100 protein-coding genes (1 of these 100 cut by a window edge) are annotated in these 113,112 nt (G+C 66.1%); 69 read left to right on the plus strand and 31 right to left on the minus strand.

Annotation, left to right across the window (positions count from 1 at the left end; genetic code table 11):
* A protein-coding gene (gene argJ / locus NFG58_RS07715) for a bifunctional glutamate N-acetyltransferase/amino-acid acetyltransferase ArgJ (RefSeq protein WP_222516966.1) crosses the window boundary here: on the plus strand, positions 1 to 709 show its 3' portion. Its footprint begins 509 nt before the window's first position; 709 of the gene's 1,218 nt are visible here — the last part of the coding sequence; its start codon lies off the left edge, out of view; the stop codon is at positions 707 to 709.
* A 234-nt stretch (positions 710 to 943) separates the two neighbouring features.
* The gene (locus NFG58_RS07720; protein ID WP_045993389.1) at positions 944 to 1,891 is read left to right on the plus strand and encodes a Nudix family hydrolase; all 948 of its coding nucleotides are present in this window, start codon (positions 944 to 946) and stop codon (positions 1,889 to 1,891) included.
* A gap of 210 nt (positions 1,892 to 2,101) precedes the next feature.
* Here the strand turns inward: NFG58_RS07720 and NFG58_RS07725 are convergent, their stop codons facing one another.
* A complete protein-coding gene (locus tag NFG58_RS07725; protein ID WP_348827896.1) occupies positions 2,102 to 3,004 on the minus strand; it encodes a carbon-nitrogen hydrolase in 903 nt (300 codons plus the stop codon).
* A complete protein-coding gene (locus tag NFG58_RS07730) occupies positions 3,001 to 4,065 on the minus strand; it encodes an agmatine deiminase family protein (protein ID WP_348827897.1) in 1,065 nt (354 codons plus the stop codon). Before NFG58_RS07730 ends, NFG58_RS07725 begins: the two co-directional genes overlap by 4 nt.
* A gap of 142 nt (positions 4,066 to 4,207) precedes the next feature.
* Between NFG58_RS07730 and NFG58_RS07735 the strand changes: the two genes are divergently transcribed.
* The gene (locus NFG58_RS07735) at positions 4,208 to 5,449 is read left to right on the plus strand and encodes a lipoprotein-releasing ABC transporter permease subunit (protein ID WP_348827898.1); all 1,242 of its coding nucleotides are present in this window, start codon (positions 4,208 to 4,210) and stop codon (positions 5,447 to 5,449) included.
* Positions 5,442 to 6,173 carry an ATP-binding cassette domain-containing protein gene (locus tag NFG58_RS07740; RefSeq protein WP_045993393.1) on the plus strand — a complete coding sequence of 244 codons (732 nt, stop codon included), beginning with the start codon at positions 5,442 to 5,444 and terminating at the stop codon, positions 6,171 to 6,173. The genes NFG58_RS07735 and NFG58_RS07740 overlap by 8 nt, the downstream gene beginning before the upstream one ends.
* Before the next feature lie 228 nt (positions 6,174 to 6,401).
* Here the strand turns inward: NFG58_RS07740 and NFG58_RS07745 are convergent, their stop codons facing one another.
* Positions 6,402 to 6,935, minus strand: coding sequence for a DUF2062 domain-containing protein (locus NFG58_RS07745; RefSeq protein WP_045993394.1), 534 nt, complete (start codon positions 6,933 to 6,935; stop codon positions 6,402 to 6,404).
* A 152-nt stretch (positions 6,936 to 7,087) separates the two neighbouring features.
* On the opposite strand from NFG58_RS07745, the gene NFG58_RS07750 reads away from it, so the two are divergent.
* The 7 genes from NFG58_RS07750 to murB all read left to right on the plus strand — a co-directional run bounded on the left by NFG58_RS07750 (position 7,088) and on the right by murB (position 15,014).
* Positions 7,088 to 9,529 carry a DNA internalization-related competence protein ComEC/Rec2 gene (locus NFG58_RS07750; protein WP_348827899.1) on the plus strand — a complete coding sequence of 814 codons (2,442 nt, stop codon included), beginning with the start codon at positions 7,088 to 7,090 and terminating at the stop codon, positions 9,527 to 9,529.
* A gap of 146 nt (positions 9,530 to 9,675) precedes the next feature.
* Positions 9,676 to 11,412, plus strand: a complete 1,737-nt coding sequence (gene msbA, locus NFG58_RS07755) for a lipid A export permease/ATP-binding protein MsbA (protein WP_045993428.1) — start codon at positions 9,676 to 9,678, stop codon at positions 11,410 to 11,412.
* Positions 11,413 to 12,465 (plus strand): tetraacyldisaccharide 4'-kinase, encoded by a 1,053-nt coding sequence (gene lpxK, locus NFG58_RS07760; protein ID WP_348815806.1) that lies wholly within the window; start codon positions 11,413 to 11,415, stop codon positions 12,463 to 12,465.
* A gap of 41 nt (positions 12,466 to 12,506) precedes the next feature.
* Positions 12,507 to 12,728 (plus strand): Trm112 family protein, encoded by a 222-nt coding sequence (locus NFG58_RS07765; protein ID WP_108132807.1) that lies wholly within the window; start codon positions 12,507 to 12,509, stop codon positions 12,726 to 12,728.
* A 14-nt stretch (positions 12,729 to 12,742) separates the two neighbouring features.
* A complete protein-coding gene (gene kdsB / locus NFG58_RS07770; RefSeq protein ID WP_108132673.1) occupies positions 12,743 to 13,522 on the plus strand; it encodes a 3-deoxy-manno-octulosonate cytidylyltransferase in 780 nt (259 codons plus the stop codon).
* 23 nt (positions 13,523 to 13,545) lie between these two features.
* Positions 13,546 to 14,016 (plus strand): low molecular weight protein-tyrosine-phosphatase, encoded by a 471-nt coding sequence (locus tag NFG58_RS07775; protein WP_124804364.1) that lies wholly within the window; start codon positions 13,546 to 13,548, stop codon positions 14,014 to 14,016.
* A gap of 26 nt (positions 14,017 to 14,042) precedes the next feature.
* Complete coding sequence (gene murB / locus NFG58_RS07780; RefSeq protein ID WP_240184122.1) at positions 14,043 to 15,014, plus strand: UDP-N-acetylmuramate dehydrogenase; 972 nt, start codon at positions 14,043 to 14,045, stop codon at positions 15,012 to 15,014.
* A gap of 142 nt (positions 15,015 to 15,156) precedes the next feature.
* Here the strand turns inward: murB and rne are convergent, their stop codons facing one another.
* Positions 15,157 to 18,672, minus strand: a complete 3,516-nt coding sequence (gene rne / locus NFG58_RS07785; protein WP_348827900.1) for a ribonuclease E — start codon at positions 18,670 to 18,672, stop codon at positions 15,157 to 15,159.
* A 569-nt stretch (positions 18,673 to 19,241) separates the two neighbouring features.
* Between rne and NFG58_RS07790 the strand changes: the two genes are divergently transcribed.
* The 4 genes from NFG58_RS07790 (at position 19,242) to sppA (ending at position 23,677) form a co-directional block, all read left to right on the plus strand.
* Complete coding sequence (locus NFG58_RS07790; RefSeq protein ID WP_045993400.1) at positions 19,242 to 20,189, plus strand: RluA family pseudouridine synthase; 948 nt, start codon at positions 19,242 to 19,244, stop codon at positions 20,187 to 20,189.
* Between the two features lie 232 nt (positions 20,190 to 20,421).
* The gene (locus NFG58_RS07795) at positions 20,422 to 21,648 is read left to right on the plus strand and encodes a bifunctional alpha/beta hydrolase/OsmC family protein (RefSeq protein ID WP_348827901.1); all 1,227 of its coding nucleotides are present in this window, start codon (positions 20,422 to 20,424) and stop codon (positions 21,646 to 21,648) included.
* A 158-nt stretch (positions 21,649 to 21,806) separates the two neighbouring features.
* A complete protein-coding gene (locus NFG58_RS07800) occupies positions 21,807 to 22,451 on the plus strand; it encodes an HAD-IA family hydrolase (RefSeq protein ID WP_108447678.1) in 645 nt (214 codons plus the stop codon).
* Between the two features lie 68 nt (positions 22,452 to 22,519).
* Positions 22,520 to 23,677 carry a signal peptide peptidase SppA gene (sppA, locus tag NFG58_RS07805; protein ID WP_348827902.1) on the plus strand — a complete coding sequence of 386 codons (1,158 nt, stop codon included), beginning with the start codon at positions 22,520 to 22,522 and terminating at the stop codon, positions 23,675 to 23,677.
* Here the strand turns inward: sppA and NFG58_RS07810 are convergent.
* Positions 23,665 to 24,285: a nucleoside triphosphate pyrophosphatase gene (locus NFG58_RS07810; RefSeq protein ID WP_108132680.1), complete on the minus strand. Its 621-nt coding sequence runs from the start codon at positions 24,283 to 24,285 to the stop codon at positions 23,665 to 23,667. The two genes, sppA and NFG58_RS07810, sit on opposite strands and share 13 nt — an antisense overlap.
* A 150-nt stretch (positions 24,286 to 24,435) precedes the next feature.
* Here NFG58_RS07810 and NFG58_RS07815 point away from each other — a divergent pair, with 150 nt between their 5' ends.
* The 15 genes from NFG58_RS07815 (at position 24,436) to NFG58_RS07885 (ending at position 38,363) form a co-directional block, all read left to right on the plus strand.
* Positions 24,436 to 24,969, plus strand: a complete 534-nt coding sequence (locus tag NFG58_RS07815; protein WP_045993405.1) for a YceD family protein — start codon at positions 24,436 to 24,438, stop codon at positions 24,967 to 24,969.
* A gap of 25 nt (positions 24,970 to 24,994) precedes the next feature.
* Positions 24,995 to 25,165, plus strand: coding sequence for a 50S ribosomal protein L32 (rpmF, locus tag NFG58_RS07820; protein WP_010627954.1), 171 nt, complete (start codon positions 24,995 to 24,997; stop codon positions 25,163 to 25,165).
* A gap of 34 nt (positions 25,166 to 25,199) precedes the next feature.
* Positions 25,200 to 26,273 (plus strand): phosphate acyltransferase PlsX, encoded by a 1,074-nt coding sequence (gene plsX, locus NFG58_RS07825; protein ID WP_083970469.1) that lies wholly within the window; start codon positions 25,200 to 25,202, stop codon positions 26,271 to 26,273.
* 9 nt (positions 26,274 to 26,282) lie between these two features.
* A complete protein-coding gene (gene fabD / locus NFG58_RS07830; RefSeq protein ID WP_348827903.1) occupies positions 26,283 to 27,230 on the plus strand; it encodes an ACP S-malonyltransferase in 948 nt (315 codons plus the stop codon).
* Positions 27,231 to 27,290: 60 nt separating this feature from the next.
* Positions 27,291 to 28,034, plus strand: a complete 744-nt coding sequence (fabG, locus tag NFG58_RS07835) for a 3-oxoacyl-ACP reductase FabG (protein WP_045993432.1) — start codon at positions 27,291 to 27,293, stop codon at positions 28,032 to 28,034.
* A 121-nt stretch (positions 28,035 to 28,155) separates the two neighbouring features.
* A complete protein-coding gene (gene acpP, locus NFG58_RS07840) occupies positions 28,156 to 28,389 on the plus strand; it encodes an acyl carrier protein (protein WP_021820799.1) in 234 nt (77 codons plus the stop codon).
* Positions 28,390 to 28,655: 266 nt separating this feature from the next.
* On the plus strand, positions 28,656 to 29,894 hold the full coding sequence (gene fabF / locus NFG58_RS07845; RefSeq protein ID WP_045993406.1) for a beta-ketoacyl-ACP synthase II: 1,239 nt from the start codon (positions 28,656 to 28,658) through the stop codon (positions 29,892 to 29,894).
* Between the two features lie 3 nt (positions 29,895 to 29,897).
* Positions 29,898 to 30,716, plus strand: a complete 819-nt coding sequence (pabC, locus tag NFG58_RS07850; protein WP_348827904.1) for an aminodeoxychorismate lyase — start codon at positions 29,898 to 29,900, stop codon at positions 30,714 to 30,716.
* Positions 30,717 to 30,822: 106 nt separating this feature from the next.
* Positions 30,823 to 31,827 carry an endolytic transglycosylase MltG gene (gene mltG / locus NFG58_RS07855; protein ID WP_108132683.1) on the plus strand — a complete coding sequence of 335 codons (1,005 nt, stop codon included), beginning with the start codon at positions 30,823 to 30,825 and terminating at the stop codon, positions 31,825 to 31,827.
* 32 nt (positions 31,828 to 31,859) lie between these two features.
* Positions 31,860 to 32,540, plus strand: a complete 681-nt coding sequence (gene tmk, locus NFG58_RS07860) for a dTMP kinase (protein WP_108132684.1) — start codon at positions 31,860 to 31,862, stop codon at positions 32,538 to 32,540.
* A 23-nt stretch (positions 32,541 to 32,563) separates the two neighbouring features.
* Positions 32,564 to 33,532 carry a DNA polymerase III subunit delta' gene (locus NFG58_RS07865; protein WP_045993433.1) on the plus strand — a complete coding sequence of 323 codons (969 nt, stop codon included), beginning with the start codon at positions 32,564 to 32,566 and terminating at the stop codon, positions 33,530 to 33,532.
* 106 nt (positions 33,533 to 33,638) lie between these two features.
* Entirely contained in the window at positions 33,639 to 34,475 is an 837-nt protein-coding gene (locus tag NFG58_RS07870; protein WP_108132686.1) for a TatD family hydrolase, read from the plus strand.
* A gap of 119 nt (positions 34,476 to 34,594) precedes the next feature.
* The gene (locus tag NFG58_RS07875) at positions 34,595 to 35,185 is read left to right on the plus strand and encodes a DUF1285 domain-containing protein (protein WP_045993411.1); all 591 of its coding nucleotides are present in this window, start codon (positions 34,595 to 34,597) and stop codon (positions 35,183 to 35,185) included.
* Positions 35,185 to 37,389, plus strand: coding sequence for an ATP-dependent helicase (locus tag NFG58_RS07880; protein WP_348827905.1), 2,205 nt, complete (start codon positions 35,185 to 35,187; stop codon positions 37,387 to 37,389). Before NFG58_RS07875 ends, NFG58_RS07880 begins: the two co-directional genes overlap by 1 nt.
* A 113-nt stretch (positions 37,390 to 37,502) precedes the next feature.
* Positions 37,503 to 38,363: a sulfurtransferase gene (locus NFG58_RS07885; RefSeq protein ID WP_348827906.1), complete on the plus strand. Its 861-nt coding sequence runs from the start codon at positions 37,503 to 37,505 to the stop codon at positions 38,361 to 38,363.
* 191 nt (positions 38,364 to 38,554) lie between these two features.
* Here the strand turns inward: NFG58_RS07885 and NFG58_RS07890 are convergent, their stop codons facing one another.
* Together NFG58_RS07890 and NFG58_RS07895 are read right to left on the minus strand one after the other, a co-directional pair.
* Positions 38,555 to 39,814, minus strand: a complete 1,260-nt coding sequence (locus tag NFG58_RS07890) for a dicarboxylate/amino acid:cation symporter (protein ID WP_348827907.1) — start codon at positions 39,812 to 39,814, stop codon at positions 38,555 to 38,557.
* 314 nt (positions 39,815 to 40,128) lie between these two features.
* Positions 40,129 to 41,796 (minus strand): electron transfer flavoprotein-ubiquinone oxidoreductase, encoded by a 1,668-nt coding sequence (locus NFG58_RS07895; RefSeq protein ID WP_045993415.1) that lies wholly within the window; start codon positions 41,794 to 41,796, stop codon positions 40,129 to 40,131.
* Between the two features lie 379 nt (positions 41,797 to 42,175).
* Between NFG58_RS07895 and NFG58_RS07900 the strand changes: the two genes are divergently transcribed.
* From NFG58_RS07900 to NFG58_RS07950, 11 genes are all read left to right on the plus strand, one after another.
* Entirely contained in the window at positions 42,176 to 42,928 is a 753-nt protein-coding gene (locus tag NFG58_RS07900; protein ID WP_045993416.1) for an electron transfer flavoprotein subunit beta/FixA family protein, read from the plus strand.
* Positions 42,925 to 43,851, plus strand: coding sequence for an FAD-binding protein (locus NFG58_RS07905; RefSeq protein WP_045993417.1), 927 nt, complete (start codon positions 42,925 to 42,927; stop codon positions 43,849 to 43,851). The genes NFG58_RS07900 and NFG58_RS07905 overlap by 4 nt, the downstream gene beginning before the upstream one ends.
* Positions 43,852 to 44,157: 306 nt before the next feature.
* The gene (locus tag NFG58_RS07910) at positions 44,158 to 45,012 is read left to right on the plus strand and encodes a DUF3450 domain-containing protein (RefSeq protein WP_348827908.1); all 855 of its coding nucleotides are present in this window, start codon (positions 44,158 to 44,160) and stop codon (positions 45,010 to 45,012) included.
* Positions 45,012 to 46,478 (plus strand): MotA/TolQ/ExbB proton channel family protein, encoded by a 1,467-nt coding sequence (locus NFG58_RS07915; protein WP_348827909.1) that lies wholly within the window; start codon positions 45,012 to 45,014, stop codon positions 46,476 to 46,478. Before NFG58_RS07910 ends, NFG58_RS07915 begins: the two co-directional genes overlap by 1 nt.
* Complete coding sequence (locus tag NFG58_RS07920; protein WP_045993418.1) at positions 46,456 to 46,995, plus strand: MotA/TolQ/ExbB proton channel family protein; 540 nt, start codon at positions 46,456 to 46,458, stop codon at positions 46,993 to 46,995. The genes NFG58_RS07915 and NFG58_RS07920 overlap by 23 nt, the downstream gene beginning before the upstream one ends.
* The gene (locus tag NFG58_RS07925) at positions 46,988 to 47,398 is read left to right on the plus strand and encodes a biopolymer transporter ExbD (RefSeq protein ID WP_045993419.1); all 411 of its coding nucleotides are present in this window, start codon (positions 46,988 to 46,990) and stop codon (positions 47,396 to 47,398) included. Before NFG58_RS07920 ends, NFG58_RS07925 begins: the two co-directional genes overlap by 8 nt.
* The gene (locus NFG58_RS07930) at positions 47,395 to 48,216 is read left to right on the plus strand and encodes an energy transducer TonB (RefSeq protein ID WP_108132695.1); all 822 of its coding nucleotides are present in this window, start codon (positions 47,395 to 47,397) and stop codon (positions 48,214 to 48,216) included. The genes NFG58_RS07925 and NFG58_RS07930 overlap by 4 nt, the downstream gene beginning before the upstream one ends.
* A 33-nt stretch (positions 48,217 to 48,249) precedes the next feature.
* Positions 48,250 to 49,464, plus strand: coding sequence for a hypothetical protein (locus tag NFG58_RS07935; RefSeq protein ID WP_348827910.1), 1,215 nt, complete (start codon positions 48,250 to 48,252; stop codon positions 49,462 to 49,464).
* A gap of 51 nt (positions 49,465 to 49,515) precedes the next feature.
* Entirely contained in the window at positions 49,516 to 49,851 is a 336-nt protein-coding gene (locus NFG58_RS07940) for a hypothetical protein (protein ID WP_045993471.1), read from the plus strand.
* Between the two features lie 100 nt (positions 49,852 to 49,951).
* Positions 49,952 to 50,389, plus strand: a complete 438-nt coding sequence (locus NFG58_RS07945) for a copper chaperone PCu(A)C (protein WP_348827911.1) — start codon at positions 49,952 to 49,954, stop codon at positions 50,387 to 50,389.
* Positions 50,390 to 50,524: 135 nt separating this feature from the next.
* Positions 50,525 to 51,178 (plus strand): SCO family protein, encoded by a 654-nt coding sequence (locus NFG58_RS07950; RefSeq protein ID WP_348827912.1) that lies wholly within the window; start codon positions 50,525 to 50,527, stop codon positions 51,176 to 51,178.
* Between the two features lie 148 nt (positions 51,179 to 51,326).
* On the opposite strand, the gene xthA is transcribed toward NFG58_RS07950, so the two are convergent.
* Both xthA and NFG58_RS07960 read right to left on the minus strand, forming a co-directional pair.
* A complete protein-coding gene (gene xthA, locus NFG58_RS07955) occupies positions 51,327 to 52,142 on the minus strand; it encodes an exodeoxyribonuclease III (protein ID WP_348827913.1) in 816 nt (271 codons plus the stop codon).
* A complete protein-coding gene (locus NFG58_RS07960) occupies positions 52,142 to 52,405 on the minus strand; it encodes a hypothetical protein (protein WP_045993474.1) in 264 nt (87 codons plus the stop codon). Before NFG58_RS07960 ends, xthA begins: the two co-directional genes overlap by 1 nt.
* A gap of 214 nt (positions 52,406 to 52,619) precedes the next feature.
* Between NFG58_RS07960 and rhlB the strand changes: the two genes are divergently transcribed.
* Together rhlB and dinG are read left to right on the plus strand one after the other, a co-directional pair.
* Positions 52,620 to 53,894 (plus strand): ATP-dependent RNA helicase RhlB, encoded by a 1,275-nt coding sequence (rhlB, locus tag NFG58_RS07965; RefSeq protein ID WP_045993475.1) that lies wholly within the window; start codon positions 52,620 to 52,622, stop codon positions 53,892 to 53,894.
* A 102-nt stretch (positions 53,895 to 53,996) separates the two neighbouring features.
* On the plus strand, positions 53,997 to 56,144 hold the full coding sequence (gene dinG / locus NFG58_RS07970; RefSeq protein WP_108447691.1) for an ATP-dependent DNA helicase DinG: 2,148 nt from the start codon (positions 53,997 to 53,999) through the stop codon (positions 56,142 to 56,144).
* A gap of 181 nt (positions 56,145 to 56,325) precedes the next feature.
* On the opposite strand, the gene NFG58_RS07975 is transcribed toward dinG, so the two are convergent.
* Positions 56,326 to 57,399, minus strand: coding sequence for a 3-deoxy-7-phosphoheptulonate synthase (locus NFG58_RS07975; protein ID WP_045993477.1), 1,074 nt, complete (start codon positions 57,397 to 57,399; stop codon positions 56,326 to 56,328).
* A gap of 301 nt (positions 57,400 to 57,700) precedes the next feature.
* On the opposite strand from NFG58_RS07975, the gene rpoE reads away from it, so the two are divergent.
* The 12 genes from rpoE (at position 57,701) to acpS (ending at position 69,440) form a co-directional block, all read left to right on the plus strand.
* Positions 57,701 to 58,303 (plus strand): RNA polymerase sigma factor RpoE, encoded by a 603-nt coding sequence (rpoE, locus tag NFG58_RS07980; RefSeq protein ID WP_108132698.1) that lies wholly within the window; start codon positions 57,701 to 57,703, stop codon positions 58,301 to 58,303.
* Positions 58,304 to 58,579: 276 nt separating this feature from the next.
* The gene (locus tag NFG58_RS07985) at positions 58,580 to 59,320 is read left to right on the plus strand and encodes a sigma-E factor negative regulatory protein (protein WP_045993479.1); all 741 of its coding nucleotides are present in this window, start codon (positions 58,580 to 58,582) and stop codon (positions 59,318 to 59,320) included.
* A 91-nt stretch (positions 59,321 to 59,411) separates the two neighbouring features.
* Complete coding sequence (locus NFG58_RS07990; RefSeq protein WP_181248640.1) at positions 59,412 to 60,515, plus strand: MucB/RseB C-terminal domain-containing protein; 1,104 nt, start codon at positions 59,412 to 59,414, stop codon at positions 60,513 to 60,515.
* Positions 60,512 to 60,937 (plus strand): SoxR reducing system RseC family protein, encoded by a 426-nt coding sequence (locus NFG58_RS07995; RefSeq protein WP_348827914.1) that lies wholly within the window; start codon positions 60,512 to 60,514, stop codon positions 60,935 to 60,937. The genes NFG58_RS07990 and NFG58_RS07995 overlap by 4 nt, the downstream gene beginning before the upstream one ends.
* Positions 60,938 to 61,118: 181 nt before the next feature.
* Complete coding sequence (locus NFG58_RS08000; protein ID WP_222516985.1) at positions 61,119 to 62,540, plus strand: DegQ family serine endoprotease; 1,422 nt, start codon at positions 61,119 to 61,121, stop codon at positions 62,538 to 62,540.
* Positions 62,541 to 62,746: 206 nt separating this feature from the next.
* Positions 62,747 to 64,564, plus strand: coding sequence for a translation elongation factor 4 (gene lepA, locus NFG58_RS08005; RefSeq protein ID WP_045993482.1), 1,818 nt, complete (start codon positions 62,747 to 62,749; stop codon positions 64,562 to 64,564).
* A gap of 93 nt (positions 64,565 to 64,657) precedes the next feature.
* Positions 64,658 to 65,461 carry a signal peptidase I gene (lepB, locus tag NFG58_RS08010; protein WP_045993483.1) on the plus strand — a complete coding sequence of 268 codons (804 nt, stop codon included), beginning with the start codon at positions 64,658 to 64,660 and terminating at the stop codon, positions 65,459 to 65,461.
* 57 nt (positions 65,462 to 65,518) lie between these two features.
* Positions 65,519 to 66,208 (plus strand): ribonuclease III, encoded by a 690-nt coding sequence (gene rnc / locus NFG58_RS08015; RefSeq protein ID WP_045993484.1) that lies wholly within the window; start codon positions 65,519 to 65,521, stop codon positions 66,206 to 66,208.
* Entirely contained in the window at positions 66,205 to 67,104 is a 900-nt protein-coding gene (era, locus tag NFG58_RS08020; RefSeq protein WP_045993485.1) for a GTPase Era, read from the plus strand. The genes rnc and era overlap by 4 nt, the downstream gene beginning before the upstream one ends.
* A 79-nt stretch (positions 67,105 to 67,183) precedes the next feature.
* Positions 67,184 to 67,882, plus strand: coding sequence for a DNA repair protein RecO (recO, locus tag NFG58_RS08025; protein WP_108132702.1), 699 nt, complete (start codon positions 67,184 to 67,186; stop codon positions 67,880 to 67,882).
* Between the two features lie 289 nt (positions 67,883 to 68,171).
* Positions 68,172 to 68,975, plus strand: a complete 804-nt coding sequence (gene pdxJ, locus NFG58_RS08030) for a pyridoxine 5'-phosphate synthase (protein ID WP_108132703.1) — start codon at positions 68,172 to 68,174, stop codon at positions 68,973 to 68,975.
* A gap of 84 nt (positions 68,976 to 69,059) precedes the next feature.
* A complete protein-coding gene (gene acpS / locus NFG58_RS08035) occupies positions 69,060 to 69,440 on the plus strand; it encodes a holo-ACP synthase (RefSeq protein WP_108132704.1) in 381 nt (126 codons plus the stop codon).
* A 35-nt stretch (positions 69,441 to 69,475) separates the two neighbouring features.
* On the opposite strand, the gene NFG58_RS08040 is transcribed toward acpS, so the two are convergent.
* Positions 69,476 to 72,361, minus strand: coding sequence for an ATP-binding protein (locus NFG58_RS08040; protein ID WP_348827915.1), 2,886 nt, complete (start codon positions 72,359 to 72,361; stop codon positions 69,476 to 69,478).
* Positions 72,362 to 72,531: 170 nt separating this feature from the next.
* Between NFG58_RS08040 and cysM the strand changes: the two genes are divergently transcribed.
* The 5 genes from cysM (at position 72,532) to ppc (ending at position 80,751) form a co-directional block, all read left to right on the plus strand.
* Entirely contained in the window at positions 72,532 to 73,428 is an 897-nt protein-coding gene (cysM, locus tag NFG58_RS08045; RefSeq protein WP_108132706.1) for a cysteine synthase CysM, read from the plus strand.
* A gap of 1 nt (position 73,429) precedes the next feature.
* A complete protein-coding gene (locus NFG58_RS08050; protein WP_348827916.1) occupies positions 73,430 to 74,884 on the plus strand; it encodes a TRAM domain-containing protein in 1,455 nt (484 codons plus the stop codon).
* Complete coding sequence (gene relA / locus NFG58_RS08055; RefSeq protein ID WP_348827917.1) at positions 74,877 to 77,135, plus strand: GTP diphosphokinase; 2,259 nt, start codon at positions 74,877 to 74,879, stop codon at positions 77,133 to 77,135. The genes NFG58_RS08050 and relA overlap by 8 nt, the downstream gene beginning before the upstream one ends.
* Positions 77,132 to 78,022 (plus strand): nucleoside triphosphate pyrophosphohydrolase, encoded by an 891-nt coding sequence (gene mazG, locus NFG58_RS08060; RefSeq protein WP_222516990.1) that lies wholly within the window; start codon positions 77,132 to 77,134, stop codon positions 78,020 to 78,022. Before relA ends, mazG begins: the two co-directional genes overlap by 4 nt.
* A gap of 80 nt (positions 78,023 to 78,102) precedes the next feature.
* Positions 78,103 to 80,751, plus strand: a complete 2,649-nt coding sequence (ppc, locus tag NFG58_RS08065) for a phosphoenolpyruvate carboxylase (RefSeq protein WP_253556016.1) — start codon at positions 78,103 to 78,105, stop codon at positions 80,749 to 80,751.
* Between the two features lie 127 nt (positions 80,752 to 80,878).
* Here the strand turns inward: ppc and NFG58_RS08070 are convergent, their stop codons facing one another.
* The 7 genes from NFG58_RS08070 to NFG58_RS08100 form a co-directional block, all read right to left on the minus strand.
* Entirely contained in the window at positions 80,879 to 82,354 is a 1,476-nt protein-coding gene (locus tag NFG58_RS08070) for a sigma 54-interacting transcriptional regulator (RefSeq protein ID WP_287164922.1), read from the minus strand.
* 120 nt (positions 82,355 to 82,474) lie between these two features.
* Positions 82,475 to 84,067: a sodium:solute symporter family protein gene (locus NFG58_RS08075; RefSeq protein ID WP_045993192.1), complete on the minus strand. Its 1,593-nt coding sequence runs from the start codon at positions 84,065 to 84,067 to the stop codon at positions 82,475 to 82,477.
* Positions 84,064 to 84,264, minus strand: a complete 201-nt coding sequence (locus NFG58_RS08080) for a hypothetical protein (RefSeq protein WP_045993193.1) — start codon at positions 84,262 to 84,264, stop codon at positions 84,064 to 84,066. The genes NFG58_RS08075 and NFG58_RS08080 overlap by 4 nt, the downstream gene beginning before the upstream one ends.
* A 136-nt stretch (positions 84,265 to 84,400) precedes the next feature.
* On the minus strand, positions 84,401 to 85,654 hold the full coding sequence (locus tag NFG58_RS08085; RefSeq protein WP_348827918.1) for a M20 family metallo-hydrolase: 1,254 nt from the start codon (positions 85,652 to 85,654) through the stop codon (positions 84,401 to 84,403).
* 334 nt (positions 85,655 to 85,988) lie between these two features.
* Positions 85,989 to 86,648: a hypothetical protein gene (locus NFG58_RS08090; RefSeq protein WP_348827919.1), complete on the minus strand. Its 660-nt coding sequence runs from the start codon at positions 86,646 to 86,648 to the stop codon at positions 85,989 to 85,991.
* A 374-nt stretch (positions 86,649 to 87,022) separates the two neighbouring features.
* A complete protein-coding gene (locus NFG58_RS08095) occupies positions 87,023 to 88,036 on the minus strand; it encodes a 2-dehydropantoate 2-reductase (RefSeq protein ID WP_348827920.1) in 1,014 nt (337 codons plus the stop codon).
* A complete protein-coding gene (locus tag NFG58_RS08100) occupies positions 88,033 to 89,967 on the minus strand; it encodes a DNA topoisomerase III (protein ID WP_213231634.1) in 1,935 nt (644 codons plus the stop codon). Before NFG58_RS08100 ends, NFG58_RS08095 begins: the two co-directional genes overlap by 4 nt.
* 206 nt (positions 89,968 to 90,173) lie before the next feature.
* Between NFG58_RS08100 and NFG58_RS08105 the strand changes: the two genes are divergently transcribed.
* Together NFG58_RS08105 and NFG58_RS08110 are read left to right on the plus strand one after the other, a co-directional pair.
* Positions 90,174 to 91,418, plus strand: coding sequence for an AarF/ABC1/UbiB kinase family protein (locus NFG58_RS08105; RefSeq protein WP_108132716.1), 1,245 nt, complete (start codon positions 90,174 to 90,176; stop codon positions 91,416 to 91,418).
* Positions 91,419 to 91,486: 68 nt separating this feature from the next.
* The gene (locus NFG58_RS08110) at positions 91,487 to 93,328 is read left to right on the plus strand and encodes an SEC-C domain-containing protein (protein ID WP_108447713.1); all 1,842 of its coding nucleotides are present in this window, start codon (positions 91,487 to 91,489) and stop codon (positions 93,326 to 93,328) included.
* Positions 93,329 to 93,546: 218 nt separating this feature from the next.
* Here the strand turns inward: NFG58_RS08110 and NFG58_RS08115 are convergent, their stop codons facing one another.
* A complete protein-coding gene (locus tag NFG58_RS08115; protein ID WP_108447714.1) occupies positions 93,547 to 94,923 on the minus strand; it encodes an MFS transporter in 1,377 nt (458 codons plus the stop codon).
* 215 nt (positions 94,924 to 95,138) lie between these two features.
* On the opposite strand from NFG58_RS08115, the gene rfaH reads away from it, so the two are divergent.
* From rfaH to ccoM, 3 genes are all read left to right on the plus strand, one after another.
* Positions 95,139 to 95,681 carry a transcription/translation regulatory transformer protein RfaH gene (gene rfaH, locus NFG58_RS08120; protein WP_045994239.1) on the plus strand — a complete coding sequence of 181 codons (543 nt, stop codon included), beginning with the start codon at positions 95,139 to 95,141 and terminating at the stop codon, positions 95,679 to 95,681.
* 22 nt (positions 95,682 to 95,703) lie between these two features.
* Positions 95,704 to 96,210 (plus strand): peptidylprolyl isomerase, encoded by a 507-nt coding sequence (locus NFG58_RS08125; RefSeq protein ID WP_348827921.1) that lies wholly within the window; start codon positions 95,704 to 95,706, stop codon positions 96,208 to 96,210.
* A gap of 238 nt (positions 96,211 to 96,448) precedes the next feature.
* The gene (gene ccoM / locus NFG58_RS08130; protein WP_286985057.1) at positions 96,449 to 96,562 is read left to right on the plus strand and encodes a cytochrome c oxidase subunit CcoM; all 114 of its coding nucleotides are present in this window, start codon (positions 96,449 to 96,451) and stop codon (positions 96,560 to 96,562) included.
* 168 nt (positions 96,563 to 96,730) lie between these two features.
* Here ccoM and NFG58_RS08135 read toward each other — a convergent pair whose 3' ends face one another.
* Positions 96,731 to 98,452, minus strand: coding sequence for a proline--tRNA ligase (locus NFG58_RS08135; protein ID WP_348827922.1), 1,722 nt, complete (start codon positions 98,450 to 98,452; stop codon positions 96,731 to 96,733).
* A gap of 305 nt (positions 98,453 to 98,757) precedes the next feature.
* Between NFG58_RS08135 and NFG58_RS08140 the strand changes: the two genes are divergently transcribed.
* Positions 98,758 to 99,243, plus strand: a complete 486-nt coding sequence (locus NFG58_RS08140) for a hypothetical protein (protein ID WP_348815839.1) — start codon at positions 98,758 to 98,760, stop codon at positions 99,241 to 99,243.
* Positions 99,244 to 99,377: 134 nt separating this feature from the next.
* Here NFG58_RS08140 and NFG58_RS08145 read toward each other — a convergent pair whose 3' ends face one another.
* The gene (locus NFG58_RS08145) at positions 99,378 to 100,589 is read right to left on the minus strand and encodes a benzoate/H(+) symporter BenE family transporter (RefSeq protein WP_083970565.1); all 1,212 of its coding nucleotides are present in this window, start codon (positions 100,587 to 100,589) and stop codon (positions 99,378 to 99,380) included.
* Between the two features lie 258 nt (positions 100,590 to 100,847).
* On the opposite strand from NFG58_RS08145, the gene NFG58_RS08150 reads away from it, so the two are divergent.
* Positions 100,848 to 101,441: a helix-turn-helix domain-containing protein gene (locus NFG58_RS08150; protein WP_045994260.1), complete on the plus strand. Its 594-nt coding sequence runs from the start codon at positions 100,848 to 100,850 to the stop codon at positions 101,439 to 101,441.
* Positions 101,442 to 101,460: 19 nt separating this feature from the next.
* Here NFG58_RS08150 and NFG58_RS08155 read toward each other — a convergent pair whose 3' ends face one another.
* From NFG58_RS08155 to NFG58_RS08180, 6 genes are all read right to left on the minus strand, one after another.
* Positions 101,461 to 102,507: an N-acetylmuramoyl-L-alanine amidase gene (locus NFG58_RS08155; protein WP_348827923.1), complete on the minus strand. Its 1,047-nt coding sequence runs from the start codon at positions 102,505 to 102,507 to the stop codon at positions 101,461 to 101,463.
* A 20-nt stretch (positions 102,508 to 102,527) separates the two neighbouring features.
* Entirely contained in the window at positions 102,528 to 103,334 is an 807-nt protein-coding gene (locus NFG58_RS08160) for a DUF3307 domain-containing protein (RefSeq protein ID WP_348827924.1), read from the minus strand.
* Positions 103,331 to 103,963 (minus strand): hypothetical protein, encoded by a 633-nt coding sequence (locus NFG58_RS08165; RefSeq protein WP_348827925.1) that lies wholly within the window; start codon positions 103,961 to 103,963, stop codon positions 103,331 to 103,333. The genes NFG58_RS08160 and NFG58_RS08165 overlap by 4 nt, the downstream gene beginning before the upstream one ends.
* A 157-nt stretch (positions 103,964 to 104,120) precedes the next feature.
* Entirely contained in the window at positions 104,121 to 105,299 is a 1,179-nt protein-coding gene (locus tag NFG58_RS08170) for a VWA domain-containing protein (RefSeq protein WP_348827926.1), read from the minus strand.
* Complete coding sequence (locus tag NFG58_RS08175; RefSeq protein WP_108132724.1) at positions 105,299 to 106,144, minus strand: MoxR family ATPase; 846 nt, start codon at positions 106,142 to 106,144, stop codon at positions 105,299 to 105,301. The genes NFG58_RS08170 and NFG58_RS08175 overlap by 1 nt, the downstream gene beginning before the upstream one ends.
* An 85-nt stretch (positions 106,145 to 106,229) precedes the next feature.
* Positions 106,230 to 107,147, minus strand: coding sequence for an NAD(P)-dependent oxidoreductase (locus tag NFG58_RS08180; RefSeq protein ID WP_348827927.1), 918 nt, complete (start codon positions 107,145 to 107,147; stop codon positions 106,230 to 106,232).
* 161 nt (positions 107,148 to 107,308) lie between these two features.
* Between NFG58_RS08180 and NFG58_RS08185 the strand changes: the two genes are divergently transcribed.
* The gene (locus tag NFG58_RS08185; protein WP_348827928.1) at positions 107,309 to 108,019 is read left to right on the plus strand and encodes a LysE family translocator; all 711 of its coding nucleotides are present in this window, start codon (positions 107,309 to 107,311) and stop codon (positions 108,017 to 108,019) included.
* A gap of 22 nt (positions 108,020 to 108,041) precedes the next feature.
* Entirely contained in the window at positions 108,042 to 108,809 is a 768-nt protein-coding gene (locus NFG58_RS08190) for a metallophosphoesterase family protein (protein WP_287164935.1), read from the plus strand.
* Here the strand turns inward: NFG58_RS08190 and NFG58_RS08195 are convergent.
* The 4 genes from NFG58_RS08195 to NFG58_RS08210 all read right to left on the minus strand — a co-directional run bounded on the left by NFG58_RS08195 (position 108,806) and on the right by NFG58_RS08210 (position 113,016).
* The gene (locus NFG58_RS08195) at positions 108,806 to 109,654 is read right to left on the minus strand and encodes an alpha/beta hydrolase (RefSeq protein ID WP_348827929.1); all 849 of its coding nucleotides are present in this window, start codon (positions 109,652 to 109,654) and stop codon (positions 108,806 to 108,808) included. The two genes, NFG58_RS08190 and NFG58_RS08195, sit on opposite strands and share 4 nt — an antisense overlap.
* Positions 109,655 to 110,118: 464 nt before the next feature.
* Complete coding sequence (locus NFG58_RS08200; protein ID WP_348827930.1) at positions 110,119 to 111,252, minus strand: nucleoid-associated protein; 1,134 nt, start codon at positions 111,250 to 111,252, stop codon at positions 110,119 to 110,121.
* Between the two features lie 73 nt (positions 111,253 to 111,325).
* Entirely contained in the window at positions 111,326 to 112,087 is a 762-nt protein-coding gene (locus NFG58_RS08205; RefSeq protein ID WP_108132729.1) for an ABC transporter permease, read from the minus strand.
* Positions 112,084 to 113,016 (minus strand): ABC transporter ATP-binding protein, encoded by a 933-nt coding sequence (locus tag NFG58_RS08210; RefSeq protein WP_045994269.1) that lies wholly within the window; start codon positions 113,014 to 113,016, stop codon positions 112,084 to 112,086. The genes NFG58_RS08205 and NFG58_RS08210 overlap by 4 nt, the downstream gene beginning before the upstream one ends.
* Positions 113,017 to 113,112: the final 96 nt, after the last annotated feature.

The raw sequence follows: 113,112 nt of genomic DNA on the forward strand, positions 1-113,112 counted from the left end.
CAAGCAGGGCACTGTCACCCTCAATGGCATCGCCAAGGGGTCGGGCATGATCCGTCCCGACATGGCCACCATGCTGGGTTTTGTCGCCACCGACGCGGCGATCGAGTCCGAGCGTCTTGATGCCCTGCTCAGGGAGGGCGTCAAGCGCTCGTTCAACAGCATCACCGTGGACTCCGATACCTCGACCAACGACGCCTGCATGCTGATCGCCACCGGCCAGGGCGCAGCACTCGCCGATGACGATGACGAGCGGATATTTCGTCAGGCCCTCGATGAGGTGCTGGTGGAGCTGGCCCAGGCGATCATTCGCGACGGCGAGGGTGCGACCAAGTTCGTCACCCTGGACGTCAGCGGCGCCCTGAGCGTCGAGGAGGCGCGCGAGGTAGCCTTTACGGTGGCCCATTCGCCGCTGGTAAAGACCGCACTGTACGCCAGTGACGCCAACTGGGGCCGTATCCTCGCCGCGGTGGGGCGTGCCCGGGTCGAGGACTTCGATGTCGATCGGGTGACCATCGATCTGGGCGATGTGCGCCTGGTCGAGAACGGTGGGCGTGCAGAGGGCTACAGTGAGGACGCCGGCAGTGCGGTGATGGCGGCAGAAGAGATCACCATTGCCATCGATCTGGGGCGTGGTGACGCTGCCGCGCGGGTGTGGACCTCCGACCTGTCCCACGACTATGTTTCGATCAACGCCGACTACCGCAGTTGATTCCGCATGGGTTCGTCGGCGGCAGATGAATCTCGGCCAGTGAATCGGTATCCTGTGTCGTCTTTTTTGCCTGTCCGGCGGGTAGCGGTGGAGCCGATCCATCGGCGATGCATCAGCGGCAGATGAATCTCGGCGAGCGAATCGGTATCCTATGCCGACTTTTATCGCCCTCCCGACTGAAAACTGGTGCGGGCGTGGCCCGCGAACCGAAGCTGGTATTGTTGAATGAACACTATGGTGAAGAGAAGGGTGCACGTGGCGGCGGCCGCCATCATCAGCCCGAACGGTGACGAAGTGCTGCTGGCCCGGCGTCCTTCCAATGTGGACCACGGCGGCCTTTGGGAGTTTCCCGGTGGCAAGCTGGCGCCCTACGAGACCGGGCTTGAGGCGCTCAAGCGCGAGCTGCACGAAGAACTCGGCATCGAGATTCGTCGCGCCCAACCGCTGATTCGCATCCACCACGAGTACTCCGACAAGCACATTCTGCTCGACGTCTGGCAGGTCAAGGACTTCTCCGGTGAGCCCTTCGGTCGAGAAGGACAGGCGGTACGCTGGGTGCCCATGGGCGAGCTGATTGGCTATCCCTTCCCGGCCGCCAACCTGCCGATCCTGCGTGCGGTGATGCTGCCCTCGGAATACCTGATCAGTGACGAGGAAGCCGACGAGGACGCCTTCGACGCCAAGCTCGAGCGGGCCCTCGAGGAAGATGGCGTGCGTCTGGTTCAGCTGCGCGCCAAGACCCTCGACGAGGACGCCTACGTGGCCCGTGCGGAGCGTGCCCTGGCGCTGTGCCGTCGATACGGTGCCAAGCTGATGCTCAACGGTGAACCGGAGCTGCTCGAGCGGATCGATGCCGATGGTATCCATCTGACCAGCGAGCGGCTGATGGGCCTGGAGCGTCGCCCCATCGCCGAGGCCAAGTGGTTGGCGGCCTCGACCCACGACAAGGCCCAGCTCGACCAGGCCCACGCCATTGGCTGCGACTTCGTGACCCTGTCACCGCTGCGCACCACTCCGTCCCATCCGGAAGTGGCACCGATCGGCTGGCATGACTTCCAGCAACTGGTCGAACGCGCCGGCATGCCGGTCTACGCGCTGGGGGGCATGACGCGCCACGACGCCAGCCATGCCCGCGCCGTGGGGGCCCAGGGGATCGCGTCCATCCGTGACTTCTGGCGCTAGGGCATTGGCGAAAAGGGCCAGCACCGGCCGTTAGCTACCAGATGCAAGAAACCCCGCCAGGAAGACCTGGCGGGGTTTCTTGCGTTCAGGAGCATGTCGTTCCATTGCCGCGTGGCTCTGTTCTCAAGCTCGACGAGCGTCGGCGCTTTTCGTACAAGCCCTGGGCTTTATGCGAGAAGTCGACGAAGCCCGGCTCTTTGGCGGCAAGCCCTAGTCGCGGTAGCGGCGGGTCAGGTCCCCATAGGCGTCGATGCGCCGGTCCCGCAGGTAGGGCCAGATCCGCCGCACGTTTTCGCCATGGTCGAGATCCAGGGTCACCAGCAGGGTCTCGGGCTCGGTGCCGGCGTGGGCCAGCAGCTCCCCCTGGGGCCCGGCGACAAAGCTGCCGCCCCAGAAGTCGATGCCCTCGCTGACCTTCGAGTGATCCTCCTCGTGGCCCACCCGGTTGGCGACCAGCACCGGGACACCGTTGGCCACGGCGTGACTGCGCTGGATCAGCGTCCAGGCGTCCTTCTGGCGCGTCTTTTCGGCGTCGTCGTCGCCCGGCGCCCAGCCGATGGCGGTGGGGTAGAGCAGCAGTTCGGCACCGGCCAGGGCCATCAGGCGCGCGGCCTCCGGGTACCACTGATCCCAGCACACCAGTACCCCGAGCCGGCCCACCGAGGTGTCGATGGGGGTGAACCCTTGTCCGAGAGTGGCGTCATGGTCTCCGGGGGTGAAGTAGAACTTCTCGTAGAAGCCCGGGTCGTCGGGGATATGCATCTTGCGGTAGTGACCCACCGCGCCCTTGGCGCCGTCGTAGACCACCGCCGTGTTGTGATAGATGCCCGGCGCGCGGCGCTCGAACAGCGAGCCCATCAGCACGATGTCGAGCTCCGCGGCGAGTTCGGCCAGTCGTGTGCCGGTGGGCCCGTCCAGCGGCTCCGCCAGGTCGAACAGGGCCGGATCCTCGTACTGACAGAAGTAGTGGGTGGCGTGGAGTTCCTGCAGCATCACCAGTCTGGCACCACGGCCTGCGAGATCGCGGATACTCGCCTCACTGGCGTCGAGACTTCTGGCCTTGTCGGGCCAGGCGGGTTGCTGGACCAGGCCTACGGTCAATTGGCGCGTCATCGGCGGTCTCCTTCGGCGGTGGTGGTGGCGGCGGCGAGAGCCCCCTGGGGCCACTGCATGGTCAGGCAGTGCAGGCTGCCGTGTTGAACGATGGCGGCGCTGGCGTCCACCGGGATGATATCCCGGTCGGGGAAGGCCCCGGCCAGGGCGTCGAGTGCCGCCAGGTCGTGACGATCGCCGTAGACCGGCACCAGCACCGCCCCGTTGATGATCAGGAAGTTGGCGTAGGTGGCCGGCAGGCGGTGGCCATCCTCGGCGTCATGGCAGGCGCCAGGCCAGGGCAGCGGTACCAGGCGATAGGGCGAGCCGTCGGCGCGGGTCAGCGCCTTGAGCTCGCGCTCCATGGCGGCGAGCTCGGCGTAGTGCGCATCGCTCGGATCATCGCAGCGCACATAGGCGATGGTCTGGGGATCACAGAAGCGCGCCAGGGTATCGATATGGCTGTCGGTATCGTCGCCTTCGAGATGTCCGTGGCAGAGCCACAGCACCCGGTGGATGCCCAGCGTCTCGGCCAGCCAGGTCTCGATATCGGCCCGTGACATCGAGGGGTTGCGGTTGGGATTGAGCAGACAGGCCTCGGTGGTCAGCAGCGTCCCCTCGCCATCGGTCTCCAGGGCGCCGCCCTCCATGATCACCGCGCTATCGCTTGTCGCGCAGGCGATCAAGCCGGCATCCTTGAGCTGGCGGGTCAGGGTGTTGTCGCGATCGGCCGGAAACTTGCCGCCCCAGCCGTTGAAGCCGAGGTCATGGAAGGTAACGCCGTTGCCGTCACCGGTCGCCAGCGGGCCATGGTCCCGGGCCCAGGTGTCGTCGGCGTCGACCACGGTCAGGCGCAGACGCTCGGGTGGCGCGCCTCGGGCCACCAGGCGGCCTGACAGCGCCTCGCCGGTAGCGTGGTCGGGCACCCCGATGATCACGCTCTGATAACGACTGATGATCAGGGCGAGCTGCTCGAGCATCGCCTCGATGGCGGGCAGCGTCGGCGCCCAGTCGCTGTCGCGGCGGGGCCAGGTCAGCTGGACGGCATCCTGAGGGTGCCATTCGGGTAGCAGGCGGGGCATGGGTCATGTCCTGGGGCCAAGAAACGGCGAAATGTAGGCGGCTGTGACCGAAGATGCAAGGATCTCGCAATTCCTCTGCCGTGGCGATGCAGTCGCTCGCAAAAAACCGTACCATGACGGCCCGCCGACAAGGAACGAGTCCATGCTTGATCGATTGCCCTTTCTGATCGGGTTGCGTTATGTGCGAGCCAAGCGACGCAACCACTTCATTTCGTTCATCTCGCTGACCTCCATGCTGGGTCTTACCCTGGGCGTGGCGTTGCTGATCCTGGTGCTCTCGGTGATGAACGGCTTCGACCGGGAGCTGCGCCAGCGGGTGCTGGGCATGGTGCCCCACACCCAGATCGAACAGGCCGGTGGGATGACCGACTGGCAGCCCCTGGCCGAGCGCCTGACCCAGCGCGAACATGTCATCGGGGCGGCGCCCTATATCCAGCAGCAGGGCATGTTCTCGGTGGCCGGGCGCAATCAGGGCGCCATGGTCAACGGCATCGAGCCCGAGTGGGAGAGCCGGGTGTCGATCGTCGACGAGAACATGTCGCGTGGCTCGCTGGACGACCTCAAGGCAGGGGAGTGGCACATCGTGCTCGGCTCCATCCTCGCCAACAACCTCAACGTCGACGTGGGGGACAGCGTGACCCTGCTGGTGCCGGAGGCCTCGATCACCCCGGCAGGCGTCTTCCCCAGGCTCAAGCGCTTCACCGTCAGTGGCATCTTCAGTGTCGGTGCCGACCTGGACGCCAACCTGGCCTACGCCAACATCGAGGACATGCAGACCCTGGCGCGCATGGGTGACAGCATTGGCGGGCTGCGTCTGGAGCTCGACGATCTGTTCCTGGCCGGTCAGGAGACCCAGGCCATCGTCAATGAGCTGGGCGGTGGCTATCGCGGCTACGACTGGACCTTCACCCGGGGCAACCTGTTCCAGGCGATCCAGATGGAAAAGCGCATGATCGGCCTGCTGCTGACCGTGATCATCGCCGTGGCTGCCTTCAATATCGTCTCGACCCTGGTGATGGTGGTGACCGACAAGCACGCCGACATCGCCATCCTGCGGACCATAGGCGCCACCCCGGGTTCGATCATGGGCATCTTCATGGTCCAGGGTATCGCCATCGGGGTGATCGGTATCGTCATCGGGGTCGCGCTGGGTATTCTGCTGGCGCTGACGGTGTCCGATATCATTGCCTTCGTCGAGTCGACCCTGGGTATCCACTTCCTCGACGCGGGGGTCTACTTCATCAGTGACCTGCCGTCCCAGCTGATCTGGAGCGATGTCTATCAGATCGTGGGGGCCGCCTTCGTGCTGACTTTCCTGTCCACCCTGTATCCGGCCTGGCGCGCGGCGCGGGTCCAGCCTGCCGAGGTGCTGCGCTATGAATGATTCGGTAATCGCCAAGCCTGGTGTCGAGGCGTCGACCCCCGCCGGCAACGATCTGATGCTCGAGTGCCGCGAGTTGTCCAGGGTCTACGATGAAGGTCCCGCCGACCTGGTGGTGCTCGACCAGCTCGAGCTCAAGGTGCACGCCGGCGAGCGAGTCGCGGTGGTCGGCAGTTCCGGCTCCGGCAAGACCACCCTGCTCAACCTGCTCGGAGGCCTCGACAGCCCCAGCGCCGGCGAAGTACGGGTGGCCGACACCGTGTTGCACAAGATGGGCGACGCCGAGATCGGGCGCTTCCGCAATCGCCACATCGGCTTCGTCTACCAGTTCCACCATCTGCTGGCGGAGTTCTCGGCGCTGGAGAACGTGGCGCTGCCGTTGATCATTCGCGGTAGCCGCAAGCGTGACGCCGAGGACAAGGCGCGTGCTCTGCTGGACAAGGTAGGGCTGGGCCCCAGGGCCGAACACAAGCCCGGCGAGCTGTCCGGCGGTGAGCGCCAGCGTGCGGCGATCGCCAGGGCCTTGGTCACCGATCCCAGCCTGATGCTGATGGACGAGCCCACCGGCAACCTCGACAAGCACACCGCCGCCAGCATCCTGGCGCTGATGGATGAGCTTGCCGCCAGCGCTCGCTGCGCCTTCGTCATCGTCACCCATGACCCGGCCCTGGCCGCCCATCAGGACCGCGTGCTGAGACTCGACAACGGCAAGCTGCACGCCGAGTAGGTCTTTCGCAGCGTCCAGAAGAAGCCAGAAGAAGGCCCCGATGCAATCGCATCGGGGCCTTCTTTCGTCGGGGATTGCTTGTCCGGGCTTTCTCGTCCCGGCTTTTTCGTCCGGGCTTTGCAGACTAGCGGGAACGGCGCCGGGCCGAGCAGGGCCTTTTGCGCAGGCTGGGTCGATGCGGCTGAGTCAGTGCGGCTGGATCGATGCGGCTGGATCGATGCGGCTGGGTCAGTGCGGCTGGGTCCTGCGGCGTCGCCGGCGCGCGCGTGCCTTCCAGCTGCGTGCCACCTGCCAGCGCCACAGCAGGCGTATCACCAGGTTGGCCAGGCCGCCGACGGCGATCGCCGCCACCAGCGAGCCGATCAGCAGGGACGGCAGGATGTCCAGCAACTGGGACTGCAGCCAGTCGGTGGTCAGCCGATGGGGCGCCTCCAGCGCCGGGCGTTGCATCAGCCAGGCGCCGAGACAGTAGTTGGCGTAGAAGATGATCGGCATCGTCAGCGGGTTGGTGATCCACACCAGAGCCACCGACAGCGGCAGATTGCAGCGTCCGACGCGGGCGCCGAGGGCGGCGACGACCATCTGACACGGGATCGGCAGCAGCGCGCTGAACAGGCCAACGCTGAAGGCGTTGGCCACGCTGCGGCGCGTCAGCACCCACAGGGCGGGGTCGGCGATCAGGTGCGCCATGAAGCGTAGCGAGCGCTGCCGGCGCAGGGCGTCCGGCGAGGGCAGATAGCGCTTGAGTAGTCGACGCGGCATGGCGAATCAGCTCGAGGCTGCGGATGCGTGGCTATTATCCATACAAGCCGCCGCCCTTGCCATGACGTCGGCCAACGATGGGCATGCGTGACGCCGTCGACAGGCTGTCGGGCTTCGGGGCCCCAAGCCTCCAGGGCTCCAGAGAGAGGGCGATGGAATCTGACGAAAACTCGCAACGATCGATGCGTCGGCCGTCAGGCCGCCTCTGGCAAGGCACCTGTTCTCTTTCGCTGGCATGGGCGCTGGCCCTGGGCAGCGTCCTTGGAGGCGCCGGTCTGACGCTGCCCGAGGCCGCCCTCGGCCTGAATCTGCTGACAGCGGCGGCACTGGTATCACTGGCCTTGCGCCGGACGGCGGCGCTGCTGGTGTGTCTGGCCGGGCTGTGGGTGCTTGGCTGTCTGTTGCAGCAGCAGGCGGCCCGCTTGCCCTCGGGGCTTGCCGGGGTGCCGCTGACGGTCGAGGGGCGGGTGTTGGCAAGTCGTCAGAGCGATGGCCTGCAGCGTCTGACCATGAGGGTCGAGAGCTGCCGTCCGCTGGAAGCCGGACTGCCTGACTGCTCGGGACTCGAGCGGATACGGGTCAGTCGCTATAGCCCCATGGACGGCGAGGTCGAGACCGCGTCGGCAACAGTGCACACGATGATGGCTGTCGGAGAGCGCTGGCGGTTCGATGTACGACTGCGCCCACCTGGTGGCCTCACCAATCCCGGCCGCTTCGACTATCGCCGCTGGCTGTGGCGGGAAGGCATCCACGCCACCGGGTCGGTCATCGGACAACCGCCGCCCGAACGCTTGATGGCCGCACCGGGGGACCCACGTCAGGCCCTGCTGCGACAGCTCGCTGGCCAGCCGCTGCATGAGACGACGCAGCGCTGGCTGGCGGCCTTGACCCTGGGCCGTGGCGAGCGTCTCGAGGCCGACGACTGGGCGCTGCTCAATGCGACAGGGACGACCCATCTGGCGGTGGTGTCCGGGCTGCACGTGGGCCTGGTGGCGGCGCTGGCGCTGACCCTGTCGCGCCTGGTGGCGCGGTTGATTCAGCCGGGGCGCTGGCGGCTGTTGCGTTGGCCGTGGCTGGCCGCCGCAACGGCCACCACCGGCTTTGTCTGGCTGGTCGGCGCCGAACCGCCGGCGCTGCGGGCCCTGGTGATGGTCCTTATTGCCCTTTGGGTGGCCGGGGGGCGGCATTCTCCTTCGCCGTGGCAGGGCTGGGCACTGGCCTGGGCGGTGGTCGTGCTGTGGGATCCCCTGGCGCTGTGGCGCCCCGGACTTTGGCTGTCCTTCGGTGCCGTGGCCCTGCTGATCCTGATGTGGCAGGGCAGGCAGGCGACCTCCGGCATCAAGGGCGCCTTGACGGTGCTGCTGCGCACCCAGCTGTTGCTGGCGTTGCCCATGGCGGGCCTGGTGCTGCTGGCCCTCGGCACGATGTCGCCGCTGGCCCCCTTGGCCAATCTGGTAGCGGTCCCCCTGGTGACGCTGGTGCTGGTGCCGCTGGGGATGCTGGGCTGGATGCTGTCGACGGTGTCGTCTGAGGCGGCGATGGCGAGCTGGTGGCTGTTCGAAGCGGGCCTTGAGGTGATGCTGGCGTCGTTGCGGATGTTCGCCGAACTGTCACCCGGTCAGTCACTGCGAGAAGGAGGGCGCTGGACGCTCGGCATTCTGCTGCTGGGCCTGGGCGCGCTGCTGTTGTTGCCTGGCCTGGGTGCCGGGCTGCGATCAGCAAGCCTCCTGGCACTTGTTGCGGCCATGGCGATGATGCCGGCCTTCGGTGGCAGGCCTGGACCGGGCGAGGTACGGCTGATGGTCTGGGACGTGGGGCAGGGGCTGATGGTGGAGCTGATCACCGCCCGTCATCGACTGCTGTACGACAGCGGTCCTCGCTTTCGCTCCGGCTTTACGCCGCTGGCGTCCATCTGGGCATCTCCGCAAGCCTTCGACGAGGTGGTGATCAGCCACGCCGACCAGGACCACGCAGGAGGACTCGCCAGCCTGGCGCGCGATCACCGGGTGGCTCATTGGTGGCACCCCGAGGGCGAGACGCTGGCGCTGTCGGCGCACGCGCCGCGACACCCTTGTCATGCCGGGGAGGGCTGGCGCTGGGACGGTGTCGACTTCACCTTTCTGTGGCCGCCTGCCTCGGCCGGCAGCGCAACGGCAAGCGACGTTGCCGGGCATGGCAGCAATGATCGCTCCTGCGTGCTGCTGGTGAGTACCGCCGGTGGCAGTGTGTTGCTTACCGGCGATGCGGGAAAACGCGTCGAGCGCTTCCTGATTCCACAGTTGCCGCAGACGCCTGCGGTGCTGGTGGTGGGGCATCACGGCAGTGCGGACAGCACCAGCGCCGCCCTGGTGGCGGCCAGGCCGCCCCGCCTGGCGGTGATTTCCCGCGGTGCCTACAATGGCTTCGGTCATCCTGCCGACCAGGTGGTGCGTCGCCTGCGACGTGCCGGCAGTTGCCTGATGGACACCGCTGTGGATGGGCGGGTGAACATCCTCCTGTCGCAGGTCGGGATAGCGGCGGCGCAGGGGATCCATCCCCGTCTGACCGGTGGCGGTGTCGAAGGCCCCTGCCATGGGGTAGAATCGCGGCACTGAATCTCACTGCCCTGTGTGTCGGCCGGCCAGGAGCGACGCCGTGTCCGCTGTCGGCGGCAGACGGCCGTGCGGGTCCGGGTGATCGCCACCTGGACCATCCGCTGCGGCCAGACAGGACCGATTCCCTCGCAACTGGAGCCAACGTGATCGAATACTCCGGCTGGACGCTCTACAAGCGTCTTCTTGGTTACGTCAAACCCTTCTGGAAGTCCTTTCTCGTCGCCGTGGTCGGCTACGCCATCTACGCGGCGTCCAGTACCGCCCTGGCCGAGATGATGAAGCGCCTGATCGATGGCATCCAGAATCCCGACGCCGCCTTTCGTCTGTTTCTGCCGCTGTTCGTCGTCGGCATGTTCGGCGCCAGGGGGGTCGGCACCTTTCTCGGCACCTACTTCATGAGCAACGTTGCACGCAACATGGTGCACGCGCTGCGCTGTGACGTCTTCAACCATATGCTGCGGCTGCCGGGGCGCTTCTTTGACAATCATTCTTCCGGCCACCTGATCTCGCGGGTGACCTACCATGTGGAGCAGGTGACCGGCGCAGGCACCAAGGCGATCACGGTAATCCTCCAGGAGGGCCTGTTTGTACTCGGCCTGCTGGGCTATCTGCTGTGGACCAACTGGATGCTGACGCTCTTGTTCATGGCCGTGACGCCGCTGATTGGTGGCGTGGTGAGCTACGCCAGCAAGCGCTTTCGGCGCATTTCCAAGCGCATCCAGCGCTCCATGGGGGACGTCACCCACGTCGCCTCCGAGGCATTGACCGGCTACCGCGTGGTGCGTACCCACGGCGCCGAGAAATACGAGATGGGGCGCTTCCACGACGCCAGTGAAGTCAACCGTCGCCAGAGCCTGAAGGAGGCCCTGACCAAGGCCACCAGCACCCCGGTCATCCAGATGCTGGTGGCACTGTCGCTGGCGCTGCTGGTGTGGCTTGCCATGTCACCGGCGCTGATGGACAACATGACGCCGGGTGAATTCGTGGCCTTCATCACCGCCGCCTCGCTGATGGCCAAGCCGATTCGCTCGCTCAGCGAGATCAACGGCACCATCCAGAAGGGCATCGCTGCCTCCAGTGAACTGTTCGGGCTGCTCGACGAGCCTGAGGAACGCGATACCGGAACCCTGATGCCCGAGCGCCTGCAGGGGCGGATACAGCTCGAACAGGTGCGCTTCGCCTACGGAGACGATCAGCCCGAGGTGCTCAAGGGCATCGACCTGGACGTGCGCAAGGGCGAGATGGTGGCCATCGTCGGCCGCTCGGGCAGCGGCAAGTCGACCCTGGTCAGCCTGTTGCCGCGCTTCTACCGACCGACGGGCGGGCGTATCCTGATCGATGGCACCCCCATCGAGGAGTACCAGCTGACGGCGCTACGACAGCAGATTGCGCTGGTGTCCCAGCAGGTCACCCTGTTCAACGCCACCATCGCCGAGAACATCGCCTACGGGGTCCCCGATGCCGATCCTGCTGACATCGAGGCGGCGGCCCGCGCCGCCCACGCCCATGAGTTCATCGAGCGCATGCCCGGCGGCTACCAGGCGCTGGTCGGAGACAACGGCGTGATGCTCTCCGGTGGTCAGCGTCAGCGCATGGCGATCGCTCGGGCGATCTTCAAGGATGCTCCCATCCTGATCCTCGACGAGGCGACCTCGGCGCTGGACACCGAGTCCGAGCGCCATATCCAGGCAGCCCTGGAAGAGGTCTGCAAGGACCGCACCACCCTGGTCATCGCCCACCGCCTGTCGACCATCGAACGGGCCGACCGCATCCTGGTCATGGAGCAGGGCGAGATCATCGAGCAGGGCTCCCACGCCGAGCTGCTGGAACGCGACGGCGGTGCCTACGCCGCGTTGCACCAGCTGCAATTCCAGGAGGCGTAGATGGGGCTTGGGCAGCGCTGGCTCGAGGCGGCCTATCGTGGGGCTCCCTGGCTTGCCGTCCTGCGGCCGCTAGAGGCGCTCTATCGCCGCGAGGTACGCCGGCGAGCCGACGCCTTTGCGCGTGGCGACAAACCGGTGTGGCGCGCTTCGGTACCCGTCATCGTGGTCGGCAACCTGACTCTCGGCGGCACCGGCAAGTCGCCGCTGGTCGCCTGGATGGGGCGGCACCTGGCCGAACACGGCTTTCGCCCCGGGATTCTGTCACGGGGCTACGGTGGCAAGGCCGATGGCTACCCGCTGCACCTTGCCGCCGATACACCAGTAGCGGCCAGCGGCGATGAGCCGCGAATGCTGGCCGATCAGACCGGGCTGCCGGTGGTGGTCGATCCGGACCGCCCGCGTGGGGCCCAGTGCCTGATCGACGCCGGTTGTGACGTCATCGTCACCGACGACGGTCTTCAGCACCATGCCCTGGGGCGTGATCTCGAGGTGGTGGTGGTGGACGCCAAGCGAGGCTTCGGCAACGGGCGCTGCCTGCCGGCAGGGCCGCTGCGCGAACCGCTGGAGCGGCTGGAGCGCATCGACGCGCTGATCGTCAACGGCGAATCGTCGAGCGCGCTTGCCGCCGACGGCTTCACCATGCAACTGGAGCCCGCCTGCTGGCGCAGGGTCGGTGACGACGAGCGGCGTCCACTGACGCCGCTGCCTTTCGCCACGCCGGTCACCGCGGTGGCAGGGATCGGTCATCCGGAGCGTTTCTTTACCACCCTGTCGGAGCTGGGAGTCGCCCATCGACCGGCCCCCTTTTCCGACCATCACCGGTTCAGCCCGGCCGACCTGACGACCAGCGACCAGCGACCTGTGGTGATGACCGCCAAGGATGCGGTCAAGTGTCGAAGCTTTGTTCCCGACGATTGCTGGGCCCTGGATGTCGAGGCTAGACCCGAGGCGTCCTTCGTGGCCTGGTTCGATCGGCGAGTGTCCGCCTGGCGAGGCACCGACGATGCGCAGGTCGCTCATGATACCGGGATCGCGCAGCGGCAGAGTGACTGAGCACTGCCGCCAAAGGCTCAAATTCAACAGGAGAAACGATGATGGACAAGGAACTACTGGCGATGCTGGTGTGCCCCCAGTGCCAGGGCAAGCTGCGCTACGACCGCGATGCCGGCGAGCTGTGCTGCCAGTTCGATGGCCTGGCCTATCCGATCCGTGACGGCATCCCGGTGATGCTGGTCGAGGAGGCGCGGGTCATGGAGGTCGACGAGACCCTCAAGACCAACCCCGGGCGGGGCACCTCCAGCACGGACGAGACGTGAAGGAGCGCTAGACGATGCAGGATTTTATCGTTGTCATACCGGCGCGTTACGGCTCGAGTCGTCTGCCCGGAAAGCCGCTGGCAGATATCGCCGGCCGACCCATGGTCGCCCGGGTCTGGGATCAGGCCCGGCGCTCCTCGGCGAGCCGAGTGGTGATCGCCACCGACGATGCGCGCATCGAAAGCGTGATGCTCGAGCTGGGCGCCGAGGTAGTGATGACCCGCGAGGACCATACCACCGGGACCGATCGGCTGGCGGAGGTGGTCGAGCGCCTGGCGCTGCCGGACGAGGCGGTGCTGGTCAACGTCCAGGGGGACGAACCGCTGTTGCCGCCCGAACTGATCGATCAGGTGGCGGGGCGTCTGATGCGCGACGAGGGCGCCTCGGTCGCGACCCTGGCCGAGTCCATTGGCGACGTCGATACCTTGTTCAACCCCAATGTGGTCAAGGTAACCCGGGCCGCATCGGGCAGGGCGCTGAGCTTTTCTCGCGCCCCGATGCCCTGGGACCGGGAGGGCTTTCGTGAGCCTCCGACGCTGCTCACCACCGACGCTTGGCTACGCCATATTGGCCTCTATGCCTATCGAGCGAGCTTTCTGCGGGCCTTCAGCCAGTGGCTGCCGGCTCCCATCGAACAGCTCGAACAGCTCGAGCAGTTGCGTGCGCTGCACTATGGGCACGCCATCCAGGTGGCGCTGGCCGAGCAGACGCCCGGGGCGGGGGTGGACACCGCCGAGGATCTTGAGCGGGTTCGCGCCCATTTCGGCGGCCAGCAGACGTCGCCGGACCAGTGAAGGCCAACGATCAGGAGACAAGCATGCGGGTACTGTTCGTATGTCTGGGCAATATCTGCCGCTCGCCCACCGCCGAGGGGGTAGTGAGGCAGCGACTCGAGGAGCACGGTCTGGCGGACCGGGTGGTGCTGGATTCCTGCGGCACCGGGCCCTGGCACGTAGGTGAGCCACCGGATGCCCGCGCCCAGCAGGCCGCGCGCAAACGGGGTATCGACCTGTCGGCCCTGCGCGGTCGCCAGCTCGAGGCCGCCGATTTCGAAACATGTGACTACCTGCTGGCGATGGACGCCGACAACTTGAGCGTGCTCGAGCGCCAGGCGCCGGCGAATTGCCAGGCCCATATCGGCCTCTTGATGGAGTTCGCCGGGGAGCCCGGCGTTGCGGTGCCGGACCCCTACTACGAGGGCGGTTTCGATGGCGTCTACGCGATGATCGAGCGTGCCGCCGATGGCCTGGTGGCCACCTTGTCGCAACGTCTGGGGGCGTCCTCTTGAGGCCCGTCATAGGCCTCGATCAGGACTTGACCCGAGCCAATACCCTGGGGCTGCCCTGTGTCGCCGAAGAGGTCGTCGACGTCTTCAGTCGTGATCAGCTCGCCTCCCTGATCAGGCAGGTCGGAGACCGCCGATTGACCCTGCTCTCCGGCGGCAGCAATCTGATTCTGCCCGACTATTTGCCGGGGATGACGCTGCGACCGCGGCTCGATTACTGGTGGGTCGAGCGGCGCGGACAGGATGCGCTGGTGCATGTCGGTGCCGGGGTCAACTGGCATCGACTGGTCATGGCGCTGGCGTCGAAGGGGTGGTGGGGCATCGAGAATCTGGCGCTGATACCCGGGCACTGTGGTGCGGCACCGGTACAGAACATCGGTGCCTATGGGGTCGAACTGGCTGATGTGCTTGAGTCGGTGACCCTGGTCCATCGCGACAGTGGTGCGGTGGAAAGCTTGCCGGCTGGTGCCTGTGGCTTCGGCTATCGGGAGAGCCGCTTCAAGGGGGAGTGGGACGGCAAGGTCATCATAACCGACCTCACCTTGAGGGTCAGCCGTCACGGCGCGCCGAAGCTTGGCTACGGCGATCTGGCGTCCCGGGTGGGGGAGAACCCCGGCCCTCTGGCGGTGGCCGAGGCGGTCTGCCAGGTGCGCCGCGAGAAGCTGCCCGACCCAGAGCAGCTCGGCAATGCCGGCAGCTTCTTCAAGAATCCTGTGGTCGAGGCGGCGCGTGCCGGGGCGCTGCGTGAGAGCTATCCGGGTATGCCGGCCTATGAACTGGAAGACGGACGGGTCAAGCTGGCGGCGGGGTGGCTGATCGATCAGTGCGGCCTCAAGGGCTGGCGACAGGGTCACTTTGGCGTCCATGATCGTCAGGCGCTGGTGCTGGTGCACCACGGTGGCGGCAATGCCACGGAATTGCTGGCGTTCGCCGACCAGGTGTCCGCGCGGGTCGCCGAACGCTTCGGTGTGACGCTCGAACGAGAGCCGCGTCTGGCCTGACCAGCATCTGGCCTGATTAGTAGCACCTGACTTGGCCAGCACCTGACTTGGCCGGCGCCGAAGGCGCTGTGTGACTATCGAAAGCGCATAAATGAAAACGCCCGCGGCCTTGGACGCGGGCGTTTTGCTTTCCGGCGAGTGATCAGCTGTTGTGGCCGTCACTTGCCTTTTCGGCCTCGAGCTTGCGACGCTCGCGCGGGTCGTTGTGGGCCCGGCGACGGCGACGGCGGCGAGGCGCCTGGCCATCATCAGTGGCGCCACTCAAGGCGTCGTCTTCTGCCTTGGCTTCTGTCCTGGCGTCGTCGGCCTTGGCGTCAGTCTTGGGCGCCTCGGCTTTCTCTTCCGCCTTGGCATCGGCCTTGGGTGCCTCCGCTTTCTCTGCAGCTTTCGCTACGGCTTTCTCTGCAGGTTGGGCGTCAGCCTTGGGAGTCTCGGCTTTCTCTTCGGCCTTGGCGTCAGCCTTGGCAGCCTCGGCTTCGGCATTCTCTTCGGCTTTCTCTGCAGGCTTGGCGTCAGCCTTGGGAGCCTCGGCTTTCTCTTCCGCCTTGGTGTCAGCCTTGGGCGCTTCGGCTTCGGCTTTCTCTGCGACTTTCTCTGCAGGCTTGGCGTCAGCCTTGGGAGCCTCGGCTTTCTCTGCGACTTTCTCTGCAGGCTTGGCGTCAGCCTTGGGCACCTCGGCTTTCTCTTCGGCTTTCTCTGCAGGCTTGGCGTCAGCCTTGGGCACCTCGGCTTTCTCCGCGGGCTTGGTATCAGCCTTGGGCGCTTCGGCTTCGGCTTTCTCCGCGACTTTCTCTGCAGGCTTGGCGTCAGCCTTGGGAGCCTCGGCTTTCTCTTCGGGCTGGGCTTCGCCCTTGGCGTCAGCCTTGGGCGCTTCGGCTTTCTCTTCGGCTTTCTCTTCGGGCTGGGCTTCGGCCTTGGTATCAGCCTTGGGCGCCTCGGCTTTCTCTGCAGCTTTCTCCTCAGGCTTGGCGTCAGCCTTCGGAGCTTCTGCTTTCTCTTCCGCCTTGGCTTCTGCCTTGGCGTCGGCTTTCGGCTCCGCTTTTGCTTCGGCTTTTGCTTCGGGCTTGGCCTGCTCGGACGTGGACTCCGTAGCGCTTGCCTGGCCTGCCTCGGACTGAGTCGCCGGAGCGGCGGCCGCTTCCGCCTGCAGGCGTTGCTGCTCTTTCAGCGCCTCGGGGTTGATGGCGTGCTTGCGGCTGCGGTTGCGCGGATTGTTGCGGGTGCGCTTGGGCTTGCTGTCCTTGGCAGCATCGCTGCTGGCAGCATCTGCCTGCTGCGTTTCACCGCGGCTGGCCGAACGGGGCGACTTGTTGTCGTCGCTCTTGCGGCTATCCGGCTGGCGGTTTTCCTGCTGACGACCCTCCTGCTGACGACCCTCTTGCTGACGTCCTTCAGCCTGGCGGTTGTCCTGCTGACGATTGTCGTCGCGGCGAGAGCGCTGGCGGTTGTCGTTGCCGTCATTTCTGTCGGCTCGAGTGTCTGCCTTGCTGTCGGTGCGTGCGTCGTTTCGAGTCTCGCTGCGAGCGTCGGTGCGGCCGTCGCTCTTGGCGGCCGGCTGACGGCGATCCTGCTGGCGACGGTCCTGGCTGTTGCCATCGCTACGGTTGGATCTATTGGTGCTCTGACGCTGGCCGTTCTGGCTGCCACCACGGCGATTGCGCTGGCGCGTGTCGCTACCGCGCTGCTGGCCGTTGTCGCTGCGCTGTTGGGCGCCGCGCTGAGCATTGTCGTCGCGACTCGAGGACTGAGTGCGAGTGCTGCTCGAGCCTTGGCTGCCGCTCGCGGCGCCGTTACTGGTTTCTTCCTCGCCGCCGAGGAAGCGAGCGAAGCCCTTGACCAGTCGACCGAACAGGCCGGCGTTCTGAACCGCCTGACGAGACTCTGCGGGGCTCTGACGGCCTGACTGGCGATTAGCCTGAGGGCTGCTCTGCCTGCGGCTGGACGACGAGGCCTGGCGACCGGATTGAGCGCCCTGAGCGCTGGGCTGACGACTGGGCTGTGCGGGCTTGTCCTCGCTGGCAGCCTCTTCCTGGCTCAAGGAAGCGGGGGCAGGAGCGTTGTGGACCACGCTCTTGACCGCGGCTTCGGCGCGTTGCACCGGCTTGCCGAAGGCGGCGTCGGGCTCCTTGCCGACCTCGGTGTCGGTGGACAGCTCGAAACTGGAGGCGTTGGCGGTGCCTTCCTCGTCGACGTGGTCGTCGCGCAGACGCTGGACGTCGTAGTGGGGGGTGTCCATGTCCGGGCTTGGCAGGATGACAACGCGGACGCCCTGGCGACGCTCGATGTCGGCCAGGATGGCGCGCTTCTCGTTAAGCAGGTAGGTAGCGACAGGCACCGGCAGGATGGCGCGGATCTGAGCGCTGCGCTCCTTCATGGCCTCTTCTTCGATCAGGCGCATGACCGACAGCGAGAGCGAACGCACGTCACGGATGGTGCCCTGGCCGTCACAGCGGGGGCATACCACGCCGCTGGTTTCGCCGAGGGACGGACGCAGACGCTGACGCGACATTTCCATCAGGCCAAAGCGCGAAATACGGCCGATCTGTACCCGGGCACGGTCGAGCTTGAGGGCGTCGCGAGCGCGGTTTTCGACCTCGCGCTGGTTGCGTGCTGGCCCCATGTCAATGAAGTCGATGACCACCAGGCCGCCGATGTCACGCAGGCGCAACTGGCGAGCGATCTCGTCGGCCGCCTCCAGATTGGTCTGCAGCGCGGTCTCTTCGATGTCACTGCCGCGTGTCGCTCGCGCCGAGTTGATGTCGATGGACACCAGTGCCTCGGTGTGGTCGATCACGATGGAGCCGCCGGAGGGCAGCTTCACTTCACGCTCGTAGGCGGTCTCGATCTGCGACTCGATCTGGAAGCGCGAGAACAGCGGCACCTCGTCGGCGTAAAGCTTGATCTTCTGCTGGTAGGACGGCATCACCTGGCGAATGAAGGCCAGCGCCTCCTGGTGCACCTCGGGGCTGTCGATCAGTACCTCGCCGATATCCTGGCGCAGGTAGTCGCGCATGGCGCGAATGATGACATTGGACTCGCGGTAGATCAGGAAGGGGGCGGCGCGCTTGCCGGCTTCCTCGGTGATGGATTCCCACACCTGTACCAGATAGTCGAGGTCCCACTGCAGCTCTTCGGGCGAACGACCGATACCGGCGGTACGCACGATCAGGCCCATCTTGTCGGGCACGCTGAGCTGGCCCATGGCTTCCTTCAGCTGGGCGCGTTCCTCGCCCTCGATGCGACGCGAGATGCCGCCTGCGCGGGCGTTGTTGGGCATCAGCACCAGGAAGCGGCCGGCCAGGCTGACAAAGGTGGTCAGGGCGGCGCCCTTGTTGCCACGCTCTTCCTTGTCGACCTGAACGATGACTTCCTGACCTTCCTTCAGTACTTCCTTGATGCTGGGGCGGCCGGAAGGCTCCTTGACGAAGTACTCGCGAGCAATTTCCTTGAGGGGCAGAAAACCGTGGCGTTCGGCGCCGAAATCGACAAAGGCGGCTTCGAGGGAGGGTTCCACGCGGGTGATCTTGCCGCGATAGATATTGGCTTTTTTCTGTTCCCTGGCACCGGATTCGATGTCCAGGTCGTACAGGCGTTGTCCATCCACCAGGGCGACACGCAGCTCTTCGGGCTGGGTCGCGTTGATGAGCATCCGTTTCATGTTGTCTCGCAATATGGGCGCGCCGGAGGGCGCCCATGGGCAACGGCAAGGGTGAACCGTTGGTGCAGCGTGCTTGTGCTCAGCGCATGTCGCGGAAGCTGCGCCCGGCCGCGACGTTACTTCATCAGGAACGTCACGGCATGATCATGTTGAGTACGGGGCGGAGGGAGGACGTGTCTCGGTGGGGCCTTGCCCATCCGGTCCTGCCGTCACCGCCAACACCTGGCATTCATCGATTCACCGCTGCCGGCCTCCGGCACGGTGTTGTACGTCTCCCGGCGACGGCCCACCCCTTCGGAAAGGTATCCAGCTGGGGTGGGGCGCGCCGGGCTCGGTGTTGTCACTTGACATCGGCGGCGGGACCTCTGTGGGTCGTCGCGGCCTCTGTGGCAAACGCTGTGTCAGTCACGTTTCGCTCGGGCCTGCGTGTCTAGTCGTGCAGGCGCTTGCAGGGGTCAATCGGACCCGGGGAGCGAACAAGCAATATAACAGCAATGCCAGGGGTCAGCAATTGGCGACAAGCTGCGCTAGAATGGCGCTTTATTGCGGGTTTCGAGTGGGGTGACAGCGTGGCCGAAGGGCGTGAAGTGCAGTGGGTGGAAGTGACCGAAGGCCAGGTCGGCCAGCGCGTCGACAATTTTCTGATGAGTCGCCTCAAGGGCGCCCCCCGTTCGCTGGTGTATCGCATCGTGCGCAAGGGTGAGGTGCGCGTGAACAAGAAGCGGGTAAAGGCGGATACCCGTCTGGCGCTTGGCGATCTGGTGCGTATTCCCCCGCTCAAGCTGGCACCGCAGGAGGCAGTGCGCGAGGTCAGCGATAATCTGCGTAATCTGCTGGCCGGCAGCGTGCTGCTGGAAGGGCCTGACTGGATGGTCTTGAACAAGCCGTCGGGACTGGCGGTGCACGGCGGCAGTGGTGTCAAGATCGGACTGATCGAGGCGCTGCGGCAGGTGCGCGAGGACCTGGACTTCCTGGAGCTGGTGCATCGGCTGGATCGGGATACTTCAGGGTGTCTGCTGCTGGCCAAGTCCCGGCCGGCGCTGCTTGCGCTGAATCAGTCGCTCAAGCAGCACAAGATGAACAAGCAGTATCTGGCGCTGGTGGCAGGCCGCTGGCCAGCCCGTCGGGATTTCGTCAGTGCCCGCCTGGATCGCTACGATGCCGGCAACGGCGAGCGTCGAGTCAGGGTCGATCCGCAGGGCAAGGTGGCTCGGACCCGCTTTGGTGTGCGTGAGACCTTTGCCGGTGCAACCCTGGTGGAGGCGGAGCCGATCACCGGGCGTACCCATCAGATTCGCGTCCACGCTGCCCACGCCGGACACGTGCTGTTGGGCGACGACAAGTACGGTACCCGAGAGGGCGCTCGCCTCGGTCGCGAACTGGGGCTGGATCGCCTGTTTCTGCATGCTGCCTCGCTGACCTTCCCCGAGCCGACCAGTCAGCGGCCGGTGCAGATTCGCGCTCCCCTCGACGATGCCCTGGAAACTGTGCTCGACAAGGCTCGGCGGCGACAGTGAAAGACGTCGCCTGCGGCCTTGCCTGGTGCCGGCCTTGTGGCAAGAAAGACTGAAATTACAGTGCGCTAAATGAGCAAGTGTGGGTGAAACGCTGTGTCTGGCGGACGTGGTGAGCCCGCGCCGGGCAGGCGAGCCAGGTTGCCAAACGATCGTCCTCGGCCAAGGATTCAGGTAAGGCATCGGCGGTTTGTGCCGGCGATGCGCCCATGAGTCTTCGGAGGGTAGGACGGTCATGCGTGTCATCAGCGAAAGAGAACAGTTTCCCGGTCACGACGGCAACCAGCTGGTGGCGAGGTTCGACCGGCCGGAGGTGGGTGAGCCCCAGGCGGTGGCGATCTTCGCCCATTGCTTTACCTGTACCAAGGATATCCTCGCCGCCAAGCGTATCGCAGCACGACTGGTGTCGCGGGGCGTGGCGGTATTGCGCTTTGATTTCACCGGTCTTGGTCATTCCGAGGGTGAGTTCGCCAATACCCATTTCAGCTCCAACGTGGATGACCTGGTGGCCGCCGCCAAGCATCTCGAGGGGCGTGGGCTGTCACCGTCTCTGCTGGTCGGTCATTCGCTGGGCGGTGCGGCGGTGATCGCCGCCGCCGAGCGACTGCCCGGGGTCAAGGCGGTGGCCACCGTCGGGGCGCCTTACGACCCGGCTCATGTGGTGCACAATTTCGGCTCGAACCTCGACGTCATCGAACGCGAAGGGGAGGCTGAGCTGGTCCTGGCAGGCCGTCCCTTTACCATCCGCAAGGCCTTTATCGAGGATCTCCAGAGTCAGCGTCAGCACGAGCGCATCGAGAACCTGGGGCGTCCGCTGCTGGTGCTGCACGCGCCCAACGACGAAACGGTGGAGATCGAAAACGCCTCGGCCATCTTCACCGCCGCCCGTCATCCCAGAAGCTTTGTTTCGCTGGATGACGCCGATCATCTGCTGACCCGGCCCCAGGACGCCGAGTACGCCGCCGAGGTCATCGTCGGCTGGGCGTCGCGCTATCTGGGCCTGGAAGCGCCGAAGCCCCCCGCGGGAGCGCCTGAAGGCGTCACCCGAGTATCCGAAGCCGATTCTGCAGGCTTTCGTCAGGACGTGGTCGCGGGTGCGCACCACCTGCTGGCCGACGAGCCGCTTTCCTACGGTGGGACCAATCTCGGTTTTACGCCGTACCAGTTGCTGGCGGCGGCGCTCGGCTCCTGCACGGCGATGACCGTGCGCAGCTACGCCAGGCGCAAGAAGCTTCCGCTCGATGATGTCACCGTGGACGTCTCCCATGACAAGATTCACGCCAAGGATTGTGGCGAGTGCGAGGCGACCAGTGGCAAAATCGACCACTTCGAACGTGTCCTTTTCCTGACGGGGGATCTCGACCAGGAGGCCCGCGACAAGCTTTTGGCCATCGCTGACCTGTGTCCGGTGCATCTGACGCTGGAGGGCAAGGCCAGGGTGGTGACTCGGCTGGCCGACTAGCCCTGGCGGGCGCATGCCGCTGTCACTGCTAGTCGTGGCGTCTGGTTCTCTGGGGCTGCGCTGAGCAGGTCTGCGTGCTTGAGTGACCCATCATCGGGGAAGAGGCATTTATCCATGGGCGATGGCGTGGACGCCGTCGTCTCTCGAGGAGTTGTCTCTTGCGCTATGACCTGACCATCTTTGACTGGGATGGCACCCTGATGGATTCCATCGCCCGGATCGTATCCTGCATGCAGGCGGCTGGCCGCGAGGCCGAGTGGGGCGAGCTGGGGGAGGGCGAGATTCGCGATATCATCGGTCTCGGCCTGCCGGAAGCCATCGCCACACTGTGTCCGGGTATCCAGCCGGAGCAGGCCGAGCGTTTGAAGGCACGCTATGCCTGGCACTTCGTCGAGGGTGATGCCACCCCGGTCACCTTCTATCCCGGCGTCGAGGCGGGTCTGGCCTCGCTATCCTCGACCTCGGCGCTGGCCGTGGCCACCGGCAAGAGCCGTCGCGGGCTCGATCGTATCTTCCGCCAGAGCGACACCGGTCGCTTCTTTCGTGCCAGTCGCACCGCCGACGAGACGCGTTCGAAGCCGGATCCCCTGATGCTGGTCGAGCTGCTCGAAGAGTGCGGCGTCGACGCCTCCCGCGCCGTCATGATCGGCGATACCGAGTACGATATGGAAATGGCGCGTGCCATCGGCATGCCGCGCATCGCTGTCTCGTATGGTGTGCACGATGTGCAGCGGCTGTCGCGCAGTGAGCCGCTGCTGGTGGCGGATCGCTTCGATCAGGTGCTGGATCACCTGGCTGGCTGAATCGCGTCGATCGTCTGGCAAATCGTTTTTTATTCCTGGTTGTCGCCAGGCTTGCAAGGAGTGGTGGGATGTCGGATACCCCCAAGGATGACCCCTGGACCCAGGGGGAGATGTCGTCTTCCAGCGCTAAGGGAGCGGCTACGGCAGCCGGCGGCAGCGGGCCGGCTGAATCGTCCGGCGGCAGCGGGCCGGCTGAGCACGGCGGCAGCGGGCCGGCTGAACCCGGCGGCAGCGGGCCGGCTGAATCGTCCGGCGACAGCGCCGAAGTATTGCGGGAGCGCCAGCGCCTTGCCCAGATCGAGAGCATGGACCGCTGGATCCAGAGCGTACTGGTCGAGCAGCGGCGCAGTCGGCGCTGGAAGCTGTTCTTTCGTTTCGCCTGGCTGGCGCTGCTGCTGGGAGTGGCGGCGCTGGTGGGCTTTGCACTGCTGATGGTGCCTGGCGATGAGCGAGAGCAGGCCAGGCATCTTGGGGTGGTCAAGGTCGACGGTGTGATCGATAGCGAGTCGCCGGCCAATGCCGAGCGCCTGATCGAAGGTATCGAAGCCGCCTGGGAGTCGCCCAGCAGCGCCGCGGTGGTATTGCATATCAACAGTCCGGGCGGCAGTCCGGTGCAGTCCCAGCGGGTCTACAAGGCGGTGATGGCCCTGCGCGAGCGCGGCGACAAGCCGATCGTCGCGGTGGTCGAGGACCTGGGGGCCAGCGGCGCCTATTACATGGCGTCTGCGGCGGACGAGATTGTCGCTGCGCCGTCCAGTCTGGTCGGCTCTATCGGCGTCATCTACGCCGGCTTCGGGCTGGAGGGGGCCATCGATGACCTGGGTGTGGAGCGGCGCGTCTTCACCGCAGGCGACAACAAGGCCTTTCTCGATCCCTTCTCCGAGATGCGTCCCGAACAGCAGGCGTTCTGGCAAGAGGTGCTGGATACGACCCATCAGCAGTTCATCGATGCGGTCAAGGCAGGGCGCGGTGATCGTCTGGCCGATGATCCCCGGATCTTCAGCGGCCTGATCTGGACCGGAGAGCAGGCGCTGGAGCTGGGCCTGGTGGATCGCCTGGGTACCCTGGACGAAGAGGCCCATGAATGGCTCGACCAGCCACGAATCAAGGACTACACCCCATCCCAGGACCCCTTCGACCGCCTGGCTCGGCGCTTCGGTGTGGGCGTGGCCCAGTGGATGGGGCTGCCGCAGGCGTCATCGCCGGTGCGTTATCAGTTGCCCTGATCGCCGTTCGCGACATCGGTGGCGGATGCCGCCAGGGGGTCGGCGCCAGCCTCGCGCAGCCACCGGCACAGCAGAATCAGAGGGAGGCCGATCAGACTGTTCGGGTCGTCACCCTCCAGGCGCTCGAACAGGGTGATGCCGAGACCCTCCATGCGAAAGCTGCCAGCGCACTGAAGCGGCTGCTCGCGGGCGACGTAGGTGCTGATCTCGGTGTCGGTGAGACGGCGAAAGACCACGTCATAGTGCTGGTAGCCGACCCAATGGCGATGCTCGGCGGTGTCGAGCAGCGCCAGTCCGGTGACAAAACGCACCCGTTGCCCCGAGAAGGCTCGCAGTTGTGCGCAGGCGCGCTCCTGGGTGTGGGGCTTGCCCAGGATCTGGTCGTCGAACAGGGCTACCTGGTCGGAGCCGATGATCAGGTGGCGCGAGTAGGCGTCGGCCAGCGCTTCGGCCTTGGTCAGCGACAGCCGCTGCACCAATGATGTGGGCGTCTCGTCCGTGCCGCGGGTCTCGTCGATGTCCGGGCTCGCCCAGGAGAAGGGCAGGCCCAGCCGTTCAAGCAGTTCGCGGCGCCAGGGTGAGCTGGAGGCAAGCACCAGTGGGGTCATGCGTCCTTCCTTGCAATGTGTGGAGTCGTGTCGGGGAGGCCCGCTATGGGCAGGTTGTGCTCGTCGGGTTCGAGCGGATCCCGGGACATGGTAACCTATTGAGCACAGGGCTTTGACAGGGGCGGAACGAGTGCCTATCATTGCGCGCCTATGTTGACCTCACGATTGCCCGGCCGGGTCGAGCCCTACAAGCTCGCCGCCCAAGCCGAACACCTCGAAGGCCTGGTGGCGCTGGCCGACATGAGCCGCCTGACCGAAGAGGTCGGCGCTCAACAGGGCGATGCCAGCGCCTGGCTGGAATTCGCCATCGACGCTCAGGGGCGTCGGGTGATCCGGGGGCGCCTGGAGGCCGATCTGCAGCTGCCGTGTCGCCGCTGCCTCGAGCCCATGGCCCAACATGTCACGAGCGACTTCCTGCTCGGGCTCGTCAGCAGTGACGACCTGGCCGCCGATCTGCCGAGCACCCATGAACCGGTGCTGGTGGAGAATGAACAGCTGGACCTGCTGGGCGTGGTCGAGGATGAGCTTATCCTCAGTCTGCCCCAGGTGGTCTACCACGACGAGTCAGAGTGTCCTGTCTCGCGCGACCAGCTGAGCAGCGGGGCGGATGCCGAAGTCTCGGAAGCGCCCTCTGGCAGTCCCTTTGACGTGCTCAAGCGCCTCAAGGGCAACACCGATACCTGATCGATTTTTTGTGGAGTGATTTCCCATGGCAGTTCAGCAGAACCGTAAGACCCGTTCCAAGCGCGGCATGCGTCGTAGCCACGACGCCCTGAGTGCACCGACCCTGTCCCAGGACAAGGAGACCGGCACCACTCACCTGCGTCACCACGTCTCCCCGGACGGTTTCTATCGCGGTCGCAAGGTCGTCGACGTATAAGTTGACGACGCCTCGATAGCGCCTGGCCGCCGGGATGCGGATTGCCGTAGATGCCATGGGCGGGGACAAGGGTCCCCGCGCCACCGTGGCGGGGGCGGCCAGGGCAGTCATCGAGGACCCGCAGCTCGACATTCAGCTGTTTGGCCCTGCGGGCCTGCTGGATGACGAGATTTCACGCCTGCCGCGGCCTCTGGCCGCGGCGGCGTCGCATCTGCACCTGTGTGACGCACCCGATATCATCCCCGCCGATATGCGCGCCTCTCAGGCGCTGCGCCGAGGTCATGCTTCAAGCATGGCTCGCATGCTTGACTGTGTGGCGGCGGGTGAGGCCGATGTCGGCGTCAGTTCCGGCAATACTGGCGCCTTGATGGCGCTGTCGCGCCGCGCCCTTGGCATGGTTCCGGGCGTGCCGCGCCCGGCCATCAGTACCGCGATTCCGACGCGAGGCGACGGACGCTGCTATTTGCTTGATCTGGGTGCCAATGTGGATGTGTCGGCGGAGCGCCTGGTGGACTTCGCCCTGATGGGCGATATCATGGCGCGCCACGTCGACGGTCTGGCGGCTCCGCGGATTGCCCTGCTCAACGTTGGGGTGGAGTCGACCAAAGGCTCCTTGGCGGTACAGCAGGCCGATGCGGCACTGCGCCAGGTGGCCGGGATCGACTATCTTGGCTTTATCGAGGGCGATGGCGTGTTTGCCGGTCAGGCGGACGTCGTGGTCTGTGACGGCTTTGTCGGCAATGTGCTGCTCAAGGCCAGCGAGGGCCTGGCCAAGATGCTGGTCGGTCGCGTCCAGGCGACCTTCGAGGCGCACTGGGGGAGTCGGCTGGTGGGGATGCTGGCCCGTCCAGCGCTCAGACGATTGAAGAGTGAACTGGATCCGGTTCGCTACAACGGCGCCAGCCTGCTGGGGCTGGCGGGTATTGTGATAAAGAGTCATGGCAGCTGTGACGCTCAGGGTTTTTACTACGCCCTGAAGCGCGCCTCCCAGGAGGTCAGCCGTGACTTGCCGAGCCGGCTGGAGGCCGAGCTCGACCATCGTCGTCCATCTTCCGGTCCCTTGTCAGGGGGCAGTGTGGATATGGATGATGGCCAACAAGAGCTATAGGTGATCAAGATGACTCAACCGCTTGCCCTTATCTTCCCTGGGCAGGGGTCGCAACAGGTCGGCATGCTGCGCGATCTGGCCGAACGCTACAGCGTGGTGAGGACGACCTTCGAGGAGGCCTCGGAGGCGCTGGGTTACGACCTGTGGCAGGTGGTCCAGGAAGGTCCTGCGGAGGCGCTCAATGCCACCGCCTGCACCCAGCCGGCACTGTTGGCCTCCAGCGTGGCGATCTGGCGCGTGTGGCAGGAACTCGAGGGCCCGCGCCCCGGTGCCATGGCCGGCCATAGTCTCGGCGAATACAGCGCCATGGTGTGCGCCGGCGCGCTTTCCTTTGCGGAAGGGGTTCGTCTGGTTCGCCTGCGCGGCGAAGCCATGCAGCAGGCCGTGCCGGCCGGGCAGGGCGCCATGGCAGCGATTCTCGGTCTGGACGACGCGGACGTCGAGCAGGCCTGCGCCAAGGCGGCCGACGGGGACGTGGTCTCTGCTGTCAACTACAATGCTCCCGGGCAGGTGGTGATCGCCGGCAGCAAGGCCGCCGTGGATCGTGCCATCGCCGCCTGTCAGGAGGCCGGGGCCAAGCGCGCGATGCCGTTGCCGGTATCGGTGCCTTCCCACTGTGACCTGATGCGGCCGGCCGCCGAGCGGCTGGAGCAGGCGCTTGGTGATATCGAGCTCAAGGCGCCGCGCTATACCGTGGTGCAGAACGTCGATGCCCAGGCCCATGCCGATGTGGCCACCCTGCGCACTCGCCTGATCGAGCAGCTCTACCAGCCGGTGCGTTGGGTCTCCTGCGTCGAGAAGATGGTCGACGGCGGTGCCGAGGTGTTCATCGAGTGCGGGCCCGGCAAGGTCCTCACCGGCCTCAACAAGCGTATTGCCCGGGGCAGTCGCGGACTGGCGGTGAATGATCCCGACAGTCTCAGTGCAGCCCTTGAGCTGGCTCGCGAGATCAACTGATCGAAAGCCTCCTGGCCCGGCGCTGTGCCGGGCGACAACGACGAAGCAATGGAAGTGACCATGACAACCGAGCCTAGAGTCGCCCTGATTACCGGGGCCAGCCGCGGTATCGGCCGTGCCATCGCCCACGAGCTGGGGCGGCAGGGTCGCATCGTGATCGGCACCGCCACCACCGATGCCGGTGCCGACCGCATCGATGCGGACCTCAAGGAGCAGGGGTTTCAGGGCGCAGGGCGCCGCCTAGATGTCACCGATCCGACCAGCGTCGAAGCACTGCTGAAGTCGATCAATGACGAGTTTGGTGCGCCGACCATCCTGGTCAACAATGCCGGTATCACCCGTGACAATCTGCTGATGCGAATGAAGGAAGATGAGTGGGATGGTGTGCTCGACGCCAACCTCAAGTCGGTCTTTCGCCTCAGCAAGGCGTGCCTGCGTGGCATGAGCAAGGCCCGTTGGGGCCGTATCGTATCCGTCAGTTCGGTGGTCGCCACCATGGGCAACGCCGGCCAAAGCAACTATGCTGCCGCCAAGGCGGGCATGGAAGGCTTCACCCGGGCGCTGGCGCGCGAGGTGGCCTCCCGTGCCATCACCGTCAACGCCGTGGCGCCTGGCTTTATTGCCACCGACATGACCCAGGCGCTGTCCGAGGATCAGCAGACGATGCTCAAGGGGCAGGTGCCTCTGGCGCGTCTGGGGCAGCCCGAGGAAATCGCCGCGGCGGTCGGGTTCTTGACCAGCGATAGCGCAGCCTATATCACTGGCGAAACCCTGCACGTCAATGGCGGGATGAACATGCGCTGAATGCGCTTCCTGCGTGTGTTGCGTCGACCCGAAGGGGTCTATAAACTACCCCGCAGTTTACTTGCGGAATTAACCAGCTGGTCATCAGAACGGCTAACGTGAACGACTGGAGTATGTCTAAATGAGCACCATCGAAGAGCGCGTGAAGAAAGTTGTGGCAGAGCGCCTGAACGTCAAGGAAGAAGATATTCAGAACTCCTCTTCCTTCACCGAGGACCTGGGCGCTGATTCCCTGGACACCGTTGAGCTGGTGATGGCGCTGGAAGAGGAATTCGATACCGAAATTCCTGATGAAGAAGCCGAGAAGATTACCACCGTTCAGGAAGCGATCGACTACGTCAACGCCAACCAGTAAGACCGGCTCGGTGTTCCGAGTCAGTCTGCCGGTGGCGGCGATGGCCGCTTGCTGAAAGGCGGGGATGCAATCCCCGCGGAAGCCGTCCTGGTTCGCCAGGGCGGCTTTTGCGTGTCCAGGCCTCGAAGGCAGGGTCCTGTGCCAGCGTTCCCGGTAAAGCCTCGGCGCCGGGGGGAGCACAGCGGCCTGTGTCTCGGGTATAATGCGCGCAACCGACGGTCCTCCACAGTTGGGCCGTAACTTTTTGGATGTCTGGAGGAAAGCTGATGTCTCGTAGAAGGGTAGTGGTGACGGGCCTCGGCCTGGTCACACCGGTGGGCAACACCGTCAAGGAAAGCTGGGACAGCATCCTGGCCGGCAAGAGCGGTGTGGCGCCCATCGAGCACTTCGATGTCAGCGGCTTCAACACGCGCTTCGGCGGTTCGGTGAAGGATTTTGATATCAGCCCCTACCTGAACCCCAAGGATGCCAGGAAGATGGACCTGTTCATCCAGTACGGTATCGCCGCGGGGGCTCAGGCCATCGAGGACGCCGGTATCGAGTGCACCGAGGAAAATGCCGATCGCATCGGCGTGGCCATCGGCTCGGGGATCGGTGGGCTGCCGATGATCGAGCACAACCACAACGCACTCAACAAGAGCGGCGCCCGGCGTATCTCGCCGTTCTTCGTGCCCGGCTCCATCATCAACATGATCTCGGGCAATCTGGCGATTCAGCACGGCTTCCGTGGTCCCAATATCGCCATCACCACCGCCTGCACCACCGGCACCCACAATATCGGCTACAGCGCCCGTACCATCGCATACGGCGACGCCGACGTGATGGTCTGTGGCGGTGCCGAGATGGCGACCACACCGCTGGGGCTGGGCGGCTTCTCCGCCGCGCGGGCGCTGTCCACCCGCAATGACGATCCCCAGGCGGCCAGCCGCCCCTGGGACAAGGATCGCGACGGCTTCGTGCTGTCCGACGGCGCCGGCGTGGTGGTGCTGGAAGAGTACGAACACGCCAAGGCACGTGGGGCGACCATCTACGCCGAGCTGATCGGTTTCGGCATGAGCGATGATGCCTACCACATGACCCTGCCGCCGGAAGACGGTCGCGGCGCGGCGGCCTCCATGGCCAACGCGATCAAGGACGCCGGCATCGACGCCAGCGAGATCGATTACATCAACGCCCACGGCACCTCGACCGCCGCCGGCGACCTGGCCGAGAGCCGCGCGGTGGAGAAGGTCATGGGCAGCGCCGCCCAAAGCGTCGCGGTCAGCTCCACCAAGTCGATGATCGGCCACCTGCTCGGCGCCGCCGGTGCGGTGGAGGCGGTCTTCAGCATCCTGGCGATTCGTGATCAGGCGCTGCCGCCCACCATCAACCTGGACAATCCCCAGGAAGGGTGCGTGCTCGACTACGTGCCGCATACCGCCCGCGATGCCAAGGTCGACGTGACCCTGTCCAACTCCTTCGGCTTCGGCGGCACCAATGGCACCCTGGTGTTCAAGAAGGCCTGATGGATGAATAGGCCGTCCGAGCCGACATTGCCCCTGAGTGATCGGGGGCTGGCCTACGGCGATGGCCTGTTCGAGACGGTGCTGGTGCGCGACGGCACGCCGCTGTTGTGGTCTGAGCACCTGGCACGACTGCTGAAGGGCTGCCGGGTGCTCGACCTGCCCCCGCCCCGTACAGAGGCCCTGGCATCCGCCCTCGCTGGCGCGGGGCCGGGGCTTGGTGTGCTCAAGCTGGTCTACACCCGGGGCAGCGGTGGACGGGGCTACGCGCCGCCGGCGTCCTCAGACCCCAGGCTTGAGGCGATATGGTCGAGCTTCGCACCCGATCAACAGCGTTGGGCAGCCGGGGTCAGGGTGCGTCGCTGCCGCCTGCGCCTGGCACGCCAGCCCGTGCTGGCCGGGATCAAGCATCTGGCCCGTCTCGAGAACGTGCTGGCACGATCCGAGTGGCGGGGCCCCGCTATCGCCGAGGGGCTTCTCGAGGATGATCGAGGCCAGCTTGTCGAAGCCACCGCCATGAACGTGTTCTTTCTCGCCCGGGGCGCCGAACAGGTATCGACCCCGCCGCTGGATCAGTGTGGCGTGGCAGGTACCCTGCGAGCCGCCTTGCTGGAACAGGGCGCGGTGGTGGAGGCGCCGTTGCTGGCCGACGAGCTTTCGTCCTGCGAGGCTGTATGGCTTGGCAACAGCGTCCAGGGCGTGTGGCCCGTCGCGCGACTCGACGACAGCGAAGGGCAGCCCCAGCATGGCTGGGAGCTGAATGATGTCCATCGCGCCTTTCAGCACCGAGCCCACCGCCTGCTGGGGTATGCCGGGGCCGACTGAGTCACCCGGGCGCTTCCAGCCGGGGTGCCTGCATCCGCTTTGCCGTACTATTCTGACCGCTTCAGACAAGCGCCGTGCGCCGGCGCGACCAGACTAAGGAACTTCCATGCGCACCGCGCTCAAGGTCTTGCTCACTCTTGTCGTCATTGCCGCTATTGGCGGCTACGGCGCTTATCACTATTGGCAGACGCGTCTGCAGGCCCCGATCACCCTCGATGAACCGATGCTCTACGAGGTGCCGCCCGGGGCCGGTTTCAATCGGGTGGTGGATGATCTCGAGGCCCAGGGTGTGCTGGCCGACGCCTGGGCCTTCAAGCTGTTGACGCGAGTGGAGCCTGATCGTGTGCCGTCGCTGAAGGTCGGCGAGTACTCGCTGGAGCCAGGCATGAGTGGCATGCAGGTACTCGATAAGCTCGCCAGCGCCGAGGTGGTCACCTACAGCGTGACCATTCCCGAAGGCTGGACCTTCCAGCAGATGCGTGCGGCCCTGGCCGAGGCCGAGAAGCTGGCCCACGCCAGTGCCGAGATGAGCGACGACGAGATCATGACGGCGCTGGGGCACGAGGGCGAGCATCCGGAAGGACGCTTCTTCCCCGATACCTACACCTACCACAAGGGGGTGGAGGATCTGGAGATTCTGCGCCAGGCCAATCAGAGCATGGAAGCCCTGCTTGAGGAAGTGTGGGCCGATCGCGCCGAGGATCTGCCCATCGATACGCCGTATGAGGCGCTGATCATGGCCTCGCTGATCGAGCGTGAGACCGGCGCCCCCGAAGAGCGGCGTCAGATTGCCGGGGTGTTCAAGCGCCGCCTGGAGCGTGGCATGCGGCTGCAGACCGATCCAACGGTGATCTACGGCATGGGCGATCGCTTCGAGGGCAATATCACTCGGGCCGACCTGCGCGAAGCCACCCCCTACAACACCTACGTGATCGATGGCCTGCCGCCGACCCCGATCGCATTGCCGGGGCGGGCTGCACTGGAGGCCGCCGTCGACCCGCAGGAGGGCGACACCCTGTACTTCGTCGCCAAGGGAGATGGCACCCACCACTTCTCCCGCACGCTGCGTGAGCACAATAACGCCGTCAATCGTTATATTCGGCGCCGTTGACGCGGACGTCTCCCGAACCAGGAGTGGTATCCATGACGCAGACACAACCGGCCGAGCCCACCTCCGGCGCGCGCGGGCGCTTCATTACCCTGGAGGGCGGAGAAGGCGTCGGCAAGTCCACCAACCTGGCCTTCGTGGTCGACGCCCTCGAGGCGCGTGGCATCGAGGTGGTACAGACCCGCGAGCCCGGCGGGACGCCTCGGGCCGAGGCCATTCGCGAACTGCTGCTGGCGTCCAGCGACGAGCCGCTGGACAGTGACGCCGAGCTGCTGCTGGTGTTCGCGGCACGGGCCCAGCATCTTGCTCAGCGCATTCGCCCGGCCCTGGAGCGCGGCGCCTGGGTGGTCAGCGACCGCTTCACCGATGCCACCTTTGCCTACCAGGGTGGCGGTCGAGGCCTGCCGTTCGAGCGCATCGTCCAGCTCGAACGTCTGGTCCAGGGAGAACTGACGCCGGATCTGACGCTGTTGCTGGACATGCCGCTGGACGCGGCGGAGCGTCGCCTGGCGGGTCGTCTGGACCGCACCGGCACGCGCAAGGATCGCTTCGAGCAGGAGCGCCGCGACTTTTTCGAGCGGGTGCGCCTGGCCTACCTGGCCCGGGCCGAGCAGGCACCGCAGCGGATGGTCAGGATCGACGCTGACGCCAGCCTCGAAGAGGTGCAGCGGCGGATCACGCGGGTACTGGACGAGCGGGTGGCGCAATGGACGTGAGTAGTAGCGTCGCCCAGCCGCCGATGCCCTGGCTGGCGCCGCGCTGGCACGAACTGGTGCGGCTGATGGACGCCGGTCGTCTGCCCCATGCCGTGCTGCTGTCGGGCCCCCGCGGGCTCGGCAAGCAGTCCCTGGCCGAGGCACTGATTGCCCGCGCCCTGTGTGCCCGCCCAGGCGAGACCGCCTGCGGTGAGTGCCACAGTTGCCATATGCTGGCCTCGGGCTACCATCCTGACCTGCTTCGGGTGGCGCCGGAGGAGGGCAAGCGGATGATTCGCATCGACCCGATCCGTCAGGTCAATGGCTTCGTCTCCCAGACCGCTCAGCAGGGTGGGCACCGGGTCATCGAGATCCGTCCTGCCGAGGCGATGAACGTGGCCGCGTCCAACGCCCTGCTGAAGAGCCTGGAGGAGCCGGGGCAGGACACCCTGTTCGTGCTGGTCTCCGACATGCCGTCCCACCTGCTGCCGACGATCCGTTCGCGCTGCCAGCAGTGGACGCTCAAGCCGCCGGAACTCGAAGACTGCCTGGACTGGCTGTCGAAGGAACTCGGTTCCGAGGACGAAGCACGCTTCTGGTTTCGAGCCGCCGGTGGGTTGCCGCTGGCAGCGCGACAGCTGGCCGAGCCGGGCTCGCGGGCGCTGCGTCAACAGCTGCACGAGACCTTCGACGCCCTGGTACGTGGCGCCGAACCGGTGGCCGAGGCGGCCCGGCTGGACCGCCAGGCCATCGATGCCATCCTGTGGTACGGTATCGCCTGGCTGGAGGATCTGATTCGCCTGGGCCTTTCCGGCGAGCCTGAAGGCCTCAGAAACCCCGACCTGGCACCGCTCTATCGCCAGGCGGTGAAAAATGGCCGGGTGCGCGACTGGTTCCGCCTGCTCGACTACGCCCGTGAGCAGCGTCGGTTGCTCAGTGAAGGCGGCAATCCCAACCCGCAACTGGTGCTCGAGGCCTGGCTGGTCCGCTGGGCGGCCCTGTTGCGTTCCTGAGCGACGTCGTGTGCCCAGACGTCCTCCCCGGAGGCTCGCTGGCGTCTCTGATCATCGTCGCCGGTATTCGTCCCTGACATCCGTATTCAAGCCCCGAGAGATCTTCATGTTCGTCGATTCCCACTGCCATCTCGATCGCCTTTCTCCTGATACCCATGGCGGCGATCTGTCGCGGGCCCTGGACGCCGCCCGCGAGCGCGGCGTCCAGCAGTTCCTGGCCATCAGCGTGACCCTCGACGGCGTACCCGAACTGGCCGCAATTCGCCAGGCCCACGACGATGTGGTGATCTCCGCCGGGGTGCATCCGCTGCATCAGGTGGAGCACGAACCCGGCGTTGCCGAGATTGTCGCCTGCGCCAAGGAGCATGGCGCCGTGGCCATCGGTGAATCGGGACTGGACTATCATTACGACAGCGTTCCCGCCGAGGTGCAGCACGAGCGTTTCGCTCGCCATCTGCAGGCCGCCACCGAGCTGTCGCTGCCGATCGTGGTGCATACCCGGGAAGCGAGGGAGGACACGCTCTCGCTGATTCGTCAGTACAGCGATCCCGAGGTCGGCGGGGTACTTCACTGCTTCACCGAGGACCTCGAGATGGCGCGGGATGCGGTGCGCCTGGGCTTTTATATCTCCTTGTCGGGGATCGTCACCTTTCGCACCGCCGAGTCGCTGCGCGAGGTGGCCAGAAAAGTACCGCTGGATCGTCTGCTGATCGAGACCGACAGCCCCTATCTGGCGCCGGTGCCGCACCGTGGCAAGCCCAACGAGCCGGCCTGGGTGGTCGACGTGGCCCAGTGCATCGCCGACGAGCGAGGAATCAGCGTGGAAGAGGTGGCGATGCAGACCACCGCCAACTTCTACCGGCTGTTTCCCAAGGCCCAGCCTGCCGCCCCGGAGGACCTCAAGCAGGCCCTTCGCGACGCGGGCTTTGTGGACCAGGGCTAAGCGGGCGTTGTGGACCAGGGCGAAGCAGGCTTTGTTGTGAACAGGGCCCATGGCCCCGGTCGGCACGGGCACCGGTCTGTTGGCCGGGCCTTGAGCGATAACTCGACGAGGTAGCCTCCATGCAACTCGATCACATCCTGAACGGCATCGCCGAGCTTGGTGAGCGTCCGCCCTTGTCTGACTGGCAGCCCGAACCGAGCGGCGAGATGGACCTGGTGATCGCCCGGGACGGGCGCTGGATCCACGAAGGCAGTCCGATCCAGCGTCCTGAGCTGGTGCGCCTTTTTGCGCGCATCCTGCGACGGGAGGACGACGGCCACCACTACCTGGTCACGCCTATCGAAAAGTGGCGGATCAGCGTCGAGGACACCGCCTTTATGGTACTGGAGGCCGAGCAGGCAGACGCTCGGCTGGAAGGCCAGTCAAAAGGCCAGCCAGAAGACCACGTAGACAAGCGCTGGTGGCTGACCACCAACGTCGGCGAGCGTATCGCCCTGGGGCAGCAGCATCGACTATCACTGTCGACGACACCGGCGGGCGAGGAGGTGCCCCAGGTGTGCCTGCCCTATGGCGTGAGTGCTCGACTCGGGCGTAACGTCTTCTACCGTCTGGTCGAGCAGGCCGAAGCGTGCACCGAGCGCGGCGAGCTGGGGCTTACCAGCGACGGCGTGTGGCAGCCGCTGGGACGCCTGGAGGGTGACGCGCACTGATGGCTTCACCTGCATTGGAGCGGCTCGCGCTGACGCCCGAACAACGCTGCGTTGTCGCCCACCCGGCAGGCCACGCCAGGGTCGCGGCGGTGGCCGGAGCGGGCAAGACCACCACCCTGGTGGCCAGGGTGCTGCACCTGCTGTCCCACGGAGTCAGCGCCCGGCGCATGATGGTGCTGATGTTCAACCGCGCCGCCCGGGAAGACTTTCAGCGCCGTCTGGTGGCCATGGCCGAACCCGGCATGGAACTGCCGGAGGTGCGTACCTTTCACTCTCTCGGACATCGCCTGAGTCAGAGCCTGACCCGCTGGGGCGCGCTGCCACGGCGCGAACTGCTGACCGCAGACTGGCAGCAGGAGCGACTGCTGCGCCAGGCGACCCTGGAGGCGTTGGCCCAGGTCGACGAGGATCGCGACGCCGCGCTCGAGCCCGATCGCATCGAGGAACTCGCTCACTTCTGTTCGCTGGTCAAGGCCGAGGTGATCGACCCCCAGTTGCTGTATGAGCGGCTCGAGCTCGGCGAGGGGACTCGCCACTTCGTCGTCGCCCACCAGTGTCTCGAGACCTTGCTGGCCGATCACGGCGTGATGACCTATTCGGATCTGCTGTATCGACCGCTGCTGGCACTCGAAGGTGATCCCGCGCTGCGCCAGCGGGTTCAGGGCTTCCTCGACCATGTGATCATCGACGAGTATCAGGACATCAATGCCGCTCAGCAGCGGTTGTTGGCGGTGCTGGCCGGCGACCAGGCTTCGGTGATGGCGGTGGGTGACGCCAACCAGTGCATCTACGAATGGCGCGGCGCCCACCCGGAGGCCATGCTCGAGAACTTTACCCGGATCTTCGGTGCCGCCACCGACTACCCCTTGTCGACCACCTTTCGCCATGGTCACGCCTTGGCGCTGGCCGCCAATCATGCCATCGCCGGCAACCCGCGTCGCCCGGACCAGCTATGCCTGGCGGCGCCCACCAATCCGCGTACCGAGCTCAAGGTGGCACGGGGCGCCAGTGCCTTCCTCGATGGACTCAAGCGGTGGGTGGAAGCCGGCCGTCGTCTCGACGAAGCCTGTCTGCTGGTACGTAGCTGGACCCTGTCGGTGCCGATGCAGCTGGCGCTGTTGCGCGAAGGCATTCCCTTTCGCCTGGCCCGGGAGGATCGCTTCGTCTTTCGCCTGCCGCTGGTAGAGGCACTGGCCGGCTATCTATCGCTGTCGCTGTCGCCCGAGCAGCTGCGCGACCCTGGCGCGCTGATGCCGATGTTTGCCCAGCCGACCTGCTTCGTACCACGTGAAGTGCTCGCTGGCCTGGTGCAGCGCCTGGCCGACACCCAGACCTGGCCAGGGCCGGGCGACGCGCTGCTGGCGCGACTGAAGCCGCACCAGAAGCGCACCCTCAAGCGTCGCTGGCAACTGCTGTGCGAGCTGCCGAAGCTTGCCCATCTGTCCGCCGACGCGCTGCTCGAGCATGTGGTCGCGGAGGTCGAGGCGGAAAAGGTGCTCAAGCGCGCCGCCTCCCGCCGCGACAAGGGCGAGGAGGACGTGCGCCTGCTCGACGTCCTGATCGAGCAGGCTCGGGAGGTCGGTGACATCGCCACCTTCATCGAGCTGCTGCGGCGCCCGGTGCAGAACCGCGACGAAGGGGTGTTGATCAATACGGTTCATGGCGCCAAGGGCCTGGAGTGGCCGCTGGTGATGGTGGGGGCGGTCAATGAAGAGGACTTTCCCCACTACAGTCGTGACAACCCCCTGTCCCCCGAGCGTCTCGAGGAAGAGCGCAGGCTCTACTATGTGGCCATCACCCGGGCCATCGAACGCCTGGTCATCCTCCACGATGGCGGCGATCATCGTCCCAGCCGCTTTATCCAGGAGAGCGCCTGCCGCGACGCCAGCGCCGTGGCCAGGGCGCTGTACCGATGCGCTGACGGAGCCGACCCCGAGGAGGTGAGCGTCGCCGAGCCGGCACTGGTGGGGCGCTATCTGAATGCCCTGGGGCAGCCGCTGCCGATCAAGGCGCTTGAGCGAGCGCCAGGCAATGGCCATTACCAGGTGGGTGAGCGCATTCGGCACGGCGTCTTCGGTGACGGTGAGGTCGCCTTGGTGGAAGGCGACCCCGCCAATCCGGTCATCGAGGTGCGCTTCGATCGTGCCGGCAAGCGCCGCCTGATCGCCCATCGCGCCCCGATCGAGCGGCTGTCGAGCGCCTGATCAGGGCGCGGGCCACTTGTCGAGACGCGCGAAAGCGCTTCGATACGATAAGGCTCCGAAGCGATAAAGCCTTGCGCCACCAGACAGTGTTCTGACATGAGAAGGAGTTCGTCATGACCCATCCCTTGATCGACGCCGATAGCCTGCGACACGCGCTAGACGGCGACACCCCGCCGCTGGTGCTGGACTGCCGCGTGCGCTTAAACGACCCCGAGGCCGGGGCGGCGCTGTGGCGTCAGGCGCATGTCCCTGGCAGTCTGCACCTGGATCTGGACCGTGACCTGTCCGGGCCCAGGGACGCTGGCTCCGGGGCAGGCGGACGACACCCGTTGCCGAGCCACGCCGACTTCACCGCGACCCTTCAGCGACTGGGCGTCGCGCCTGAGCGCGAGGTGGTGGTGCTCGATGATGCCGGCGGCCAGCTGGCGGCGGCGCGGGCCTGGTGGATGCTGAGCGAGTGGGCCGGCCACCCGCGGGTGCGCCTGCTCGACGGTGGCCTCGCCGCCTGGGAGAGCATCAATGGCGACTGGGAGGTGGGGGAGGGTGCGCCTCCTGCGCCGTCGCAGTGGACACCCGAATTCGACGACAGTCGTTTCGTCGTCCTCGAGGAGATGGCGTCGACTGCGGCGCTGAAGGTGGACGCCCGGGCCGGTGAGCGCTATCGCGGCGAGGTCGAGCCGATGGACCCCCGAGCCGGGCATATCCCTGGTGCGGTCAATCGCCCCTGTAGCCTCAATCTCGACGACAATGGACGCTTCAAGTCGCCGGAGGCTTTAGCAAGAGAACTGCCCCAGAAGTCGCAGCAGGATCCTGGCGTGATTGCCTACTGCGGCTCCGGCGTTACCGCCTGCCATGACATTCTCGCCTATCGCCTGGCGGGTCTGCCGGCCCCGCGGCTCTATGTCGGCTCCTGGAGCGAGTGGAGCGGCGATCCCGCACGCCCGGCCGAGACCGGCCCCGCCACCGCTTCCTGACGCCACTGCTGACGGCGCCGCCTTGTGGCGCCTACAGCGGTCCTTCAGCGTCAACACCATCAACGAGCACGGCCCCGTCATCAGGTGACGGGGCCGTGCTCGTTGGACTATCAGCATGGCGCTGAATCATCAGTACCTGGTCGAGGTGGGGCCTGGCTCTCCTGCGCAGCCGGGCCCTGTCGATTCATCGTCTAGCGGCCTGCCTCGCTGGCGCCTGTCTGGCCAGAGTCTGGGTGGGCGGCTGGGTGGGCGGCATGGTGGCGGCCCTCCAGACGGCTCAGCAGCATGGCGTTGGCGGTATTGCCCATCACGTTCAGAGAGGTGCGGAAGCCATCGGTGAAGCGGTCCACGCCGGCGACCACGGCGACGCCCTCCAGCGGCAGCCCTGCAGCCGACAGTACGGTGCTCATGGCCACCAGGCCAGCGCCCGGCACGCCAGCGGTGGAGAAGGATACCAGCAGGCCGGTGGTAAAGATGGTGGCGGCCAGGGTCAGGGTCACCTCGACGCCGAAAAGCTGCGCCACGAAGAGCGCATTGAAGCCCTGGAGCACGGCGGCGCCGTCACGTTTAAGGGCGGTCCCGAAGGGCAGGGCGAAGGCGCTGAGCTGGTGTGGTGCACCGTAGGCCCGGGCATTGTTGAGGGCGATCGGCAGGGTGGCGTTGGAGCTGGCGGTGCCAAGGGCAAAGCTCAGGGCCTCGCCGAAGTGGCGCAGGTAGGCCAGGGGCCGGGCACCTGTGATCGCCAGCAGGGCCAGATAGAACACCGCCATGGCGCCGATGGCCGCCAGCAGGCCGATCACGTATAGGCCGAGCTTCAACAGCAGGTCGAACCCCTGGGTGGCCACCACCGAGGCGATCAGCGCGAATACACCGATGGGCGCGAGCTTGAGTACCATCGACAGGATCTTGAGGGTCACGTCGTAGCCGCTCTGCAGCAGCGAGACCAGCGGCCGACTCTGTTCCGGTAGCTGGCGGGCGGCCACGCCGACCAGGGCGGCGGCCAGGATGATCTGCAGCAGGTTGGCCTCGGCCAGCGCCTCGAAGGGGTTTTTCGGTACCAGGCCCACCAGCCACTGGGCCAGCGGGGTCGGGTCGCGGGCCTCGACGCCGGCGGCCTGAGCGCTGTCCACGCCGAGGCCCGGGGTCAGCCAGGCGGCCATGCCCATACCGATGGCCAGGGCCACCGCGCTGGTCAGCACATAGAGCACCAGCAGCTTGCCGGCGTAGCGCCCGACGCTTTCGCTGCGATCGACCTGGGTAAAGCTCAGTACCAGAGCGCAGAACACCAGAGGCACCACGATAAACTGCAGAAGGCGCAGAAATACCTGACCCAGCGGGGTCAGCAGTTGTGTATCCAGGACGCCCGCCCACTGGGGCAGGAACAGATTGACGGCGCCGCCGGCCAGGATCCCGAGGATCAGGGCCAGCAGTATTTGACGGGTGTGGGCCATGGTATCTCCCTGTAGCGGCCTCGATCACGGCTGCCCTGTCGTTGTCCCTGGCCTGGAGTTCGGCCGGATAGGCCGATGACAAGGCGGGTGTTCGGCAGGGGGGGGGGCGATCGATAAGGGGGCACACTATTAGGGCTCGGCGATGTCTTGGCAAGAAGCCCAATAGACCGATTTGTTATGACGTTAAGTGTATGCCCTGCAATAAAAAAAACGGACGGGGCTGGGCCCGTCCGCTGAGGGTGTTGGCTAACGGGCGTGTCAACGCCCTGGGTCATGGTTGGGCCGCGTTCGGCAGCGACGCGGCCCGCCCGCGATCACATATTGGGATAGTTGGGACCACCGCCGCCTTCCGGGGCGACCCAGGTGATGTTCTGGGCGGGGTCCTTGATGTCGCAGGTCTTGCAGTGGACGCAGTTCTGGAAGTTGATCTGGAAACGCGGCTGGCCATCGTCACCCTCGACCACTTCGTAGACCCCGGCGGGGCAGTAGCGCTGAGCGGGCTCGGCGTACTCCGGCAGGTTCTTGTGGATCGGAATTTCCGAATCCTCGAGCTTGAGGTGGCAGGGCTGGTCTTCCTCGTGATTGGTGTTGGACAGGAACACCGAGGAGGGCTTGTCGAAGGACAGCTTGCCGTCGGGCTTGGGGTAGTCGATCTTCTCGAACTCGCTGGCGGGCTTGAGCGCCGCATGGTCCGCAGTGGTGTCGTGGACCCTGGGCAACTTGCCGCCGAGCAACTGATCGACGAAGTTGTAGGCGCCACCGCCCACGGTGCCGTACTTGTGGATCGCGGGACCGAAGCTGGCGGTCTGCTCGAGCTCCTTGTAGGCCCAGCTGTCCTGCCACCTGGCCTCGAACGCCTTGAGTTCGTCGCCGCCCTCGTTGCCGTCCTTGAGCGACTCGAACACGCTTTCTGCCGCCACCAGACCGGACTTCATGGCGGTGTGGATGCCCTTGATCTTGGCGAAGTTGAGGGTGCCGGCGTCACAGCCGATCAGCAGCCCGCCGGGGAAGGTCATCTTCGGCAGGCAGTTGAGGCCGCCCTTGGCGATGGCACGGGCCCCGTAGGCCACCCGCTTGCCGCCTTCCAGGTAGCGCTTGAGCACCGGGTGGTGCTTCATCCGCTGGAACTCGTCGAACGGCGACAGGTAGGGGTTCTGGTAGGCCAGGTCCATGATCAGGCCGACCACCACCTGCTGGTTCTCGGCGTGGTAGAGAAACCAGCCGCCGTGGGTGTTCTTGTCCAGCGGCCAGCCGGAGCCGTGCAGCACCAGCCCTGGCTCGTGCTGCTCCGCCGGTACGTCCCACAATTCCTTGAGACCGATGCCGTAGTGCTGGGGATCCTTGCCCTCGTCCAGGCGGAATTCGCGGATCAGGCGCTTGCCGATGTGGCCACGGGCGCCCTCGGCGAACAGGGTGTATTTCGCACGAAGCTCCATGCCCGGTGCGTAGCCGCCTTTCTCGCTGCCGTCGGCGGCCACGCCCATGTCGCCGGTCAGGATGCCGCGTACCACGCCGTCCTCGACGATGGCGTCCTGGGCGGCGAAGCCCGGGAAGATCTCGACGCCCAGGGACTCTGCCTGTTCGGCCAGCCAGCGGCACAGGTTGCCGGCGCTGATCACATAGCGGGTGATGTCGCCACCGGTGTTGTGCATGCTCTTGGGCACCAGCGCGTTGGGCAGCTTCTGGGCCTTCTCGGCGTCCTTGAGCAGGTACAGCTCGTCACGCACCGCCGGGGTGGTCAGCGGGGCGCCACGCTCCTCCCAGTCGGGGAACAGCTCGAATAGCGCGCGGGGCTCGAGCACCGCTCCGGACAGAATATGGGCGCCCACCTCGGAGCCCTTCTCGACCACGCAGACGGTCAGCTCCTGCTCGGCCTCGTTGGCCTGCTGCATCAGTCGGCAGGCGGCGGCCAGTCCAGACGGACCGGCGCCGACGATGACCACGTCGAACTCCATGGTGTCGCGTTCTACTTGTTCTGCCATCGGGTGCTTTCCTCCTCGGCGTGACGTCGGGGTGCCACCAACGTCGTACAGATTTTAAACGGTCGTTTGCTTCACGGTGTGTCCCATGATAGGCATAATAGCGTCGTCGGGTCATCCTTACGATGGTCGACCCTCCCCAATGGTCGACTCGGCATGCGGGGATTGTTGCCAAGGCCCGGCCTGTGGCACATTGAAGGTACGCACCGAGCCCCTATCAAACGCTTGCATGAAACGCATAAGGGCATAGCGAAAAGTTCTCAATCGTGGTGTCCTCTCGGGACACGCGATGCGTAAATCGATGCGGTGCCCGTCACCGCTAACGTGTTGATGGTTCCTTCCTTACATTCAAGGTTCCCCAGATGAACCAAGCGAGGACAACATGAAAGTACTCGTCGCGGTCAAACGCGTCATCGACTACAACGTCAAGATCCGGGTCAAGCCGGATGGCAGCGACGTTGACTTGACCAACGTCAAGATGGCCATGAATCCCTTCTGCGAAATCGCCGTGGAAGAGGCGGTGCGCTTGAAGGAGAAGGGCGTGGCGACCGAGGTGGTGGCGGTGACCGTGGGGCCGAAGGCGGCGCAGGAACAGCTGCGCACGGCCCTGGCGCTGGGGGCCGATCGCGCCATCCACGTCGAGAGCGACGAGCGCGTTGAATCGCTGGGCGCGGCCAAGGCACTGGCCAAGGTGGTCGAGAAGGAAGCGCCGCAGCTGGTCATCCTCGGCAAGCAGGCGATCGACTCCGACAACAACCAGACCGGCCAGATGCTGGCCGCGCTGACCGGCATGGCCCAGGGCACCTTCGCCTCCGAGGTGGAAGTCGAAGGCGAGACCCTCAAGGTCATCCGCGAGATCGATGGCGGCCTGCAGACGGTGTCGCTGAAGCTGCCGGCGGTGGTCACTACCGACCTGCGCCTGAACGAGCCGCGCTACGCCAAGCTGCCTGACATCATGAAGGCCAAGAAGAAGCCGATGGACGTGATGACCCCGGCCGATCTGGGCGTCGAGGTAGCCAGCCGTCTCAAGCTGGTCAAGGTCGAGCCGCCGGCCGAGCGCCAGGGTGGCGTCAAGGTGGGCTCGGTGGACGAGCTGGTGGACAAACTGAAGAATGAAGCGAAGGTGATTTCATGAGCATTCTGGTTCTGGCAGAACACCACGACGGCCAGCTGGCCGACGCCACCGCCCACGTGGTGGCCGCCGCCCAGGCTATCGGTGGTGATATCGACGTGCTGGTCGCCGGTCAGGACGTAGCCGCCGTGGCCGAGGCCGCCGCCAAGCTGGATGGTGTCAGCAAGGTGCGTGTCGCCGACAGCGAGACCTTCGCTCACCTGCTGGCCGAGCCCACCGCCGACCTGCTGGTGGCCCTGGCCGACGACTACAGCCATGTGCTGGCGGCCGCCTCCACCACCGGCAAGAACGTGCTGCCGCGCCTGGCGGCACTGAAGGATGTGGCCCAGATCTCCGAGATCATCGCGGTGGAGAGCGCCGACACCTTCAAGCGTCCGATCTACGCCGGCAACGCCATCGCCACCGTCCAGAGCGAGGACGCGCTCAAGGTCATCACCGTGCGTTCCACCGCCTTCGACGCCGTCGGCCAGGGTGGCTCCGCTGCCATCGAACCGGTCGAGGCGAGCATCGACAACAGCCTGTCGAGCTTCGTCGGTGAAGAGCTGGCCAAGAGCGATCGTCCCGAGCTGGGGGCTGCCCGCGTGGTCATCTCCGGTGGTCGCGGCATGGGCAGCGGCGAGAACTTCAAGATCCTCGACAACATCGCCGACAAGCTGGGCGCCGCCATCGGTGCGTCCCGTGCCGCGGTGGATGCCGGCTTCGTGCCCAACGACATGCAGGTCGGCCAGACCGGCAAGATCGTGGCGCCGGACCTGTACATCGCCGTGGGCATCTCCGGTGCCATCCAGCACCTGGCCGGGATGAAGGACTCCAAGGTCATCGTCGCCATCAACAAGGACGAGGAGGCGCCGATCTTCCAGGTCGCCGACTATGGCCTGGTGGCCGATCTGTTCGAGGCCATTCCGGAGCTCGACAGCAAGCTCTGAGTGCAAGATGTAGAAACGGCTGTGCCGGCTAGGCCGGCAACGCTGACAAACGCCGTGGCGGCCAACGCCACGGCGTTTTTATTGGTGGGTGTCTGGCATCGATGTGCATGGCCGCCAACCCCTCGCCAGGCGTGCCGATCCGCTGTCGGACAGGGGCGTCGATGCCCTTGCCCGAGAGGTGTTGACAGCGATGAACTCGGGGTAGAGGCACCTTGCTCGCATTGATAACAATTCGTGTTTCGGGTACTGTCGTGGCATTTGACGCGGCGCCCCAAGGCGGCGCGAGAGCAGGTCGGAGGCCTTGGAATGGCGAACAAGCAGATCAACGGGCGGCCCGTCGCCGGGCCATCACAGGCTAGCCCCAGCGATGTGGTGACGGCTGGCGCAGCGGCAAGGAACAGCCTGCTGGGCGTCTCCTGTGCGCTGGCGCTGGCGCTGGGGCACAGCGGGGTAGCCCAGGCACAGAACACGGCGGACAATCTCGGCGACGAGGCCCTGGCGGCCCAGACGACCCAGGCCGAGCTGCAGGCGCGGATCGATCAGGCCGACGACGAGGTGCGTCAGCGTATCGAGGCGCTGCGCCAGGCCGAGCAGGAGGCCCAGCGGCTTCAGTCCTACAACCAGGCGCTGGCCCCCCAGCTCGAGCAGCTCAAGGCGACCCTCGAGCAGCGCAGTCAGGGCATGGCGACCATGGCCGAGACCCGCGACGCCCTGCCGGGCCTGTTGAACGACATGACCCGCCGCCTCGACGCCTGGGTCGATCAGGACGTGCCATTCCTCCATGGCGAGCGCAAGGCCCGGGTGGCGTCGCTCGAGGCCTCCCTGGCCAACCCCGAGCTGACCGCAGCCGAGAAGCTCGAGCGGGTGCTGGCGGCCTGGCGTGCCGAGCTCGACTATGGGCGCGATCTCGATGCCTGGCGCGGCACCCTGGAAGAGGGCGATCAGACCCGCGAGGTCGACTTCCTGCGACTGGGACGCGTGGGCTGGTACTACCTGACCCCGGATGGCCAGAACGGTGGCGTATGGGACGACGGAGGCTGGCAGTCGCTGTCCGCTGCCGAGCGCGACCAGGTGGAGAAGGGCCTGCAGATCGTGCGTGACCAGCGTGCACCGGAACTGCTGACGCTGCCGCTGACCCAACCGATCGAGGAGCGTTCCTGATGGTGTCTTTGACGGATTTCCCGGTGTCGCTGAACCGGCACAACCCGATGGGCAAGGGCCTCGCCCGCAGGCTGGTGCTGGGTGCCGCCGTGACCGCGCTGCTGGCCGCCGCTGCGCCTGCCGCCATGGCCCAGCAGCACAGCGATAGCGACAGCGTACTGTCGAGCTTCAAGCTGGAGCGAGAGGCCGCCGAGGCGCGTGATCAGGCGAGGTTGGCCGAGCTGGTGGAGGACAGTGACGCGCTGTCGGCCGCGCTCGAGGAGGCCGAGGCCCGTCGTGACGCCGCCCGGGAAGAGCGTGAGCGTCTGGAGGCCGAGATGGCCGAGGCGCGTCAGGCGCTGGACGAGATCGGTGCCCAGCGTGATGCCGAGGGCGGCGACCTCAACGCGGTGTTCAGCGCGGTGGCCGGCACCAGTGGTGAGCTGAGAGACGATCTCGGCCAGAGCCTGCTGACCCTGGGCGCCGACGTCGATTTGCCGCCGCGGCTGGACGACGACGCCATCCTGACCGTCGCCCAGATCGAGACCCTGGCCGACAGCCTGATGGGGCTGACCGCCGAGACCGGGCTGGTGCGTCGATTCGAGGCGCCGGTGGCCGCAGGCAGCGGTGAGGTCGCGCCACGCCAGGTGACCCGTGTGGGTGACCTGATGGCCTTTGGCGGCGGCCAGTTGCTCGAGCGGGTCGGCGACGAAGGGCGGCTCTCCGCCCTCGAGCACACCCCGGAGCGCGTCGGCGCTGTGCTCGACGCTTATCAGTCAGGCGATGGCCAGCTGCTGCCGGTGGATCCTGCCGACGGACGGGTGATCGAGGCGCTGTCGCGCCAGCCCACGCTGCTCGAGCGCTTCCATCAGGGCGGTGCGGTCGGCTATGTGGTGGTCACCCTGGGCGCCCTGGGCCTTTTGATCGCCCTTGGCCAGTATCTGTACCTGCTGCGGGTCAGCATGACCACCCGTCGCCAGCTCGCCAACATGGATGAGCTGTCCAATGACAACCCCCTGGGCCGGGTGCTTCAGCGCTTCCACGCCTTCGGTGCCGGCCATGCTCCCGAAGCCCTGGAGGCACGTCTGGACGAGTCGATGCTGGCCGAGCAGCCGCGTCTCGAACGCGGCCAGGCACTGGTCAAGATGCTCGCTGCGGTGGCGCCGCTGCTGGGCCTGCTGGGCACGGTGACCGGCATGATCGTGACCTTTCAGTCGATCACGGTGTTCGGCACCGGCGACCCCCAGTTGATGGCCGGCGGTATCAGTCAGGCGCTGGTGACCACGGTGCTGGGCCTGATCACCGCGGTACCGCTGCTGTTCGCCCATACCGCCATGTCGTCACGCTCGCGCGCCCTGATCGGCACCATGGAAGGCCGCGCCAGCGCGGTGCTGGCCGACCGTCTGGAAGCCGATCGCAAGGCCCTGCAGCCGGCCACCGACGCTAAGCAAGGAAGCAGGCGCCATGCCGATGCACCCCTGGCTTGATCCCCTCGTCCGGCTGATCGACGCCGGCGGGCCGGTGCTGGTGGTGATCGCCGTGGTGGCCATGCTGCTGTTCTCGGTGGGGCTCGAGCGCTGGTGGTTCTTTCGCTTCCACTATCGCCCGGCCCGGGCCGAACTGATGCGCCGCTGGGTCGAGCGGCCCGACCACCAGAGCTGGAGTGCCCGCACCCTGCGCGAGGTCTGGGTAACGGAGCTGATCCGACGCCTGCGTGGCCCCTTGCCCTGGTTGAAGCTCCTGGTGGTGATCTGCCCGCTGCTCGGGCTGCTCGGCACCGTGACCGGCATGATCACGGTATTCGACAGTCTGTCCATGGCCGACAGCAACCAGGCCCGCGCCATGGCCGACGGCGTTGCCCGGGCCACCTTGCCGACCCTGACCGGGATGGCGGTGTCGGTGGTGGGGCTTCTGTTCATTACACGGCTTGAACATATCATTCGGCGCGAGGATCAGCGGCTGCACGACCGCCTTGCCCGCGCCGCGGAGGATGCACATGCGTAGACGTCGACTGTCCGCCGGCGCCGAAGAGGCCAGCGAGGTCAACCTGACCCCGATGCTGGACGTGGTCTTCATCATGCTGATCTTCTTCATCGTGACCACCAGCTTCATCAAGGAGAGCGGGGTAGAGATCGAGCGGCCCGAGTCCAGCGCCGCCTCTTCCCGTCCCGACGTCCAGGTGCTGGTGGCGATCACACCGGAAGGCGCCTTGTGGGTGGACGGTGAGCCGGTGGACATCCATCGCGTCGGCACCACCGTCGCCGGCATGCTCTCCGAGGATGGCTCGGTGGTGATCCAGGCCGATCGCAACGCCGCCACCGGGGTGCTGATCGAGACCATGGACCGGCTGCGCGACGCCGGTGTCGAAAAGGTTGCCGTCGCCGCCGAAAGGAGCTCCGACGCATGAGGCGAGTGGTCTCTCTGGCGGCGGGTAGCCTGCTGACCCTGGTACTGTTCGCCCTGCTGGCGCTGCTGGTGGTGCCACCGGAGGCCGAGCCTGAGCTGCGCGAGGAAATCACTCTGAGCCTGGCCGAGGCGGTGGCGCCCCAGGCCGAGGCCCCGGCGGAGGCCTCCGCTGCTTCGGCATCGGCGCCGCCACCTCCACCGCCGGTGGCCGCCGCGCCGCCGCCGCCGAGCCCGGCCCAGACCGCTGTCAGCGAGATCCAGTTGCCGGACCCCGAGGTGGTACCGCCGCCACGAGAGCCCAAGGCGCTGGACAGCGCCTTGCCGGAGCTGACCGAGACGCCGCCAGAACCTGAACCTGAGCCCGAACCCGAGCCCAGGCCCGAACCGAAACCCCGGCCGGAGCCGACGCCGCAGCCTGAGCCCGCACCGCAGCCCGAGCCCGCACCACAGCCAACGCCAGCGCCCAGCGTGGCCACCAATGCGACCAGCAACACGGGCAGCGCCAGTGCGGCGGGGGCCGGCGCCGCCGCGCCTGCCTCCAACGAGCCGGTGGACGTGGGCACCTCGGCCCGAGCCACGCGCAAGGTGCCGCCGGAGTACCCGCGCCGGGCCCAGCGTCGTGGGCTCGAGGGCTATGTGGTGATGCAATTTATCATCCGCGCCGACGGCAGCGTCGATCGCGGCAGCATTCAGGTACTCGAGGCCAGCCCCCGCCGGGTATTCGAGGACGCTGCGCGTCAGGCCATCGCCGGCTGGCGCTTCGAGGCGGCGTCAGGGCTTCGGCGGGCGCGTCAACGACTCGAGTTCCAGTTGAGATAGATGTCGAGATAGCCACACAAGGGGTCGATCGCCATGGCAGTACTGTTGAAGACCACCCCGCTGGGGCGCTACCTGCAAGGCACTGGTGCCGCCTTGGCGCTGGGCCTGATGGCGGGTCTGGCCGGCGCACTGGCAAGTCCTGCGGCAAGCGCCGCGCCGACCCTGTCCGGTGGCATCATCGCCGACCTCAAGGGCCTCGAGCAGCGCCTGGCCGACGACCCGGCAGGGGTCGAGGCCAAGGCCGAGAGCCAGGCCGAGCGGCTCACCGGAGGCAACGCCTCGGACCGCTGGGCCAGGGCGCTCTACCTGCAGCTTGCCGCCGGGGCGGCGTCGGCCCAGAACCGGCCCGAGGAGGCGGCCGATCACCTGGCCAGCGCCCGCCGGATCGATGGGGTCGAGCAGGCCCAGCGAGATCGCTGGCTGCGCCAGGAGATTGAACAGCGCATCCAGGCGCAGCAACGTCAGCAGGCGCGGGCGCTGCTGGAGGACTGGCTGTTACGCCACGAGGATGTCGAGGCACTTTGGACCCTGGCCGAGCTGGCGGCCGCCGACGAGGACTGGGAGGCCGCCGCCGATGGGGTCGAACGGGCCAAGGCGGCGGACCCGCAGCCGAGTCAGGCGCGGCTCGATTTCGCCGGTGGCGTGATGCACAAGAGCGGTCGTCTCGATCAGGCCCTGGCGGCCCTGGAGGCGCGGCTTGCCACCGATCCTGCTGATGCCGATGCCTGGCGCCGGGCCGCGGCCATGGCCCAGCGCCTGGGTGATCCGGTCCGGGCCGCGGCGCTGTGGGAGGCCGGCTGGCGTCAGAGCGCCCTGTCCGGCAACGATGACCTTGAACGTCGCATCGAGCTCCACCTGGCCGCCGGTACCCCCGCACGCGCCGCCGAGCTGCTCGAACGGGCGCTGGCGGAAGGCGTCCTCGAGGATAGCGAGCAACGTCGCCGGTTGCTGGCCGAGGCCTGGTTTCAGGCTCGCGACCATGACCAGGCGCTGCACGCCTGGCAGACTCTTGCCGAGCGTTCCGACGCTGGCTCGGACTGGCTCCGGTTGGGACAGATTGCCGCAGGCTGGGGCCGCGAGCAGACCGCGCGCGAGGCATTGAACCGCGCACTCGCCAAGGGCGAAGACGAGGCGAAAACCTGGCTGGGCGCGCTGTCCGCGGGCTCGCAGACGGGGCAGGGCGCGGCCGCTGAACCTGGCGCTGGCGCCACGGATTCACCTCGACCCTCCGATGAAGGCGCTGGCTGAGGCGGCTCGCTGCCTTGTGGCAAAAATGACCCTCAGCGTAGAATTCGCCCCATGAAGAATTCCAGAAGCCTTATATTGCTGGTCATCGTTCCCGCGGTGGCCGTGGTGCTGCTCGGGGCGGCCATCTTTGGCTCCCAGGCGATGTCCGACAGCCGTCTGGACGATGACGCGCGCGCCGCCCTGGCGGCGTCCCTTCAGACCTCGGCACCGATCGAGCTCGCCAACTTGCAGGAGGTGCGCTACGGCTATGGCGTGTGCGGCTCCTATCGCCTGGCATCTGACGAAGGCTTTGCCTCCTTCTATCTTGATACCCAGAGCGGCGAGGTGGAGCTGGACGTCAACTCCCGTCGTTTCAATACCCACTGTGGCCTGTCGGCGCTGTGCTGATGGTTTCCATCGACGGTGACCGGTGTTGGTTGGCGGTTGACGACTGACCCACCTTCGTCGACACAGGCTCGTGCCGGCACTTTCTCAAGGAGACGTTTTCATGCGCATGTTCAAGGGCACCCTGGTTGCCGGATTGCTGTCGCTGCTGGCGACTACCCCGGTGCTTGCCGCCGAGCTAGAGATCAGCGACGCAAGGCTGCGCATGCTGCCCGGCGACCGCCCTGGCGCCGGTTACTTCAAGCTCTACAATGCGGGCGACGAGCCGGCAGCGGTGGTCGGAGCAGAGACCGACGCCTACGCCTCGGTGGAGCTGCACATGAGCATGGAGGAAGACGGCATGGCCATGATGCACGGCGTCGAGCGCTTCGAAGTGCCCCCCGGCGAGACCCGCGAGTTCGCCCCCCAGGGTTATCACCTGATGTTCATGAAGCCGCAACAGTCGCTGAACATTGGCGATGAAGTCGAGGTCCGCCTGATCCTCGAAGGGGACGAGCGCATCGAGACGACCTTCGAGGTGGTCTCGCCGGCGGCGCTGTAACGACGGTCTTGAGACGGCTGAGACAGCTGAGACAGTTAGGTCGGCAAAGTGATGTCGAGAGAACGGTGTCGGGAGCAGGGGCTGCAAAGTAGAGCCGAGACAACGGCCCATGAAATGAAAGCTACGAGGTTGGCAATGCGACAGGGCAGGACCGGCGGCAATGGCAGGGTGCAGAGAAGGGGAGCTGGTGCGAGCCAGGCAGTCGTCAGGGCTGGTGCGGCACTGCTGCTGACGGCTGCGCTGTTTGCCCTTGCCGGCTGCGAGGACGTCAACTGGCGTGGCACCGACATCTCCGACGCCATGCCGGCGCTGGACTTCGAACTGATCGACGAGAACGGCCAGCAGGTCGATGAGGGTGACTACGCCGGCAAGACGACACTGGTCTACTTCGGCTTCACCCACTGCCCGGACGTCTGTCCCACCGCGCTGGCTCGCTTGTCAGCGGCGATTCGTGAACTCGACGAGCCGACCCGCGACGCCGTCAGGGTGCTGTTCGTCTCGGTGGATCCCGAGCGCGACAGTCCCGAGGTGCTCGACGCCTATACCGAAGCCTTCGGACCGCGGTTTATCGGTCTTACCGGCGACAAGGCTGCACTCGACGCGGTCACCAACCGCTACCGTGTCAGCTATCGTCTGGGCGAACCCGAGGTCGACGGCAGCTACGACGTCGACCATTCCAGCGCCATCTTCGCCTTCGATTCAGGCGGCGACGCCCGTCTGCTGATGCGTGACACCGATCCGGTGGACTCCATCGCCGCAGACATCCGAAGGCTGGTGGAGAAGGGGTAGAGGTCCCCATCTTCTTGCAAAAATGCAGCTGGAAAAGCAAAGGGCCACCTGAAGTGGCCCTTTCGCGTCTCGATGGTAACGCGCCTTCACGCCTCGCTGCGTGGCAGCTTGATGCAGTCTCTGGTGCCGCGCGTGGTGTTGTGAAGTTCTAAAGATCCAGTTCGGTCCACACCGGGGCGTGGTCCGAGGGTTTTTCCATGGCGCGCAGGTCGTAGTCGATGCCGGCGTCGGTGGCGCGCTCGGACAGCGATGCCGTGGTCAGGATATGGTCGATGCGAAGGCCCCGCTTGGGTTCGCGATCGAAGCCCTTCGAGCGATAGTCGAACCAGCTGAAACGATCGTCCACCTCGGGGTAGAGGCGGCGATAGCTGTCCTCGAGGCCCCAGGCCTTGATGCCATCCAGCCATTCGCGCTCGATCGGCTGAAAGCTGGTCTTGCCTTCGCGCAGCCAGCGCTTGCGGCTGGCCTCGCCGATGCCGATATCGATGTCGGCGGGCGAGATGTTGAAGTCGCCCATCACGGCCAGGCGTTCGCTGGGGGAGTGGTCCTCGTCGAGCAGGCGCTGGAGCTGAGCGTAGAAGGCGCGCTTGTGGGGAAACTTGGTCGGGTGCTCGATGTTCTCGCCCTGGGGGAAATAGCCGTTGTAGACCCATACATGCTCGCCGTCGGCGGCGCGCAGACGCACGCCGATCATGCGGCGCTGGGCGTCTTCACCGTCGTCGGGAAAGCCATAGCGAACCTCCTCCGGGGCCTCGCGGGTCAGCATGGCGACGCCGTAGTGACCCTTCTGGCCATGGAAGTGCACCTGGTAGCCCATGGCTTCCACCGCCTCGCGGGGGAATTCACTGTCCTGGACCTTGGTTTCCTGCAAACCGATCAGGTCGGGCTGGTGGGAGGCGATCAGCGCCTCGAGCTGGTGCAGGCGTGCGCGGATGCCGTTGATGTTGAAGCACACCAGGCGCATTACTGCTCTCCCTTGTTGCTGTCGCTGTTACTGCTGTCCGGCCCCTTGCCTTCGGGGTGAATCTCGATCGACGGGGCGGCGCGCATGCGCTCCAGCCGGCGTGCGGCCTGGGCCTTGCGCTGCTGGCGCTTCTTGGCGGAGAAGCGCCGTGATGAGGTGACCTCATCGGGATTTTCGTGGCGCCACTGCTTGTAGTCCTTGCGCCGACCGGTACGGATGGTCACCTTGTCGGCCAGGGAACGGGTCTTCTTGCGGCGTGTCATGACGCGGGGCTCCTGTATTCAATGGGCACATTCTATCAGTGCGGGGCCGCCAGGACAGCCGCTAGACACGATTCGATGCGCATCGGGCAAGCCCAAACGGCCAGACGCTGGTACAATACCCGGCTTGAGGAAACTCGAGGGGGCCCTGTGCCGTTGCCTCGACGCTTTCCGCTTTCCTTCAACTTCTCTTCGAGACGGACACACAGCACAGCCTATGAGCGAGTCGGAACAGACCACCGCACCGGCCGAGAGCCGCAAGCCCAAGCGTCGTCGCCGCAAGCCGAGGCGCCGCCAGTCCAACTGGGATCTGCGCCAGTTTCAGGTGCCCGCCGTGGCGGGCAAGTGGCGGTTCCACGACTTCGATCTGCCGCTGCCGCTGATGCGCGCCATCCATGCGCTCGGGTTCGAGTACTGCACGCCGATTCAGGCCGAGGCCCTCACCCACACCCTGATGGGTGGAGACGTGGTGGGCAAGGCCCAGACCGGTACCGGCAAGACCGCCGCCTTCCTGATTTCCATGATGGCCTACTTCCTCGAGGAGGAGGTGCCGGATGGCCAGAAGCCGGGGACGCCGCGCGCACTGATCGTGGCGCCGACCCGCGAGCTTGCCTTGCAGATCGAGAAGGACGCCAAGGCCCTGGCGCGCTTCACCTCGCTCAAGGTGACCAGCGTCGTCGGCGGCATGGATTACCAGAAGCAGCGCGAGGGGCTTGCCGGCAACGTCGATATCCTGGTGGCCACTCCGGGCCGCCTTCTGGACTTCCAGCAGAAACGAGACATCGACCTCGGTCAGGTCGAGGTGCTGGTGCTGGACGAGGCCGATCGCATGCTGTCGATGGGCTTCATTCCCGACGTCAAGCGCATCATCCGCTACACGCCGAAGACCGAAGAGCGGCAGACCTTCCTGTTCTCCGCGACCTTCACCGAGGACATCCTCAACCTGGCCAGCCAGTGGACCCATCAGCCGGCCCACGTCGAGATCGCGGTCACCGTGGATAACGCCGCCGATATCGATCAGCGGGTGTACATGGTGGGCGACGAAGACAAGCAGCGACTGCTGGTCAACCTGCTGCAGCAGGAGTCGTTCGACCGGGTGATGGTGTTCGGCAATCGCCGCGATCTGGTGCGCAAGCTGCTGGAGCTGCTGAAGAAGGCCGACATCAATGTGGCCATGCTGTCCGGCGATGTGCCGCAGAACCAGCGCATCCGCACCCTGGAGCAGTTCCGCGAGGGCGAGATTCAGGTGCTGGTGGCCACCGACGTGGCCGGCCGTGGCATCCATATCGAGGACGTCAGCCACGTGATCAACTACACCCTGCCCGAGGATCCGGAGGACTACGTCCACCGCATCGGGCGCACCGGCCGTGCCGGCGCCAAGGGCGTGTCGATCAGTTTCGTGGGTGAAGAAGACGCCTTCTCGCTGCCCGAGATCGAGCGCTTCATCGGCGACAAGCTGCCCTGCGAGCATCCGCCGGAAGGGCTTCTGTAAGCCCGTCAGGCGTTTGACGCTTGTACGCAGTCAGGGCCGGCCCAGCGCCGGCCCTTTGCGTCTCTCCCCCTTGTCCTTTTTCTCAATTGTCGTGGACCCGCCATGCTAGACGACGCCCTCAAGAGCGAGATTCAAAGCGCCTATCGTCGGGTGCTGGAGGCGCTGGAGCTGACCCCGCGCTACGGGCAGCGACTGATGATCGCCGAGATCTCCCGCACCCTGGCCGGTATCGAGACCGACGAGGATGGCAAGCGGGTGAGCGATGAGCACGTCTGCGTGCTGGAGGCGGGCACGGGTACCGGCAAGACCCTGGCCTACCTGCTGGCGGCGTTGCCGGTGGCCAAGGCGCGCGGCAAGCGCCTGGTGCTGGCCACCGCCACGGTGGCGCTGCAGGAGCAGGTGCTGCACCAGGACCTGCCGTCGCTGAAGGCCCACAGCGGACTGTCCTTCGACTTTGCTCTGGCCAAGGGGCGCGGGCGCTATGTGTGCGTGGCCAAGCTCGACGCGGCCATGGACGGCGCCGAGGAAAACCCGACCCTGTCGCTGTTCGAGCAGAGCCTGGACGCCGCCACCGGCGATGACTTCAAGGCGCTGGTGGCCGCCATGGGAGACGCCTACGGCAACGGTCGCTGGGAAGGGGATCGCGATAGCTGGGGCGAGGCCATCGACGACGGCCACTGGCGGCGACTGACGGTGGATCACCGCCAGTGCACCAACCGCCGCTGCGGGCACTTCGGTGCCTGTGCCTTCTTTCGTGCCCGGCGCGACCTGGATCAGGCCGACGTCATCGTCGCCAACCATGACCTGGTGCTGGCGGATCTGGCGCTCGGCGGCGGCCTGGTGCTGCCCGATCCTGCCGACTGTATCTACGTCTTCGACGAGGGCCACCACCTGCCGGACAAGGCGATCTCCCACTTCACCCATCGCTTCAGCGTGGGCGGCGGGCTGCGCTGGCTGAGAAACCTCAGGGGCTCGCTGACCGAGCTGAATACGGCCCTGGGCGTGCAGCCGACCCTGGCGCGACTGCTGGGCGCGCTGCCCACCGCGATGGAAGCGCTGGAGCCACGCCTGGGCGAGGTGTTTGCGCTGGGCCACCAGCTGGCCGAGCGGCCCCATGGGCTCAACGACGACGAGGACGGTGCTCAGCACCGCTTCGAGATGGGGCGTGTGCCCGAGGCCCTGCGGGCCCAGGCCGAGGCGCTGGTGGTGCCCTTCGCCGAGCTCTGCCGTCTGCTCGAGTCGATGACCGACATCCTGCGCGAGAGCCTGGACCCGGAGAAGTCCACCGGCCTTGCCCGGGAGCAGGCCGAGGCCTGGCTGCCGCTGCTGGCGCTGCTGCACGGCCGGGCGCTGGAGGCCCACGCCCTGTGGCAGGCCTTTGCCGAGGGCGATCCGGCGGACGCACCGCCGCGGGCACGCTGGCTAACCCTGGAGCGCTTCCAGGGCGAGCCCGAGCTGATCTTCTCGGCCAGTCCGGTATCTGCGGCCCATACCCTGGCGCGTTCGTTGTGGGGGCGCTGTCACGGCGCTGTGGTGACCTCGGCCACCCTGACCGCCCTGGGCCGTTTCGAGCGCCTGCAGGAGAGGGCGGGGCTGGCCAACCGCTATCGCTACCAGCGTCTGCCGAGTCCCTTCGACTATTCCCGAGCGGTGCTCAGCGTGCCCCGGGAGGCGGTGGACCCCGCCGACCGTGACGGCCACGAGCGGGCCATCGTCGACTTCGTCGAGGCTCTCGACGACAAGGAAGCGGTGCTGGTGCTGTTCTCGTCCCGGGCCCAGCTGCGCGGGGTGGAGAAGGCCCTGTCGCGGGAGCGTCGAGAGCGAGTGCTGGCCCAGGACCGTCTGCCCAAGCGCGAGCTGGTCAGCCGCCATCGCCAGCGTATCGACGCCGGCGAGGGCAGCATCCTGTTCGGTCTGGCGAGCTTCGCGGAGGGCATCGACCTGCCCGGCGACTACCTGACCCATGTGGTGATCACGCGGCTGCCGTTCGCCGTGCCGGACGACCCGGTGGGAGCGACGTTGGCGGAATGGATCGAGAGCCAGGGCGGCAACCCGTTCATGCGCATCAGCGTGCCGGATGCCTCGATCAAGCTGGTCCAGGCCTGTGGTCGGTTGATTCGCAAGGAGGCCGACCGTGGCCGCATCACCTTGCTGGATCGCCGCGTGCTGACTCGCCGCTACGGCCGCGCGCTGCTCGACGCTTTGCCGCCCTTCGTGCGCGAGATCGACGGCGTAAGCCAGGCCGGCTGAGGGAAGCCGCGCCTCGCGAGCAGGCGCGATACACCGGCCAAAAACAAGGAGCCCGCCAACTTGGCGGGCTCCTTGCTGTCGTGGGCGTTGCTTCTGCAGGCGTTGCTGGCGCTGGGGATGACGGCGTCGCTGGCGCCTGGCGTCGGGGCCTTTCAGCCCCTTGCCCCGCACCAGGGGCGAATCAATTCACCCGCTTTGCCAGCTCCGGGGCCAGGCGTTCGTTCATGCTGCGGAAGGCCTCCACGGTGGTGTCCCAGTCGATGCAGGCGTCGGTCACGGAGACGCCGTAGGCCATTTCGCTCAGGTCCTCGGTGATCTTCTGGTTGCCCCAGCCGATATTGGACTCGACCATCAGGCCGATGATCGAACGGTTGCCGTCGAGAATCTGGTGGGTGACGTTGTCGAGCACCAGCGGCTGCAGGGCGGCGTCCTTGTTGGAGTTGGCGTGGGAGCAGTCGATCATGATGTTGGGCTTGACCCCGGCCTTCTTCAGTTCCTGCTCGGCCAGCGCTACGCTGACGCTGTCGTAGTTCGGCTTGCCGTTGCCCCCGCGCAGCACGACGTGGGCGTAGGCGTTGCCGCGGGTGCGGATGATCGCCACCTGGCCCTGCTGGTCGATGCCCAGGAAGTTGTGCGGGTGAGCGACCGACTGCAGCGCATTGACGGCCACGTCGAGGCTGCCGTCGGTGCCGTTCTTGAAGCCCACCGGGCATGACAGGCCGGAGGACATCTCGCGGTGGGTCTGGGACTCGGTGGTGCGGGCGCCGATGGCCGACCAGCTGATGCAGTCCTGCAGATACTGGGGCGAGATCGGGTCGAGTGCCTCGGTGGCCAGCGGCAGGCCCAGCTCGGAGAGCTCCACCAGCAGGCGACGGGCGATGTGCAGGCCTTCCTCGATCTCGAAGGAGCCGTTCAGGTGGGGGTCGTTGATCAGACCCTTCCAGCCCACGGTGGTGCGCGGCTTCTCGAAGTAGACGCGCATCACGATGTACAGGCTGTCCTTCACCTCGTCGGCCAGGCGGCGCAGGCGACGTGCGTAGTCCAGCGCGGCGTCCACATCGTGGATCGAGCAGGGGCCCACCACCATCAGCAGCCTGGGATCGGTGCCGTCGAGGATGTTCTGCACGGTCTTGCGGCCCTCGATCACCGTGGCCTCGGCCTCGGGAGAAAGAGGAATTTCCTGCTTCAACTGCTCAGGAGTGACGAGAACATCCTGGGCCAGGACGTTGAGGTTGTTCACCTGCTTGTCGGACATGAGGTCTACCTGTGTGTATCGTGTCAGCGCTGACGTTTCTGCGTGGCTCTACTATCCCTTGAGGGAGGGGTAAATTCAATCGCCTGAGGGAACCTTGTCGCGCACCCGATGTCGGAGCGGCGTCGAGAGATGCACTCAGAGAACGCTTGATGCGAGCCAAGGAAACAGGAACACTTGTGCCTTTTATCATGACGAGACCCATGACCTATACATCGCCGACAGGCGAAAGGTGGCACCCTGTTGCCAAGGGCCAGACCGAGGGTCCGGCGTCGTCAGCCCGACATCGTCGGGGAGGAGAGACATGACGCCCAAGGAAACGGACCAGCAGCTGGTGGCGCGCGCGCAGAAGGGCGATACCCGAGCCTTTGACCTTCTGGTCAAGAAGTACCAGCACAAGATTCTGGGCCTGATCGGCCGCTACATCAGCGACCATGCCGAGGTGCAGGACGTGGCCCAGGAAGCCTTCATCAAGGCTTACCGGGCGCTTGGCAAGTTTCGCGCCGAGAGCGCCTTCTATACCTGGATGTACCGCATCGCCATCAACACCGCCAAGAATCATCTGGTGTCCCGCGGGCGTCGTCCGCCGGGCAGCGATCTGGATATCAATGACGCCGAGATCGTCGACATGAGTGGCCGGCTGGCCGATATCGAGACGCCGGAGGCGTCCATCGCCAGGGACCAGCTCGAGGCGGCGGTATTCGAGGCGATCGAAAATCTTCCCGATGACCTGCGCACCGCCATCACCCTGCGCGAGCTCGATGGTCTTTCCTATGAAGACATCGCCCAGATCATGCAGTGCCCGGTGGGTACCGTGCGCTCGCGCATCTTTCGCGCCAGGGAGGCGGTGGATCAACATATTCAGCCGCTGATGACGACCTCGCGAAACGCCGAGTCACTTCCCTGATTCGCTATCGTGAGCCTGCGAGCTGGTCGTGGGCGCAGTGGTGAGGCAGGGCGACCCCTTTTGTTGCCGAATTCCCCATTTTTTTCAAATTGGGATGAACTGTTCGCCAGATTGGGCGTCTTACCCAGTGACCGGCCCGATGCAACAATCAACGACGGTCGTCACCTGGCGCTCGAGCCGGTGGCGAGTAACCGAGAATCGGTGGCGGAACTTGGCGCATCTCCGGTGGTCTATGGAGCTGGAGGCGCGACGCTTCGTCGAAATGAGGTGTGGAGAATGAGTCTGAACGCACGGGAATCGCTTTCAGCCCTGATGGACAATGAAGGTGACGAGCTGGAATTGCGTCGAGTGCTGAAGTCGCTCGAGAGCGACCAGGACAGCGCCGAGAGCTGGCGTCGTTACCATTTGATGCGTGCCGCGCTGCGCCGCGAGACCGATAGTGACCCCTCGGTGGATCTGTCCGCCGGTATCTTGGCTCGCCTCGAGGATGAGCCTGCGCCGCAGATGGAGGCTCCCGCCGACGGCGCGGTCGCCAAGCGCGGCGGAATGGGGCTCGCACGCGGTGCCGGTATTGCCGCGGCGGTCTCGTTGATGGTGATCAGCGGGGTTCAGTTCTACAACGGCGCCTTCGATGGCTCCATCGACGGTTCCGGTGCCGGTGTCGCCAGCAGCGGGGCTGCGGGTGGCGTAAGCGGCGGCGTAAATAGCGGCGCAGCACAGACGGCGTCCGCCGTGCCAGGTGCAGAGCTTGCCAGCGTAGCGGCGTCTCGGCCTTCGCTGATGGATCTGCCGATGTTTCAGTCCGGCACAGGCTCCAGCAATGGCCTGATGACCGTCGGCGCCCAGGTGGCCTCGCCGATGATGCTGTCGCCATCTGCCCAGCAGTCGCGGGTCAGTGACCAGGCGCAGGCCCAGTTGTTGCAGTCCTACCTCGATCGTCATGCCCAGGGGGCGGCCTTCAGCAGTGCCGACAACTGGATGCCGATGCTGCGCAGCACCCCGGCGGAAGCCCGTTGAGGTGATCGATCTGGCATCGAGATAGCAATGATCTGCTCGGCCCTGAGGGGCCGAGCGCATTCTCAGCAGTGCCTGTCAGGACATGATTTCTATGCCACATCAGGGGTCGCTTGCAGCGTTGGCCGGCTGGCTGACGCTTTCCCTTGTCTGTCTTTCTCTTCCCGCCCAGGCCGTTGCCGACCCTGGTGTCGACGCCGTAACGGCGGACGCCGAGGCCTCAGCTGACTCGGTAGCTGACCCGAATAGTATCCAGAGCGTCTACGACTGCAGCGCCTTGACCGCCTTGTCACCCCCCGAGTCTCCGGGAGACTGGTTCGAGCGCAGTGTCTGGGCTTCCCATTGCTACCAGTATCAGGCGCGCGCCGTTCGCATCGTCGATGAGGAGGTGGTGACGCTGTCGGTGGCCCGCGACATCCAGCAGGGCGTCGAGCGCGATCGCCTCCACTTCCTCGATGGCCCCAGTCGCTCGCTGCTGCGAGAGGGGGGCGCCTTTCGCTTCGAACTCGGTGATAGCCAGGGGGCGGCGCCGGCCTCTCCCCAGGCGCTGGTCGAGCACCTGTCACGCTTCTATCGGCTGCGCTTCGACGGCGAGGAGCGAATCGCCAATCGTCACGCGATCCGTCTGGAACTGTTGCCGCTTGACGCCATGCGCTACGGCTATCGCATCTGGCTCGACCGCGAGACGGCCATTCCCTTGAAGCGCACCCTGATCGACGAGCGGGGCCAGGTGCTGGATACCTTCCAATTGGTGGCGATGACGCCGCCGGAACGCTACGACGGCAAGGTGGAGCTGCGCCGGCCGCCGTCCTCGGCCAGGCTCGACTGGCGCGCAGGCTGGCTGCCTCGCGGCTTTGTTGCCCAGCCGTTGATGGCGATGGCATCCGACAGCGATGGGCCTCGCCGCCACAAGTTGTACAGCGATGGCCTGTCGACCATCAGCCTGTTCGTCGAACCGGTAGCGGGTTCACGGGTACTAAGGCCGGGTGTCCATCGACTGGGCGCCAGTCACGCCGCGGTGCGCCGAGTGCAGCGTGAAGGCCAGTTGCTTCAGGTGGTGGCGGTAGGCGAATTACCCCCCAGCGTGCTGGTCAAGGTGGCCGAAACCCTTGAGCTGGCCGAGGGGCAGCCGCAGGGTGTGAGCGATGGTGCGCGCCCTGAGGCAGCGAGCAACGTCCACCAGGAAGCGTCGTCATGAGCACCGACTGCGCGACCGCAGAGGCGCGAGTGGTGGGTTGGACGACCGCCGGGGTCAGGGTAGCGCTGGCGGCAACCGGCGGCTGCGGGCGCTGCGCTGCTCGGGGCGGCTGCGGGGCACGTTGGCTGCTGCGCAGGAGCGACGATCGGCGTGAGCTCGAGATCGATACCGAGCAGCGTCCTGCCATCGGGCAGACGGTGACCCTGGCCCTGTCCCGGACGAGCCTGGTGCGCGCCAGCGTGCTGGTCTACGGCCTGCCGCTGTGGCTGGCGCTGGGGGCGACCCTTGCCGTCAACGTCCAGTCGCCGGATCACTGGTCGCTGCCGCTGGTGTTTATCGCGGGCCTGGCCCTTGGCGGCGTGGTGCTGCGTCGGCATCTGCGCCGCCGCGCCGAGACGTATCGGCCGACCTTGGTGCTCTAGCCCCGTTGTGATAGCTCTGTTGTGATAGCCCTTTGCCCGAACACTTCACGGGCCCTTGTCGCGTTATTTTGCCCGCTAATGACTGAACCTTTTGGCGGCGTGACGGTACTACAAGAAGCGACCCTCGAGGTTGCGTCAAATGCACTCTGAGTCCTATCTGAGTCTTACGCAGGAGCCTTGCATGAAGCCAATGACTCGCACCCTGTCCATGTGGATGACGCTGGTGGTGGGAATGGTTGTCGCCCAATCCAGTCTGGCCAGGGATCTTCCTGATTTTACCGAACTGGTCGAAGAGGCCGCCCCCGGCGTGGTCAACATCTCGACGACGCGGGTCACCGAGGGCTACTCCACGCCCTTCGGCGATTTCGGTGGCCAGGAAATCCCCGACATCTTCCGTCATTTCTTCGGTGATCGCTTCCCGGTGCCGCCCGGCGGAGGCGGTGGTCGCACCGAGGAACGTCAGTCGCTGGGTTCCGGCTTCGTCATCGACGCGGACGGCTACATCATGACCAACGCCCACGTGGTGGAGGGCGCCGACGAGATCATGGTGCGCCTCAATGACCGTCGTGACCTCAAGGCCGAGCTGGTCGGGGCCGACGAGAAGACCGACGTGGCGGTACTGAAGGTCGATGCCAGCGATCTGCCGACGCTATCCCTGGGTGACTCCGACGACCTCAAGGTGGGGGAGTGGGTGGCCGCCATCGGTTCGCCGTTCGGCTTCGATCACTCGGTCACCGCCGGTATCATCTCGGCGATCAACCGCACCCTGCCGCGTGACGCCTATGTGCCCTTCATCCAGACCGACGTGGCGATCAACCCGGGTAACTCCGGCGGACCGCTGTTCAACCTCGACGGCGAGGTGATCGGCATCAACTCCCAGATCTTCACCCGTAGCGGTGGCTTCATGGGGCTGTCCTTCGCCATTCCGATCAATGTCGCCATGGACATCGCCGACCAGTTGCGAAGCGAAGGTCACGTCACTCGGGGCTGGCTCGGTGTGATGATTCAGCCTGTGTCCAAGGACCTGGCCGAGTCCTTCGGCATGGACCGCCCCGAGGGTGCCCTGATCGCCGACGTCGATCCCGACGGGCCGGCGGCGCGTGACGGCGTCCAGGCCGGTGACATCGTGCTCGCGGTCAATGGCGAGACGGTGGAGCGCTCCAGCAACCTGCCGCGGTTGATCGGTCGTGTCGCCCCGGATAGCGAGGTCGAGTTGACCGTGCTGCGTGCCGGGGATCGCAAGACCCTCAGCGTCACCGTTGGCGACTGGCCCGAGGAACTGGCCGGTGGCAGCGGTCAGTCGTCCGGCAGCGCGTCGCCGGCGCGCCTGGGTCTGGCGGTGCAGTCGCTGTCCGACGCCGAGCGTGACAAGTACGGCATCGACGCCGGCGTGCGGGTCAGCGACGTCGACCCGCGTGGCGTGGCGGCGGCTTCCGGTATCCGGCGTGGCGATATCATCGTCAGCGTCAACCAGGTCGCGGTGGAAAGCGGTCGCCAGCTGAGCCAACTGGTGCGTGAGCTGCCTGCCGATCAGGCGGTGCCGGTTCGTCTGTACCGTGACGGCCGCTCGCTGTTCGTGGCGCTGCGCCTGGCCGACGACTGAGGCGCGTCCCGCTGACCGACGACGCCCGAGGGCCGCCATGGCCCTCGGGCGTTGTCGTCCTGTGATATCGAATCGAGCCGCCGCAACGGCTTGGGATGCGCGGGGCAGGGGATGCCGGTACAATAGCGCCAACTTTTTTTTCCGCGTCATCGGGGCAGGGCGAGCCTGTCGCTGTCCGGTGCGTTCTCAAGATGGAATCATCCTGCATGTCTGATCCTGATAACCGCAAGGTAATCAATAATATACGTAACTTCTCGATCATCGCTCACATCGACCATGGCAAGTCCACCCTGGCCGATCGCCTGATCCAGAGTTGCGGTGGCCTGTCAGAGCGCGAGCTCAAGGATCAGGTGCTGGACTCCATGGATCTGGAACGCGAGCGCGGCATCACCATCAAGGCCCAGTCGGTGACGCTGGACTACCACGCCAACGATGGTGAGACCTACCAGCTCAACTTCATCGATACCCCGGGGCACGTCGACTTCTCCTACGAGGTGTCGCGCTCGCTGTATGCCTGCGAGGGCGCACTGCTGGTCGTGGACGCCGCCCAAGGTGTCGAGGCCCAGTCGGTGGCCAACTGCTACACCGCCATCGAGCAGGGGCTAGAAGTGTTGCCGGTGCTCAACAAGATGGACCTGCCCCAGGCCGACCCCGACAAGGTCGCCCACGAGGTCGAGGAGATCATCGGTCTCGACGCCACCGACGCCTGTCAGGTGTCGGCCAAGAGCGGTCTGGGCATCGATGCGCTGCTCGAGCGGCTGGTGCGCGATATTCCGCCGCCCAAGGGCGACCCCGAAAAGCCGCTGCAGGCGCTGATCATCGACTCCTGGTTCGACAACTACCTGGGCGTGGTATCGCTGGTACGGATCTTCGACGGCGTGCTCAAGAAGGGCGACAAGATTCGCATCCTGTCCACCGGACGTGACTGGCAGGCCAACGAGGTCGGCATCTTCACCCCGCTGCGCAAGGAGACCGACATCCTGCGCGCCGGTGAAGTGGGCTTCGTGGTGGCCGGTATCAAGGACATTCAGGGGGCTCCGGTGGGGGATACCATCTCCCACGCCAAGACGCCGGACGTCAAGCGCCTGCCGGGCTTCCAGAAGGTCAAGCCCCAGGTCTACGCCGGCATGTTCCCGGTCAGCGCCGACGACTACGAAGACTTCCGCGATGCGCTCGAGAAGCTGGCGCTCAACGACGCTTCGCTGGACTACGAGCCGGAAAACTCCGACGCCCTGGGCTTCGGTTTCCGCGTCGGCTTCCTCGGCACCCTGCACATGGAGATCGTGCAGGAGCGTCTGGAACGCGAGTACGACCTGGACCTGTTGACCACCGCGCCGACGGTGGTCTACGAACTGGCGATGAAGAACGGTGACGTCAGCTACGTCTCGAACCCGTCCAAGCTTCCGGACATGGCCGACGTCGAGGAGATGCGCGAGCCCATCGTGCGCGCCAGCATCCTGGTGCCCCAGGAATTTGTCGGCAACGTCATCAGCGAGTGCGAGCTGCGTCGCGGCACCCAGAAGGACATGCTGTTCCTGGGTAGCCAGATCCAGCTGACCTACGAATTGCCGATGAGCGAAGTCGTCATGGACTTCTTCGACCGGCTCAAGTCCATCTCCAAGGGCTATGCTTCGCTCGAGTACAACTTCGAGCGCTTCGAGGCGGCCAAGCTGGTACGCCTCGACGTGCTGATCAACGGCGACCGGGTCGATGCCCTGGCGGTGATCATCCATCGCGATCACGCCCACAGCCGTGGTCGTGTGCTGGTCGAGAAGATGAAAGAGCTGATCCCGCGTCAGATGTTCGACGTGGCGATCCAGGCCGCCATCGGTGGCCAGGTCGTGGCCCGTTCCACGGTCAAGGCGCTGCGCAAGAACGTGACCGCCAAGTGCTACGGCGGCGACATGACCCGCAAGAAGAAGCTGCTCGAGAAGCAGAAGGCCGGCAAGAAGCGCATGAAGCAGGTCGGTCGCGTGGAGATCCCTCAGGACGCCTTCCTCGCCGTGCTCAAGGTGAACGACTGATGCCCCAGCGGCGGTCGATCCGTCCCGGTGTGACGCCGGGACGGCTTGCCCCTCCCTCAGATACCGACTTACAAGCCACCTGGAAACACTGATATGGACTTCTCCCTGCTGCTGGTGATCGCGGTCGCCGTCACCGGTCTGATCTGGCTGCTCGACCTGGTCTGGTGGCGCCCCCGGCGTCAAGCCGTCACCGCAGCTGCCGAAACCGGCACCACCGAAGGCGTGGATCTGTCCGCTCGGGAGCTTTCGCGCAAGGACCCCTGGCCGGTCGACTACGCCAAGTCGTTCTTTCCGGTGCTGCTGGTGGTGCTGGTGCTCAGAAGCTTCGTGGTGGAGCCGTTTCAGATTCCGTCAGGCTCCATGCGCCCGACGTTGGAGGTCGGGGATTTCATCCTGGTCAACAAGTTCACCTATGGCCTGAGGCTGCCGGTGGCCAACACCAAGATCCTCGATCTGAACGAGCCGGAGCGGGGTGACGTCATGGTCTTCCGCTATCCCCAGGACCCGGCGGTGAATTTCATCAAGCGCGTGGTGGCGCTGCCCGGCGATACCCTGCGCTACGTCGACAAACAGCTCTACGTCAACGGCGAGCCGGTGCCCAAGACGCTGCTCGACGACGCTCCGGAGAGCGCGCCAGGTGAGCTGCTGTTCTCCGAGCAATTGGGCGAACATCAGCATCAGATCTACAATAATCCCCGCGATCGCGGCCCGCTGGTCCACGACGTCGTGGTGCCCGAGGGCATGTACTTCGCCATGGGCGACAACCGGGACCACTCCAATGACAGCCGCTACTGGGGCTTTATCCCGGAAGCCAACATCGTCGGCAAGGCCTTCGCGGTATGGATGCATTGGGACGGTGGACTGCCGAGCTTTTCCAGCGTGAGGACGATCCCGTGATCGCTTCAACGCCGCTTGGTTCTTCCATCGCCAGCACAAAGAGTTAACAGGAGCGTCGTGAGCAATTCCCTGACCCCCTTCAGTCGCCGCATCGGCCATGAATTCCAGGACGCGAGTCTGCTGGAACTGGCCATGACCCACCGCAGCTTCGGTGGGCGCAACAACGAACGCCTCGAGTTTCTGGGTGACTCGATCGTCAACTTTGTCATCGCCGAGGCGCTGTTCGAGCGCTTTCCCGAGGCCCGTGAAGGCCAGCTTTCGCGCCTGAGGGCGCGCCTGGTCAAGGGCCAGACCCTGGCGGAGCTGGCCCGGGAGATGCGCTTTGGCGAATGCCTGCGCCTGGGTTCCGGCGAGATGAAAAGTGGCGGCCATCGGCGTGAATCGATCCTCGCCGACGCCGTCGAGGCGGTGATCGGTGCCATCTACCTGGACGCCGGTATGGACGCGGTACGCACGCGGGTGCTGGCCTGGTTCGAGGAGCGCCTGGCGCGCATCGACCTCAAGCAGTCCCAGAAGGACCCCAAGACCCGCCTGCAGGAGTTTCTGCAGTCCCGTCAGGCACCGCTGCCTCGCTACGAGGTGACCTCGGTGGAAGGCGAGGCCCACGCCCAGACCTTTACCGTGGAGTGCCATGTCGAGATGCTCGACGAACACACCGTCGGCACCGGCGCCAGCCGCCGCCACGCCGAACAGATGGCCGCCGAAAGCGCCCTGCAACGCCTCGATCCCAAGGGAGTCAGCGCATGAGTCAGACCTGTGGATTCGTGGCCATTGTCGGCCGTCCCAACGTCGGCAAGTCCACCCTGATGAACCGTATTCTCGGACAGAAGATCTCGATCACCTCGCGGCGGCCGCAGACCACCCGCCACCAGGTGCTGGGGATCAAGACCGAAGGCGACGCTCAGGCCATCTTCGTCGACACCCCGGGTATCCATATCCTCGGCAAGGACCGCAACAAGGCGATCAACCGCTTCATGAACCAGGCGGCGGTGCAGGCCCTGCGGGACGTGGACTGCGTGGTCTTTCTGGTCGACCGCACCCGCTGGACCGAGGAGGACCAGATCGTGCTGGACCGCCTGGCCAACGTCGAGGCGCCGGTGATCCTGGCGGTCAACAAGGTGGACCGCCTGCAGGACAAGGCCACCCTGCTGCCGTGGTTGGCCGAGCTCGGCAACAAGCGCGAGTTCGCCGCGGTGGTGCCGATCGCCGCCCAGCACGGCACCAATGTGCCGGAGCTCGAGGCCGAGATCGACAAGCACCTGCCCGAGGGGATCCACTTCTTCCCGGAAGATCAGGTCACCGACAAGAGCATGCGTTTTCTGGCTGCCGAAATGGTACGCGAGAAGGTCATGCGCCAGCTCGGCGACGAGCTGCCTTATCAGATGACCGTCGAGATCGAGGAGTTTCGTGACGAGGCCCGGGTGGTGCACATCAGCGCGCTGATCCTGGTCGAACGTCAGGGCCAGAAGAAGATCCTGATCGGCGACAGCGGCGATCGCATCAAGAAGATCGGCCGCGAGGCACGCCTGGATATGGAGCGGGCGCTGGACAAGAAGGTTATGCTCAACCTGTGGGTCAAGGTCAAGCGTGGCTGGTCCGACGACGAACGCGCCCTCAAGAGCCTCGGCTACGACCTCGACTGAGCCGTTCCCCCGCGCCCCGGCAGGATCATCGACGACGATGGTCCTGTTGTGATCCTGTTGCCCCGACGTCGGGATCCCCATGCAGCCCCAGCCCGCCTTTCTGCTCCACAAGCGTCCCTACCGCGAGACCAGTGCATTGGTCGAACTGCTGACCCTGGACCACGGGCGTGTGCGCGCCGTGGCCCAGGGCGTGCAGCGTCCCGGTAGTCGCTCGCGCAGTCAGATGCAGCCGTTCGCGCCCCTGCACCTGACCTGGCAGGGCGATCGCGAGCTCAAGCGGCTGCGATTGATCGAGTCCCGTGGCCCGGCGGCGATGCTCGCCGGCGAGGGGCTGCTGTGCGGTCTCTACGCCAACGAATTGCTGACCCGCCTGCTGCCGGTGGAGTTGCCGGTGGGGCAGGTGTTCGCCTTCTACACCTCGGCGCTGGACGAGTTGGCGACGCCGGCCTCCCGCGCTGCGGCCCTGCGTCGGCTCGAATTTGCGCTACTCGATGCGCTGGACGCCGCGCCGCGTTTCACCACGCCCGACGGTGGCGGCCTGGATCCCCAGCGGCGCTACCGCTTCGAGCCCGGCAGTCGGGCCTTTGTCGTCGCAGAGCGCGGCATCGACGGGCGCACCCTGCGCCTGCTGGCCGGGGCCGACTGGGGCGAGGCCGGGCTCGCGGGGCCGGCCAAGGCGCTATCGCGTGCGGCCCTGGCGCCGCTGCTGGGCGACCGGCCGCTGCGCTCCCGTGCGCTGATGGTTGCCATGGCCGAGCGGCGCCGCCAGGCGCGCTGACCCTTGTCGCCCTGGCGCCGCTGCTGGGCGACCGTCCGCTGCGCTCCCGTGCGCTGATGGTCGCTATGGCCGAGCGTCGCCGCCAGGCGCGCTGACCCTTGTCGCCCTGGCACCGCTGCTGGGCGACCGTCCGCTGCGCTCCCGTGCGCTGATGGTCGCCATGGCCGAGCGTCGCCGCCAGTCTCGCTGACGCTTCAGCGCGCTGATATCGCCTGGCCGCGGGTGACCGCCGGCCTGTCGGCGGTGCTACCATAGGGCTCGTCTTTCATCCCCATGACGGAGAACCTTGATGCATCCCCCTCGACTGCTGCTCGGCGTCAACATCGACCATATCGCGACCCTGCGCCAGGCCCGCGGTACCCGCTATCCCGACCCGATTCAGGCGGCCCTGGTCGCCGAAGAAGCCGGCGCCGATGGCATCACCGTCCATCTGCGGGAAGACCGCCGTCATATCCAGGAACGCGACGTGCGCCTGCTGGCCGAGGTTCTCAACACCCGCATGAATCTCGAGATGGCCGTGACCGAGGAGATGCTGGCGCTGGCCGAAGAGGTACGTCCGGCCCACGTTTGTCTGGTGCCGGAGAAGCGTGAGGAGCTGACCACCGAAGGTGGCCTGGACGTGGTCGGCCAGTTCGACGCCATCGAAGCCGCCTGTCGCCGACTGGCCGCCGTGGGGGCAGAGGTATCGTTGTTCATCGATCCCGATCCGGATCAGATCGCCAGCGCCAGGCGCGCCGGTGCTCCGGCCATCGAGCTGCACACCGGCGCCTTCGCCGAGGCCGATAACGACAGCGATCGGGCTCGCGAGTACCAGCGCATCGTGGCCGCCGCCGAAATGGGCGTCGAACTCGATCTGATCGTCAACGCCGGTCACGGCCTGCACTACCACAACGTCGAGGCCATCGCCGCCATCCCCGGCCTCAACGAGCTCAATATCGGTCACGCCATCATCGCCCGGGCGCTGTTCGTCGGCCTCAAGGAGGCGGTGGCGGAGATGAAGCGACTGATGCTGGCCGGCTACGAGGCGGGGCTGGTCGCGGCCATCGACGAATTTGAGCAAGAGCACGAGCATGAGCACGACCATCAGCACTGAAGTGTCGCCGATGTCAGCGCCGGCTCGAGGAGGTCTGTCTGTCGGGACCTTGCCCGGGAATACCGGGTCTGTCGGAGCCCTGGCATGATCCTCGGCATCGGCACCGACATCGCGCGGATCGAACGCTTCGATGCGGCCATTGCGCGCCATGGCGCGCGCTTCGCCGAGCGCATCCTGGGGCCGCTGGAAGCCGAGCGCTACACCGAGGCGCCACGGCCTTCGGCCTTTCTGGCCAAGCGCTTCGCCGCCAAGGAGGCCTGGCTCAAGGCACTGGGCACCGGTCTTCGCCATGGCATGCGCTGGACCGAGATACAGGTGGTCAATGATCCCCTGGGGCGGCCGGAGCTGGTGGTCTCGGGGGAAGCGCTACGTCTGGCCGACCAGGCGGGCGTCGGCGCCTGTCACCTGAGTCTCAGCGACGAGAGCGATGTGGCACTGGCCTTCGTGGTGCTCGAAAGGCGTTGAGCGCTGCAGGGGGGCGCGACAGTTGCCCGCGTCGGCTAAACCGGTCCCTTCAGTGGGGTTTCTCCGCTGTCCTGCTGCCAGCGCTCGACCTGGGTCATGGCCTGCTCCAGGGTGGGCAGCAGCGGACGAACCCCGTCGATCCCGCGTGAGCGAAGTCGGGTCTCGAGGGTTTCCACCAGCAGCGCCATGCGCGGTACACCGCAGTAGCGGCAGGCGCCGTTGAGGGCGTGGATGCTATCGAGCAGGGCCTCTTCGTCCTCGGCCGCCAGCGCCGCCTCGATCTCTCGACGGGTCTCGTCCAGCGATGCCCCCAGGCTCGCCAGCAATTGCCTGGCCAGCGCTTCGCGCCCACCCGCCAGGCGGGTGCCCAGGGCGATGTCGATGTCGGGCAGATCGTTGCCCTGGTCATCGCTGTTGTGACGGGTCTGGTCCTGGTCCTTGCCTTGCTCCTTGCCTTGCTCCTTGCCATGGGCCTGGTCTCGGACGGCCGGCTCGACCGAGTCATCAGCGTCACCGGCGTCCTGTCGATACTTGTCGGAGACCGGCGAGTTTGGCGCCGGGGTCGTCTCCGTCAGGCCGCTGCCCAGCCTTTCTCTAAGCAGGCGGTCGAGGCACTCGGTGTCGAGTGGCTTGATCAGCACATCGTCCATGCCGCTTTGCAGAAGCGCTCGGCGCTGGTGTTCCAGCACGTGGGCGGTCACCGCGATGATCGGTCGCTTCGCCCAGGCGGGGCTGAGTTGGCGGATCGCCTGGGTCGTCTCCACACCATCCATGCCACCCATGCGAATATCCATCAGTACCATGTCATAGAGCTGCTGCTGGGCCAGCGCCAGGGCTTCTTCCCCACTGGTGGCCAGGGTCACGCGACGCTCGGGGCCTTCCACCAGTTCTCGCAGCAGCAGGCGGTTGGTCTCACTGTCATCGACGATCAGCAGGCTGGCCATAGAGGTTTGCGTGTCCGGCGAAGGCGGCGGGGTCTGTGAGTTGTTCCACTGGGGCGGTGCAGCCGGGGCCGCTGTCGACGTCTCGTCGGGCACATAGGGCTGGCGAGACGGTAGCGCCGGCGGGGACGTCGGCGCAGGCAGGCTCGGCCTGTGGCGAGTACCGGCGAGGGCGCCCTCCACCGCTTCCGCCAGGGTCTGGCGAGCCAACGGCTTGGACAGTACGCTCGAGCCATCGGGCAGACCCAGTCCGGGCACATCCGGAAGTCCTGCATTGATCAACAGCAGGGTGGGGCAGTTGCGCTGCCTGAGTCGTGTGCGCAGCTCGCCGATGCGGCCCTCTTCGAGCTCCTCGATGGCGATGGCTTCCAGTGCCAGCGCGGCCTGCTGAGGGCTCGCCACAACCCGGGCGTCCCACTGTTCGAGCATATGCAAAAGGGCCCTGCGGGTGGGGCCGTGGGGTTCCTCGACAAAGATCGAGGCCTGGTCGAGCGCCAGTTCGGGCGCACGCACCTGGCTTGCGGTGCTGGTCAGGGGCAGGGTGAAGTGGAAGGTGGAGCCGTGGTCGAGGGTGCTGTCCACGCCGATGGTGCCGCCCATCTGCTCGATCAGTTGCCGCGAGATGGCCAGCCCCAGGCCGGTGCCGCCGTACTGGCGACTGTGTCCGGCGGTGGCCTGGCGGAAGGCCTGGAACAGTCGACGCTGCTGGCTGTCACTGAGGCCGATGCCGGTATCGCTGACGCTGATGCGCAGGGTGAAGCGCTCGTGACGGGACTGTTCGACCATGACCCGCACGATGATCTCGCCGCGGTCGGTGAACTTGATGGCATTGTTGACCAGGTTGGTGATGATCTGGCGCAGTCGCAGCGGATCACCGGTGATTTCCGCCGGTACGTCGTCATAGATCAGGCTGAGCAGCTGCAGGCCCTTCTGCTGGGCCAGTGGCGCCTGCAGCCCCAGCACCTCGTCGACCAGCGACTGGAGGTCCACCGGCACCTGTTCCAGCACCAGACGACCGGCTTCCAGCTTGGAGAAGTCGAGCACATCGTTGACCAGCGACATCAGGTTGTCGCAGGCCCGTTGCACCTGGTCGAGCCACTCGCGCTGACGCGGGTCCAGCGACGAGCGCCCCAGCAGCCGGCAGAAGCCGATGATGCCGTTGAGCGGCGTGCGGATCTCATGGCTCATGTTGGCCAGAAACTCTGACTTGACCCGGTTGGCCTCCACCGCCTGGCGATGGGCCATGTCGAGCTCGATGTTTTGCACCTCGATGGTCTCCATGGACTCCTGAAGTTCCGAGGTGGCGTGTTCGATCTGCTGCTGCAGGTCTTCGCGCGCCCGCGCCTGGTGGTCGATCAGGGCGTTGACCCGGCGCCCCAGCTCGGCCAGCTCCAGCGGGTGGTCCAGCGGCAGGTGGTGGGGCTGGCGGCCGGTGGCGAGCTGGTCGAGCAGGTGGGCGATGTCATCCAGCGGCTGGGTCAGGCGGCGGCCCAGGGTGAAGGCCACCAGAAACAGCAGAAGGCCGCAGACCAGCAGGATCATGGCGCCCCTGGCGATATCGCTGTAGGTGGCGAGCAGCAGCAGCGAGGCGTCGATATCGAGGATCAGGTAGGCGCCGTCCACGGCATTGATCGGCGTCGTCAATACCCACTGGCGATAGTGCTGGGTCAACAGCCCCTGGCCGGGAGCCTCGACGTTCAGGGCTTCGGCCCGCAGTCGACCGAGTTCAAGCACCACCTGATCCTGCTGCACCAGGCGCAGGGCACGGACGCTGGGGATATCCATCAGGCGATTGGCAGCCGCCTGAACGCCGGCGATATCGTCCAGCGACAGGGCTTCGCCCATCTCCGGTGCCACCAGCCGCGTGGCGGTAGAGAGGTTTTCTTCCATGGCGGCCTCGCGCAGGCCATGGTCCTGATACAAGGCGAGGCTGATCGCCAGCCCCAGCAGCAGCAGCGGCAGCCCCACGAGGGCTAGCATCAACCGTGTTCTCAAACTCATAGGCGCTGCGTTCCTGGCCGGGAATAGGCGCGGACGAAGAGCGGCCACCGCCGCCTCGTACGTCTCCATGTCACCCCATGGGACCATGCCTGTCCAGTGGCGAGGGGCGTCGATATAATGGCGTCAGATGACGTTACAAGGAAAGTCTTATGGAATTCCCCTACCTCGACCAGCTGGTCGGCAAGACCCCGCTGGTCCGCCTCAAGCGCATCGGCGCCGGGCGCAACAATGTGCTGCTGGCAAAGCTCGAGGGTGACAATCCGGCGGGCTCGGTCAAGGATCGGCCGGCCCTGTCGATGTTCGACGAGGCCGAAAAGCGCGGCGAGATCGCCCCCGGCGACACCCTGATCGAGGCAACGTCCGGCAATACCGGCATCGCCCTGGCCATGGTCGCGGCGATGAAGGGCTATCGCATGGTGCTGATCATGCCTGAGAACGCCTCCAGCGAGCGCAAGCAGGCCATGGCGGCCTACGGTGCCAGGCTGATCGAGGTCAGCAAGGAAGGCGGCATGGAAGAGGCCCGGGACCTGGCCGATACCATGGTCGCCCGAGGCGAGGGCAAGTCGCTGGACCAGTTCGCCAATCCCGACAACCCGCTGGGTCACTATCGCACCACCGGCCCCGAGCTGTGGCAGCAGACCGACGGTCGGATCACCCACTTCGTCAGCTCCATGGGGACCACCGGCACCATCATGGGGGTGTCGCGTTACCTGAAGGAGCAGCGCGGCGACATCGAGATCATCGGCCTGCAGCCCGAGGACGGCGCCAGCATCGCCGGGATTCGTCGCTGGCCCGAGGCCTACCTGCCGAAGATCTTCGAACCCCAGCGGGTCGATCGGGTACTGGACATCGGCCAGTACGAGGCCGAAGAGCACATGCGCCGACTGGCCCGGGAAGAAGGAATCCTGGCGGGGGTGTCCTCGGGAGGCGCCCTGGCCGGGGCGCTCAGGGTGGCCGAAGAGGTCGAGAACGCGGTGATCGTGTTCATCGTCTGCGACCGGGGGGACCGTTATCTCTCCACCGGTCTGCTGGCGCCGGAGTCCTGAGGTGGCTGGACTGGGAAAACGCCGTCCGCCGCGTCAGCGCTCCGGTGTCTCGGGGCTTGCTCACAAGCGCCCGTCGGACACTCGCCGGGCCTACCAGACCGACACGTCCGATGAGCTGCCCGACGTGCTCGAGATTCAGGGGCTGTCCCACGATGGCCGCGGGATTGCCCGTTCGCCCGCCGGCAAGACCCTGTTTGTCGAGGGGGCCTTGCCCGGCGAGCGGGTCAGGGTGGCGGTGCATCGCACCCGCAAGCGCTACGACGAGGCCCACCTGCGTGAGCTGATCGAGGCCGCGCCGACCCGGGTGACGCCGCCCTGTCCCTACATCGAGCGCTGTGGCGGCTGTGATCTGCAGCATCTGGAACTCGACGCCCAGCGTCGTCACAAGGCCGTCGTACTGTCGGAGCTGCTGGCCCGTCAGGGCGTCGAGGTCGACCTCGAACGCATCGAGGTGCTGGCCAGTGATGACGTCGCCTATCGCCGCCGTGCGCGCCTGGGCGTCAGGGTCGATGCCGACGGCGGCATCCATCTGGGCTTTCGCGCCAGGCGCAGTCACCGGCTGGTATCGGTGGAGAGCTGCACCGTTCTGGTGCCGGAGCTGTCGTCGCTGCTGGCACCGTTGCACCAGCAGCTGGCGAGCCTCGAGGCGCCACGCCAGGTCGGCCATCTGGAACTGCTGGCCAGCGACGGCCAGGTGACCCTGGTGATCCGCCAACTGCGCGAGCAACCCGCGGACCTGGCTCGCTGGCGTGCATGGGCCGATGAGCGAGGCATCGCCGTCGGCGTGCTGGCAGGCCGTGAACAGGTGCGCTTCGAGTGGCTGGTGACCCCGCCCCGAGGACTCCAGGTGACGGTCCCGTCGGCGCGTGGCCCGCTCAGCCTCGGCGTCGGACCGAGCGACTTCCTGCAGGCCAACGCCCAGGTCAACCAGCGCATGATCGAGACCGCGCTGGATTGGCTGGGGACACCTCGCCGGGTCGATGAACCCCTGCTGGATCTGTTCGCCGGGATCGGCAATTTCAGCCTGCCGCTGGCGGCGTCGGGCTACGCGGTGAGCGCGGTGGAAGGCTCGCCGGAGATGACCTCACGCCTGGCCGACAACGCCGCGGGCGCGGATCTGGACGTCGCTGCCCTCCAGGGCAACCTGCATGACGAAGGGCAGGTGGCGAGGCTGTTGCGTACCCATGATGCCGAGGTGGTGGTACTGGACCCACCGCGCGAAGGGGCCGAGGCGCTGTGCCGGGCACTGGCCAAAAGTACGGTGTCCCGGGTCTTGTATATTGCCTGTGATCCCGCCACGCTTTCTCGCGATGCGGCACACTTGTTGCAGGGGGGTTATTGTCTGCAACGGGTCGCCATGGCGGACATGTTCGTGCACACCTCGCACCTCGAGTCGATGGTACTGTTCGAACGCCAGGGGCCGTCGCCACGCCAAGGAGTCAGGAAAGATGGTTAAAGTGCGGGAAGACCAGCCGTTGACCGCGGATGGTCGGGTCGATATCGATCAGTGGGTCGCGCGGCTGCAGGACGACGTCAAGCTGGCCGACGCCGGTGAACTGGTCGAGGCCTGCCAGCTGGCGCAGTCGCTGGAGCAGGCCTCCGAGCGGCCCCACAAGTCCTGGTTGAAGGACGGCTCGAGCTTTCGCATGGGCCTCGAGATGGCCGATATCCTCGGTGAGCTGCGCCTGGATCAGACCGCCATCGAAGCCGCCGTGCTGTATCGCGCGGTGCGTGAGAACCTGATCAAGCCCGAGCAGGTGGCCAAGCGTTTCGGCCGCGAGGTGGCGAGCCTGATCGAAGGCGTGCTGCAGATGGCCGCAATCAGCAATACCCAGGCCACCACCGCCGGTCTGCAGCAGCAGGATCAGCAGGACAACCTGCGCAAGATGCTGGTCAACATGATCGACGACGTCAGGGTGGCGTTGATCAAGATCGCCGAGCGCACCTGCGCCCTGCGCCAGGTCCGCGATGCCCCGCGCGAAAAGCAGGTGCGGGTCGCCCGCGAAGTGTTCGACATCTACGCTCCGCTGGCCCACCGCCTGGGCATCGGCCACCTCAAGTGGGAGCTCGAGGACCTGTCCTTCCGCTACCTCCACGAGGACGACTACAAGACCGTCGCCCGGCAGCTGGCCGAGAAGCGCCTGGATCGCGATCGCTACATCCAGGAGGTGGTGGAGACCCTGAAGTCGCTGATGTCGGCCCAGGGCATCCACCAGTTCCAGGTGGACGGTCGGGCCAAGCACATCTTCTCCATCTGGCGAAAGATGAAGCGCAAGCGCATCGACTTCTCCCAGGTCCACGACGTACGCGCGGTGCGCATCCTGGTGCCCACGGTGCAGGACTGCTACACCATGCTCGGCATCGTCCACTCGCGCTGGCACACCGTGCCCGACGAGTTCGACGACTACATCGCCAACCCCAAGAAGAATGGCTACCAGTCTCTGCATACGGCGGTCATCGGCCCCGAGAACAAGGTGCTGGAAATCCAGATCCGCACCTTCGCCATGCATGAAGAGGCTGAACTCGGGGTCTGCGCCCACTGGCGCTACAAGGGCCACGATACCAATGCCCGCAGCGACAGCTACGAGGAAAAGATCGCCTGGCTGCGTCAGGTGCTCGAGTGGCACGAGGAGATCGGCGAATTCGGCGACCTGCGCGAGGGCCTGACCAGCGACGTGGCGCCGGATCGCATCTATGTGTTCACCCCGGACGGTCACGTCATCGACCTGCCCAGGGTGGCCACCCCCATCGACTTCGCCTACCGCGTGCACACCGAGGTGGGCCACCGTTGTCGCGGCGCCAAGGTCAACGGTCGCATCGTGCCGCTGACCTACAAGCTCAAGACCGGTCAGCAGGTCGAGATCCTGACCGCCAACAAGAGCGCCCCGAGCCGTGACTGGCTCAACCCCAACCTGGGCTTCGTGCGCACCTCCCGGGCCAGGGCCAAGATCCAGTCCTGGTTCAAGCACCAGGCGCGTGACCAGAACCTGGAAGAGGGCAAGGCGCTGTTCGAGCGCGAGATGAAGCGTCTCGACGTCCACGACATGGACCTCGCCACCCTGGCCCAGAAGGTCAACTACGCCAATGCCGACGACATGTACGCCGCGCTTGGCGCCGGCGACCTGCGTATCGGTCAGGTGCTGCACCAGGCCCAGCAGCTGTTCGGCGACAGCGACGAGCAAGAGCACCTAGACCGGCTGCTGGCCAAGCCGCGTCAGAAGCCGGCCAAGACCCCGGACGGCGAGATCACCGTGCTGGGCGTCGGCAACCTCAAGACCAACATGGCCAACTGCTGTCATCCGGTCCCCGGCGAGCCGATCGTCGGCTTCATTACCCAGGGCCGTGGCGTGTCGATCCATCGCCAGGACTGCCCCAACATCCTGCAGCTTAGGGTCGACGAGCCCCAGCGGGTGATCGAGGTGGAGTGGGGCGAGCGCTCCAGCAGCCAGTACCCGGTAGATATCGAGATCCAGGCCTGGGACCGCTCCGGCCTGCTGCGAGACGTTACCGCCGTGCTCGGCCAGGACAAGGTCAACGTGCTCTCGGTCAACACCCTGACCAACACCGACGACGGCATCGCGCGCATCTCGATCACCGCCGAGGTGGACGGCCTGGAGACCCTGGGCCGGCTGTTCTCCCGCATCCAGCAGCTGCCCAATATCATCGAGGTCAAGCGCAAGCGCGGTCAGGGAGGGCGTCGCACATGAGCCGGCGCTATTCCATCGATGACCTGCTGACCCTGATGGCGGTGCTGCGGGACCCCCAGCAGGGCTGCCCCTGGGACGTCAAGCAGCACTGGGACACCATCGTCCCCCACACCCTCGAGGAAGCCTACGAGGTCGCCGACGCCATCGAGCGACGCGCCTTCGACGAGCTGCCGGGGGAGCTCGGCGACCTGTTGTTCCAGGTGGTCTATTACAGCCAGTTCGGCAGCGAGGAAGGGCGTTTCGATTTCCATGACGTGGTGCACACGCTGACCGACAAGATGCTGCGTCGCCATCCCCACGTGTTTCCCGACGGCACCCTTGAATCCCGCCGCCAGGGCGTCAGTGCCGCCGAGGTCGAGACCCGTCAGGTCCACTCCCGCTGGGAGGCGCTCAAGGCCGAGGAACGGGAAGGGCGCAGCGGCCCGCAGCAGGGCGAGGCCGAGGCGGTGGTTTCTGTCTCGGCGCTGGATGACGTGCCGCGGACCCTGCCGGCGCTTAGTCGCGCCGCCAAGCTGTCCAAGCGCGCGGCCCGGGTGGGCTTCGACTGGCCGGACACCGACGGGGTGCTCGACAAGCTCGAAGAGGAGCTGGGCGAGATTCGCGAGGCGCTGTCGGCCGGGGATCGCGACCACGCCGCCACCGAGGTGGGCGACCTGCTGTTCGCCACCGTCAATCTGGCGCGCACCCTGGGAGTCGACCCGGAAGCCTGCCTGAGAGGCACCAATCAGCGCTTCGAGAGCCGCTTTCGCCATATGGAGCGGTCCCTGGAAGCCCAGGACACGCCGCTCGGCCGGGCCTCGCTGGAGCGCATGGAAGAGCACTGGCAGCAGGCCAAGCGTGCCGAACGCGCCGAGCCGTCCGATCCGTTCGATCCGACCATGGACTGACGAGGCCGGCCAGACCCTATCGATAACAAGGCGGGGCCGCACGCTCGGGACCCGCTGGACACCACACCCAAGGAGACCCCATGAGCCACGATCTGCACGAATCCTTGCGCGATAACGTCCGCATCCTCGGCGACAGCCTGGGACGCACCATCGCCGATGATCTCGGACCCGAGTTCGTGTCACGCATCGAGACGATTCGCGGACTGGCCAAGCGGGGCCGCCAGGGCGAAGAAGCCGGCCAGCAGGAGCTGATCGAGTACCTGCGCCGGCTGCCGGAGAAGGACCTTTTGCCGGTGACCCGGGCGTTCAACCAGTTCCTCAACCTGGCCAACATCGCCGAGCAGCACTACCGTGCCCGCTTTCGTCGGGTCGAGGACTACAAGCCGGGGATGCAGCCGGTGCTGGGTGAGCTGCTCGAGCGCGCCCGGCGCGAAGGCCACTCGTCGCGCACCCTGGTCGAGACGCTGGCCAACATGCGCGTCGAGCTGGTGCTGACCGCCCATCCCACCGAGGTCATCCGGCGCACCCTGATTCAGAAGTACGACGCCATCGATGACTGTCTCACCGCCATCGAGTCCTCCAGCGAGTACCCCGAGCGGGCGGCCAGGGCCAAGGGCCGGCTCGAGGAGCTGATCAGCCAGGCCTGGCACACCGACGAGATCCGCCACGACCGTCCGACCCCGGTGGACGAGGCCAAGTGGGGCTTTGCGGTGATCGAGAATTCACTGTGGCAGGCGGTGCCGGACTTCCACCGGGACCTGGATAACCTGCTGCTGGAAAGCGCCGGCGAGCGTCTGCCGCTGGACGCCGCGCCGCTGCGTTTCGCTTCCTGGATGGGTGGCGATCGCGACGGCAACCCCAACGTCACCGCACGGGTCACCCGGGAGGTGCTGCTGCTGGGCCGCTGGATGGCGGCGGACCTGTACCTGCGTGATCTCGAGCAGCTCAAGATCGAATTGTCCATGTGGAGCACCAACAGTGCCCTGCGTGCCGAAGTCGGCAACGTCGCCGAGCCCTATCGCGAGCTGCTCAAGCGTCTGGTGGCGAAGGTCGAGGCCACCCGTGACTGGGCCAAGGCCGAACTGGACGGCAAGAGCTATGACGGCGGGCCGATCATCGAGACCCGGGACCAGCTCTATGCGCCGCTGCTGGCCTGCTACCGTTCGCTGTGCGACGTCGGCCTGGACACCATCGCCAACGGTGTGCTGCTCGATACCCTGCGCCGTGTGGCGGTATTCGGCGTCACCCTGACCAAGCTCGACCTGCGCCAGGAGGCCAGCCGCCACGCCCTGGTGATGGAAGAACTGACCCACGACCTGGGCCTGGGCAACTACCGCGAATGGAGCGAGGAGCAGCGCCAGGCCTTCCTGCTGGCGGAGCTCGAGTCGACCCGCCCGCTGATCCCGCGGCGTTGGGAGTGCTCCGCCGAGACCCGCGAGACCCTGGACACCTTCCAGGTGGTCGCCGCCGAGCACGGTGAGGCGCTGGGCACCTACATCATCTCCATGGCCGCGCAGCCCTCGGACGTGCTCACCGTGGCGCTGTTGATGAAAGAGGTGGGGGGCCGTGTCGGCATGCCCATCGCACCGCTGTTCGAGACCCTGGACGACCTCAATCGCGCCGGCGACGTCATCGATCGGCTGCTGGCGCTGCCCGGCTACCGCCAGTTCGCAGGTGATAGCCAGGAGGTGATGATCGGTTACTCCGATTCGGCCAAGGACGCCGGCCAGCTGGCGGCGGCCTGGGCCCAGTACCGCGCCCAGGAGGCGCTGGTCGATGTCTGTGAAAGCCACGGTGTCGACCTGACCCTGTTCCACGGCCGCGGTGGCACCGTGGGCCGTGGCGGCGGTCCGTCCCACGCCGCCATCCTGTCCCAGCCGCCAGGCTCGGTGAACGGCAGCCTCAGGGTGACCGAGCAGGGCGAGATGATCCGCTTCAAGTTCGGCCAGCCCGATATCGCCCTGCGCTCCATGGAGATCTACGCCTGCGCGGTACTGGAGGCGTCGCTGCTGCCGCCGCCCAAGCCCAAGCCGGCCTGGCGCGACGAGATGGACCGCCTGGCCGAGATCGCCCACGGTGCCTACGTCGGTGTGGTACGCCAGGACCCCGATTTCGTGCCGTACTTCCGTGCGGTCACACCGGAAGGGGCGCTCGGTCGCCTGCCGCTGGGCTCACGGCCGACCAAGCGGCGTCAGGACGGTGGCGTCGAGACCCTGCGCGCGATCCCCTGGATCTTCGCCTGGACCCAGATCCGCCTGATGCTGCCGGCCTGGCTCGGCACCGGTGAGGCCTTCGCCACCCGCCTGGCCGAGCCCGGCGGACTCGAGGTGCTGCAGGAGATGCGCGAGCAGTGGCCGTTCTTCGGCACCTACCTGGACATGCTCGAGATGCTGCTGGCCAAGGCCGACGTGGAACTGGCCGCCTACTACGAGCATCGCCTGGTGGACGAGCCGAGCCTGGAGGCCCTGGGCAACCGCCTGCGCGAGCGTTTCGGCAAGCTCAACGAGGAACTTCTGAAGATCCTCGATCAGCAGGAGCTGCTCGAGAAGACGCCGCTGATTCGCCAGGCCATCGAGGTGCGCAACCCCTACATCGACCCGCTGCATGGCTTGCAGGCCGAGCTGCTGCAGCGTAACCGCGACGCCGACGGCGCCATCAGCGCGGACCTGTCCCGCGCCCTGATGGTGACCATGGCGGGGATCGCCGCTGGCCTTCGCAACACCGGCTGACGCCACCGCGAGCGATACCCTGAACACCCAGCGCCCGGCCAGATGGCCGCGCGCTGGCGTCTTGGGTGAGCGTATCGATTGGGTGTGTCGGCCGGGCGTTTCGGGATGTGTTGTGGATGCCGACGTTTCAGTCGGACGAGCTCGACCGATCACGCTTGAGCCGGCGCATCAACCAGGACTGGGTGACGCCGAGGTCCTGGGCTGCCTTGCGGGTGCTGCCGGCGCGGGACAGAGCGTCATCGATGGCCTGGCGTTCGATCTCGGCCAAGCGCTCGGGCAGGGGGCGGGAATCGTCCAGTGGCAGCGACAGAGCACCGTCGCTTTGGCCGTCGTCTTGCCAGGAGCTCTTGCGCGGGCTGTTGAGGGAAACGCGGTCGGCAAGGCTAGCGGGCACAAGCTCCGGGTGGTCGAGGGCGAGATCGTCGATGCCGATGGTGTCGTCTTCACAGAACACGCTGAGCCGCTCGAGCAGGTTTTCCAGTTCGCGCACGTTGCCAGGCCAGGAGTGGTGGGTCAGCGCCCTCAGCGCGTCGCGCTCCAGGGTGATACGGCGCTTGTGGCGGCGGGATATCCTGGCCAGCAGCTGATTGGCCAGACCGGGGATGTCCTCGGCGCGCTCGCGCAGCGGTGGGATCTCGATGGGCACGATATTGAGTCGGTAGTACAGGTCGGCGCGGAAGCTGCCATCCCGCACCCGGGCGGACAGGTCGGCGTTGGTGGCGGCGACGATACGCACCTCGGCCTTGCGCGGCTTGCCGCCCAGCGGGTGGTACTGACGTTCCTGAAGTAATTGCAGCAGTTTGGGCTGCAGCGTCAGCGGCAGTTCGCCTATCTCGTCGAGAAACAGGGTGCCGCCCTCGGCCAGGGCCACGTAGCCGACCCGCCCGTCGCGATGGGCGCCGGTGAAGGCGCCGCTCTCGTGGCCGAACAGCTCGGCTTCCAATAGGGCCTCGGGGATCGCCGCGCAGTTGACGTGAATCAGCGGCTTGTCCGAGCGCGGGCTGAACTGGTGCAGGCGATTGACCAGCCAGCTCTTGCCGACGCCGGTCTCGCCGCTGAGCAGCACCGTGGTATCGCTGGCGGCGGCGCGCTCGAGGCGCTCCAGACACCGGCGATAGCGCGGGCTGCGGCTGGATGAGGCGGGACTGGCCTCCGTTGCTACCTGTTCCTGACGGATGCGCTTGAGCTGATGCATGACGTGATCGAGCAGCGCCTGGGTGGTGTCCGGCGAGCGCGAGGCCAGCACGTCGCGGTCCAGGTTGCGGGCCTGGACCAGCACCGCATCGGGTTCGCCGGAGGGGTCGTCGCCCAGGTGAAACAGGCTGCCGTTGACCAGGTAGTCCTTGCCGCGATAACGGTGCACCACGCTGACCGGTCGCCGCTCCTCAATCACGAAGCGGGTGACCGAGGGCGAGAACACACCTTCCTCCTCGAGCCGGTAGACGTCGCTCTGGTAGAGGTGTTCCGCGCTGGCCTCGAGCTGCGACAGGCTCGCCTGGTTGACCCACAGCGGGCGTCCCTTGAGGTCGGTGATGAAGATGCCGTCCTCGAGGGCGTTGAGGATGGCCAGTAGCTGTCGGGGCATGAGGGGGCCGTGGTTCATCGAGGCTCCAGGCAGGGTCGAGAACGTCAATGGTGTGCCGGGAGCGCGTGTTAGTAAAGCCAGGCCGGCGCCTCACGGCGCCGGCCTGGTGGATCAGTGACAGCAGCGGTGACGGTGGGCTCAGGTCCCCAGCTTGCTGAACAGGTAGCCCCACAGGGCGCCTGCGATGATCACGAACAGCACCATGATGCCCCACACCTGGCGGTATTCGCGCACCAGCTCGCGGGCGCCATCGGGACGGGCCAGGATGTCGCGGATGGTGGTATCGGACAGTCGCCTTGCACGAATGTCGTCGAATACCTTGAGCTCGTACTCGGAAGGCTGGCTCTTGAGTCCCACCGCGATCAGTGCCAGGGTGCCGAGCAGGATGGCCACCTGCAGGTTGTCGATATGCAGCGGCAGGCTGACCAGGCCGTGGCGCTCGAGTTCGCCCACCACGATGAAGGTGATCGAGCCCACCAGCATGCAGGCCAGCGCAGCGTTGGCGTTCATCCGACGCCAGTGCATGGCGGCGACGATGGTCGGCAGCCAGGCCACGGCAAAGATCGCGCCGGCGTAGATCGATATCCAGTAAATACCCGCCGGGCGCGAGATCGCCACGGCGCACACTACCAGCGCTACCACCGCCTGGGAGATGCGGCCGAGTACCACGCCCTTGCGTTCGCTGACCTCACGGTCGAACAACTTCTCGTAGAGGTCGCGGGCCAGGGCGAAGCCGGTCAGCACGAACAGTGTCGAGGCGGTGGACATGATCGACGCCATCAGGCCGGCCAGACCGATACCGGCCAGGGTCGGGTTGGTGTGTTCCATGAAGCCGACGATCATGGCGCGGTCGGTGGGCTCGATGCCGGGCTGGATTACCTGCATGGCGCTGGCCGCCAGAAACACCAGCAGCTGCATGGCCGGGGCGAAGAACACGCCGATCACCGCCACCTTGAGGATGACGAAGTCGTTCTTGGCCGGAAAGACGCGGGACACCAGCGCCGGGGTGCAGGCAAAGAACAGGATCCACACCAGGAACTGGGAGATCGACCAGCCCAGCGGGCGGTCGTTGGCGCCCCCCACGGTCCAGAAACCGGGCAGGGTCTCGCCGAGGCCCTTCATCGCCTCGAAGCCGGCGTCGCCGATCAACATCGGTGCGATGACGAAGGCGATGGCCAGCATGGTGAAGAACATCATGGTGTCGGTGTAGACCACCCCGTACATGCCGGACAGCGAACAGAACGCCAGCAGCGCCAGGGTGAAGGCGACGATGATCACCGGGAAGGGGATATCGATGATCTCGGCCAGCACCAGGCCGGCGCCGATCAGCTGGATGATGCCGTAGCCGAGCAGGCCGATCACCATCAGGATCAGTGCGACCACGCTGACCCACTTGTTGTTAAAGCGGTAGTCGAAGAAGTCCATCATGGTGCGGCAGTTCAGCGCCTTCAGCTTGCGACCGATGAACACCACCGCGATCAGGGTCCCGACCCAGGCGCCGAAGGAGCCCAGCGCCGCGATCACCAGCGGGCCTTCGCTGTAGGAGATGCCGGCGATCCCCATCAGGGTCACGGCGCTGAGGAAGGTGGCGGCCAGGGTTCCGACGATCAGCAACGTCGAGCCCTGCTCACCCATGACGTAGAAGTCGTCCTTGTTCTTGATACGGCGTGCGAGCAGGGCCGCCACCGCCACGTAGGCGGTCAGTACGATGGCGAAGATGGCCAGGGTCATGACAGGTCTCTCAGGTCAGATGAAGTCTTGTTGTGGTTGGTGGTGTCGGCTGAAGACGAAGCCGCCGCCTCGTCCTTCAGGCGACGAATGGTCGGCCGGTATTCGCGCAGCAGGATGACGCCAACGATGACCACCGACAGGGCGGTGGTCAGAAAGGCGTTGGCAAACAGCAGCAGCACATGGGAGTTGATGTCCATAAGGTATCTCTTGTTGTGAATGGCCTGAGCGTCCGGGGAACGAGTCGGCTGATCGGGCAAAGGGCCTTTGATGCTATTTCGACTCGATGAATCGAAATCGATTCATTCTGGGTTGTTCAGGGCGCTGATGGCGATCTCAGTCGCGCTCGGCGCGTGCCAGCACCGCGTCGCACAGCAGTTGGGTGCCCAGCGCGCAGTGCTCAGGCTCGGCGTATTCGGCCTCGTTGTGGCTGATGCCGTCGCGGCAGGGCACGAAGATCATCACCGTGGGGGTGACGTGGGACAGGTGCACGGCGTCGTGCCCGGCACCGCTCATCATGCAGGGGGCATCGAGCTCGCGCGCCTTGACGGCCTCGCGCAGGGAGTCGATCAGGGCGTCGTCGAAGGGGGTGACCGGAGAATGCCAGCGGCGCTCGAACGTCAGCTCCACGCCCTCGACGTCGGCGGCGTCCCTGGCCAGACGTTCCAGTTCGGCATCCAGTGCATCGAGGCGTTCGTCGCTGACGTGGCGCAGGTCCAGCAGCAGACGGACCTCGCCGGGGACCACGTTGCGCGAGGGCTCGACCACCTGGAAGTCGCCCACGGTCAGGCGCGCAGCGCCGTCAGGATCCGCCATGACCACCTCGCGCATGCGCTGGATCATGGCGGTGGCGGCGAGCAATGGATCACGGCGATAGCTCATCGGCGTGGGGCCCGCGTGGGCCGACTGACCGCGCAGACTCAGGTCGTACCAGCGGATGCCCTGGACCCCGGTGACGATGCCGAGGGGATGGCCCTGCTCCTCGAGCACCGGGCCCTGCTCGATGTGCAGCTCGAAGTAGGCGTCGAGTTCGGGTTCGCCCAGGGGCAGATCGCCGGCCTCGCCGCAGGCCGCGATGGCCTCGCCCAGGGTGACGGCCTTGCTGTCGCTGGCGCCGAAGAACGTCGCCTCATCGAGGCGGCCAGTCCAGACGCCGCTACCGCCCATGGCCGGGGCGAAGCGGCTGCCTTCCTCGTTGGTCCAGACGATCAATGACAACGGCCGGCGGGTGGTGATGGCGTTGTCGTGCAGGCTGCGCAGCACCTCCAGGCCAGCCAGTACCCCCAGCACGCCGTCGAAGCGTCCGCCCAGCGGCTGGGTATCCAGGTGGCTACCCATGGACACCGGGGGCAGGTGGTCCTCGCGTCCGGCACGCCGGATAAACAGGTTGCCGGCCTTGTCACGCTGCCAGGTGCAGCCCAGCGTCTCGACCCAGTCCAGCAGCAGGCGGCGCCCATCTGCATCTTCAGGGGTCATGGCGAGGCGGCGGCTGCCGCCGTTGGGGGAAGGGCCGACCTCGGCCATCTGCATCAGGCTGTCCCACAGGCGGTTGGCGTCGATATCGATGGAGCGGTGGGGGATCGATGACATGGCAGGAGATTCCTTGTGATTTGGTGTTATGCCAAACCACCAAGCTATTCTCATGCCGTACTCAGAAAAATGTCTTTAAAACAAGCGCATAAAGATGAGATATGGCGCAAGGCGACGTCAAGAGTCACTGCGTGTAACGCGAGTGAGTCGATTTCGACTCGGTTTGCCGGCGGGGCTAGGCTCAGTCCGAAAAGTCGATGAGCGAAGGTTAGACAAGGCAAAAATCGGTGAGACAGCGCAGTTTACGGGGTGTAAATGAGCATGTTGACCGGGCTGGCGCACCAGCCGATTTTTAACGCCGTATTACCGAGCGCAGGCACTTTTCAGACAAGCCCTAGAAGGGGAGGTGGAACGAGGCCGTAATCATATTCAGATGCTCAAGCTCGGGGTCATTAACCTCCTCGAACTCGACCTGGCCGATCCAGCTGCGGGTCATCCAGCGGGCCCCGAGACCCTGGACCCGGGTGGAGCCACTGGTGGAATCGAAGGTGTTGCGACCGGTGACCGGATCGCTGACCCACTGGGCCATGCCGGTCTTGCCGTAGACGCCGAAGTGGCCGACACGGAAGCCGGCGACCAGGCTGCCCCCCAGGCTGGTCACGTCCTGGACATGCTGGCTGTCGCTGGAAGACATGGGTACGTCATCGCTTTGTCGATAGCGCAGCTCGGCCCCCAGGTCCCAGCCGGTTTCCTGCTGTGGCGCCATGCCGGCGGTCAGGCGGAAGCCGGAGGTGTAGCCGTCGGGGGTGTGGACCTTGTCGCCCTGCACCAGGACGCCGCTGTCGAGCCTGACGATTTCCTGGCCCATGCCGGAGAAGGCCGGGGTGGCCGAGTGGGCAGCGTCATTGTCGGCCAGCGGGTCGGCAGCGTCTTCGCTCGCCAGGACAGGGGCCGAGAAGGCGGCAAGGGTCAGGGCCGCAAGCAGGCCCGCCAGCAAGGTGTGCGACGTGGGGCGTCGAGCGGGGAGAGAGGGCAAGCGACAAGCAGTCATCATGGTTGTCCTGGCGGAATAGCCTCCGCGGGTGGCACCTGATCGATCATGCTTCGGTTTTATTCAAGGGCTCGGCTCTCAATTCTAGACTCAGCCAACTTAAATCTCAGCAACCTCAGCTCTCACCTTGGCTCTCAATCTTGACGCGGCTCATTTTGAACGAGTTTTGAACGAGGCTGATTGAGAACACGGCGCAGTGTGAACGCAGCTCGTAGTGAACATGGCTCACAAAGGCAAGACCGTATGCGGGGACACGGACTTGTTCGAGGGCCGGCCCGGCAAGGTGATTCGAGTCGATATTCAGGTGGGAGTCGAATCACTGCTAACCGTTAAAATAGCAATCGCTTTTGTGTACCGCCAGCCTGGGCTTGCTCGTTTCAGGCATTCAGAAAGCGCCAATGCGCGTCGAGCTGGGGGCAAGGGAGGCCCAGGCGTGTGGCGGCCTCGCGCAGCGGGCCGAGGATGGCGTCGTGTTCGGTGGGCCTGCCGGCTTCGATATCCTGCAGCATCGAGGCACGGTTGGCGGCGGTCCGCTCGATGACCTGCCAGACCAGGGCGCGCCAGGCGTGGGTGCCATCGTTGACGTCGTTGGCAGCAATGTTGATGGAGGGAACGTCGATGGCGGGAGCAGGGATCTCCAGTGCCGCCAGGATCTGCGCCACCTCGTCGACGGTGGCGTCGACCATGTCGCGGTAAGGATGCCCGCGCAGCTCGCCATTGCGTAGTCGGTAGCGTGCCACCAGGGGGTTGATGGCGGCGTTCACCGCCAGCTTGTGCCACAGCCGGGTGGCGATATTGTCCACCGCCTCGGTGGCCAGGCCGGCGGCGCTCAGGGTGGTGGCCAGCGAACTGGCCAGGGCTTTGGTCTGGAGGGCTTGGGACTGGAGGGCGTGAGTCCGGAGGGGTTGGGTGTGGGGGCCGTGGCCTTCGCCTGGATGGCCGTCGAGGCCACCGTCGAGATGACCGATGACGGTCTGACCCTGGCCGGCGTGGACGACGCTGTCGTCCGCCTTGATAAAGGCGCCCTCGGTGGTGGAGGCGCACAGTACCGGCCCGCTCCAGGTATCGGTCAAGGGTCGCTGCACGCGCAGCCCGTTCTGCCACAGCACCAGCGGTGTGGCGGCAGGCAGATGGTCGACCACCGCAGCGAAGGCTGCCCTGGCGGCGTAGGCCTTGGTGGTCAGCATGACCTGGTCGACATCGACGCAGGCAAGGCGTGGCTCGGTGGTGGTGGCCAGTTCAAGGCGCTGGGTCGTGCCATCTGGTGAGGTCAGGGTCTGGATCGTCGGCAGCGGTCGTCGCCCCAGCAGGCGCACGCTCTGGCCGCCAGCGGCAAGCCGACAGGCCAGCAGGCGGCCGATGGCGCCGGGACCAATGATCAGTGTGGTCATGTGGTGCTGCCTTTACGGGAGGGGCGGCGTTTACGCCCGGCGCTGCGGCGTGGCGAGTTGGTGCGGCGGCCTCGCTTGCTGGCGGGGCCGGCTTCCGGCGACTCGCCCTGGGCGGCGCCGAGGGCGGCACTCAGCCGCTGACTGTCGGCGCTGCCCACCAGCGTGCGAAGGTCCTCGACCAGCTGGGCGACGAAGGGTTCCGGTTCGGCCTGGGCTTCGGCGATGCCTTCCAGCCGCTGTTCCCACAGGGCGGTGCGCTCCGGGCGGCTGACCGCTTCGGGCAGCGAGTGGATCAGACCCACCCCCAGGCGTGTGGCGCGCAGCGCCTTGGCCTTGCGCACCAGATAGCCGCGCTCCAGCAGCGTCTCGATGATGCCGGCACGGGTGGCCTCGGTACCCAGACCGTCGGTTTCCCTGAGGGTGCGGCGTACCTCGGGGTCCTCCACGTAGCGGGCGATATTCATCATGGCCTTGATCAGGCTGGCATCGGTAAACGGCTCCGGTGGGCGCGTCTCGCGCTGTTCGACCTGGGCCTCCAGTGCCTGACAGGCCTCACCCTCGACCAGCGCCGGCAACGGCGGTGGCTCGTCACGAGTGGTGAACAGGGGCTTCCAGCCGGGCACCAGCAGTGTCTGGCCGGAGGCCTGGAAGCGCTCGTCCAGCAGGCGGAACTCGGCCTTCACCTCCTGGGTTTCCAGCGCCGGATAGAACTGGGCCAGCACGTTGCGCGCGATCAGACGGTAGACGTCGGCTTCCTGACGTGACAGTCGCTCGGCAGCGAAGGGCTTGCCGGTGGGTGCCAGGGCGTGGTGGGCGCCGACCTTGGCGTCGTCGAAGGCGCGTGAGCGAAGCCCCATGTCGGCGTTGGCCAGCCAACCGGACAGGGTGGTGTCATCGCGACAGGCGCTGGCCAGTTGGCCCGGCAGGCTCGCCAGGTGTTCACGCGGCAGGTAGCGACAGTCCGAGCGCGGATAGGTGATCAACTGATGGCGCTCGTAAAGGCGCTGGCAGATGTCCAGCACCGCCTTGGCCGAGAGCCCGTGGCGGCGTGCCGCATCGACCTGCAGCGCCGACAGAGAGTAAGGCAAGGGCGGCGGCTGGCGACGACGACGGGAGTCCACGCTGCTCACCTGGCCTTCAGCACCCGGCAGGCGCTCTGCCAGCGTCTGAGCAGGAGCGGCGTCGAGCAGCCGACCGCGCTCGTCCAGGCGATGGGACTCGCCGGGGACCCACCAGGCCTTCAAGGTGCCGGCGCCGACGCGCAGGTGAGCCCACAGCACATAGAAGGGGTAGGGCGTGAAATGACGGATCTCCTCATCGCGGCGCACCACCAGGCCGAGCACCGGCGTCTGCACGCGCCCCACCGACAGCACGCCATCGTGGCCCGCCTGGCGGCCGATCAGGGTCCAGGCGCGGGTCAGGTTGATGCCGTACAGCCAGTCGGCGCGGGCGCGGGTCTGGGCGGCGCGGTAGAGCGGGTAATACCTGGCATTGTCCTCGATCCGCCCGAGTGCTCGAGCCACCGCAGGCCGGTTGAGGTCGTTGATCAGCAGACGCTGGACGGGCCCCTTCCAGCCCAGGTGCTCGATCACCTCCTGGACCAGCAGCTGGCCCTCGCGGTCGGGGTCGCCGGCGTGCACCAGTTGGCGTGCCTGTTTCAGGCGCGCACGAATCACCGACAGCTGACCGCGGGCCTTGGGCCTGGGCACCAGCTTCCACTGACCGGGCACGATGGGCAGGTGGTCGCGTCGCCAGGGCTTGAAGGCCGGGTCGTAGGCATCCGGCGGCGCCTGCTCCAGCAGGTGGCCGAGGCACCAGGTGACCTCGGTGTCGCCGACGGACAGGTAGCCGTCTTTTTTCTGTGCTGCCCCGGGCAGCGCCTCGGCGATGGAGCGAGCCAGGCTCGGTTTTTCCGCAATGATCAATCGCATAGCGCACCGGTGCGGGTGAATCGTCTGGATATTCTTCCAGTATGTGTGATGAGATGCCAGGTGTACCATGGAGTGAAAAGTGTACAAGTCCTATATCATTTTTGTGTGCAGATGCGGGTAAGGTGACCGTCTTGTGACGCGCTATCCTCCCGGTGAGGCCAGCGTTGCCAGCATCTTGCAGGGCGCCCGTACGGGCAGGAGGCAGCATGCGTCAGTCAGGCCGGACACGCAGGATGCTCGGGTTGTCCGCTCGTACCGGATCGACCCTGCTGCGCTCGAGAATCGGCGGCAAGGCCGATTGGCAGGCGCTCGGCGAGTCGCTGTTTGAAGGCCTTTCCGAGCTCAAGGGGCCGGCGATGAAGATCGCTCAGGTCATGTCCCAGTGGGATGACCTGCTGCCCCCGGCCCTGGCCGAAGAGCTTGCCCGGCTACAGAAGGATGCTGCTCCGGCGCCCTGGGCCGAGATCAAGGTGGCGCTTGAGGCAGAGCTCGGCGACCTCGATGCCCTGTTCGACGAGATCGAGCCCGAGCCCTTTGCCAGCGCCTCTATGGGACAGGTGCATCGGGCCCGGACCCGGGACGGTCGTACCCTGGTGCTCAAGGTGCAGTACCCGGGGCTCGATCGGGTGCTGGAACAGGACCTGGTGCAGGTCAGAAGGCTGCTGCGACTGGGTCGCTGGCTCAAGGTGTCCCAGGCACGCCTCGATGCCCTGTTCGACGAACTCGCCGATGGACTGCGGCGCGAGCTCGACTATCGCGCCGAAGCGGACGCACTGGAGCGCTACCGGCGGCGCTATGCCGATCACCCCGACCTGGTGATGCCGCAGCCCGTGAAGGAGCTCAGTGGTCCAAGGGTGCTGGCGATGGAGTATCTGCCGGGGACGCCCCTGCGTGACCTCGAAGGTGCCGACGATACCCTTCGTCAGCGGGTGTCGCGCACCCTGGCGGACTGGATCACCGAGGAGCTGTTCACCCACCATGAACTGCACGCCGATCCCCACGCCGGCAATTTTGCCGTCGATGAACAGGGCCGGCTGGTGGTGTATGACCTGGGCGCCGTGATCGCGGTCCCCCGGGAGCGGCTGGCCGGTCTGGTGGCGCTACTTGGGGCAACCCTGGACGGCGACCCCATGGCCATGGATGAGGCCGTGCGCGGGCTCGGCGGTCGACAGGGAGAGGGCGCGCCGCTGGCGCTGTATCGCGAATCCGCGGAAGCGGTGTCGCCGCTGTTCGCGCCCGGTGAGCAGGACTTCGGCGATGTACGGGTGCATCGGCGTCTGCGCGAGCTGAGCCCCCGGGTGTGGGGCGCGCTGGACCGCCTGCAGCCCCCTGCCGGCATGCTGTTGCTGGCGCGTACGCTCAATGGTCATTACTGGAACCTGGTGCGGCTCGAGGGGCGCCTGGACATGCATTCACGGAGTGCACAGTTGCTGGATGCCTACGCCGTCTGAGGCGCGGGTCTGCCCAGCCGGTGCATGCACTGTTAGACTGTGCCGTTTTCAATTTCGGGGAGATAGCGATGCTGGCGTTATGGGTGGATCAACTGCTGGGTTTTGCCGCGGGCGCCCTGGCAGCCATTCGGCAGGATGAACGCTATCCGAGCTTGATGAGCTGGGCGCGCGAGGAGGGGCCTGCCTGCGTGGGCGGTGACAAGGCCCTGGCCCAGGCGCTGGCTCCCGAACTGTGGTCCCAGACGCCCCTGGCACGTCTCGACTTCGCCTGTGAAACCCTGGCACGCCCTGGCCGCAACGAGCCTTGCTGGTGCGACTCTGGACGCAAGATGAAGCAGTGCTGCGGTGCCGTCAGCCTGCCCGGTCACCTGCCGCCTCATCTGATGTGGATGCTGTCGCTGCGCGAGTGGAAAGGGGAGACGCTGAAGGCTGCCCTGGCCAGTGGTCGCGCCCCTGCCCAGGCGCTGTTGGAGGCGGGGCTGATCGCCGCCGAATCGGGCCAGCGAGGACGTGCCCAGCAGATCCTCGAGTCACTGTTCGACAATGCCGACTGGGAGCGCCTGCCGGAACAGGCCGAGCCCGCCTTCGAGATCCTGCTGGACCTTTTCCAGGAGCGCGGTTTCCACCGCAAGCGCGAGGCGCTGCTGGACGAGGTGCTGGAGCGGGGACCGATGTTCCTGCGTGGCGTGGCGCTGGAGCGGCTGTGTCTGATGCACCTGGACAACGACGATCTCGACAGTGCTCGCTCGGCCTTCGTGCGTGCCCAGCAGGCCCTTCCCGATTCGCCGACCCTGGCCTATATCGAGGCCATGCTGCTGCTCCACGAAGGTCACGACGAGGAAGCCATGGAGCGCTCGCGCTTCTGGCTGCGGCGGCTGACCCGCCAGGGTGATCTCGACCCCGACCAGCTGCAGTTCCTGGCCGACCTGGCCGACAACCCCGGCGCCACCCTGGCCGATCAGCTGCTGTGCGCCGAAGAGGATCTCGGTGAGCCCCTGGTGGGTCTGCAGACCCTGCTGGCGGAGTTGCCGCCGCCCCCGCCGATCAAGGTGGTGGAGGAAGACGGGCAGTTGCTGTATCGCTCCACGGCGCGGGAGGACACGCTGTTCGCAGCCTTCCAGGAGGGTTTTCAGGTCGACGTGGATCCGGATGCGCCGATGGGCTTTCTCGGAGATCCCTGGTTCAATGCCGCAGCCTGGTTGCCGGCGCTGTGTGCCAACCCCGAACAGCTTGATTCACCGGCGGTGCTGCAGTCGGTGTCGCTGGCGCTGACCAGCCGTTTTGGCAGTCTGCCGTGGATGGCGCCGAGTCTGTTCGAGCCCCTGGCCGAGCGTCTCGAGCGCTGGCTGTTGCAGATTCGTCAGAGTGGCGACGGCGCCTTCCAGTGGGACCAGGAAGACAACGCTCAGCTGCTGCGGGCGGGGCTAGCACTGGTGGTGGGCATGGAACGTGGCTCCCGCCAGCACTCGCGGGAACTGGCCGAGTTGCTGCTGTCGCTGGACGAGCAGGACAGTCTGGGGCTGCGCGAGCTGGTGCTCGACCAGTTGCTGCGCGAAGGCCGCGACGACGAGGCGCTGGAGATCAGCCGCCAGGCCCTGGAGGTCGGCCCTGCCGATGACGAGACGCCGCTGCTGGGCATGTACATGGGGCAGGTGCTGGCGCTGTACCGACTGGGCCAGCTCGACGACGCGGCCCTGGCATTGGAAAGCGCCCAGCGCCACAACGCCCACGCGGTGGCGCTTCTCTGCAGCGACAACCCCAAACGTGGCGCCATCCCCGGCAATGGCCAGCTGGCCGAGCCCGGCACCCGCGCCGAGGCCTGGCAGTACCGTACCCTGATGCGCGATCAGTGGCGCAGCACACCGGGCGCACTGGCCTGGCTGGAAGAGCGCAGCGGACGGCGCGGTTGATCGCAAGCCCCGCTCAAGGGGCGCACTACAAGGCGGGCTCAGCAAGGTGGGATTGGGCACGTGCCTGCGCTGGATGACGGCTCCGACCGAGCCTGGGGGCGCGTAGCGCCGAAGGTCTACTCAGACCCCCAGTTACGGGGCCAAACGCTGAAGCACCATAGAAAAAGAGGGCCGACAATGTCGGCCCTCTTTTTGTTATGCACACTGCATCGATGGCGTCATGGCTTGTCGAGGCTGACGGCGTGATCCCCTGGCTCGCGTACATGGTGTCGCCAGACCCACAGCGCCATCAGGATGGCCGGTACGCCCAGCGCCGAGGCCAGCACAAAGAAGCTCGGGTAGCCCATTCCCTCCACCACCAGCCCGCCAAAGCCCGACAGGAACTTTCCGGGCAGCGTCATCAACGACGAGAACAGGGCGTACTGGGTGGCGGTGTAGGCCCGCGAGGTCAGGCTCGACAGGAAGGCGATGAACACCGCGCTTGCCAGGCCATTGCTGAGATTGTCGCCGACGATAGTGAGCACCAGCAGCGAGTGCTGGGCGCCACTGAGCGCCAGCCAGGCGAACATCAGGTTGGTCAGCACGGTGGCCGTAGCGCCGAGCACCAGGATGCGTCCGATGCCGTAGCGCACCACCAGCACCCCGCCGACCAGCCCGCCGAGGAGACTCATGATGACGCCGAACACCTTGGTCACGGTGGCGATGGTGTCGAGGCTGAAGCCGAGGTCGACGTAGAGCGGATAGGCCATCGAGGCCATCGCCAGGTCGCTGATGCGATAGATGCCGATAAACAGCAAAAGTCCCAGTGCGCCCAGTCCGAAGCGCCCGAAGAAGTCGAGAAAGGGGCAGACCACGGAGCCGATCAACCAGGCGCCGGTGCGCCGGACCCATGCGGGCCGGCCGCGGCTGGCGCGCAGGAAGGCGCGCACCCGGGGCTCCTTGGCCAGGCGACTGGCCAGCGGTTGGCGCGGCGGCTCGGGACGCAGCAGTACGGTGATCATGCCCACCGCCGTCAGTGCCGCCATGCACTGGTAGGACACCTGCCAGGAGAAGGCCGACGCCAGATACAGCGCCCCTGCACCGGCCATGATCAGGCCGCCGCGATAGCCGATGATGTAGGTGGACGCCATCGCCGCCTGGACCTCGTCCTCGGCCGACTCGATACGAAAGGCGTCGATGGCGATGTCCTGGGTAGCCGAGCCGAAGGCCACCATCAGCGCAAACAGCGCCACCGCGCCGAGCTGGGAGGCCGGGTCCAGCGACGAAAGGCCCAGCAGGCCGCCCATGATCAGCGCCTGGCCGGCAAGCATCCAGCTGCGCCGCTGGCCCAGCAGGCGGGTCAGCAGCGGCAGGCGGAAGGCGTCCACCACCGGTGCCCAGAAGAACTTTATCGAGTACAGCAGTCCAATCCACGAGAAGAAACCGATGGCGGCGACCTCGACCCCGCTGGTACGCAGCCAGGTGGTCAGGGTGGAGAACACCAGCAGAAAGGGAAGGCCCGCAGAAAAGCCCAGAAACAGCATGGCCAGCACGGGTAATCGCAGGTAGACGCGCAGGGCGTCGACCCAGGGATGCTGGCCGGACGAGGTGGGCATGGATAGCCTCCTTGCAGTTGGTCGGCCACAGGCCGCCTTCCGAATGGTAAAATGCGCGCAACATCTCGGTGCGGCTCGACGAATTGTTGCAAAGCCGCAGGGGCGATACCAGCGGTGATCATCAAGGGTCGTCGGCAACGCACCGGGAACCGCGTCAATGACAGGCGATACTGCCGGCTTGGTGGCTGGTGGTGGTTGAGTCTGGAAGGAGTCACATGAGTCACAGCAATATCGAGGCGGGCCTGGGGGGCGATGCCACCCCGCGCTGGTACGTGGTCCAGTGCAAGGGCGGAGAGTCGTTCCGGGCCGCCGAGCATCTGGCCAACCAGGGATACGAGCTCTTTCATCCAGTGCTGGAGGTGCAGAAGAAGCGCCGCAACAAGCTGACCTGGGTCGAGGAGCCGCTGTTCCCCTACTATCTGTTTCTGCGGCTCGACCAGGTCGAGAGCAACTGGCGCCCGATTCGCTCGACCCGCGGAGTGTTGAAGATCGTGACCTTCGGGCTGTCGATGCCGGTGCCGGTCAGCGATGAGCTGATCGACCTGCTGCGCCAGCACGGCGAAGCCAAGGACGACGATCCTGGCCAGCTTTACTTCCGGGCCGGAGAGTCGGTGGAGATCACCGACGGCCCCTTCAAGGACCTCAAGGCGGTGTTCGAGAGCCACAAGGGCGAAGAGCGGGCGATCGTGCTGCTCAACATGCTGCATCGCCAGCAGCGCCTGGAAATGCCCGTCGCCGCGCTCAAGCGCCAGGACTGATGTCGACCCCAAGGAGCCCGAGATGAGAATTTCTCCCCAGTGTGTGGTGCGTCTGCACTATGTCCTGAGCAACCAGCAGGGCGACGTCCTGGACGATTCCTGGAAGCGCGATGAGCCGCTGGAGTATCTGCACGGTCACGGCAACCTGATGGAAGGCCTCGAGCGCGCCCTGGTCGACGCCGAGGTCGGCAGCCGCCTCAGCGTCACCCTGTCCCCGGCCGAGGCCTATGGCATGCGCGACGAGTCGCTGGTGCGCGAGGTGGGGCGCCAGGCCTTTCCCGGCACCGATCTGCGCCCCGGCATGTGCTTCCAGACCCCCGGCGATGCCGGCCCGCAGATCGTCAGCGTGGTGGAGGTCAAGGGGGACAGCGTGGTGGTGGACACCAACCATCCCCTGGCCGGGGAGACCCTGTCGTATCGCCTCGAGGTGCTCGAAATTCGCCAGGCCACCCGCGCCGAACTGGCCAAGGGGCACCCGCTGCCGCCCGGCACCGAGGCCTCCGAGGTGGAGGACCGCAAGGTCCTCTAGGGCTTGCCTGAAAAGTGCCTGTGCTCGTCGACGTTTCGCACAAGGCCCGGTAGCGGTACCTGGAGGCGCTTTCGCTGAAAGGGTGCCACAGACGACGAAAAAGCCGCCTGTTGTAGGCGGCTTTTTCGTAAGAAATGGCGGGCCGATGTCTCATGGCGTCCCTTGACGCAGGTCAGCACAATTCTGGGGCCGACCGGGTACCATGAATTCATCGACACAGAGACAGGAGGGCAGCGCCATGTACGTCGACAACGCCGTCATTTTCGGGCTGGGTGCCGTCGCTCTCTCTGTGGCCTTCATGGCCGGCTGGATCGCTTTTATCATCCGCGACGCTCACCGTCGCAAGCGATAGTCGTCAACCAGCGTCAGGGGAGGGGGAGTCATCCCCCTTTTTCAACCGACCCTTCGGGGTCGGTTTTTTTTTGGTTCATTGCTTCTGAGATCACCTGAACTCGCCAGAATTCCTCTGGACCCGCCTGCCAGGCGCGCCGCGACAAGCCGCGGCGCGCCAGGCGGGGCCTTAAAGGGCGATGCGCTGCTTGAGGAACTCGACGATATCGTCGGCGGGCACCATGGTGGCCTCGCTGTCACGGCGACCCTTGTACTCGAGCTCACCCTTGTCGAGGCTGCGATCGCCCACCACCAGCCGATGGGGCAGGCCCATCAGTTCCTGATCGGCGAAGCGCACGCCGGGACGCAGATCACGATCATCCAGCAGCACGTCGAAGCCGGCGGCGCTGAGTTCGTCGTGCAGGCGCTCGCTGGTCTCGCGCACGCGCTGGGACTTGTGGGCGTTCATCGGCACGATGGCGATCTGGAAGGGGGCGATGGCGTCGGGCCAGATGATCCCGCCCTGGTCGTGGTTCTGCTCGATGGCAGAGGCCACCACGCGGGTGATGCCGATGCCGTAGCAGCCCATCCAGGGGTGAACCGCCTTGCCTTCGTCGCCCAGTACGGTGGCGTTCATCGCCTCGCTGTACTTGCGACCGAGCTGGAACACGTGGCCTACCTCGATGCCGCGCTTGATCGACAGCACGCCCTTGCCGTCGGGTGACGGGTCACCCTCGACCACGTTACGCAGGTCGGCGACCTTGGGCAGGGCCACGTCGCGCTCCCAGTTGATGCCGAAGTAGTGCTTGCCGTCGACGTTGGCACCGGCGCCGAAGTCGCTCATCAGCGCCACGCTGCGATCGATGACGATCGGCATCTCGAGCCCCACCGGGCCCAGCGAGCCGGGGCCGGCGCCCACGGCGGCGCGGATCTCTTCTTCGCTGGCCATGGTCAGCGGCGTTGCCACCTCCTCGAGGTGCTCGGCCTTGACCTCGTTGAGTTCATGATCACCGCGCACCAGCAGCGCCACCAGGCCGCCCTCGTGGCCGTGCACCATCAGGGTCTTGATGGTCTTCTCGATGGGCAGACCGTGCTGCTCGACCAGGGTGGCGATGGTCTTGGCATCGGGGGTGTCGACCAGCCTCAGCTCCTCGGCGGGCTCGGCGCGGCGGGCATCGCTGTCCAGGGGCGCAGGCAGGGCCTCGGCCTTTTCCATGTTGGCGGCGTAGTCGGACTCGGTGGAGAAGACGATATCGTCCTCGCCGGAGTCGGCCAGTACGTGGAATTCGTGGGAGCCGGTACCACCGATGGAGCCGTTGTCGGCGATCACCGGACGGAAGTCGAGACCCAGGCGAGTGAAGATGCGCACGTAGGCGTCGTACATCTTCTGGTAGGTGTCCTTGAGCGAGGCCTCGTCCAGGTGGAAGGAGTAGGCGTCCTTCATGATGAACTCACGCGAGCGCATGACCCCGAAGCGCGGACGGATCTCGTCACGGAACTTGGTCTGGATCTGGTAGAAGTTGGCCGGCAGCTGCTTGTAGCTGGCGATCTCCTTGCGTACCAGGTCGGTGATCACCTCTTCATGGGTCGGGCCGACGCAGTAGTCACGCTGGTGTCGATCCTTCAGGCGCAGCAGTTCCGGACCGTACTGCTCCCAGCGGCCGGACTCCTGCCACAGCTCGGCTGGCTGCACCGCCGGCATCAGCAGCTCCTGGGCGCCGGCACGGTCCATCTCCTCGCGCACGATACGCTCCACCTTGCGCAGGGTGCGAAGGCCCAGCGGCAGCCAGGTGTACAGGCCGGAGGTGAGGCGGCGAATCATGCCCGCGCGCAGCATCAGCTGGTGGCTGATGACCTCGGCGTCGGCAGGAGTTTCCTTCAGGGTACTGATCAGAAGTTCGGTGGCGCGCATGGGTCCGCAGGTTCCTTCACATCGAGTCTGGTAAGCGCTGGAGGCGAGCAGGACAGCAGGCTGTCCCGTCGATGGCCGTCGAGGGGCATCCTCGGCGACTCGCATCCGGCCATGAAAGTGACGTGCATTGTACGGGGAAGGTGTCATGCCGGCAAAAGCAACCGCCACCGTTGGTGGCGACAAGGAGCGACGGGTGGCGAACGTGGTAGGATGCGCATGAGTTTTATCATGCTGGGCAGCGGTCGAGTCGTTGTCGGCACCGCTTTCCGTCATTTATGCCAGATTACTGCAAGAGGAAGTTGTTCATGCTGCGTCCGCCCCGTCTGCTTACCGGCCTGGTGCTTGCCACCACCCTGACCTCGCTCGTCGGCTGCGGCACCGTCTTTCACCCTGAACGCAAGGGGCAGATCAGTGGTCGCATCGACCCGGTGGTGGCGGTGGCCAACGGCGTCGGCCTGCTGTTCTTTATCGTGCCCGGGGTGATCGCCTACGCGGTGGACTTCTCCAACGGCACCATCTACCTGCCGGGTACGGGCTCCGCCAGCGTCGATTCTCTGCCCATGGGCGAGGGACGCGATCTGGCGAGCCTCGAGCGGCTGGTCAGCGAACGTGTCGGTACCGAGGTCAAGCTGAGCGACGAGCTGGTGCGTGTCGAGCAGGTCGAGAGCCTGGATGAGGCCCTGGCCATGGTGCGCATGGCCAGTGACGAGGCGACCCACGCTGGCCGTGGTTTGCCAGCCAATGCCTCGCCAGCCAGTACCTCGCCCGACAGCGTGTCGCTGGACGGCTGAGATCGATCACGCCGGGTGCGCGCGCAGCACCCGGCGGCTGCTCCTGTGGTTCTTCCCTTGTCTTGTGATTCTTCCATCGCCGCCTGAGCGGCCGCCCCCGCAGCATCCTTCCCGCAATCTCTACCGCCCCCGACTCAGCGCCTGCGCTGCAGTCTCAGCACGATCAGCCCCGCCACCAGGCCCCAGAAGGCCGAGCCGATGCCCGCCAGGGTCAATGGCGATGCGGTGATGGCGAAGGTGACCAGCACCGCGTCCAGGTTGTCGCCGTCGCTGAAGGCGGTACGTAGCGCACCGCCCAGGGTGGCCATCAGCGCAAGTCCCGCCACCACCGCGATCATGGCGCTGGGCAGGGCGTCGAACAACGACGCCACCGTCGCCCCCAGGGCGCCCAGCAGCAGATAGCCCATTCCCGCCGCAATGCCGGCGGTGTAGCGTCGCCCAGGCTCGCGGTGGGCCTCTTCGCCAAGGCAGGGGGCCGCGCTGATCGCCGCCATGTTGACGCCGTGGCCACCGAAGGGTGCCATCAGCAGCGACGCCAGGCCGGTGGCCCCCAGGCTTGCCGCCACCGGCGGCGTAAAGCCCGCGCTTCTGACCATGGCGAACCCCGGCAGGTTCTGGGTGGTCAGGGTGACCGCGAACAGCGGTATGCCGATACCCAGGCACACCACAGGATCGAAGGCCGGGGTCACCCAGGCGGGACGGGTCAGACTCACGGCAACACCCGCCAGACTCAAGTCGCCGCGGCCCAGGCACAGCGCCACCCCCGCGGCCAGGACCGTGACGATGGCCAGGCGTGGCGCCAGGCGGCGGCACAGCATCCATACACCCAGCAGAGCCAGCGGCAGCCAGGGGTCCGTCTGCACGGTGGTGAAGACTTCCAGCACGAAGGGCAACAGGATGCCGGCCAGCATGGCCGAGGCGATCGACGCCGGCACCACCGCCATGATGCGCTCGACCAGGCCGCTGGCGGCGACGGCGAGCATCAGCAGCGATGACAGCAGGAAGGCACCGACGGCCTGGTCGAAGGGCACGCCGGGCAACTGGGTCACCAGCAACGCCGCCCCGGGCGTCGACCAGGCGGTCAGCAGCGGCATGCGATAGCGCCAGGACAGCCCCAGCGATGTCACACCCATGCCGATGCCCAGGGCCCACATCCAGGAGCCGATCTGGGCCTGATCGATAGCGGCGGCCTGGGCCGCCTGGAAGATGATCGCGGCGGAACTGGCGTAGCCGATCAAGACCGCGGCGAACCCGGCGGCCAGCGTGGAGGGATGAAGGTCGTCGAGCATCTTCGGGCGATGCGTCTGGCCAGCCTTGGCGGCCAGTGAACTTGGCGAAGCTTTCATGAGACGGTCCAGAAAAAGCCAGGGGAAACCGCGGAGCGGGTACATTGGTGTTTGTGCGTTATAACGTCCAAGGCTAGTAGTGGACGTTATAACGCACAAGCATGCTGAAGTGAGAGAAGAGAGAAGAGACGAGGAACAAGAGAAGAGGAACAAGAGGCAGGAGTCGTGGCGCGTGAGGTGTGGTGTGCAGACCGCAAGCGACGGCGGGCCAGGGGCGTAAACCTTGCGTATACTGGGCCGACCTTTCTGGAGGCCGCCATGCAGGATATTGCCGACCATATCGCCACCACCCTGAAGGGACTGCGCCAGGCTCAGGGCTGGAGTCTCGAGCGTGCCGCTCGCGAAACCGGCGTCAGCAAGGCCATGCTCGGCCAGATCGAGCGTGGCGAGTCGAGTCCCACCGTCGCCACGCTATGGCGCATCGCCAGCGGCTTTCGGGTCAGCTTCTCGTCGCTGTTCGGGAGCCCGACACGGGCCATGGACGGCCCTCTGGAAGAACGGCGCGTGAGCATCGACGATTCGGTATGGGGCAGGGACAGCGCCGGCATGCGCGCCAAGCTGCTGTTTCCCTACGATCCCATGCTGGGTTTCGAGATGTTCGAGATCGAGCTGGCTGAAGGTGCCGAGAGCGCTTCGAGTCCCCATGCGCCGGGGGTGGTGGAGCATCTGGTGGTGGTGGAGGGCGAGCTGGTGCTGGCCATCGACGACGACTGGCATCTGTTGAAGGCGGGGGAGGGGCTGCGCTTCTTCGCCGATCGTCCCCACCTGATGCGCAATGAGGGGCCGGGGACGCTGCGCTTTCACGATGTGATCCACTATCTACCCGGCGCGGCCAGCGACGGTTCCGGTTGAAGCTCGTCCCGTCACGTCGTCAGAGTGCTTTCCGTTGCGCTCCTTGTTCCAATTGCTCCAGCGCCTCGGGTCGATAGCGCTCGAGCAGGGCCCATAGCCTTGCCGCGCTGTCGGCGTCTGGCTGGCCATCGAAGTTCGCCGGTCGAAAGTGCAGTTGGAAGGCCCGCAGGGTGGCGCGACTGGCGTCATCCCACACGCCACTGGCTTCGATCCCGTAGCCCCAGGCGGCCAGCGCCCGCTGCCATTCGATCAGCGCCGGTGGTTCACGCTCGAAGCGGCTGCGGTAGTGGGCGACGCGCGGGGCCTCGGGCCAGGCGCCGATGCCGGCCTCGTGAAGCTTGCGCCAGGGAAAGGCCGGCCCCGGGTCGAGCTTGCGCAGCGGTGCCACGTCGGAGTGCGCCAGCACGTGCTCCGGGGCGATCCGGTGACGCTCGATGATATCCCGGGCCAGCGGAATCAAGGCGTTGAGCTGGTCATCGGGGTAGCTTGCCCAGCGCACCGGACCCTCGGGGGCGTCTAGCTCGCTGCCGACCCAGGGGCGATCGGGCCCCTGGTTGACGATCTCGATGCCGATGGAGGTGTCGTTGAGCCCCACGCGATTGCCCCAGCGGCTGGCGCCGGCGTGCCAGGCACGGCGGCTCTCGGGCACGAGCTGGAACACCACCGGGGTATTCTGCAGGCGTCGTGTGGGCAGCGGCACCAGGTAGTGGCTCGATACCCGGGGTCCGGTCAGGGCGCGCAGTGAGTCGGCCTGGTTCTCGTCGGTGTAGTGCAGGATCAGGAAGTGCACGCGACTATTGTGGCCCCGAGCCGGGTGGCGGTGGTCCACCACATAGCCGTCGCGCGGCTCCAGGGCGGGGCCCCGCTGGATCAGCGCCTCGGTGGCCAGGCCGCCGGCAAGGTCGCAGCCGGCAAGCCCGATCAGTGAAACAAGCAGGGTGCCTACAAGCAGCGCTGGCCTGCGTCGATCGCGGAGATGACCCGGCGGAGTCACGAAGGCCGTGGCGTCTTTCCCTGTCCACTTCGTTGTCCTCCTGGTCAGCCACCCGGTCAGCCACCTGGTCATGCACTTTGGCATCCGTTCTGTCATCCGCCTTGGCCTCCGAGCCACAGTCGCACCAGCAGGCCAAGCACCAGGGTGCTAGTGACGCTGGCCAGGGTTCCCAGCAGCACATACTCGGTCAACTTGCGGTCTCGGCTCTCCTTCAGGTCACCAAAACGCAGCACGGACTTGGCCGCCAGCAGAAAGCCGACGGCGGTGAGTTGGTCGAGCAGGGTCAGGGTCAGTACCAGCAGGCGCTCGAGGATGCCGATGCGGGCGCCGGCCCGATCCAGCGTACCGGGTGCCTTGAGTTGTCGAGCCAGGGGGGCCATGGCCAGGGCGATGGCGACCGCCATGGGCCGGGTGACCAGCAGATAGGCGAGCAGCAGGAGCAGCGAGGACGGTGTACTCAGGTGTGCAAGCATCGCTGTCAGTGGCGACAGGCTACCGACGAGCCACAGCCACACCACCACGATGGTCGCGCCGTGCAGGCCCTGGTCGAGCATGAACAGGCCAAGTTGCCGGGTGGGCCAGCGTCGCGTTGCCTCGGCCTTGGCGGCATCGATCGTCCAGTGGGCGAGCCCCAGCATCATGGCCGCCAAGGTGGCGTTGATGCCGTCGTCGATACCGGCGACAGACCGCAAGGCGCACAGCACAAGCCAGGCAAGGGCAGCATGCACCAGAGCATGCAGTGCCAGACTGGGACTGCGTATGCCGCGGGCCTGTCTATCCGCTACCCAGCGGTCCGGTTGCAGCACGAAGTCGCCAAGCAGGTGCGCCAGCAGCAGGGCCAGTAGAAGCGACAGCGACGACGATGACGCTGGTGCGAGATCCAGGACCAGAGTGTTCATGTGCGCTCCTGCGCCGCCGACGCCAGACAGGCCAGAGTATCGCTCAGCAGTGCCCAACGGGCGGTTTTCAGGCGCTTGTGGACACTGGGCTGGCGGATGCCCAGTCGGCCGGCCATCTCGGCCTGGGTCAGCTCGGGCTCGGCCAGGCTGAGGGCCACCACCTGAGCGGAGGGGCTGGACCAGGCGTCGATCATCTCGTCGAGATAGCGTATCAGCAGCGACTCGGCGGTGGTCCCGGACGGGGCGAAGCCAAGGTGAGCGCCATTGGCGGACAGACCGTCCAGGGCCTGCCCTGAGGCCATGAAGGGGGGATCATCGGCGTCGGCCAGGGGGGCGCCAGGGGCCCAGTCCGCCGGGCCCCGGGCGACGGCGACACGAGTGTCCCAGCGTTCGTGGGCTGGACTCTGGCCGATCAGGCTGGCGCGCAATGCCACCGCCGCCTCAAGGCCCCGGTCGCCCTGGCGGATGGCCAGTTGGAAGCCATCGCCACGAAAGCGGTGGAAGTCGCCGTCGTGGCGTCTGGCCAGGGCCCCGAGGGTGTCATCGAGGCAGCGGTAGAGGGCCTCGCGATCACGTTGACGAGAGGCAATCAGGTCGCCGGTGAGTACAGCGATGATGGGATCGGACATGACGCGGATGGCTCCGTGGTGAGCGCGGATAGCGCTAGAGACCTATTACGCCTATTTATAGCTCTTTTCGGCTATTTTCTCACGAAATTGCCTGATGTGGTTATTGCGGGCGACGGCTAGGTGGTGCCAACTGTCCGGTCCCCCAGCAACACCATGGTCAGCGCGCCAGTTCGCGCATCGCTTCATCCAGTCCCTCCAGCGTCATGGGATACATGCGCTCGTGGATCAGCTCGCGAATCAGCCGGGTCGAAGGAGTGTACTCCCAATAGCGTGGTGGGTTGGGGTTGAGCCAGACCAGTCGCGGGTAGCGCTCGGCCAGGCGCCTGAGCCAGACCCCGCCCGGTTCCTCGTTGAAGTGCTCCACGCTGCCGCCGGGATGGGTGATCTCGTAGGGCGACATCGACGCATCGCCGACCACCACCACCTGATAGTCGGCACCGTAGGTGCGCATCAACTCCCAGGTCGAGAAACGCTCCTTGTGGCGTCGGGCGTTGTTGCGCCAGACGCCCTCGTAGAGGCAGTTGTGGAAGTAGAAGTGCTCCAGGTGCTTGAACTCGGAGCGCGCCGCCGAGAACAGCTCCTCGCAGACGCGGATGTGGTCGTCCATGGACCCGCCCACGTCGAGAAACAGCAGCACCTTGACCGCGTTGTGACGCGGCGGGCGCATGCGCAGGTTGAGCAGACCGGCGTCCCGTGCGGTATCGCGGATGGTGGCGTCGATGTCGAATTCCTCGAGCGCCCCCTGGCGGGCGAAGCGACGCAGGCGACGCAGCGCCATCTTGATGTTGCGCGGCCCCAGCGCCTGGTCGTCGTCGTAGTCGCGAAAGCGCCGCTCGTCCCAGACCTTGACCGCACGCCGATGGCGCGAGCCATCCTGGCCGATGCGTACGCCCTCGGGATTGTAGCCGTAGGCGCCGAAGGGGCTGGTGCCGCCGGTGCCGATCCACTTGTTGCCGCCGGCGTGGCGCTCCTTCTGCTCGGCCAGGCGTTGCTTGAAGGTCTCGATCAGCTTTTCAAGCCCACCCAGCGACTGGATCTGAGCTTTCTCCTCGTCGCTGAGCTGACGCTCGAATTCACGGCGTAGCCATTCGTCCGGGATCAACGCATCGATGGCCGCATCGAGGCCTTCCACCGACCCCATCCAGGTGGCAAAGGCGCGATCGAAACGGTCGAAGTGGCGCTCGTCCTTGACCATCACGGTACGCGCCAGCTGGTAGAAGTCGTCGATATCGGCGAATACTACGCCGGCTTCGACGGCGGCGTGCAGATCCAGCAGCTCGCGCAACGAGACGGGCACCTGGTGGCGGCGCAGGGTGTCGAACAGATCGAGAAACATCAGCGACCCTGACGCCGCACCATGAAGGCGAGGCGCTCCAGCAGAGCGGTGTCCTGCTCGTTCTTGACCAGGGCGCCGGCCAGCGGCGGCAGGCTCTTGGCCGGATCACGCTGGCTCAGGGCCTCGCGGGCGACCTCGTCGGCCATCAAAAGCTTCAGCCAGTCGACCAGTTCCGAGGTCGACGGGCGCTTCTTGAGCCCCGGCGCCTCGCGCAGCTCGAAGAACACCTCCAGCGCCTGGCTGACCAGTCGCGGCGCGATATCCGGGAAGTGCACAGCGACGATGCGCTCCATGGTGGCGCGGTCGGGAAACTCGATGTAGTGGAAGAAGCAGCGGCGCAGGAAGGCGTCGGGCAGCTCCTTCTCGTTGTTGGAGGTGATCACCACGATGGGCCGGTGACGGGCGCGAATGGTCTCTCCGGTCTCGTAGACGAAGAACTCCATGCGATCGAGTTCCTGCAGCAGGTCGTTGGGGAACTCGATGTCGGCCTTGTCGATCTCGTCGATCAACAGCACCACCCGTTCGTCGGCGGTGAAGGCTTCCCACAGCTTGCCCGGACGCAGGTAGTTGGCGACGTTGTCGACGCCTTCCACGCCAAGCTGGGAGTCGCGCAGGCGACTGACCGCGTCGTACTCGTAGAGCCCCTGGGCGGCCTTGGTGGTGGACTTGATGTGCCAGGTGACCAGCCGGGTGCCGAGCGAGGCGGCGAGCTCCTCGGCCAGCAAGGTCTTGCCGGTGCCCGGCTCACCCTTGATCAACAGCGGGCGCTTCAGCGTTACCGCGGCATTGACGGCCTGCTTGAGGGCATCCGTGGCGACGTAGGTGGAAGTCGAGTCAAACGCCATGGGCGAGGATCCTGAATAACGAAGTGGCAACGAAGTGATTTCAAACGAGTGTACGGTAGCCCCGTGGGCGGAACAATCCTCGGCGTCAGCCTTGGGCCTCGTCGTCTCGATACAGGCGAATCAGCGTCGCCGGATCCTTTTCACCCTCGCCGCGGGCGAGCCGGCTGCGCATCAGCTGGGCAGCCAGGGCCGCCATGGGCGTGGCGCTGCACTGGCGATGCCCCTGGGCGGTGGCCATGTCGACGTCCTTGAGCAGGGTACGCAGGTGCCAGCTCGGCGCCTCGAAGTCGCGACTGGCCATGCGCGGGGTCAGCATGCGAAAGGGCGTCGAGTCGGCGAAGCCACCGGCCAGGGCGTCGGCCAAGCGACTGGCGTCGACCCCGCTGGCCTCGGCCAGCGCCACCATCTCGGCGATGGCCGCGGTGGTGCAGCCGACCAGTAGCTGATTGCACAGTTTTGTGACCTGGCCCGAGCCCACCGGGCCCATGTGGGTGATGCGTGAGGCCAGCGGGGCGAGGACCTCTCGGGCCGCCTCCACGTCCGCCCCGTCGCCGCCACACATGATCGCCAGGCTGCCCGCCTCGGCGCCGGCCACGCCGCCGGAGACCGGCGCATCCACCCAGCTCACGCCCGCCTCGCTGGCGGCCTGGGCCAGCTCCCGAGTGGCGGCGGGGTCGGCACTGGTCATGTCGATGATGCGCTGTCCTGGTCGCGCCCGGGCGATGACGCCATCGCTGCCGAGCATCACTTCGCGCAGCACCTCGGTATTGGCCACGCAGCTCAGGATCACGTCCACCTCCGCGGTCAGCTCGGCGACGCTGTCGGCTACCCGGGCACCGGTGTCGGCGGCCACCGCCTCGGCCTTGGCCCGGGTGCGGTTATACAGCGTCAACGGATGCCCGGCCTCGGCCAGCCGGCGGCTGAGTGGATCGCCCATCAGGCCGATACCGATAAAGCCGAGGTGAGGCAGCGTAGATGATGTGGTCGAGCGGGGAAGCGGCATGACGAACTCCTGTGCAGGGGCGGGTGGTCGTGACACCCCGGTTGGCCAGTGCCAGGGGGCGTGAGTGGGGGGAAGCGTCTAGCATGCGTCAGTCGGTCGTGCTCCCTCAACTGATAGTGTGGACGCGCCCGGACGCGCGACCTAGTCTGGGGATTCACCCCATGCCCCCATCGGGGCGTCTGGCGTGTTCCTTTATTCGACACTCCATCTTTATCCAGGCCAAGACCGCGATGCTCGAGTACTCCCTGGCCCACTGGGTCACGTTTCTGTCGGCGGCGCTGCTGCTCAACCTTTCCCCGGGGCCGGACATGGCCTACGTGCTGGGCCAGACCGCACGCCATGGCCGCCGTGGCGGCTTTGCCGCCATGTTCGGGGTATGGAGCGGGGCGGGGCTGCACGTCATCATGGCCGCGCTGGGTCTGTCGGCGATCCTCGCCACCTCGGCGCTGGCCTTCAGTCTGGTGAAGTGGGTGGGCGCCGCCTATCTGGTGTGGCTGGGGCTCAAGTCGCTGCTGGCGCGGGGGACAGAGGACGACGGCGCGGCGCCTGTGGTTCCTGCCAGCGGCGCCCGCATCTACCGCCAGGGAATCATGATCTCGCTGCTCAACCCCAAGGTCGCGATCTTCTTTCTGGCCTTCCTGCCCCAGTTCGTGGTGGATGGGGCAGGGCCGGTCAGCCTGCAGCTGGCGCTGCACGGGCTGGCCATCATCCTGGTGGCGGCCGTGGTCGAGCCTCCGCTGGTGATCGCCGGGGCCAGGCTGGCCAAGGCCCTGCGCGGCAGTCGCAGGCTTGGGCTATGGTGTGAACGAGGGCTGGGTGCCTTGTTCGTGGGATTGGGCGCGAGGCTTGCCCTGACCGAGCGTAACCTCTAGCCGGGAACCGGGAGGCGACACCATGCGCCTGAGAATACTGTCCGACCTGCACCTGGAACACTTCGACGGAGATCGTGAGTTGCCGGAAGTCGAGGCCGACGCGGTCATCCTGGCCGGGGATATCCACCTCGGGCTCAAGGGGCTCGAGTGGGCGGCCAGGCGCTTTGCGGATCAGCCGGTGATCTATGTGCCGGGCAATCACGAATTCTACAAGCACCGCATGGGCGCCCTGCGCCGGGAGATGGCCACGCGGGCCGGGGAGCTTGGCATTCACCTGCTCGACAATGCACGGCTGGAACTCGGCGGCGTGCGCTTTCTGGGTACGACACTGTGGACCGACTTCGCGCTCTACGATGAGCGTCCCGACCCGCAGGACATTCCCACCGAGACGCTGTCCGCGGCACTGCGACAGATGCCCGACTTCGCGGTCATCGAAGAACCCGAAGGTGAGGTCTTCTCGCCGGAACGCAGCGTCGAGCTGCACCGCGAGAACCGGGCCTGGCTGGAGGCCGAGCTCGCCAGGCCGTTTGACGGTGCCACGGTGGTGGTCAGCCACCACGCCCCCCTGGCCGAGAGTATTCCCGCCCACTATCAGGGCGACCCGCTGTCGCCGGCCTTCGCCTCGCGTCTCGAGGCGTTGATGGAGGGCGTGGCGCTGTGGGTCCACGGCCATGTCCACGACCCGGTGATGCTGACGGTGGGGGGCACCCGGGTGGTGGCCGTGCCCGGCGGCTATCCCGGCGAGCGCCCGGAGGATGACCTGCGCCTGGATCGTGTGGTCGAGGTCTAGGCAGACCTGTCGAGAAATTCGAGGATATGACGGCTGGTCGCCTCCGGCTGCTCGTCGGTCACCCAGTGGCCGGCGTCCTTGATCCACTCAAGTCTGGCGCCGGGTATGGCATCCGCCAGCATCGGTGCGTAGTCCGGCTTCTGGAAGTTGTCCTTGTCGCCCCATAGCACCAGGGTAGCGATCTCGAGGTTCTTCAGCTCACCGGCGATGGCCTGGGTGTATTCCTTGTTGAGGCGGCGTATGTTGCGGAAGAAGGCCGCCTTGCCCTCGGCGCTGTTCCACGGCTCGACGTAGATTTCCTTCAGTCGCTCGGTCGCCGCCTCGGGATCGTGGACACCCTTGGGCATGAAGTCGCGCATGGTCGCGATGAACTCCTCGACGCTGGTGGACGCCTCGACCCCCGGCTCCAGCATCTGCTTGAACTCTGGTATCGGCCAGGAATCGAAGCACACGCTGTCGATGAGTACCTGGCGGCGTATCCGCTCTGGATGGTTGACCGCGATCAGCTGGCTGACGCCACCACCGATGTCGTGGGAGACGATGTCGGCGCTGGGCACTCCCAGGGCATCCATCAGCTTCACGAGGAGGCGGGCCTGGGCACTAATGGAGACGTCGGCATCCGTGGGCATGTCCGACTCGCCGTAATTGAGCATATCCGGTGCGATCACGCGATACTGCCGGGCTAGTTCCGGCATCACATGCCGCCACATCAACTTGTTGGTCGGAATGCCGTGGATCAGCAGCAGCGGTTGGCCTTGTCCCATCTCCTTGTAGGCGAGGCGATGGCCTTCGATCCAAGTATGGCGCGTTTCGACATGTTCCATTACGTCGCTCACGTTGCTCATCTCCCTTGCACCTTGGTGGCGGTGCGTCGATGTACCTGAGGTCACGGACTGACCTTTGCGATGTCGCGTCGTCACCCTAACGGTCATTGAGCGATCACTCAAACTATTTTTGAGTGATCGCTCTAAAATGATTCAAGAGATGCGCATGCCCGCAATGCAGGGCCCATGGCGTTGCGGCATGAAGCGTTGTGGGAAGAGGTGTTGTGGCAAGGGACGTTGCAGAAAGGGGCGTTGTGGGAAGAGGTGTTGCGGCAAGGGACGTTGCAGCAAGAGGAGCTGCAGAAAGGGGCGTTGCGACAAGAGAGGTGAGTTGCGGGAAGGGACTGGATGCAGCGAGAAGAGCGACGACAGGAGGACCCGATGGGCGCCGCTCCCGTCGTTGGCCAGGGATCGTCATGCACTGAGGCTGAAGCAGAGCCAAGAAGGCTCTTCTGGCGAGCCTTCTTGGCCCTGATAGAGGACCTTTAGCCGCCCTGGAGCTGTTCCTTGAGCTTGTTGGGCAGCTTCTTGATGATCAGCCGGTCGCGCTCTTCGTCGTACTCGATGCTGTTGCCGAGCAGATGGGAGTCGAAGCTGATCGAGACGCCCTCGGCGCGGCCGGTGAAGCGGCGGAACTGGTTCAGGGTGCGCTTGTCCGGCGGAATCTCCGGCGACAGCCCGTAGTCGGCGTTGCGGATGTGCTCGTAGAAAGCCCGCGGCTTGTCGTCGTCCACCAGCGCGGACAGCTCGTCCAGGGTCATGGCCTCACCACGGCTGGCCTGATCCTGGGCGTAGTCGATCAGCGCGTCGGTCTTCTCGCGGGAGGTCTCCTCGGCCATGTCCTCGCGCTCCACGTAGTCGCTGAACGCCTTGAGCAGGGTGCGGGTCTCGCTCTTCGGGTCGACCCCTTCGCTGGCGCCGAGCAGCGCCTGCAGGTCGTCCGCCAGCTTGCGCGCACCACGGTCGGCCAGCAGTGACAGGTACTGGCTCGACGGGCCGCCTTCCTGCCATTGGGTCAGGTTGAGGCGAAAGGCCAGCGACATCTGGCTGTGGTTGACCTGACCGGTAATGGCGACGCGGCCATCCTCACCGATGACGAAGCCGTCACGATGGTGCACCAGCGCCAGAAACAGGTGACGGGTTTCGCCCTGGCGCTGGTCGGCGAGGATCAGGTGCCCACCGGTGGGCAGGTGGTCGTCGACCAGTTTCTTGATCGCTTCACCCAGAGACGCCGCGAGCGTCTGCAGGTCGCATTTGTCCTGAAGGTAGGCCTTGAACTCGGCCGGGAAGCGGCTGGACGTGGCGACCGGGCCGGTGGGTTCAGCCGCGGCGTCGTCCCAAGGCGGGGTATCATCAGCCGGGGGCTCGTCAGCCGGGGGCTCGTCAACAGCGGCATAGCTGGCGCCCACAGCGTCCTGCGCTACGTCGCTCACCGCGACAGTATGCTCATTGAGCCGTCCCCAGCGCTTGGCCTTGCCGTGGTAGGCATCGGTCAGGCGGGTGACCAGGCTGTCCAGGGCGTCACTGTCGGGATGCAGTTCGCTTGCGGGCACAAGGGTCGCCGGACTGTCGCTGGCGCTCTTCTCGAGGCGCTGGATGACACAGGCGGATATCGGCATGGGGACCTCGTGGGCAGGGGGCGGCGGCAGATGATAACGCAAGCGACAGGGTGGGTCGAAAAGGTCCCTTTATTCAGGGCTTGAGTCGATAGCCGCTTCTGAAGATGGCGTGGATCACCACCAGGGCCACGGCCATGAACAACAGGATCATGCCCAGGCTGATCCACACGCTGACGTCACCGAGCCCGTAGAAGCTGTAGCGAAAGCCCGACACCAGATAGACCACCGGATTGAACAGGGTCACCGTCTGCCATAGCGGTGGCAGCATGTCGATGGAGTAGAAGGTGCCGCCGAGGAAGGTCAGCGGGGTGATCACCAGCAGTGGCACCAGCTGGAGCTTCTCGAAGCCGTCGGCCCAGATACCGATGATGAAGCCGAGCAGGCTGAAGGTCAGGGCGGTGAGCACCAGAAACAGCAGCATCATCAGTGGATGCTCGATGGTAAAGGGCACAAACAGGCTGGCGGTGCCCAGCACGATAAGCCCCAGGACGATCGACTTGGTGGCGGCGGCGCCGACAAAGCCCAGCACGATCTCCAGCGGCGAGATCGGCGCCGACAGGATTTCGTAGACGGAGCCGGAGAAGCGTGGAAAGAAGATCCCGAAAGAGGCGTTGGAGACGCTCTGGGTCAGCAGCATCAGCATGATCAACCCAGGCACGATAAAGGCCCCGTAGGGAATGCCCTCGACCTCACTGATGCGTGACCCGATGGCCGAGCCGAACACCACGAAGTACAGCGAGGTCGACAGCACCGGAGAGACCACGCTCTGCAGGATGGTGCGCAGGCTGCGGGCCATTTCGGCCCGATACAGCGTCTTGACCGAGGTGAGGTTCATGTCCGTTCCTTGACCAGATTGACGAAGATCTCTTCCAGCGAGCTCTGACGGGTGTGCAGGTCCTTGAAGGTGATGCCGGCGGCGTCGACCTCGCCCAGCAGGTCGGCGATGGCGCCTTCGCCGTCGTCGGCACCGTCGTAGCGATAGACCAGAGCGTGGCCGTCATCGGCCAGGGTCAGGCTGCGGTGGGCGAGCGCCTCGGGCAACTGGGAGAGCGGTTCGCGCAGGTGCAGGGTCAGCTCCTTGCGCCCCAGGCTCGCCATCAGTGTCTGCTTGTCCTCGACCAGCACCAGTTCGCCTGCGCGAATCACGCCGATGCGCTCGGCCATTTCCTCGGCTTCTTCGATGTAGTGGGTGGTGAGGATGATGGTGACGCCGCTCTGCCTGAGTCCACGTACCACCTCCCACATGTCGCGCCTCAGTTCGACGTCGACCCCGGCGGTGGGTTCGTCGAGAAACAGCACCTGGGGCTCGTGGGCCAGCGCCTTGGCGATCAGTACTCGTCGTTTCATGCCGCCGGACAGGGTGATCAGGCGATTCTTGCGTTTCTCCCACAGGCTCAGCTGGCGCAGTACCTTCTCGATATGCGCCGGGTCCTTCGGCTTGCCGAACAGGCCGCGGCTGAAGGAGACGGTATCCCAGACGGTGGAGAAAGCCTCGCTGGTCAACTCCTGGGGCACCAGCCCGATGCGCGAGCGGGCGGCGCGGAAGTCGTCGAGGATGTCATGGCCATCGACCAGCACACGCCCGGAGGACGGATTGACCAGGCCGCAGATGACGCTGATGAGGGTGGTCTTGCCGGCGCCGTTGGGTCCGAGCAGGGCGAAGATCTCGCCGCGACGAATCTCAAGATCGATGCCCTTGAGCGCCTCGAAACCGCCGCTGTAGACCTTGGTCAGTCCCTTGACGTCGATGATCGGGGCGCTCATGTCTGGGCCCCTTCGGCGGCGGGTACAGGCCGCCCGGGTGCGACCCGGGCGGATAGAGATGCTGAGGGATGCGGGCGAGGCATGGAGACGTCCTTA

Origin of the sequence: Halomonas sp. RT37 (assembly GCF_040070525.1) — a bacterium.
Taxonomy (GTDB): domain Bacteria; phylum Pseudomonadota; class Gammaproteobacteria; order Pseudomonadales; family Halomonadaceae; genus Halomonas; species Halomonas litopenaei.

What these genes read in the sequence shown, in the direction of transcription:
- NFG58_RS07720 (WP_045993389.1), top strand. Translation starts at nt 944, where the DNA reads ATGGTGAAGAGAAGGGTGCACGTGGCGGCGGCCGCCATCATCAGCCCG.
- NFG58_RS07725 (WP_348827896.1), bottom strand. Translation starts at nt 3,004, where the DNA reads ATGACGCGCCAATTGACCGTAGGCCTGGTCCAGCAACCCGCCTGGCCC.
- NFG58_RS07730 (WP_348827897.1), bottom strand. Translation starts at nt 4,065, where the DNA reads ATGCCCCGCCTGCTACCCGAATGGCACCCTCAGGATGCCGTCCAGCTG.
- NFG58_RS07735 (WP_348827898.1), top strand. Translation starts at nt 4,208, where the DNA reads ATGCTTGATCGATTGCCCTTTCTGATCGGGTTGCGTTATGTGCGAGCC.
- NFG58_RS07740 (WP_045993393.1), top strand. Translation starts at nt 5,442, where the DNA reads ATGAATGATTCGGTAATCGCCAAGCCTGGTGTCGAGGCGTCGACCCCC.
- NFG58_RS07745 (WP_045993394.1), bottom strand. Translation starts at nt 6,935, where the DNA reads ATGCCGCGTCGACTACTCAAGCGCTATCTGCCCTCGCCGGACGCCCTG.
- NFG58_RS07750 (WP_348827899.1), top strand. Translation starts at nt 7,088, where the DNA reads ATGGAATCTGACGAAAACTCGCAACGATCGATGCGTCGGCCGTCAGGC.
- lpxK (WP_348815806.1), top strand. Translation starts at nt 11,413, where the DNA reads ATGGGGCTTGGGCAGCGCTGGCTCGAGGCGGCCTATCGTGGGGCTCCC.
- NFG58_RS07765 (WP_108132807.1), top strand. Translation starts at nt 12,507, where the DNA reads ATGGACAAGGAACTACTGGCGATGCTGGTGTGCCCCCAGTGCCAGGGC.
- kdsB (WP_108132673.1), top strand. Translation starts at nt 12,743, where the DNA reads ATGCAGGATTTTATCGTTGTCATACCGGCGCGTTACGGCTCGAGTCGT.
- NFG58_RS07775 (WP_124804364.1), top strand. Translation starts at nt 13,546, where the DNA reads ATGCGGGTACTGTTCGTATGTCTGGGCAATATCTGCCGCTCGCCCACC.
- rne (WP_348827900.1), bottom strand. Translation starts at nt 18,672, where the DNA reads ATGAAACGGATGCTCATCAACGCGACCCAGCCCGAAGAGCTGCGTGTC.
- NFG58_RS07795 (WP_348827901.1), top strand. Translation starts at nt 20,422, where the DNA reads ATGCGTGTCATCAGCGAAAGAGAACAGTTTCCCGGTCACGACGGCAAC.
- sppA (WP_348827902.1), top strand. Translation starts at nt 22,520, where the DNA reads ATGTCGGATACCCCCAAGGATGACCCCTGGACCCAGGGGGAGATGTCG.
- NFG58_RS07810 (WP_108132680.1), bottom strand. Translation starts at nt 24,285, where the DNA reads ATGACCCCACTGGTGCTTGCCTCCAGCTCACCCTGGCGCCGCGAACTG.
- NFG58_RS07815 (WP_045993405.1), top strand. Translation starts at nt 24,436, where the DNA reads ATGTTGACCTCACGATTGCCCGGCCGGGTCGAGCCCTACAAGCTCGCC.
- rpmF (WP_010627954.1), top strand. Translation starts at nt 24,995, where the DNA reads ATGGCAGTTCAGCAGAACCGTAAGACCCGTTCCAAGCGCGGCATGCGT.
- plsX (WP_083970469.1), top strand. Translation starts at nt 25,200, where the DNA reads ATGCGGATTGCCGTAGATGCCATGGGCGGGGACAAGGGTCCCCGCGCC.
- fabD (WP_348827903.1), top strand. Translation starts at nt 26,283, where the DNA reads ATGACTCAACCGCTTGCCCTTATCTTCCCTGGGCAGGGGTCGCAACAG.
- fabG (WP_045993432.1), top strand. Translation starts at nt 27,291, where the DNA reads ATGACAACCGAGCCTAGAGTCGCCCTGATTACCGGGGCCAGCCGCGGT.
- acpP (WP_021820799.1), top strand. Translation starts at nt 28,156, where the DNA reads ATGAGCACCATCGAAGAGCGCGTGAAGAAAGTTGTGGCAGAGCGCCTG.
- fabF (WP_045993406.1), top strand. Translation starts at nt 28,656, where the DNA reads ATGTCTCGTAGAAGGGTAGTGGTGACGGGCCTCGGCCTGGTCACACCG.
- pabC (WP_348827904.1), top strand. Translation starts at nt 29,898, where the DNA reads ATGAATAGGCCGTCCGAGCCGACATTGCCCCTGAGTGATCGGGGGCTG.
- mltG (WP_108132683.1), top strand. Translation starts at nt 30,823, where the DNA reads ATGCGCACCGCGCTCAAGGTCTTGCTCACTCTTGTCGTCATTGCCGCT.
- tmk (WP_108132684.1), top strand. Translation starts at nt 31,860, where the DNA reads ATGACGCAGACACAACCGGCCGAGCCCACCTCCGGCGCGCGCGGGCGC.
- NFG58_RS07865 (WP_045993433.1), top strand. Translation starts at nt 32,564, where the DNA reads ATGCCCTGGCTGGCGCCGCGCTGGCACGAACTGGTGCGGCTGATGGAC.
- NFG58_RS07870 (WP_108132686.1), top strand. Translation starts at nt 33,639, where the DNA reads ATGTTCGTCGATTCCCACTGCCATCTCGATCGCCTTTCTCCTGATACC.
- NFG58_RS07875 (WP_045993411.1), top strand. Translation starts at nt 34,595, where the DNA reads ATGCAACTCGATCACATCCTGAACGGCATCGCCGAGCTTGGTGAGCGT.
- NFG58_RS07880 (WP_348827905.1), top strand. Translation starts at nt 35,185, where the DNA reads ATGGCTTCACCTGCATTGGAGCGGCTCGCGCTGACGCCCGAACAACGC.
- NFG58_RS07885 (WP_348827906.1), top strand. Translation starts at nt 37,503, where the DNA reads ATGACCCATCCCTTGATCGACGCCGATAGCCTGCGACACGCGCTAGAC.
- NFG58_RS07890 (WP_348827907.1), bottom strand. Translation starts at nt 39,814, where the DNA reads ATGGCCCACACCCGTCAAATACTGCTGGCCCTGATCCTCGGGATCCTG.
- NFG58_RS07895 (WP_045993415.1), bottom strand. Translation starts at nt 41,796, where the DNA reads ATGGCAGAACAAGTAGAACGCGACACCATGGAGTTCGACGTGGTCATC.
- NFG58_RS07900 (WP_045993416.1), top strand. Translation starts at nt 42,176, where the DNA reads ATGAAAGTACTCGTCGCGGTCAAACGCGTCATCGACTACAACGTCAAG.
- NFG58_RS07905 (WP_045993417.1), top strand. Translation starts at nt 42,925, where the DNA reads ATGAGCATTCTGGTTCTGGCAGAACACCACGACGGCCAGCTGGCCGAC.
- NFG58_RS07910 (WP_348827908.1), top strand. Translation starts at nt 44,158, where the DNA reads ATGGCGAACAAGCAGATCAACGGGCGGCCCGTCGCCGGGCCATCACAG.
- NFG58_RS07915 (WP_348827909.1), top strand. Translation starts at nt 45,012, where the DNA reads ATGGTGTCTTTGACGGATTTCCCGGTGTCGCTGAACCGGCACAACCCG.
- NFG58_RS07920 (WP_045993418.1), top strand. Translation starts at nt 46,456, where the DNA reads ATGCCGATGCACCCCTGGCTTGATCCCCTCGTCCGGCTGATCGACGCC.
- NFG58_RS07925 (WP_045993419.1), top strand. Translation starts at nt 46,988, where the DNA reads ATGCGTAGACGTCGACTGTCCGCCGGCGCCGAAGAGGCCAGCGAGGTC.
- NFG58_RS07930 (WP_108132695.1), top strand. Translation starts at nt 47,395, where the DNA reads ATGAGGCGAGTGGTCTCTCTGGCGGCGGGTAGCCTGCTGACCCTGGTA.
- NFG58_RS07935 (WP_348827910.1), top strand. Translation starts at nt 48,250, where the DNA reads ATGGCAGTACTGTTGAAGACCACCCCGCTGGGGCGCTACCTGCAAGGC.
- NFG58_RS07940 (WP_045993471.1), top strand. Translation starts at nt 49,516, where the DNA reads ATGAAGAATTCCAGAAGCCTTATATTGCTGGTCATCGTTCCCGCGGTG.
- NFG58_RS07945 (WP_348827911.1), top strand. Translation starts at nt 49,952, where the DNA reads ATGCGCATGTTCAAGGGCACCCTGGTTGCCGGATTGCTGTCGCTGCTG.
- NFG58_RS07950 (WP_348827912.1), top strand. Translation starts at nt 50,525, where the DNA reads ATGCGACAGGGCAGGACCGGCGGCAATGGCAGGGTGCAGAGAAGGGGA.
- xthA (WP_348827913.1), bottom strand. Translation starts at nt 52,142, where the DNA reads ATGCGCCTGGTGTGCTTCAACATCAACGGCATCCGCGCACGCCTGCAC.
- NFG58_RS07960 (WP_045993474.1), bottom strand. Translation starts at nt 52,405, where the DNA reads ATGACACGCCGCAAGAAGACCCGTTCCCTGGCCGACAAGGTGACCATC.
- rhlB (WP_045993475.1), top strand. Translation starts at nt 52,620, where the DNA reads ATGAGCGAGTCGGAACAGACCACCGCACCGGCCGAGAGCCGCAAGCCC.
- dinG (WP_108447691.1), top strand. Translation starts at nt 53,997, where the DNA reads ATGCTAGACGACGCCCTCAAGAGCGAGATTCAAAGCGCCTATCGTCGG.
- NFG58_RS07975 (WP_045993477.1), bottom strand. Translation starts at nt 57,399, where the DNA reads ATGTCCGACAAGCAGGTGAACAACCTCAACGTCCTGGCCCAGGATGTT.
- rpoE (WP_108132698.1), top strand. Translation starts at nt 57,701, where the DNA reads ATGACGCCCAAGGAAACGGACCAGCAGCTGGTGGCGCGCGCGCAGAAG.
- NFG58_RS07985 (WP_045993479.1), top strand. Translation starts at nt 58,580, where the DNA reads ATGAGTCTGAACGCACGGGAATCGCTTTCAGCCCTGATGGACAATGAA.
- NFG58_RS07990 (WP_181248640.1), top strand. Translation starts at nt 59,412, where the DNA reads ATGCCACATCAGGGGTCGCTTGCAGCGTTGGCCGGCTGGCTGACGCTT.
- NFG58_RS07995 (WP_348827914.1), top strand. Translation starts at nt 60,512, where the DNA reads ATGAGCACCGACTGCGCGACCGCAGAGGCGCGAGTGGTGGGTTGGACG.
- NFG58_RS08000 (WP_222516985.1), top strand. Translation starts at nt 61,119, where the DNA reads ATGAAGCCAATGACTCGCACCCTGTCCATGTGGATGACGCTGGTGGTG.
- lepA (WP_045993482.1), top strand. Translation starts at nt 62,747, where the DNA reads ATGTCTGATCCTGATAACCGCAAGGTAATCAATAATATACGTAACTTC.
- lepB (WP_045993483.1), top strand. Translation starts at nt 64,658, where the DNA reads ATGGACTTCTCCCTGCTGCTGGTGATCGCGGTCGCCGTCACCGGTCTG.
- era (WP_045993485.1), top strand. Translation starts at nt 66,205, where the DNA reads ATGAGTCAGACCTGTGGATTCGTGGCCATTGTCGGCCGTCCCAACGTC.
- recO (WP_108132702.1), top strand. Translation starts at nt 67,184, where the DNA reads ATGCAGCCCCAGCCCGCCTTTCTGCTCCACAAGCGTCCCTACCGCGAG.
- pdxJ (WP_108132703.1), top strand. Translation starts at nt 68,172, where the DNA reads ATGCATCCCCCTCGACTGCTGCTCGGCGTCAACATCGACCATATCGCG.
- acpS (WP_108132704.1), top strand. Translation starts at nt 69,060, where the DNA reads ATGATCCTCGGCATCGGCACCGACATCGCGCGGATCGAACGCTTCGAT.
- NFG58_RS08040 (WP_348827915.1), bottom strand. Translation starts at nt 72,361, where the DNA reads ATGCTAGCCCTCGTGGGGCTGCCGCTGCTGCTGCTGGGGCTGGCGATC.
- cysM (WP_108132706.1), top strand. Translation starts at nt 72,532, where the DNA reads ATGGAATTCCCCTACCTCGACCAGCTGGTCGGCAAGACCCCGCTGGTC.
- relA (WP_348827917.1), top strand. Translation starts at nt 74,877, where the DNA reads ATGGTTAAAGTGCGGGAAGACCAGCCGTTGACCGCGGATGGTCGGGTC.
- mazG (WP_222516990.1), top strand. Translation starts at nt 77,132, where the DNA reads ATGAGCCGGCGCTATTCCATCGATGACCTGCTGACCCTGATGGCGGTG.
- ppc (WP_253556016.1), top strand. Translation starts at nt 78,103, where the DNA reads ATGAGCCACGATCTGCACGAATCCTTGCGCGATAACGTCCGCATCCTC.
- NFG58_RS08070 (WP_287164922.1), bottom strand. Translation starts at nt 82,354, where the DNA reads ATGAACCACGGCCCCCTCATGCCCCGACAGCTACTGGCCATCCTCAAC.
- NFG58_RS08075 (WP_045993192.1), bottom strand. Translation starts at nt 84,067, where the DNA reads ATGACCCTGGCCATCTTCGCCATCGTACTGACCGCCTACGTGGCGGTG.
- NFG58_RS08080 (WP_045993193.1), bottom strand. Translation starts at nt 84,264, where the DNA reads ATGGACATCAACTCCCATGTGCTGCTGCTGTTTGCCAACGCCTTTCTG.
- NFG58_RS08085 (WP_348827918.1), bottom strand. Translation starts at nt 85,654, where the DNA reads ATGTCATCGATCCCCCACCGCTCCATCGATATCGACGCCAACCGCCTG.
- NFG58_RS08090 (WP_348827919.1), bottom strand. Translation starts at nt 86,648, where the DNA reads ATGATGACTGCTTGTCGCTTGCCCTCTCTCCCCGCTCGACGCCCCACG.
- NFG58_RS08095 (WP_348827920.1), bottom strand. Translation starts at nt 88,036, where the DNA reads ATGACCACACTGATCATTGGTCCCGGCGCCATCGGCCGCCTGCTGGCC.
- NFG58_RS08100 (WP_213231634.1), bottom strand. Translation starts at nt 89,967, where the DNA reads ATGCGATTGATCATTGCGGAAAAACCGAGCCTGGCTCGCTCCATCGCC.
- NFG58_RS08105 (WP_108132716.1), top strand. Translation starts at nt 90,174, where the DNA reads ATGCGTCAGTCAGGCCGGACACGCAGGATGCTCGGGTTGTCCGCTCGT.
- NFG58_RS08110 (WP_108447713.1), top strand. Translation starts at nt 91,487, where the DNA reads ATGCTGGCGTTATGGGTGGATCAACTGCTGGGTTTTGCCGCGGGCGCC.
- NFG58_RS08115 (WP_108447714.1), bottom strand. Translation starts at nt 94,923, where the DNA reads ATGCCCACCTCGTCCGGCCAGCATCCCTGGGTCGACGCCCTGCGCGTC.
- rfaH (WP_045994239.1), top strand. Translation starts at nt 95,139, where the DNA reads ATGAGTCACAGCAATATCGAGGCGGGCCTGGGGGGCGATGCCACCCCG.
- NFG58_RS08125 (WP_348827921.1), top strand. Translation starts at nt 95,704, where the DNA reads ATGAGAATTTCTCCCCAGTGTGTGGTGCGTCTGCACTATGTCCTGAGC.
- ccoM (WP_286985057.1), top strand. Translation starts at nt 96,449, where the DNA reads ATGTACGTCGACAACGCCGTCATTTTCGGGCTGGGTGCCGTCGCTCTC.
- NFG58_RS08135 (WP_348827922.1), bottom strand. Translation starts at nt 98,452, where the DNA reads ATGCGCGCCACCGAACTTCTGATCAGTACCCTGAAGGAAACTCCTGCC.
- NFG58_RS08140 (WP_348815839.1), top strand. Translation starts at nt 98,758, where the DNA reads ATGCTGCGTCCGCCCCGTCTGCTTACCGGCCTGGTGCTTGCCACCACC.
- NFG58_RS08145 (WP_083970565.1), bottom strand. Translation starts at nt 100,589, where the DNA reads ATGAAAGCTTCGCCAAGTTCACTGGCCGCCAAGGCTGGCCAGACGCAT.
- NFG58_RS08150 (WP_045994260.1), top strand. Translation starts at nt 100,848, where the DNA reads ATGCAGGATATTGCCGACCATATCGCCACCACCCTGAAGGGACTGCGC.
- NFG58_RS08155 (WP_348827923.1), bottom strand. Translation starts at nt 102,507, where the DNA reads ATGACCAGGTGGCTGACCGGGTGGCTGACCAGGAGGACAACGAAGTGG.
- NFG58_RS08160 (WP_348827924.1), bottom strand. Translation starts at nt 103,334, where the DNA reads ATGAACACTCTGGTCCTGGATCTCGCACCAGCGTCATCGTCGTCGCTG.
- NFG58_RS08165 (WP_348827925.1), bottom strand. Translation starts at nt 103,963, where the DNA reads ATGTCCGATCCCATCATCGCTGTACTCACCGGCGACCTGATTGCCTCT.
- NFG58_RS08170 (WP_348827926.1), bottom strand. Translation starts at nt 105,299, where the DNA reads ATGTTTCTCGATCTGTTCGACACCCTGCGCCGCCACCAGGTGCCCGTC.
- NFG58_RS08175 (WP_108132724.1), bottom strand. Translation starts at nt 106,144, where the DNA reads ATGGCGTTTGACTCGACTTCCACCTACGTCGCCACGGATGCCCTCAAG.
- NFG58_RS08180 (WP_348827927.1), bottom strand. Translation starts at nt 107,147, where the DNA reads ATGCCGCTTCCCCGCTCGACCACATCATCTACGCTGCCTCACCTCGGC.
- NFG58_RS08185 (WP_348827928.1), top strand. Translation starts at nt 107,309, where the DNA reads ATGCCCCCATCGGGGCGTCTGGCGTGTTCCTTTATTCGACACTCCATC.
- NFG58_RS08190 (WP_287164935.1), top strand. Translation starts at nt 108,042, where the DNA reads ATGCGCCTGAGAATACTGTCCGACCTGCACCTGGAACACTTCGACGGA.
- NFG58_RS08195 (WP_348827929.1), bottom strand. Translation starts at nt 109,654, where the DNA reads ATGAGCAACGTGAGCGACGTAATGGAACATGTCGAAACGCGCCATACT.
- NFG58_RS08200 (WP_348827930.1), bottom strand. Translation starts at nt 111,252, where the DNA reads ATGCCGATATCCGCCTGTGTCATCCAGCGCCTCGAGAAGAGCGCCAGC.
- NFG58_RS08205 (WP_108132729.1), bottom strand. Translation starts at nt 112,087, where the DNA reads ATGAACCTCACCTCGGTCAAGACGCTGTATCGGGCCGAAATGGCCCGC.
- NFG58_RS08210 (WP_045994269.1), bottom strand. Translation starts at nt 113,016, where the DNA reads ATGAGCGCCCCGATCATCGACGTCAAGGGACTGACCAAGGTCTACAGC.